This is a genomic window from Pararobbsia silviterrae, from assembly GCF_003628125.1.
Lineage (GTDB): Bacteria > Pseudomonadota > Gammaproteobacteria > Burkholderiales > Burkholderiaceae > Pararobbsia > Pararobbsia silviterrae.
In genome coordinates, this window is sequence record NZ_RBZU01000004.1 from 1 (window position 1) to 114,740 (window position 114,740).

General features: G+C 63.4%; 99 protein-coding genes, 3 pseudogenes and 1 riboswitch (1 of these 103 running past the window's edge). Of the genes and pseudogenes, 54 read left to right on the forward strand and 48 right to left on the reverse strand.

Translation table 11 applies throughout. The annotated features are described in order from the left end of the window. On the reverse strand, window positions 1–468 hold a 468-nt coding region (locus D7S86_RS29070), incomplete at its 3' end, for a hypothetical protein (protein ID WP_147432288.1). Between the two features lie 53 nt (window positions 469–521). On the opposite strand from D7S86_RS29070, the pseudogene D7S86_RS30150 reads away from it, so the two are divergent. Then, window positions 522–3,566, forward strand: a pseudogene (locus tag D7S86_RS30150) (beta strand repeat-containing protein); the annotation flags it as partial. A gap of 79 nt (window positions 3,567–3,645) precedes the next feature. On the opposite strand, the gene D7S86_RS29955 reads toward D7S86_RS30150, so the two are convergent. The 3 genes and pseudogenes from D7S86_RS29955 to D7S86_RS10485 form a co-directional block, all read right to left on the reverse strand. Then, window positions 3,646–5,094: a filamentous hemagglutinin N-terminal domain-containing protein gene (locus D7S86_RS29955; RefSeq protein WP_240648089.1), complete on the reverse strand. Its 1,449-nt coding sequence runs from the start codon at window positions 5,092–5,094 to the stop codon at window positions 3,646–3,648. A gap of 231 nt (window positions 5,095–5,325) precedes the next feature. Continuing rightward, window positions 5,326–5,388, reverse strand: a pseudogene (locus D7S86_RS30650) (hypothetical protein); the annotation flags it as partial. Window positions 5,389–5,634: 246 nt separating this feature from the next. Next, the gene (locus D7S86_RS10485; RefSeq protein ID WP_166444116.1) at window positions 5,635–7,332 is read right to left on the reverse strand and encodes a ShlB/FhaC/HecB family hemolysin secretion/activation protein; all 1,698 of its coding nucleotides are present in this window, start codon (window positions 7,330–7,332) and stop codon (window positions 5,635–5,637) included. A gap of 349 nt (window positions 7,333–7,681) precedes the next feature. Between D7S86_RS10485 and D7S86_RS10490 the strand changes: the two genes are divergently transcribed. Together D7S86_RS10490 and D7S86_RS10495 are read left to right on the forward strand one after the other, a co-directional pair. Beyond that, complete coding sequence (locus D7S86_RS10490) at window positions 7,682–7,930, forward strand: hypothetical protein (RefSeq protein WP_147432290.1); 249 nt, start codon at window positions 7,682–7,684, stop codon at window positions 7,928–7,930. 82 nt (window positions 7,931–8,012) lie between these two features. Then, entirely contained in the window at window positions 8,013–10,118 is a 2,106-nt protein-coding gene (locus D7S86_RS10495; protein ID WP_121086164.1) for a phosphocholine-specific phospholipase C, read from the forward strand. 154 nt (window positions 10,119–10,272) lie between these two features. Here D7S86_RS10495 and D7S86_RS29505 read toward each other — a convergent pair whose 3' ends face one another. Beyond that, window positions 10,273–10,428, reverse strand: a complete 156-nt coding sequence (locus tag D7S86_RS29505; RefSeq protein WP_158601921.1) for a hypothetical protein — start codon at window positions 10,426–10,428, stop codon at window positions 10,273–10,275. A gap of 251 nt (window positions 10,429–10,679) precedes the next feature. Here D7S86_RS29505 and D7S86_RS10505 point away from each other — a divergent pair, with 251 nt between their 5' ends. The 4 genes from D7S86_RS10505 (at window position 10,680) to D7S86_RS10525 (ending at window position 15,186) form a co-directional block, all read left to right on the forward strand. Beyond that, window positions 10,680–11,438, forward strand: coding sequence for an SDR family oxidoreductase (locus tag D7S86_RS10505; RefSeq protein ID WP_121086168.1), 759 nt, complete (start codon window positions 10,680–10,682; stop codon window positions 11,436–11,438). 12 nt (window positions 11,439–11,450) lie between these two features. Then, window positions 11,451–13,340, forward strand: a complete 1,890-nt coding sequence (locus D7S86_RS10510) for a DUF3857 domain-containing transglutaminase family protein (RefSeq protein WP_121086170.1) — start codon at window positions 11,451–11,453, stop codon at window positions 13,338–13,340. Between the two features lie 111 nt (window positions 13,341–13,451). Further along, window positions 13,452–14,708 (forward strand): CaiB/BaiF CoA transferase family protein, encoded by a 1,257-nt coding sequence (locus D7S86_RS10515; protein WP_121086171.1) that lies wholly within the window; start codon window positions 13,452–13,454, stop codon window positions 14,706–14,708. A 202-nt stretch (window positions 14,709–14,910) separates the two neighbouring features. Beyond that, the gene (locus D7S86_RS10525; RefSeq protein ID WP_147432291.1) at window positions 14,911–15,186 is read left to right on the forward strand and encodes a hypothetical protein; all 276 of its coding nucleotides are present in this window, start codon (window positions 14,911–14,913) and stop codon (window positions 15,184–15,186) included. A gap of 205 nt (window positions 15,187–15,391) precedes the next feature. Here D7S86_RS10525 and D7S86_RS10530 read toward each other — a convergent pair whose 3' ends face one another. Next, window positions 15,392–16,363 (reverse strand): AraC family transcriptional regulator, encoded by a 972-nt coding sequence (locus D7S86_RS10530; RefSeq protein ID WP_121086178.1) that lies wholly within the window; start codon window positions 16,361–16,363, stop codon window positions 15,392–15,394. A gap of 213 nt (window positions 16,364–16,576) precedes the next feature. Here D7S86_RS10530 and D7S86_RS10535 point away from each other — a divergent pair, with 213 nt between their 5' ends. Continuing rightward, window positions 16,577–17,623 (forward strand): aldo/keto reductase, encoded by a 1,047-nt coding sequence (locus D7S86_RS10535; RefSeq protein WP_121086180.1) that lies wholly within the window; start codon window positions 16,577–16,579, stop codon window positions 17,621–17,623. A gap of 121 nt (window positions 17,624–17,744) precedes the next feature. Here D7S86_RS10535 and D7S86_RS10540 read toward each other — a convergent pair whose 3' ends face one another. Further along, entirely contained in the window at window positions 17,745–19,238 is a 1,494-nt protein-coding gene (locus D7S86_RS10540) for a DHA2 family efflux MFS transporter permease subunit (protein ID WP_121086182.1), read from the reverse strand. Window positions 19,239–20,142: 904 nt separating this feature from the next. Between D7S86_RS10540 and D7S86_RS10545 the strand changes: the two genes are divergently transcribed. Both D7S86_RS10545 and D7S86_RS29510 read left to right on the forward strand, forming a co-directional pair. Further along, window positions 20,143–21,456, forward strand: a complete 1,314-nt coding sequence (locus D7S86_RS10545) for a polysaccharide pyruvyl transferase family protein (protein ID WP_158601922.1) — start codon at window positions 20,143–20,145, stop codon at window positions 21,454–21,456. Between the two features lie 172 nt (window positions 21,457–21,628). Next, window positions 21,629–22,129 carry a MarR family winged helix-turn-helix transcriptional regulator gene (locus D7S86_RS29510; protein WP_158601923.1) on the forward strand — a complete coding sequence of 167 codons (501 nt, stop codon included), beginning with the start codon at window positions 21,629–21,631 and terminating at the stop codon, window positions 22,127–22,129. Window positions 22,130–22,234: 105 nt separating this feature from the next. On the opposite strand, the gene D7S86_RS10555 is transcribed toward D7S86_RS29510, so the two are convergent. Next, entirely contained in the window at window positions 22,235–23,041 is an 807-nt protein-coding gene (locus tag D7S86_RS10555) for a siderophore-interacting protein (protein WP_121086188.1), read from the reverse strand. A 23-nt stretch (window positions 23,042–23,064) separates the two neighbouring features. After that, entirely contained in the window at window positions 23,065–23,706 is a 642-nt protein-coding gene (locus D7S86_RS10560) for a PadR family transcriptional regulator (RefSeq protein WP_240648090.1), read from the reverse strand. 274 nt (window positions 23,707–23,980) lie between these two features. Here D7S86_RS10560 and D7S86_RS10565 point away from each other — a divergent pair. Next, window positions 23,981–24,352 (forward strand): annotated as a pseudogene (locus D7S86_RS10565) (acyl-CoA thioesterase); the annotation flags it as partial. Window positions 24,353–24,403: 51 nt separating this feature from the next. Further along, window positions 24,404–25,426 carry an LLM class flavin-dependent oxidoreductase gene (locus D7S86_RS10570; RefSeq protein ID WP_121086192.1) on the forward strand — a complete coding sequence of 341 codons (1,023 nt, stop codon included), beginning with the start codon at window positions 24,404–24,406 and terminating at the stop codon, window positions 25,424–25,426. Between the two features lie 11 nt (window positions 25,427–25,437). Here D7S86_RS10570 and D7S86_RS10575 read toward each other — a convergent pair whose 3' ends face one another. Together D7S86_RS10575 and D7S86_RS10580 are read right to left on the reverse strand one after the other, a co-directional pair. Beyond that, complete coding sequence (locus D7S86_RS10575) at window positions 25,438–25,857, reverse strand: Hsp20/alpha crystallin family protein (protein ID WP_121086194.1); 420 nt, start codon at window positions 25,855–25,857, stop codon at window positions 25,438–25,440. 15 nt (window positions 25,858–25,872) lie between these two features. Then, a complete protein-coding gene (locus D7S86_RS10580) occupies window positions 25,873–26,307 on the reverse strand; it encodes an Hsp20/alpha crystallin family protein (RefSeq protein ID WP_121086196.1) in 435 nt (144 codons plus the stop codon). Between the two features lie 1,097 nt (window positions 26,308–27,404). On the opposite strand from D7S86_RS10580, the gene D7S86_RS10585 reads away from it, so the two are divergent. Then, window positions 27,405–28,928, forward strand: coding sequence for a hypothetical protein (locus D7S86_RS10585; RefSeq protein ID WP_121086198.1), 1,524 nt, complete (start codon window positions 27,405–27,407; stop codon window positions 28,926–28,928). A 186-nt stretch (window positions 28,929–29,114) separates the two neighbouring features. Here D7S86_RS10585 and mctP read toward each other — a convergent pair whose 3' ends face one another. The 5 genes from mctP to D7S86_RS10610 form a co-directional block, all read right to left on the reverse strand. After that, on the reverse strand, window positions 29,115–30,563 hold the full coding sequence (gene mctP / locus D7S86_RS10590; protein WP_121086877.1) for a monocarboxylate uptake permease MctP: 1,449 nt from the start codon (window positions 30,561–30,563) through the stop codon (window positions 29,115–29,117). Between the two features lie 29 nt (window positions 30,564–30,592). Beyond that, window positions 30,593–30,793: a DUF3311 domain-containing protein gene (locus tag D7S86_RS10595; RefSeq protein WP_121086200.1), complete on the reverse strand. Its 201-nt coding sequence runs from the start codon at window positions 30,791–30,793 to the stop codon at window positions 30,593–30,595. Between the two features lie 272 nt (window positions 30,794–31,065). Continuing rightward, window positions 31,066–33,426 (reverse strand): ATP-dependent DNA helicase, encoded by a 2,361-nt coding sequence (locus D7S86_RS10600; protein WP_121086202.1) that lies wholly within the window; start codon window positions 33,424–33,426, stop codon window positions 31,066–31,068. Next, window positions 33,423–35,204 (reverse strand): VRR-NUC domain-containing protein, encoded by a 1,782-nt coding sequence (locus tag D7S86_RS10605; protein WP_121086204.1) that lies wholly within the window; start codon window positions 35,202–35,204, stop codon window positions 33,423–33,425. Before D7S86_RS10605 ends, D7S86_RS10600 begins: the two co-directional genes overlap by 4 nt. Before the next feature lie 185 nt (window positions 35,205–35,389). Beyond that, a complete protein-coding gene (locus tag D7S86_RS10610) occupies window positions 35,390–35,698 on the reverse strand; it encodes a high-potential iron-sulfur protein (RefSeq protein ID WP_121086206.1) in 309 nt (102 codons plus the stop codon). Between the two features lie 145 nt (window positions 35,699–35,843). Here D7S86_RS10610 and D7S86_RS10615 point away from each other — a divergent pair, with 145 nt between their 5' ends. The 4 genes from D7S86_RS10615 (at window position 35,844) to D7S86_RS10630 (ending at window position 38,628) form a co-directional block, all read left to right on the forward strand. After that, the gene (locus D7S86_RS10615; RefSeq protein WP_121086208.1) at window positions 35,844–36,317 is read left to right on the forward strand and encodes a DUF2946 domain-containing protein; all 474 of its coding nucleotides are present in this window, start codon (window positions 35,844–35,846) and stop codon (window positions 36,315–36,317) included. Window positions 36,318–36,437: 120 nt separating this feature from the next. Continuing rightward, window positions 36,438–37,340: a hypothetical protein gene (locus tag D7S86_RS10620; protein ID WP_420813227.1), complete on the forward strand. Its 903-nt coding sequence runs from the start codon at window positions 36,438–36,440 to the stop codon at window positions 37,338–37,340. Window positions 37,341–37,389: 49 nt separating this feature from the next. Continuing rightward, window positions 37,390–37,740: a copper resistance CopC family protein gene (locus D7S86_RS10625; RefSeq protein WP_240648107.1), complete on the forward strand. Its 351-nt coding sequence runs from the start codon at window positions 37,390–37,392 to the stop codon at window positions 37,738–37,740. Then, complete coding sequence (locus D7S86_RS10630; RefSeq protein WP_121086210.1) at window positions 37,741–38,628, forward strand: CopD family protein; 888 nt, start codon at window positions 37,741–37,743, stop codon at window positions 38,626–38,628. A 76-nt stretch (window positions 38,629–38,704) separates the two neighbouring features. On the opposite strand, the gene D7S86_RS10635 is transcribed toward D7S86_RS10630, so the two are convergent. Beyond that, complete coding sequence (locus tag D7S86_RS10635) at window positions 38,705–39,187, reverse strand: GNAT family N-acetyltransferase (RefSeq protein ID WP_121086212.1); 483 nt, start codon at window positions 39,185–39,187, stop codon at window positions 38,705–38,707. Between the two features lie 183 nt (window positions 39,188–39,370). Between D7S86_RS10635 and D7S86_RS10640 the strand changes: the two genes are divergently transcribed. Further along, window positions 39,371–39,949, forward strand: a complete 579-nt coding sequence (locus D7S86_RS10640) for an H-NS histone family protein (protein WP_121086214.1) — start codon at window positions 39,371–39,373, stop codon at window positions 39,947–39,949. Between the two features lie 89 nt (window positions 39,950–40,038). Here D7S86_RS10640 and D7S86_RS10645 read toward each other — a convergent pair whose 3' ends face one another. Continuing rightward, on the reverse strand, window positions 40,039–40,413 hold the full coding sequence (locus tag D7S86_RS10645; RefSeq protein ID WP_147432292.1) for a hypothetical protein: 375 nt from the start codon (window positions 40,411–40,413) through the stop codon (window positions 40,039–40,041). Between the two features lie 356 nt (window positions 40,414–40,769). On the opposite strand from D7S86_RS10645, the gene D7S86_RS10650 reads away from it, so the two are divergent. Next, entirely contained in the window at window positions 40,770–41,525 is a 756-nt protein-coding gene (locus tag D7S86_RS10650; RefSeq protein WP_121086218.1) for a class II aldolase/adducin family protein, read from the forward strand. 545 nt (window positions 41,526–42,070) lie between these two features. Next, window positions 42,071–43,180, forward strand: coding sequence for a helix-turn-helix domain-containing protein (locus tag D7S86_RS10655; RefSeq protein ID WP_121086220.1), 1,110 nt, complete (start codon window positions 42,071–42,073; stop codon window positions 43,178–43,180). Window positions 43,181–43,240: 60 nt separating this feature from the next. Here D7S86_RS10655 and D7S86_RS10660 read toward each other — a convergent pair whose 3' ends face one another. Beyond that, window positions 43,241–44,104 carry a class I SAM-dependent methyltransferase gene (locus D7S86_RS10660; RefSeq protein ID WP_121086222.1) on the reverse strand — a complete coding sequence of 288 codons (864 nt, stop codon included), beginning with the start codon at window positions 44,102–44,104 and terminating at the stop codon, window positions 43,241–43,243. Window positions 44,105–44,424: 320 nt separating this feature from the next. On the opposite strand from D7S86_RS10660, the gene D7S86_RS10665 reads away from it, so the two are divergent. Continuing rightward, a complete protein-coding gene (locus tag D7S86_RS10665; RefSeq protein ID WP_420813228.1) occupies window positions 44,425–46,728 on the forward strand; it encodes a putative bifunctional diguanylate cyclase/phosphodiesterase in 2,304 nt (767 codons plus the stop codon). Window positions 46,729–46,785: 57 nt separating this feature from the next. Here D7S86_RS10665 and D7S86_RS10670 read toward each other — a convergent pair whose 3' ends face one another. After that, on the reverse strand, window positions 46,786–47,388 hold the full coding sequence (locus D7S86_RS10670; RefSeq protein ID WP_158601924.1) for a TetR-like C-terminal domain-containing protein: 603 nt from the start codon (window positions 47,386–47,388) through the stop codon (window positions 46,786–46,788). A gap of 749 nt (window positions 47,389–48,137) precedes the next feature. Between D7S86_RS10670 and D7S86_RS10680 the strand changes: the two genes are divergently transcribed. Continuing rightward, the gene (locus tag D7S86_RS10680; RefSeq protein WP_121086227.1) at window positions 48,138–48,434 is read left to right on the forward strand and encodes a putative quinol monooxygenase; all 297 of its coding nucleotides are present in this window, start codon (window positions 48,138–48,140) and stop codon (window positions 48,432–48,434) included. 241 nt (window positions 48,435–48,675) lie between these two features. Beyond that, window positions 48,676–49,986, forward strand: coding sequence for an EAL and HDOD domain-containing protein (locus D7S86_RS10685; protein ID WP_240648091.1), 1,311 nt, complete (start codon window positions 48,676–48,678; stop codon window positions 49,984–49,986). 1 nt (window position 49,987) lies between these two features. Here D7S86_RS10685 and D7S86_RS10690 read toward each other — a convergent pair whose 3' ends face one another. Then, a complete protein-coding gene (locus tag D7S86_RS10690; protein WP_121086231.1) occupies window positions 49,988–50,455 on the reverse strand; it encodes a GNAT family N-acetyltransferase in 468 nt (155 codons plus the stop codon). Between the two features lie 136 nt (window positions 50,456–50,591). On the opposite strand from D7S86_RS10690, the gene D7S86_RS10695 reads away from it, so the two are divergent. Further along, entirely contained in the window at window positions 50,592–51,305 is a 714-nt protein-coding gene (locus D7S86_RS10695) for a helix-turn-helix transcriptional regulator (RefSeq protein WP_121086233.1), read from the forward strand. Window positions 51,306–51,397: 92 nt separating this feature from the next. Continuing rightward, entirely contained in the window at window positions 51,398–51,811 is a 414-nt protein-coding gene (locus D7S86_RS10700; RefSeq protein ID WP_121086235.1) for a VOC family protein, read from the forward strand. A 12-nt stretch (window positions 51,812–51,823) separates the two neighbouring features. Here the strand turns inward: D7S86_RS10700 and D7S86_RS10705 are convergent, their stop codons facing one another. Together D7S86_RS10705 and D7S86_RS10710 are read right to left on the reverse strand one after the other, a co-directional pair. Further along, complete coding sequence (locus D7S86_RS10705; protein ID WP_121086237.1) at window positions 51,824–53,410, reverse strand: MFS transporter; 1,587 nt, start codon at window positions 53,408–53,410, stop codon at window positions 51,824–51,826. A gap of 90 nt (window positions 53,411–53,500) precedes the next feature. Continuing rightward, window positions 53,501–53,962 (reverse strand): GNAT family N-acetyltransferase, encoded by a 462-nt coding sequence (locus D7S86_RS10710; RefSeq protein WP_121086239.1) that lies wholly within the window; start codon window positions 53,960–53,962, stop codon window positions 53,501–53,503. A gap of 111 nt (window positions 53,963–54,073) precedes the next feature. On the opposite strand from D7S86_RS10710, the gene D7S86_RS10715 reads away from it, so the two are divergent. Next, on the forward strand, window positions 54,074–55,807 hold the full coding sequence (locus D7S86_RS10715; RefSeq protein ID WP_121086241.1) for a tetratricopeptide repeat protein: 1,734 nt from the start codon (window positions 54,074–54,076) through the stop codon (window positions 55,805–55,807). Between the two features lie 23 nt (window positions 55,808–55,830). On the opposite strand, the gene D7S86_RS10720 is transcribed toward D7S86_RS10715, so the two are convergent. After that, window positions 55,831–56,337: a cupredoxin domain-containing protein gene (locus D7S86_RS10720; RefSeq protein ID WP_121086243.1), complete on the reverse strand. Its 507-nt coding sequence runs from the start codon at window positions 56,335–56,337 to the stop codon at window positions 55,831–55,833. Between the two features lie 68 nt (window positions 56,338–56,405). Further along, window positions 56,406–57,506 carry a metallophosphoesterase family protein gene (locus D7S86_RS10725; RefSeq protein WP_420813229.1) on the reverse strand — a complete coding sequence of 367 codons (1,101 nt, stop codon included), beginning with the start codon at window positions 57,504–57,506 and terminating at the stop codon, window positions 56,406–56,408. A 302-nt stretch (window positions 57,507–57,808) separates the two neighbouring features. On the opposite strand from D7S86_RS10725, the gene D7S86_RS10730 reads away from it, so the two are divergent. Both D7S86_RS10730 and D7S86_RS10735 read left to right on the forward strand, forming a co-directional pair. After that, window positions 57,809–58,456 (forward strand): RNA polymerase sigma factor, encoded by a 648-nt coding sequence (locus D7S86_RS10730; protein ID WP_121086245.1) that lies wholly within the window; start codon window positions 57,809–57,811, stop codon window positions 58,454–58,456. Beyond that, window positions 58,449–59,141, forward strand: a complete 693-nt coding sequence (locus D7S86_RS10735) for an anti-sigma factor family protein (protein ID WP_121086247.1) — start codon at window positions 58,449–58,451, stop codon at window positions 59,139–59,141. Before D7S86_RS10730 ends, D7S86_RS10735 begins: the two co-directional genes overlap by 8 nt. A gap of 430 nt (window positions 59,142–59,571) precedes the next feature. Here D7S86_RS10735 and D7S86_RS10740 read toward each other — a convergent pair whose 3' ends face one another. Then, the gene (locus tag D7S86_RS10740; RefSeq protein WP_121086249.1) at window positions 59,572–60,264 is read right to left on the reverse strand and encodes a PepSY-associated TM helix domain-containing protein; all 693 of its coding nucleotides are present in this window, start codon (window positions 60,262–60,264) and stop codon (window positions 59,572–59,574) included. A 437-nt stretch (window positions 60,265–60,701) separates the two neighbouring features. On the opposite strand from D7S86_RS10740, the gene D7S86_RS10745 reads away from it, so the two are divergent. From D7S86_RS10745 to D7S86_RS10765, 4 genes are all read left to right on the forward strand, one after another. Continuing rightward, on the forward strand, window positions 60,702–60,977 hold the full coding sequence (locus D7S86_RS10745; RefSeq protein WP_121086251.1) for an HU family DNA-binding protein: 276 nt from the start codon (window positions 60,702–60,704) through the stop codon (window positions 60,975–60,977). A 70-nt stretch (window positions 60,978–61,047) separates the two neighbouring features. After that, window positions 61,048–61,614: a chromate transporter gene (locus D7S86_RS10750; protein ID WP_121086253.1), complete on the forward strand. Its 567-nt coding sequence runs from the start codon at window positions 61,048–61,050 to the stop codon at window positions 61,612–61,614. Beyond that, window positions 61,611–62,141, forward strand: a complete 531-nt coding sequence (locus D7S86_RS10755) for a chromate transporter (RefSeq protein WP_121086255.1) — start codon at window positions 61,611–61,613, stop codon at window positions 62,139–62,141. Before D7S86_RS10750 ends, D7S86_RS10755 begins: the two co-directional genes overlap by 4 nt. 291 nt (window positions 62,142–62,432) lie before the next feature. Beyond that, window positions 62,433–63,911: a hypothetical protein gene (locus D7S86_RS10765; RefSeq protein ID WP_147432293.1), complete on the forward strand. Its 1,479-nt coding sequence runs from the start codon at window positions 62,433–62,435 to the stop codon at window positions 63,909–63,911. A 158-nt stretch (window positions 63,912–64,069) separates the two neighbouring features. Here the strand turns inward: D7S86_RS10765 and D7S86_RS10770 are convergent, their stop codons facing one another. Then, window positions 64,070–65,122 (reverse strand): Tim44 domain-containing protein, encoded by a 1,053-nt coding sequence (locus D7S86_RS10770; RefSeq protein WP_121086261.1) that lies wholly within the window; start codon window positions 65,120–65,122, stop codon window positions 64,070–64,072. Between the two features lie 184 nt (window positions 65,123–65,306). After that, the gene (locus D7S86_RS10775) at window positions 65,307–66,695 is read right to left on the reverse strand and encodes a DHA2 family efflux MFS transporter permease subunit (protein WP_121086885.1); all 1,389 of its coding nucleotides are present in this window, start codon (window positions 66,693–66,695) and stop codon (window positions 65,307–65,309) included. 135 nt (window positions 66,696–66,830) lie between these two features. Between D7S86_RS10775 and D7S86_RS10780 the strand changes: the two genes are divergently transcribed. Further along, window positions 66,831–67,682: a LysR family transcriptional regulator gene (locus tag D7S86_RS10780; RefSeq protein ID WP_121086887.1), complete on the forward strand. Its 852-nt coding sequence runs from the start codon at window positions 66,831–66,833 to the stop codon at window positions 67,680–67,682. 170 nt (window positions 67,683–67,852) lie between these two features. On the opposite strand, the gene ahpF is transcribed toward D7S86_RS10780, so the two are convergent. Both ahpF and ahpC read right to left on the reverse strand, forming a co-directional pair. After that, complete coding sequence (ahpF, locus tag D7S86_RS10785; RefSeq protein WP_121086263.1) at window positions 67,853–69,442, reverse strand: alkyl hydroperoxide reductase subunit F; 1,590 nt, start codon at window positions 69,440–69,442, stop codon at window positions 67,853–67,855. A 132-nt stretch (window positions 69,443–69,574) separates the two neighbouring features. Further along, complete coding sequence (ahpC, locus tag D7S86_RS10790) at window positions 69,575–70,138, reverse strand: alkyl hydroperoxide reductase subunit C (RefSeq protein WP_121086265.1); 564 nt, start codon at window positions 70,136–70,138, stop codon at window positions 69,575–69,577. Window positions 70,139–70,570: 432 nt separating this feature from the next. Between ahpC and D7S86_RS10795 the strand changes: the two genes are divergently transcribed. Further along, window positions 70,571–71,059, forward strand: coding sequence for a MaoC family dehydratase (locus tag D7S86_RS10795; RefSeq protein ID WP_121086267.1), 489 nt, complete (start codon window positions 70,571–70,573; stop codon window positions 71,057–71,059). A 56-nt stretch (window positions 71,060–71,115) separates the two neighbouring features. Here the strand turns inward: D7S86_RS10795 and D7S86_RS10800 are convergent, their stop codons facing one another. Next, a complete protein-coding gene (locus D7S86_RS10800; RefSeq protein WP_121086269.1) occupies window positions 71,116–71,652 on the reverse strand; it encodes a DUF1993 domain-containing protein in 537 nt (178 codons plus the stop codon). 403 nt (window positions 71,653–72,055) lie between these two features. Further along, window positions 72,056–73,261 carry a molybdopterin molybdotransferase MoeA gene (locus D7S86_RS10805; protein ID WP_121086271.1) on the reverse strand — a complete coding sequence of 402 codons (1,206 nt, stop codon included), beginning with the start codon at window positions 73,259–73,261 and terminating at the stop codon, window positions 72,056–72,058. Between the two features lie 264 nt (window positions 73,262–73,525). Here D7S86_RS10805 and D7S86_RS10810 point away from each other — a divergent pair, with 264 nt between their 5' ends. The 5 genes from D7S86_RS10810 (at window position 73,526) to D7S86_RS10830 (ending at window position 80,052) form a co-directional block, all read left to right on the forward strand. Then, entirely contained in the window at window positions 73,526–74,956 is a 1,431-nt protein-coding gene (locus tag D7S86_RS10810) for an aminotransferase-like domain-containing protein (RefSeq protein WP_121086273.1), read from the forward strand. Between the two features lie 86 nt (window positions 74,957–75,042). Beyond that, entirely contained in the window at window positions 75,043–75,534 is a 492-nt protein-coding gene (locus tag D7S86_RS10815; RefSeq protein ID WP_121086275.1) for a PH domain-containing protein, read from the forward strand. A 361-nt stretch (window positions 75,535–75,895) separates the two neighbouring features. Next, window positions 75,896–77,416 (forward strand): aldehyde dehydrogenase, encoded by a 1,521-nt coding sequence (adh, locus tag D7S86_RS10820; protein WP_121086889.1) that lies wholly within the window; start codon window positions 75,896–75,898, stop codon window positions 77,414–77,416. A gap of 92 nt (window positions 77,417–77,508) precedes the next feature. Then, entirely contained in the window at window positions 77,509–77,910 is a 402-nt protein-coding gene (locus D7S86_RS10825) for a DUF779 domain-containing protein (protein ID WP_121086277.1), read from the forward strand. 156 nt (window positions 77,911–78,066) lie between these two features. Then, window positions 78,067–80,052, forward strand: a complete 1,986-nt coding sequence (locus D7S86_RS10830; protein ID WP_121086279.1) for a sigma-54-dependent Fis family transcriptional regulator — start codon at window positions 78,067–78,069, stop codon at window positions 80,050–80,052. 46 nt (window positions 80,053–80,098) lie between these two features. Here D7S86_RS10830 and D7S86_RS10835 read toward each other — a convergent pair whose 3' ends face one another. Continuing rightward, complete coding sequence (locus D7S86_RS10835) at window positions 80,099–81,229, reverse strand: 3-deoxy-7-phosphoheptulonate synthase (protein ID WP_121086281.1); 1,131 nt, start codon at window positions 81,227–81,229, stop codon at window positions 80,099–80,101. Window positions 81,230–81,411: 182 nt separating this feature from the next. On the opposite strand from D7S86_RS10835, the gene D7S86_RS10840 reads away from it, so the two are divergent. Beyond that, window positions 81,412–82,119 carry an MgtC/SapB family protein gene (locus tag D7S86_RS10840; protein WP_121086283.1) on the forward strand — a complete coding sequence of 236 codons (708 nt, stop codon included), beginning with the start codon at window positions 81,412–81,414 and terminating at the stop codon, window positions 82,117–82,119. A 78-nt stretch (window positions 82,120–82,197) separates the two neighbouring features. On the opposite strand, the gene D7S86_RS10845 is transcribed toward D7S86_RS10840, so the two are convergent. The 3 genes from D7S86_RS10845 to D7S86_RS10855 form a co-directional block, all read right to left on the reverse strand. Further along, the gene (locus D7S86_RS10845) at window positions 82,198–83,394 is read right to left on the reverse strand and encodes an ammonium transporter (protein WP_121086285.1); all 1,197 of its coding nucleotides are present in this window, start codon (window positions 83,392–83,394) and stop codon (window positions 82,198–82,200) included. 274 nt (window positions 83,395–83,668) lie between these two features. Then, window positions 83,669–85,132, reverse strand: coding sequence for a mechanosensitive ion channel family protein (locus tag D7S86_RS10850; RefSeq protein ID WP_121086287.1), 1,464 nt, complete (start codon window positions 85,130–85,132; stop codon window positions 83,669–83,671). Window positions 85,133–85,249: 117 nt separating this feature from the next. Then, complete coding sequence (locus D7S86_RS10855; protein ID WP_121086289.1) at window positions 85,250–86,155, reverse strand: LysR family transcriptional regulator; 906 nt, start codon at window positions 86,153–86,155, stop codon at window positions 85,250–85,252. A gap of 156 nt (window positions 86,156–86,311) precedes the next feature. Here D7S86_RS10855 and hmgA point away from each other — a divergent pair, with 156 nt between their 5' ends. The 3 genes from hmgA to D7S86_RS10870 all read left to right on the forward strand — a co-directional run bounded on the left by hmgA (window position 86,312) and on the right by D7S86_RS10870 (window position 90,672). Beyond that, entirely contained in the window at window positions 86,312–87,625 is a 1,314-nt protein-coding gene (gene hmgA, locus D7S86_RS10860) for a homogentisate 1,2-dioxygenase (RefSeq protein ID WP_121086891.1), read from the forward strand. Then, complete coding sequence (gene fahA / locus D7S86_RS10865; RefSeq protein ID WP_121086291.1) at window positions 87,622–88,998, forward strand: fumarylacetoacetase; 1,377 nt, start codon at window positions 87,622–87,624, stop codon at window positions 88,996–88,998. The genes hmgA and fahA overlap by 4 nt, the downstream gene beginning before the upstream one ends. Window positions 88,999–89,088: 90 nt before the next feature. Next, complete coding sequence (locus tag D7S86_RS10870) at window positions 89,089–90,672, forward strand: GGDEF domain-containing protein (protein WP_121086293.1); 1,584 nt, start codon at window positions 89,089–89,091, stop codon at window positions 90,670–90,672. A gap of 112 nt (window positions 90,673–90,784) precedes the next feature. Here D7S86_RS10870 and D7S86_RS10875 read toward each other — a convergent pair whose 3' ends face one another. The 5 genes from D7S86_RS10875 to D7S86_RS10895 all read right to left on the reverse strand — a co-directional run bounded on the left by D7S86_RS10875 (window position 90,785) and on the right by D7S86_RS10895 (window position 95,211). Beyond that, on the reverse strand, window positions 90,785–91,576 hold the full coding sequence (locus tag D7S86_RS10875) for an SDR family NAD(P)-dependent oxidoreductase (RefSeq protein ID WP_121086295.1): 792 nt from the start codon (window positions 91,574–91,576) through the stop codon (window positions 90,785–90,787). Between the two features lie 123 nt (window positions 91,577–91,699). Further along, the gene (locus D7S86_RS10880; RefSeq protein ID WP_121086297.1) at window positions 91,700–92,203 is read right to left on the reverse strand and encodes a hypothetical protein; all 504 of its coding nucleotides are present in this window, start codon (window positions 92,201–92,203) and stop codon (window positions 91,700–91,702) included. Between the two features lie 9 nt (window positions 92,204–92,212). Beyond that, on the reverse strand, window positions 92,213–93,778 hold the full coding sequence (locus D7S86_RS10885) for an FAD-binding oxidoreductase (RefSeq protein WP_121086299.1): 1,566 nt from the start codon (window positions 93,776–93,778) through the stop codon (window positions 92,213–92,215). Window positions 93,779–93,803: 25 nt separating this feature from the next. Continuing rightward, window positions 93,804–93,941, reverse strand: a complete 138-nt coding sequence (locus D7S86_RS29795; RefSeq protein ID WP_166444117.1) for a hypothetical protein — start codon at window positions 93,939–93,941, stop codon at window positions 93,804–93,806. A 400-nt stretch (window positions 93,942–94,341) separates the two neighbouring features. After that, a complete protein-coding gene (locus tag D7S86_RS10895) occupies window positions 94,342–95,211 on the reverse strand; it encodes an AraC family transcriptional regulator (RefSeq protein WP_121086303.1) in 870 nt (289 codons plus the stop codon). A gap of 241 nt (window positions 95,212–95,452) precedes the next feature. Here D7S86_RS10895 and D7S86_RS10900 point away from each other — a divergent pair, with 241 nt between their 5' ends. Genes D7S86_RS10900 through D7S86_RS10915 form a run of 4 tightly spaced genes read left to right on the forward strand, consistent with a single transcriptional unit; the run spans window position 95,453 to window position 100,570 of the window. After that, complete coding sequence (locus D7S86_RS10900; RefSeq protein ID WP_121086305.1) at window positions 95,453–96,694, forward strand: ABC transporter substrate-binding protein; 1,242 nt, start codon at window positions 95,453–95,455, stop codon at window positions 96,692–96,694. 22 nt (window positions 96,695–96,716) lie between these two features. Next, window positions 96,717–97,661: a carbohydrate ABC transporter permease gene (locus D7S86_RS10905; protein WP_121086307.1), complete on the forward strand. Its 945-nt coding sequence runs from the start codon at window positions 96,717–96,719 to the stop codon at window positions 97,659–97,661. Further along, window positions 97,654–98,595 carry a carbohydrate ABC transporter permease gene (locus D7S86_RS10910; RefSeq protein WP_121086309.1) on the forward strand — a complete coding sequence of 314 codons (942 nt, stop codon included), beginning with the start codon at window positions 97,654–97,656 and terminating at the stop codon, window positions 98,593–98,595. The genes D7S86_RS10905 and D7S86_RS10910 overlap by 8 nt, the downstream gene beginning before the upstream one ends. Window positions 98,596–98,608: 13 nt before the next feature. Next, complete coding sequence (locus D7S86_RS10915; protein WP_205962788.1) at window positions 98,609–100,570, forward strand: glycoside hydrolase family 127 protein; 1,962 nt, start codon at window positions 98,609–98,611, stop codon at window positions 100,568–100,570. Between the two features lie 150 nt (window positions 100,571–100,720). On the opposite strand, the gene D7S86_RS10920 is transcribed toward D7S86_RS10915, so the two are convergent. From D7S86_RS10920 to D7S86_RS10930, 3 genes are all read right to left on the reverse strand, one after another. Then, complete coding sequence (locus D7S86_RS10920; RefSeq protein ID WP_121086895.1) at window positions 100,721–101,767, reverse strand: phage tail sheath family protein; 1,047 nt, start codon at window positions 101,765–101,767, stop codon at window positions 100,721–100,723. A 434-nt stretch (window positions 101,768–102,201) separates the two neighbouring features. Further along, window positions 102,202–103,041, reverse strand: coding sequence for a DUF72 domain-containing protein (locus D7S86_RS10925; protein ID WP_121086311.1), 840 nt, complete (start codon window positions 103,039–103,041; stop codon window positions 102,202–102,204). Between the two features lie 116 nt (window positions 103,042–103,157). Further along, window positions 103,158–103,430, reverse strand: a complete 273-nt coding sequence (locus D7S86_RS10930) for a hypothetical protein (protein WP_121086313.1) — start codon at window positions 103,428–103,430, stop codon at window positions 103,158–103,160. A gap of 276 nt (window positions 103,431–103,706) precedes the next feature. Continuing rightward, window positions 103,707–103,842: riboswitch (TPP riboswitch) on the forward strand. 46 nt (window positions 103,843–103,888) lie between these two features. Here D7S86_RS10930 and D7S86_RS10935 point away from each other — a divergent pair. Beyond that, entirely contained in the window at window positions 103,889–105,193 is a 1,305-nt protein-coding gene (locus tag D7S86_RS10935) for a purine-cytosine permease family protein (RefSeq protein ID WP_121086315.1), read from the forward strand. 142 nt (window positions 105,194–105,335) lie between these two features. Here the strand turns inward: D7S86_RS10935 and D7S86_RS10940 are convergent, their stop codons facing one another. Beyond that, window positions 105,336–106,490 (reverse strand): endo-1,4-beta-xylanase, encoded by a 1,155-nt coding sequence (locus tag D7S86_RS10940; protein ID WP_121086897.1) that lies wholly within the window; start codon window positions 106,488–106,490, stop codon window positions 105,336–105,338. Between the two features lie 185 nt (window positions 106,491–106,675). Beyond that, window positions 106,676–107,557, reverse strand: coding sequence for a PIG-L deacetylase family protein (locus D7S86_RS10945; protein ID WP_121086317.1), 882 nt, complete (start codon window positions 107,555–107,557; stop codon window positions 106,676–106,678). Between the two features lie 227 nt (window positions 107,558–107,784). On the opposite strand from D7S86_RS10945, the gene D7S86_RS10950 reads away from it, so the two are divergent. Continuing rightward, the gene (locus tag D7S86_RS10950) at window positions 107,785–108,540 is read left to right on the forward strand and encodes an SDR family oxidoreductase (RefSeq protein ID WP_121086319.1); all 756 of its coding nucleotides are present in this window, start codon (window positions 107,785–107,787) and stop codon (window positions 108,538–108,540) included. Between the two features lie 50 nt (window positions 108,541–108,590). Then, complete coding sequence (locus D7S86_RS10955; protein ID WP_121086321.1) at window positions 108,591–109,505, forward strand: LysR family transcriptional regulator; 915 nt, start codon at window positions 108,591–108,593, stop codon at window positions 109,503–109,505. Between the two features lie 103 nt (window positions 109,506–109,608). Here D7S86_RS10955 and mdcH read toward each other — a convergent pair whose 3' ends face one another. Both mdcH and D7S86_RS10965 read right to left on the reverse strand, forming a co-directional pair. Then, window positions 109,609–110,547 (reverse strand): malonate decarboxylase subunit epsilon, encoded by a 939-nt coding sequence (gene mdcH / locus D7S86_RS10960; protein WP_121086323.1) that lies wholly within the window; start codon window positions 110,545–110,547, stop codon window positions 109,609–109,611. Next, window positions 110,544–111,239, reverse strand: a complete 696-nt coding sequence (locus D7S86_RS10965) for a malonate decarboxylase holo-ACP synthase (RefSeq protein WP_158601925.1) — start codon at window positions 111,237–111,239, stop codon at window positions 110,544–110,546. The genes mdcH and D7S86_RS10965 overlap by 4 nt, the downstream gene beginning before the upstream one ends. Window positions 111,240–112,129: 890 nt before the next feature. Here D7S86_RS10965 and D7S86_RS10970 point away from each other — a divergent pair. From D7S86_RS10970 to D7S86_RS10985, 4 genes are all read left to right on the forward strand, one after another. Then, window positions 112,130–112,780, forward strand: a complete 651-nt coding sequence (locus D7S86_RS10970) for a c-type cytochrome (RefSeq protein WP_121086899.1) — start codon at window positions 112,130–112,132, stop codon at window positions 112,778–112,780. Between the two features lie 12 nt (window positions 112,781–112,792). Next, window positions 112,793–114,082 (forward strand): c-type cytochrome, encoded by a 1,290-nt coding sequence (locus tag D7S86_RS10975; RefSeq protein ID WP_121086327.1) that lies wholly within the window; start codon window positions 112,793–112,795, stop codon window positions 114,080–114,082. A 61-nt stretch (window positions 114,083–114,143) separates the two neighbouring features. Further along, a complete protein-coding gene (locus D7S86_RS10980) occupies window positions 114,144–114,329 on the forward strand; it encodes a hypothetical protein (RefSeq protein ID WP_121086329.1) in 186 nt (61 codons plus the stop codon). A 16-nt stretch (window positions 114,330–114,345) separates the two neighbouring features. After that, a protein-coding gene (locus D7S86_RS10985; protein ID WP_121086330.1) for a cupredoxin domain-containing protein crosses the window boundary here: on the forward strand, window positions 114,346–114,740 show its 5' portion. Its footprint extends 169 nt past the window's final position; 395 of the gene's 564 nt are visible here — the first part of the coding sequence; its start codon is at window positions 114,346–114,348; the stop codon falls past the right edge of the window.

Consider the following 114,740-nt stretch of genomic DNA (forward strand, 5'->3'; position numbering starts at 1 on the left):
CGACTGCGCATCGACATCGAGTTGCGCGAGCATGTCGCTCGCTGAGCGCCAGGTCGCGTCGTTCGCAAAGCGAGGATCGGTCTGGACCACATAGGGGCTGCCCGGAGACGTGACGATCTGGTAGAGCGCGTTGTTCGGTAGCGTGAGGTTTGGGGTTACCGTGCGGATGACGGGAGCGCCGAAGCCGCTGAGATCCGAGCCACGAACGGCGTCTTCGGCGGAGAGGGGGGCTATGCCCCCGTCGCCTTGCGCAGCGATAGACGACGCGCCGTCGTTGCCCCGCAGCGCGGAGAGGGAATGTGAAGGATGATCTTGAGCGTGCGAGTCAGTGGCGATAGACGGCGAGCGACCGTTGCCTTGCGGCGCGACGGCCATCGCATCACCGTTGTCGCCGCTTGATACGACGATCGGAGCCTCTGCGCCTCGGATGCCTCGCGCATCACTCGCATTTGCAGCCACCTGTTTCAAACCACTCGCAGCGATCTGCTTAACAGGACTGACCCCCGTCGGGTTCGGCGCGGATAACGGTCGTCGCACGGACGCTCGATAACACAGGCGGCACGATTTCATCAAACACGACGGCAACGCTAGATGCTGTCGACGCCGTCACGAACAATGGTGGCTCGATCGTTGCCAATTCGCAGTTGACGATAAATGCGAGACGCATCGACAGTCGGGACGGCGCAACGATCGGTGCACGCAACGGTTCGGTTTCGTTGACGGCCACTGGCGAGATCGACAACGCGGGCTCAAAGCTCGTTTCAGGCGACGACCTCAAAGTGCAGGCCTCCGACCTCAATAACGCGAGCAGTCAGATCTCTGCACAAGGTTCGGCCTCACTACGCGCGTCAAACGCCATCACGAACAACGGCGGTTCGATCGTCACCGGCTCGCAATTGACGATAAATGCGAGTCGTATCGACAGTCGAGACGGTGCAACGATCGGCGCACGGAATGGCGCGGTGTCGCTGACAGCCACAGGCGAGATCGACAACACAGGCTCGAAGCTCGTTTCGGGCGACGATCTCAAGTTGAAGGCGTCCGACTTCCATAACGATTCAGGTCAGACTTCTGCGACGAAGTCGGCCACGGTGCATGCATCGAATGCGATCACCAACGATGCAGGTACGCTCGTCGCAAACGGCATCATCCGACTCGACAGTGCGAGTCTCACGAACACACGCGGCACGATCGGATCGGTAAGTGACGCACTCTCCGTAACGACAACGCGCACCATCGACAACAGCGCAGGCGGCCGCATGCTTGCGGCAGGCGACACCACACTCACGGCATCCGATCTCAACAATGCGGGCGGTACGCTCTCCGCCACCAACCTATCGATCGATACACGCGACGGGTCGGTGAACAATGCGGCCGGGACGATGGCCTCAAACGGCGCATTGGCGCTGCACGCGGGCGCGGTCAACAACGAAGGCGGCGCGCTCGAAGCGAAGGGTGCCCTCACCGCCTTCACGAACGACGCCGCGTTCGATAACAGCGCTTCGGGACGCGTGATCGGCGACCGCATCGCGCTCTCGGCTGGTGAGCTGAAGAACAACACCGGCCTGATCTCGGCCAAGACCGCATCCAGCCTGCACACCACTGCAATCGACAACCACGGCGGCGCGATCCTCGCCGGCCAGTCCCTTGAGCTTGTAAATCAAGGTGCCTTGAACAACGCCGCCGGTCAAATCGGCAGCGACGCAGACGTGAAGATCGCGAGCACCACGATCGACAACACGGCCGGCGCGATCTACGCAGGCGGCACACTGAGTGCGACCGCCACGACAATCGCCAATGCGGCCACGCGCGACGTCACGGTCGATACGAACACAGGCGCGTCATCAATGCCCGCAGGCTTGCAAGGCACAGACGTCACGCTCCTCGCGAATCAGTCGATCGATAACCATCAAGGCCAGATTCTGGCGCGTCGTGCAATCTCAGGCACCACACCGTCACTCTCCAACGACGCCGGCAAGATCGAAACACCGGGACACATCAAGCTCGCGGGCCTCGATACCTTTGTCAATCGAGGCGACATCAACGGTGGCACCGCTGTCGCCGTCCACGCGAACACGATCGACAACCGCGATACCGTGCAGTCCAAGGGTGACATCACGGTCGATGCGAACACTTCGCTCGAGAACAGTGGCCGCATGATCGCTGGAGGCGATCTCACAACGAAAGCCGGTCACACACAAAGAACGTTAGGACGCACACAAGATTCTGACGGTACCTTAGCCGCGGACCACCTCATTCCCGAAGGCATCGCAACGGCAAGCGAAACCGTGATGACAGATGGAGCCGTCACGACCGACGGCGCAGTGACCAACGAAGGCACTCTATCGGCTGGTGGGACGACTCGCGTCTCGGGTGTCTCTGTCACGAACACCGATACCGGCACGATCGTCGGCGACGTGGCAACCCAACTCAATGCCACGCACGACATCGACAACGCCGGCCTCATCGATAGTGCTGCGACGACACTCCAAGCAGGCGGCACACTCAAGAACACCGGACGCCTCTACGGCAACACCATCGCCCTTGGTGCCTCCACCCTCGTCAACGACGCGAACCCACAAGGCATGGGCGGCGTGATCGCATCACGCGACACACTCGAGATCGGAGCCCGTACCCTCACGAACCAGCATCACGCCTTGATCTACGCACAAAGCGACATGCGCATCGGCGGCGTCCTTGACGCCAACGCACATGCAACAGGTACCGCCGACGCAGTCACGAACAACGGCACACAGATTCAAGCCGGTAACGCGCTCGCGATCGACACGCATCGCCTAGACAACCTCAACGCGAACTTCCAGACCTCGACCGTCACAACGGATGGCGGCAAGCGCGTGTGGTTCACCGTATCAGGCTCGCCCACCACGCAGTACGGCCCCGACGATGTCCTGTTCTACAACGTCAACAACCACGAGGCAGGGTTTTACGGCGCGAACTGGCAAAAGAAAATAGAGGACGATGACTATTTCACACTGGTCACCCCCTCCTCTCGGTATCCATTCGCGATCTATGGTCACTCGACGCTCAAGTGGCCCATCGATACCGACTACAGCAGACGTACCGGACTGTTCACCTTCGAGCAGATTTACACCGTTTTTCCGGGCGACCCGAAGTGGGCGCTGTTTGGTGTCGCTTCGCCTCCTGCGATGCCGGACTACGTTGATCCGTACTCGACGGTGTCGAATTCGCATCAATCGGGAAGGCCCGCCAAGGCGACTTTGAGCGGCAACGAAGTCATTCGTCGCTGCCGAGACGACATGACGGCGGCTTGTGCGCCGATTCATCGCTGGATCGTCGACAGTGAACCGGCCTATAGCGCATTGACCGCCGCCATCGCGCCTTACAACAAAGACTTCCGCGCGCGCGAAAACACGCATTGGACCGCCTACGAAGTCACGACCCAAACCATCACACCGGTCGTGACCGCAAGCGAGCCCGCTCAGATCCTCTCGGGCGGCGCGATGTCGATCCGCGCCGACACGGGTATCAACGACAAAAGTCAGATTGTCGCGAGCGGCGATATGCAGCTCGTCGCCAACGTACTCGACAACAGCCAGCCGACGGCGCAACAGGTCGTCACGACACGCGGCACGGCCATGTATTCACACGTCGTCTCTCGCCGCTTCAAGGGCGATCAGCGGCACAACGAAGTGATGCCGTACGTGCCCGCGCCCGTAGTGACCACGATCGATCTGCCGATAGCGGACCGCCCGCAGCGAGTGTGGCGTCGCGGTTCGAGAGGGCTTGTGATGCGTGGATGGTCAACGCGTTTGCTGCATCGACACGACCGTTGTCGAGCGCCGCGCTCGCGACGTCGAGCCTGACGTCGGTGCCTGCGTGCAACTGGCCGCTGCTCGTCAAGCGCGTCGCGTTGATCGTCAAACTGCCCGGCTGGGTGATGTTGGCAGTGGCTCCGTCATTGGTATCGGAGTGTCCGTTTGCGTTCGGGTTAGCGACAACATTGCCATTGCCATTGCCATTGCCATTGCCATTCGCAGGAGCAGGAGCAGGCCCCGCTGTATTCAATCTGACGCCCGCGCCAATCCGCCCCGCGTTGTCAATCTCCTGCGCGGCAAGACTCACATCCGAACCCGCCGCCAACGTGCCGCTATTCGTGACACCTTGCACGGCTGTCACCTCAAGCGCGCCCGCCGCTACGACTTGACCCGCACTGTTCAGGTTCGTGCCTGAAACATGCACGTCACCCGCCGCCTGCATGCGTCCCGGCGCTTCAATCGTCACATCCCCATTCGCCGACAACTGAATATCGCCCGTCAGCGAATTGATCGAGCCTGTATCACGTACACCGACGCCCGCCTCGGTGCCGATCAAACGTACCGCGCCGTTGCCGTACATCCCGCCAAGCGCATGCACGTCGATCGCGAATTGCGGTGCGGCACCTGCGCCCGCCTGCGGGGTCACACGACCACTCGCGAGATCAACCTCATTGGCACCCGCCACGGCATGGATCGACTGTGCCCAGATCTGACCGTTGATCGTCATCGCACGCGTGATCAGATCGATCGGCGAGCTTTGGGCAGACAAGCCCCCCGTGCCGACATCGATATGTCCCTGCGTGACGTTGAAGCCCGCGACCGAACCATCCGCATCGAAGTTCGGCAGACCTGTCGAGAGCGTCACACGCGGCACGTTCACAAAGCCGCAGCCCGAACAGGCGATACCCGCTGGATTAGCCACGACAAGCGGCGCCGCTTGTCCCGCGATCTCGCTCGGTCCTAACAACTGCGACACATTGCCGCCCGTGACCTGGAGCAAGATGCGCTGCGCAGGGGTATTACCGATGAACGGATTGCCTTGTACCCAGCCGGCGATCTGCGTCTGCGCGGGCACACCGTTGTTGGCGATGACGACGCCCGAAGTCCCGACGTTGTAGTCAGTCAGTTGATTGTTGGAAATGCCCTTAGGACCCACCGGAGTCGTGATGTTGACCACGGGAATACCCGAGGCGCTCGTCGTCACGACGGGGTGCGGATTAGCGGATTTATCCGGTGTGATGGGCAGCGTCGCCTGTGCGTTAGCAACGCGCGCATGCATACACGACGCAAAGACCATGGTGATCCCGACCGCGCGGATCGCTTGTGCTCGCGTATGAGCACATGCTTGCGCCCGTGACCGTGACCGTGACCGTGACCGTGACCGTGACCGTGCGTGCGCGTTGGCACAGGCACAGGCACAGGCACAGGCACAGGCACAGGCACAGGCACAGGCACAGGCACAGGCACAGGCACAGGCACAGGCACAGGCACAGGCACGCTTCCCCTTGCCGCGCGCATGCGCAGATTCGCCGACCGCCACGAAAAGCTCGCGTACCGCGTTGAAGACAAGACGGAAGATGCCTGCATTCATGGTTCTTTACCTTCGTGTTCCGATCGCAAACAAGCCATCTGGGCTTGATGTCCACGTCTTCGCGTCTTCGTTAGACGTGCTCGTATCTGTCGACAATGAAGATCACGCCGTCACAGCCCGCATCCATGCATCGCCGCAAGACGCAAGACGCAAGACGCAAGACGCAAGACGCAAGACGCAAGACGCAAGACGCAAGACGCAAGACGCAAGACGCGAATTGCACCCCAATATGTATCTGCGGAAATTTCAAAAAAGCGAGGTAACCTGAAAGAGCCAGGTCGGCGATTGCGTCGAAAATCCCTGCGGCTTGTAGATCGGCCAACCGAGCGACATGTCATAGCTCAGTGATGCGCCGAACTTGTTCTTCGGCGCAAGACTGCCGCGTGCGCCGATGACGACACCTGCGAGCGTGTCGCCCATCAGCCATCGCGCAGACGGTCCGCGCACGCGACCCATGTCGACGCCCGTATAAATTGCCTGCGTGCCGACGGCACTCGGCACATACCAATCGATCTCATTGGAGACGACCCACCCGCTTTCCGCGGCAAGTTGCCGTTGAGAGTCGAAGCCGCGCACTGCGTAGCGCGTCCCGATCGCGAAGCGATCCGGGGGCGTGAGTGACGTGAGCGCGTTCTGCATGCTCCACGCGAAGCGATACGAAAGCGGCTCGACATCCAGATGAAATGGAACCGTCGCAGTCACGCTTGCCATTTCGATCTGCGTTCTTCCGCCGAATCCGCTGTCGCCGACGACCGTTCCCGAGTTCTTCGAGATACCCGGCAGCGACGCACGCCAGGCGAACGTGCCGTCGATTTGTGCACGCGCGAGATACTGACGGTGCGCGATGCCAACTTCATAGCCGTACATGTCGCGCGCCTGCACACCGATATCCACGCCATCCATTTCGTTTCGGTTCAACGCGCGATACAGCGTCGCGTGCAGCGTCGTGCGCGCTTGCGCGTCACGAAACACCACCCCCGATAGACCGCCCTCGATCCTGGATTGCGCGCCGCTGTATTCCACAACCCCGCCAAAACCCGCAACGGTTTGCAGATGCCGTGAGCGGCTTGCGGCGAACGAGAGCATCGCGTAGCCGACCGGCACGCTATAGCCCACCGACATCGATCGCGTGCCTTTGTCCGATGCGCCATAGTTGGCGTTGGTCGCGCCCGAGATCTGCAGTTGATCGTAGAGGCGCAACGGCGAATCGATCGTCAGCGCCCCGTTCAACTGATATCGGCCCGTCGCGTCCTGCCCGCCGTTATCGATGCCGATCGTGCCGCGCCAACGCTTGCCGGTGCCCGACGAAACGACGAGAACCGAATCGCCGGGTGCGAGGCCCGGCGCGATCTCGATCTGCGTATCGGCTTGCGACGGCAATCGCTGTATGTTCTCGAGCCCTTGGTCGATATCGCGCTGATTCAGCAGCGCGCCTTCGTGCGTCGGTAAGGCGCCGCCCAACCGTCCGGGACTCCCATCCTTTGCACGGATGTCCACCACGCGTCCGGCGACGATGCCGAGCATCAGCGTGCCGGATACGAGCGATTGCTCGGGCACGAGTACGCGCGCCGTGACGTATCCACGGCGCACCAGCGCGTTGACGAGCGCGCTTTGAACGACCTTGAGACCGGCTTTCCCGACACATTGCCCGACGATCGGCCGCACGATCGTGGCGAGCCAAGGGAAGGGATTGTTCGTGAGCGCGACGCGCGCGATCGGAAAGCACGGCGTTTCGACAGGTAACCGCGCAAGGTCTGACACGGCCGTCGGCGACAACGCACCCGATCTCACATCGGCAAGGGTTCCCGGCGGCGTTGTCGCATCGAGTCGTTGTTGCTGCAAGCGCTGAGTTTGTTCACCTGGACTCACGGGCGGCGTCTGCGCAATGACGGGTGTGCCAACGGTCGTGAGCCATGCGGTGATGATGTTGGCTTTCGTTTTCAAAGCAAGTTTCCCCGTTCATGTCGTGAAGCACGATCGATCAAGGGGAAAGACGCTATCGGGTATGTCGCGCGCGAACTTTCAATAAAGCTCCATGTGTTGCGCGCACATCGCGCGCCGACTCGCGTGCCGTGGTTGGCGTCGCGAGGCGCATTTCGAGAACACGACGAGCGTGCCTTGAACGCGATCGACGATCCATTGCGCGCCAATCATTCGTCGTCTTCCGCCATGACGGTGCGTGCCACGTGCGCTTCATGAATTCGACACGGTTTGCTCCGTATGCTGTCGTCGGCTCATATTCGACGCGTCGCGAAACGTTGCGTCGGCGCCGCCGACCTCAGGAGGACGCACGATGTTTCCGCCCGAAGTTCGTTCGATCGATCCCCCGATCCCGCGGGCCTTGGCGCGGCGCCTGAAGTCGGTCGCGCTGGCGGCGTGTATCGTGCTTGCCGCCTGCGGCGGGCACGACGACGCCGACACGTCGTCGCGCGATGCGGCGTCGAATACCGCAGCCTTGCAGTCCGCTTCACCGGCCGTCGCAAACGCGGCCGATCCGGCAGCGAGCGGACTTGCGCCGCCGGTCATGCACTACGCGCAGTAATGCCGTCGCAGCCGGGGTCTCCCGCTCGCAGCACACGAGTGCCCGGCCGCGCTTGATCCCCCTTAGCGGAAACGTCCTCACCATGACAACGAATCAACGACGTGAGTTTTTGCGCTCGCTTGCCGGCACGGCCGGCGCGGCAGCAACGCTCAGCGTTTTGCCCGCAGGCATTCGCAACGCACTTGCGCTGCCCGCAAACAATGCGACGAAGAGCATTGAAGACATCGAACATATCGTGATCCTCATGCAGGAGAATCGTTCGTTCGATCACTACTTCGGCACGCTGCGCGGCGTGCGCGGATACGGCGACACGCGCGTGACGCCGCTCTCCAACGGCAAGCCTGTCTGGTATCAGCCGAATCCCGCGACGCAAACCGACGTGCTGCCGTTTCATCCCGACGCGCCCGATCTCGGTCTGCAATTCATCCAGGATTTGCCGCATGACTGGACGACCACGCACACCGCATGGAACAACGGCCACTACGATCAGTGGGTGCCGGCCAAGGGCACGACGACGATGGCGTACCTGACCCGCGGCGATATTCCGTTCCACTACGCGCTGGCCGATGCCTTCACGATCTGCGACGCCTATCACTGCTCGACGATGGCCCCCACGGACCCGAACCGCTACTACATGTGGACGGGCTGGGTCGGCAACGACGGCTCGGGCGGCGGACCGGTCATCGACAACGCGGAAGCCGGTTACGCATGGTCGACTTATCCGGAACTGCTCGATCGCGCAGGCGTTTCGTGGAAGATCTATCAGGATGTCGGAAACGGACTGACGGCGGCCGGATATTGGGGCTGGACGAGCGACGCCTATATCGGTAACTACGGCGATAACTCATTGCTGTACTTCAAGCAGTATCAGACGTCGACGCCGGGCAGCTCACTCTACGAGAAGGCGCTCACGGGTACGAACGTGCTGGCCGGCGGCACGTATTTCGATGTGCTCAAAGCCGATGTCGCAAACAACACTGTGCCGCAGGTCTCGTGGATCGTCGCGCCCGAAGCGTATTCGGAACATCCGAACTGGCCCGCGAACTATGGCGCGTGGTACGTGAATCAAGTCCTCGAGATCCTGACCTCGAAGCCCGAAATCTGGAGCAAGACGGTCCTGATCATCACGTTCGATGAAAACGACGGGTTCTTTGACCATGTCCCGCCGCCGTTCGCGCCGCCCACGTCGGCGAGCGGTCTCTCGACCGTGGCACTGACGAACGAGTATTTCGCGGGCAATTCGACGTATCCGGCGGGCCCCTACGGGCTCGGACCGCGTGTTCCGATGATCATCGTCTCGCCGTGGACGAAGGGCGGTTACGTGTGCTCTCAGGTGTTCGATCACACCTCGTTGATCCGCTTCATCAACAAGCGCTTCGGTCGTCAATACGGGATTCAGCCGGAGACGAACATCACGCCGTGGCGCAACGTGGTGTCGGGCGATCTGACCTCCGCGTTCAATTTCGACAATCCGAACGACGCGGTGCCCGCGCTGCCGAGTACCACTGCCTATGTGCCGCCCGACCAGGCGCGCCACGCCGACTACGTGCCGACCGTGCCCACGACGCAGGTCTTGCCGAAACAGGAAGCGGGGGTACGTCTCGCGCGCGCATTGCCCTACGAGTTCTTCGCGCATGGGCATATCGATACGTCGGACGGCAAATTCCACGTCGCGTTCAGCAATACGGGCGAGGCGGGCGCGGCGTTCCTGGTCTACCAGAACGACGGCGCGATCGCGCCGCTGTCATACACGGTCGAGGCCGGCAAGAAGCTCGAAGACAGCCTGATCGTCACACCGATCAGCGGCGCCTATGCGTTTTCGGTTTATGGGGCGAATGGATTTCTGCGTGAATTTCGCGGCACGCTCGCATCCAGTCTCAACGGCGCCGTGCATCCGGAAGTCGTCAACGGCTATGACGTCGCAAACGGCAATATCGAATTGCGGCTCACGAACGCGAGCAAACAGACGGTCGCCTTCACCGTCGCCAATGCCTATGGCCACAGCACGCCGCGCAAGTACACGGTCAAACCCGGCGATACGGTCAGCGACTATTGGGACCTGCGGTCGAGCTACGGATGGTATGACCTCAACGTGACCGTCAATGCCGATGCGGCCTTTTTGCGTCGTTTAGCAGGCCACGTCGAAAACGGTCGCCCGAGCACGAGCGATCCCGCGCTCGGCGCTTAACGCCGCTTCGGTCCTTTAACGCATGCGGGGCGCGTCGCAAGACGCGTCGCGCTTCGATAACGGGACCGCCAATGACAAAGAGGCATCCGGCGCGAGCCGGATGCCTCTTTGTCTATTCCATGGGCCCGCTGTCGCGGACCCAGGGCGCCGGTGCTTAGTGGCAAACCTTGTGGTGATGCTCGTAATGGCAGACCGGGTGATGATGATGGTGAACCGGATGATGGACTTCATCGGCCATCGCGCTCAGCGGGGCAAGTGCAGTCAAACCGGACATCAGGGCGAGCGAGAGCAGCACACGGCGGAACGTCATGGAAAAACTCCTTCTAAACACGTGGGGATATTGCGAGGCGCAACGGAAGTCGCTCACTTTAACGAGCACGCGAGCGAATGTGAATCGATAACTGGTCAGTGATACTGATCGTTGCTAAACATCCACGCGAAACACGATCCAAATCTTTCAATTTACTTTCAATTCCGCGGGGAGAGCGGCAACGTGCCCCGTATCGTAGAGGGACGGCTCCGACTGGTAAAGTGGAATCCGGATAAAAAAAGGAGAAACGGATGAGCAGTCAGGCGAAAGTCGCCCTTGTCACAGGCGCGTCGCGTGGGATCGGCAAGGCGGTCGCGCAGGCCTTTCTCGACCATGGATATCGGGTCGTGCTCGCCGCGCGCGCGCTCGAGCCGCTCGAAGACATCGCCCGACAGGCACGCGAAGCCGGCCGCGAGGCGCTCGCGGTTCAAACGGACGTGACCGATGCCGCGAGCGTCGATGCGCTGTTCGAGCACACGCGCGAGCGTTTCGGCCGGCTTGACGTCCTGTTCAACAATGCGGGGATCGGCGCGCCGGCCGTATCGATCGACGCGTTGTCGGTCGAGCAATGGCGCGCCGTCGTCGATACGAATCTGACGGGCGTCTTCCTGTGCAGCCGCGCAGCATTCGCGCTGATGAAGGCCCAGACCCCGCGCGGGGGCCGGATCATCAACAACGGCTCGATTTCGGCGCACGCGCCGCGTCCGTTCAGCGCGCCGTATACATCGACCAAGCATGCCGTCGCCGGACTCACCAAAGCGCTGTCGCTCGACGGGCGCGCATTCGATATCGCGTGCGGGCAGATCGATATCGGCAACGCGGCGACCGACATGACCGAGCGCATGGCGCAAGGTGTGCTGCAAGCCAACGGCGAGCTCGCGTCCGAACCGCGGATCGACGTCGCGCATGTCGCGAACGCGGTCCTTTATATGGCTGGATTGCCGCTCGAGGCGAATGTGCAATTCATGACCGTGATGGCCACGAAAATGCCGTTTATCGGACGGGGCTGACGGAGCGTACCCATGCGCGACGTTCGCCGGCGGGGTCTCGCATTGATGATGGCGCTGATGGTGCCGCTCGTGGCGCCGTCTGTCGTGCGTGCGGCGCAGACGCCTGAGGATGTGCCGCCCGCGACGATCGAGCGCGATACCCATGTCTTCACGGTGCGTGATGACGGATCGATCGACGAGGTCGATGAGACGGTGCTCCGAGCGAATACCGCGGCGGGTGTCGACGAGATTGCGCAACGCGATATCTGGTTCGATCGCAACGTCGATCGGCTCGACGTCGTCGAGGCCGAAACGATCACGGCCGACGGGCGGCACGTGCGTGTGCAGCCCGATCAGATTCGCGATGTACAGGAACCGCGCTCGGTCGACGCACCGACGTTTACCGACGCGGCGATTCGCGTCGTGATTTTTCCGGCGGTCGGTGTGGGTTCGCGCGTGCGTCTCGTGTTCCACAAGGTGCGCACGCACGCGTCGATGCCGAATCAGTTCAGCCATCTCGCCGAACCGCCGCGCATGCCGATCGAACGGCAAAGACTGATTTTCGATTTGCCCGCGGATAAACCCTTGCACGCCGATGCGCGCGGCTATACCGCACTCGAACCGCAAAGCGACGGCCGGCGCACGCGCTACGAATTCGACTACAGCCGCACGCAATTCCCGCGACAGGAGAGCGGCGCGATCGCGTTTGCGAGCTATGGCGATCGTTTGCTCGTGACGACGGTGCCCGACTACGCGACGTTTGCCGCGACCTATCGCGAAGGCGCGCGCGATCCGAGCGCGACCGATCCGCGTGTGCTCGCGCTCGCCGCAACGTTGACGCGGCATCTCGACGATCCGCGCGACAAGGCGCGCGCCATCTATGACTGGGTCCGCGCGAACATACGGTATGTCGCGTTGTTGCTCGGCGAAACGGCGGCCCAGCCGCATCGTGTCGTCGATATCCTCGCGAACCGCTATGGCGACTGCAAGGACCACGTGGCGTTGTTCGGCGCCTTGCTGAGCGCGGCGGGGATCCGCAACGAACCCGCGCTGCTCAACCTCGGCGCGGTCTATACCTTGCCGTCGGTGCCCGGCTACGGCGGCAACGCAATCAATCATGTGATCGTCTGGATGCCCGATCTTCAGCTGTTCGCCGATTCGACGGCGGGCGGCACCGCATTCGGTTTTCTGCCGTTGTCGGTGATGGATCGTCCGGCGCTGCTCGTCGATGACGGGCTGCTCGTGCGCACGCCCGCGACGCAGCCGCTCGGGCGTACCGCGCGGCTGCAGATTCGCGTGCATGCGGACGGCGACGCCGACTATGCCTATTTCGTCGAGGACAGCGGCGCGAGCGCCGAACCCGAACGCAACCGCTTGCGCCGCGCAAGCGTGCAGACGCGCGCGGCCATCGTCGCCGATCGTTTGCGGCTGACGGGCTTGCAAGGCAGCGGCGCGATGTCGACGAGCGCGCTCGATGCAACCGATGGCCCGTTCGATACGACACTCGACGGCACGCTCGACAATTTCGTCTGGACGACCGGCACGACGGCGGCGCCTGCATTGACGAGTTTTTCGGGCGGCATCGCATCGCAATTGCGCACGGCGCTCGTCGAGCGCACGCGTACACAACCCTATGTGTGCACGAGCGGCGACTTCAAGGAAACCGCCGTTCTGTCGTTCGCGCCCGATTTCACCGTCGGCGAGATTCCGTCCGATCTCGAACTGCATGACGTCACGCTCGACTATTCCGCGCACTATACGTTCGACTCCGCGAGCCGGACGCTTCAGATCACGCGCGCATTGAATCTGCATTTTCCCGCTTTGGTATGCGACCCCGAGGCGTTCGATGCGAATCGGGCCATGCTGCTCAAAGCCGAACGCGATGCGTTGTCGCAGATCGTCGTGCGCGCGCGCGAGCCTTAGCGCGCGAGCGCATGCATCGGCCTCGCGTGGAGCGCGGCGCCGCGACCTGCGACAATCGCGGCACGTCGGATATCAATCAATCAGCAGTCGAAGCCGAATGGAGGAGACTCGATGAACGAGGCGAAGACTTCGTCGCACGATGCACACGCGCCGCAGACCCTCTCGCATGTGCGCGTGCTCGATTTGTCGCGCGTGCTTGCCGGACCCTGGGCGAGCCAGTTGCTCGCCGATCTCGGCGCGGACGTCATCAAGATCGAGCGGCCCGGAACCGGCGACGATACGCGTGCCTGGGGCCCGCCGTTTCTGCGCGACGCCGAAGGCCATGAAACCGCGGAATCGGCCTATTTTCTGAGCACGAATCGAAACAAGCGCTCGCTGACGGTCGATCTCACGCGCGTTGAAGGGCAGCGGCTGATTCGCGAACTTGCCGCGAAATCCGATGTGGTCATCGAAAATTTCAAGCATGACGGGCTGGTTCCGTACGGCCTCGACTACGCGTCGATTCGCGCCGTGAAGCCCGATATCGTCTATTGCTCGATCACGGGTTTCGGGCAGACCGGGCCCTATGCCGATCGCGCGGGCTATGATTTTCTGATCCAGGCGATGGGCGGGCTCATGAGCGTGACGGGGCGCGCCGATACCGAGCCCGGCGCGGGACCGATGAAGGTCGGCGTCGCGTTGACCGACGTGCTCACGGGGCTCTATGCAAGCAATGCGATTCTCGCGGCGCTCGCTTATCGCGATCGCACCGGGACTGGCCAGCATATCGATCTCGCGCTGTTCGACGTGCAGGTCGCGACGCTCGTGAATCAAGCGGGCAATTTCCTCGTCGGCGGCAAGCCGCCGGTCAGACTCGGCAATCGTCATCCGAACATCGTGCCGTACCAGGATTTTCCGACCGCCGACGGCGATATGATCGTCGCGGTCGGCAATGATGGGCAATTCCGGCGTTTATGCGCGGTCGCGGGCGATGAAACGATCGCCGACGATCCGCGCTTCGCGACGAACCGCGAACGTGTCCGGCATCGCGACCTCCTCATCGATCGTCTCGTCGCGATCACGCGCACGCGGAAGACGCGCGATTGGATTGAGGCGCTTGAAGCCGCCGGCGTGCCATGCGGTCCGATCAACGATCTCGCGGGCGTATTTTCCGATCCTCAAGCCATCGCGCGTGAATTGCGTATCGATCTTCCTCACCCGGCCGGCGTGGCGCCGGGTGTCGCCAGTCCGATCCGGTTATCGGAGACGCCCGTGCAGTACCGGCGCGCGCCGCCGACGCTCGGACAACACACGCTCGAGGTGTTGCACGACGTGCTCGGCTATGACGACGCGCGCATTGCCGCGCTTGTCGCGCATCAGGTGCTTTAGGACGTCGGCGCTTGAAAGCGCAATCCCAAGGGACGCCCCCGATTGTTTGGCAACGATTCGCGCGTCACGCTGTCGAAGCTTCACACAGTGCATCGTACAGTGCGCCGTATCGTGCGTAGCGTGCCGCGTGTAATCGCGCGGCGTGCGATCGATGTCGCGCTGCGATGCCTGTGCGGAGGACCGATTCTTGCGACGGTGACCCATGCCGCATTCGTCGTCGATGAATGCGTACGGTCTTAAACGGAGGAATGACATGCAGCAACAGACTCAGCGTACGACGGTGAAGGCCGCCGCGGCAACGACGCCTGCGGCATCAGTCGCCCACATGGTCGAGACGGCGCGCGAGCGCGACGTCGACGACGCGATGGACCGCTCGCGCTATTGTGATCCCCGGCTTGCGCGCCTGCTGCATCAGGCGCCTGAAGGCTCGGCGATTCACATGGGCGCCGAGACGCAAAGGGCCGACGTCAAGCGCTAAGGAGACCTGCCGCAAGCGCCAACAATTCTTTACAAAGTGGCAGAAGAAGTGACATGGAAGTCAAACGCCGCAGTGCGATGAACGCAGTGCGGCGTTTTTGTTTGCCGGGCCGACGTGTTGCCCGTGTTGTGCCTTAGCGCGTCGCGTCGCATCACGCGGCACGCGCGCGAGCGCGTCAATCTTGCTTGCCGCACACGCGGGGAGGTCAGTTTGTCGTGGCCTCGACCGGTTCGATCGCATCGCGCGGCACGTCCGCTTCGCGCAGTCTCGTGATGTCGCGCAGCGGCGGCTCGCCGAACAGTCGCCGATATTCGCGGCTGAATTGCGAGGCGCTTTCGTAGCCGACGCGGTGGCTCGCCGTCGCCGCATCGAGGACTTCGCTGAGCATGAGCCGCCGCGCTTCGTGCAGACGGAGCTGCTTCTGATATTGAAGCGGACTCATCGCTGTCACCGCCTTGAAATGATGATGCAACGATGACGGACTCATATTGACGTTGCGCGCAATCGTTTCAATGCGCAGCGGTTCGTCGTAGTGATCGCGCAGCAGACTGATGGCTTTAGCGATGCGCTGTGTGTGACTGCCGGTCAATGCGATCTGACTCAAACGCGCGCCTTGGCCGTCGATGATCAGGCGATAGAGGATTTCGCGTTCGATCAAAGGCGCAAGAAATTTAATGTCGTCCGGCGCGTCGAGCAAGCGTACGAGTCGCACGACGGCGTCGAGCAAGGCGGGCGAAAGCCGTCCCATGAACACGCCGCGCGTCGCTTCCTGAGACGCGGAGGCCGGCAAATCCGCTTCGCGCAGCAGTGTGCCGATGTGTTCGACGTTCAGATCGAAGCGCAGACTCAGGTAAGGATGTTCGGGCGACATCCCGACGATCTCGGCGACACCGGGCAAATTGACCGACGTGACGAGATAATTGAGCGGATCGTAGACGTACGACTCATTGCCGACGATGAGCTTCTTCGAGCATTGCGCGATGACGGCGAGCGCGGGCTGCTGAAAGCTGTGCCTGGGCTTGTTGGCATTCGACATGCGCGTGAGCATCAGGCCTGGAACCGCGGTTTCATGTACGCCGTCGATGCCGGTGAATCGTTCAATCAAGCCTGCAAGTTCATCGAGCTGACGGTCGAGTGCGGTTTGCTGAAGAAAATCGGAGGACGCTTGGATATCCATGGATAACAGGGATTGCCACGGTGCTAAGACGAGATCGTCAGCTTACTCCGGCGATCGGGCAGCGCAATGGGGCGCGGGGGCCTTTTGCAGCTTTAGGCAAATTATGTACAGGATCGGGCTACCGACCGCGGAGGGCGAAAGCGCAGACTGCGTCAGTCGCGGCCCGGCCGGTTCGCTCGGGCTCGCTTTGTCGATTATTCGAGGAGATCAGCGATGCGTTACAGGAAACTCGGCCGGACCGGTTTGTTTGTTTCAGAGCTGTGCCTGGGCACGATGACGTTCGGCGGCACGGGAGAAGTCTGGAGCCAGATCGGACAGCTTCAGCAATCGGAAGCCGATGCGTTGGTCGGCCGCTCGCTCGAAGCCGGCATCAACTTCATCGATACGGCGGATGTCTATTCGCAAGGGATTTCCGAGCAGATCACGGGACAGGCCTTGCGCAATCTCAAGATCGCGCGCGAAGACGTCGTGATCGCGACCAAGGTACTCGGCGAAGTGGGCAAGGGACCGAATGCGCGCGGTGCGTCGCGTGCGCACATCATGGACGGCATCAAGGCGAGCCTCAAGCGCATGCAGCTCGATTACGTCGATCTTTACCAGATCCACGGATTCGATCCCGCGACGCCGATCGAGGAGACGGTCCGCGCGCTCGACAATCTCGTCCAGCACGGCTACGTGCGCTATGTCGGCGTATCGAACTGGGCTGCGTGGCAGATCATGAAAGCGCTCGGGATCGCGGACAAACATGGCCTTGCGCGTTTTGAATCGTTGCAGGCGTATTACACGATCGCGGGCCGCGATCTCGAACGCGAGATCGTGCCGCTGTTGCGTAGCGAGGAAGTCGGGCTCATGGTTTGGAGCCCGTTGGCGGGCGGTCTGCTGAGCGGGAAATTCACGCGCGATCAGAAGGGCGCCGAAGGCAATCGCCGCACGACATTCGATTTTCCGCCGGTCGACAAGGCGCGCGCATTCGATTGCGTCGACGTCATGCGCAAGATCGCCGATGCGAAAGGCGTGTCGGTCGCGCAGATCGCGCTTGCGTGGCTGTTGCATCAGCAGCATGTGACGAGCGTGATCATCGGCGCGAAACGGCTCGACCAGCTTGACGACAATATCGCCGCGACGCAGGTGCGTCTCGATCCGGATGAGCTCGCCGCGCTCAGCGAAATCAGCGCGCTGCCGCCCGAATATCCGGGCTGGATGTTCGAGCGACAAGGCGCGTATCGCCGTAATCAACTTGCCGACGCGTTCGGCGTTTAACGCTTAACGCCGCTCATCGAATCGACAGTCGATTGGGGACGCGTGCCGATCCGGCGCGCGTCCTTTTTTCATGATTCATCCGATTCGATGCATGCACATAACGCGTATCGACTCATCCGTTTCAATCCATCGCGACGTGCAGGTCCTCGGGATCCGGCTTTGCGTGATGACGCGGCTTACGGATCAGAACGAGCATCGGGACGATCACGAGCGTCGCGATGAACATGAGTTTGAACGCATCGTTGTACGCGATCATCGAGGCTTGCTGACCGATCAAGCGGTCGAGCAAGGCCATCGACATCGGCGAATTCGGATCGAATTGTTCGCGGATCGCCGCGTTGAACGGCGTCACACTGCCGACGAGCGACGAATGCGAGATCTGCGTGTTGCGCGTGACCATCGTCTGGATGATCGAAATGCCGAGACTACTGCCGAGATTGCGCATCAAGCTGTAAATCGCGGTCCCGTCCGCGCGTAAGTCCGCGCCGAGGCTCGAGAACGACACCGAGCTCAAGGGCACGAACACGAGTCCTAGACCGAAGCCCTGGATCACGCCGGGCCAGATGATATTCGCGCGCGACAGCACGATCGTATATCGCATCATCAGGAATAGCGCGAGCGCCGAGATCAGGAACCCGGTCAACAACAGGAGGCGTGCTTCGATTTTGCCGAGCAGACGCCCGGCCAACATCATCGCGATCATCGTGCCGATCCCGCTGGGCGCCGTCACGAGGCCCGTCGTCGCGACGGGATAGCCCATCAGCGTCTGCAGCATCGGCGGCAGCAGTGCACGCGTTGCGTAGAGCACCGCACCGATGACGAAGATGAAGCACGTACCGGTCACGAAGTTGCGGTCGAGCAGCAGCGTCGCGCGAAAGAATGAGCGCTTGCCCGCCGTCGCCGTGTGCACGATGAAGAACGCGAAGCTGATCGCCGCGATCAGCGCTTCGATCTGGATTTCGAGCGAACCGAACCAGTCGAGTTGTTCACCGCGATCGAGCAGGGCCTGAAACGCGCCGATGGCGAGCGACAAGGTCGCAAATCCGAAGAAGTCGAGCGCATGGCCGGTGCCTTTGCGGCGGTCGGGCAAATAGGTCAACACCCCGAAGAGCGCGAATGCGCCGACCGGCAGATTGATGAAGAAGACCCAGCGCCAGTTATAGCTGTCCGTGAGCCAGCCGCCGAGCGTCGGCCCCAAAATCGGCCCGACCATGACGCCCATGCCCCAGACGGCCATCGCCTGCCCTTGCTTCTCGCGCGGATTGATGTCGAGCAGGATCGATTGCGACAGCGGCACGAGCGACGCGCCGAAAATGCCTTGCAGCAAGCGTGAACCGATGATTTGCGGCAACGTCTCGGACAGGCCGCAGAACGCCGATGCGATCGTGAAACCGCCGACCGCGATCGCGAGCAGACGTTTGACGCCGAGATGATCGCTGAGCCAGCCCGTGAGCGGCGTCGCGATGGCAGCCGCGACGATATACGAGGTGAGCACCCAGGTGATTTCGTCGGCGGATGCGGACAGGGTGCCTTGCATATGGGGCAGCGCAACGTTCGCGATCGTGCTGTCGAGCGTCTGCATGAGCGTCGCGAGCATCAGCGACACCGTGATCATGCCCCGGTTCAGGCCCTGTGCGGCGGGGGGTGTCGTGGAGATCGGCGTGGGCTTGGCCGGCGGCCCGGGTGGGCGCGCGGCGGCTGATGGACGTGTCGGGGCGGGAACAGCCGAAGCATTTGCCGGTGCATGCATCGATGCACTGGCGGCGGCGCTCGGGACAGCGGTGTGGGAACTCACGATGGGGCGACTCGAGGCGACACGCGCGAAACGAAGCGACGCGCATGCGCGAGCCCCGTTGGACGCGGATCCAAAATTAATAAGCCAGCATATTATAGGGCGGCTTACCCCGACATTGGCGTTTGCCCGAACGGCGATATCGATGTGGGTGGACGTCTATCTATGCCGAGGGTTTGGGGAACGGACATACGGAGCTTAGGAATCGGTCATCGTTGCCTTTCGACGCGCTTGGGATTTGAGTTCTCCAAATGCCGCATGAAGGTCGCCCGCGTGCATCGAGACGGTTTCCTGAGTGCTCGCGAAGTGTTACAAATTTACGACATGTAAGAAATATATTTAGAATATTTAATCTAAGAATGCACGAAAAATCATCGATCGACGTGAGCGAGAACGACCTCATTTATCTCAAAAAACAAAGACTTACTGAATGAGGGACGGCGTACCGCTGTCGATACGTTGCTGGATCAATTGTAAATAGTTGTAATAAGTGGGCGCTTCATTCGTGCGCACGACATGCAATACCCTGTTACTTTCGGGATGCTTGCGAGGATCGAACGCGTGCCGAAGGACCGGCAATTTTTCCTCGCTATTCATGGCGTTTCCCATCCCAAAGCCCGGCGGTCTCATGGGCGCGGACAAGCGTGCACTCTGGCGGAAGGCTCCAGGCGCGCCGAGAGATGTCCAGAACAATCACGCCGTTTTTCAGAGCCGCACGTACCGCAGAATGAAGTTCAACCCATTTTTTGTGAACCACAATCTCTCGCTCGAAGCGGGGGATCGTGTTGGTGTCCGGGAAATCTACGACGATATCAACACGAATTCCGGGAACTGCTACATCTCGTATGCCGTCAGCAAGCTGCTGTCGCTGAAGGACTGTCCCGATGGCATCGTCAATGTGTTCAAGGCGAATCCGGACGAGATCGATTTCGACGCGATCAACCGCAACCACAGTCACGCATTCTTTATGTTCCAGGACCACCTCGGCGGTCAGTGGAATGCAGTCGACTGGACGCGCTTGCGCGCGATCGTTGAACGCATCGAGATTCCTTGCGTCGTGTTCAGCCTCGGCGTTTCGGGGATCAGCCGTGATCCGGCCGTTATCGTTGCGGGCATGAGCCCCGATGCGATCGCGTTCTTTCAGACGCTCGCGGCGAAATCGATTTCGATCGGCGTGCGCGGTCATATCACTGCGGGCGTGCTCGATCGGCTCGGCATCCGGAATTATGCGGTCGTGGGGTGTCCCACGTTTTTCGAGTCGGGTCCGCAGCGTGTCGTCGAGCATCGGCCGCTGACGCGCGATTCGAAAGTCGCGGGTCTGGGTTTGTTCTCGAGCGATTTCCTGACGAATATCCACTACGTCTTGCAGAGCGAGCTCGGGATCATCCGCGCGTTGATGGATGACAGCAAATTATCCGCGGCCGATTTGAGCGGGTTCAATCATGAAACCTGGCCGAATTTCCAGGCTTCGTTCCTCAATGCGCTTGACCACGATCGCGTGCATTTTTTCCTCGATGTCGAGCGTTGGCGCGATTTCTTCGACGACGTGGCGTTGGCGATCGGCGTGCGCATGCATGGCGCGATCGTGGCGTTGAACAAGGGTTGTCCGGCCATCGTCGCGGCCGGCGACGTGCGCGCTTACGAGATGTGCACGCTGTTCGGTATTCCGCACTACACGAATACGTCGCTGCACGACAAGACACCCGAGCAACTGGTCGCGATGGCCAATCCGGATGCGATGAATCAGGCCTATCCGGCGCTCTACGCGAAGTTCGATGCCTGGCTGTTCGACACGTGCGGATTGCCGCGGCGGACGACGGCGATCCAGGCGCCGCCGTTCAAATACACGAACATGCGATTTTTCCCGGGCCATATCGCGGCCGATCGCGTGCGCGTCGTGGGTCAACAGTCGCGTAGAGGGACGTTCGCGCGACTCGGGCAACGGCTCGAACAAGTCGATGTCAAGGTGTGGGCCGTGCGCCGGTTTGCCGCGCGATGCAAGGCCAGCCTCAAGTACCGACTCGGTATCGGCGCGGCCTGATTCGACTCGCATTCCGCCGCGGTCGGCGGAATGTCATCTGCTCCATGCTGTGCGGCGTCGCGAAGCGACGACTGCATGTCGCAGGGTGTCCAAGGACGGGGCGTCGGTTCCAATCTGCCGCGACGGCGACGCATCGTCGTACCATACGGCCCGACACCTCCTCAGACACAGCATGAAACGCGCACTCGAAAACCGGCTGGGATTTTTGATCGGCGATATTGCTCGCCGATATGGGGTCATTTACGACCGGCGTGCCAAACAGGAAATTGAACTGACGCGCGCGCAGTGCAGATTGATCGTCTATCTGTCCGCGTATGGCGAGTTGCGGCAGACGGATCTCGCGATGTTTGCCGATGTTTCGCCGATGACCGTCGCGCGCATGGTCGATCGGATGGAGACGGCGGGTTGGGTTCGGCGGCAGACCGATCCCGCCGATCGCCGCGCCTTTCGGGTGAGCATCACCGACAAGGCGGACGATCGGCTCGATGCCGCGCTTCTGCTTGGCGACGATCTGACGTCGAAGATGACCGAAGGGTTTTCGCAGGACGAGGTCGACACGCTGCTCTCGATGCTCAAACGCATGCGCGTGAATCTCGCGTCGTTCAACGAGGCCCGCGGCGGCGCATCCGGCGAGGACGACGCCACGCAGCGCGCGGACGCCGACGATCGTTGATGCGCGGCGCGCAATATGTCCGATGTGCACGATAGGCGCGATACGCATCGGGCCCGTCGAGGACGCGCATGACCGCGCGTATTGCACGGCCGAGCAGGGCCGTCATTACGCGTCTTCGTCGTCGGGCCAACGTTTCCAATAGCCCGAAGCCTTGATCCAATCGGGATTGTGGTTGCGCTCGTCCTGCAGATACAGCCGGATCCCGCGCACCGTGCGCGATTCCGCGCCGACCCAGACAAACGTATCGCCCTCGGGGAATTCGACGGCGCGCAACGCGTCTTCGAGACGCGTCGTCATCCCGGGTTCCTCGCCATTCCGATAGAGCCAGATGCGCTGGACGTCGGCCTTCGAATGCAGCGGCTGGCGTTCGTCCTCGTTTGCGACTTCGACGATCGTGATCGCCCGCGTGCCGGCCGGCATCTCGTCGAGCCAGCGGCCGATCGCGGGCAGCGCGGTCTCGTCGCCGATCAGCACATACGTATCGAAGTCGTCCGCGACGATGCGCGATCCGCGCGGGCCGCCGACGCCGAGCCATTGACCGGGCTTGGCCTGGCTCGCCCACGTCGAGGCGGGCCCGTCACCGTGCAGCACGAAATCGATATCCAGCTCGTTGGCTGCCGCGTCGTAGCGTCGCGGCGTGTAGTCGCGCGCGGCCGACGGCGTGACGCCCTGCGCGAAGCGAGGGCCGTCGGCCGTCATCACGGGCAGCGTCGGATGCGTGTGACCGGGCGGCGGGACAAAGACCTTGACGTGATCGTCGGGTGCGCCGCTTTCGAATCCCGCCAAGGCGTCGCCGGTCAACGTGATGCGCACCATGTGCGGCGTCAGCGTTTCGACGCGTTTGACTTCGAGCAGGCGCATGACGACGTCGCGTCGTACGCGCCGCATTTCGTGAGTCTGAAGTGTCGACATGAATGGGGTTCCTCGTGTTCGGATTACTTGGAATCGGCGTTGCGCGACTGCGCAATGTCGGCTGCCGCGCGTTCGAGAATTTCGATCACACGCGCCGTCTCGGCCGGGTCCCAGCTACGCGGATGGGTCAGCACCGCGCCCTTGAGTTGGCGGAACGCGGCCCGCAGCGACGCGGGAAGGCTCATCTTGCTCGCCATGCGGCCCGCGAGGTCCATGCGTTCGATCAACGAATCGGCGGCTTCGCGATGGGTCGCGAGGTATTCGCGGCCCTGATCCGTGATCCGGTACTGCTTGCGGTTCCCGCCTTCGGTGGTCGCCTCCGCGTAGCCCGCCTCTTCAAGCAGCGTGAGCGTCGGGTAGATGGCGCCCGGGCTCGGCGTGTAGGCGCCGCCGCTCATTTCTTCAATCACGCGGATCAGCTCGTAGCCGTGCCGCGCTTCCTTCTCGATCAGCGCGAGCAGCAGCAAACGCAGATCACCGTGTCCGAACATCCGGCCCATGCGCGCGCCGCCATCGCGGCCGCCCTGGAAGTCGGACATATCGTCGCCGCCGCCGAACGGACCGCCGCCGAAGCGGCCGCCGCCACGATGCCGGCCAATCATGTGGAACAAACGTCCATGGCGCTCGGCCATGTCGGAAAAGCAACCGTCTCGACGTCCACGCATCTTGAACTCCTTTCGAAAGTATCTAAAGTAATGCACTTACGATATATCGAAATATAGTCGAATTCAAGAAAAAAAATGCAATCGATCGGTTGTTCCGGGGCAGAGCCAAGCTGGGCGGGCGGTTCAGCGCATTATTGCGATTTGTGCAACGCACAATATTTTTGGTGCGCATCGACTATTCAGTGTTAACCCTTATACTCAGGGAAAACCCTAGTTCGGCATCACGTCATCGCACCGCGACTGTCGCGGGCGGGGCGAACCGAGGATCGACACGATGAATTTCCATACGCGCAAATGGGTCAAGCCCGAAGACCTGAACCCGAACGGCACTTTATTCGGCGGCAGCCTGCTCAAGTGGATCGACGAGGAAGCCGCGATCTATGTCATCACGCAGCTCGGCAACAAGCGCGTCGTCACGAAGCTGATCTCCGAAATCAATTTCGTGAGTTCGGCGCGCGAAGGCGATGTCATCGAACTCGGCATCACGGCGACCGAATTCGGGCGCACGTCGATCACGCTGCGTTGTGAGGTTCGGAACAAAATCACGCGCGAGAGTATTCTCACGATCAACCGGATGGTGTTCGTCAATCTGTCGGCCGAAGGCAAGCCGACGCCGCATGGCAAGACTCAGATTACCTACATGGACGCACCGACCCGGTTCGCCGCCTGAACGTTTCAGGCTTCAGCGGTTACCGTGATGATTCCATTTTCAGTTCTTGATCTTTCGTCGATCGTCGAGGGCGCGAGCGCGTCCGATGCGTTTCGACATTCCGTCGATCTCGCGCGGCATGCCGAGCGTTGGGGCTACACGCGCTACTGGCTCGCCGAGCATCACAGCATGCCCGGCATTGCGAGCGCGGCGACATCCGTCGTGATCGGTCACGTCGCGGGTGCGACGTCGACGATTCGTGTGGGTTCGGGCGGCATCATGTTGCCGAACCATGCGCCGCTCGTGATTGCCGAACAGTTCGGCACGCTTGCGTCGCTGTATCCGGGACGCATCGATCTGGGCCTCGGCCGCGCGCCCGGCACCGATGGTCATACGGCGCGCGCGCTGCGCCGCGGCGCGTTCGATACGGCCGATACGTTCCCGCAGGACGTTGTCGATCTCAAGGCGTATTTCTCGGGCCGCGGCGTGTCGGGCGTGCAGGCCGTGCCGGGCGCGGGACTCGATGTGCCGCTTTGGCTGCTGGGATCGAGCCTGTTCAGCGCGTCGCTTGCAGCCGAGCTCGGATTGCCGTTCGCGTTCGCCTCGCACTTCGCGCCGGATCTCATGGAGCGCGCGATCGATCTGTATCGAAGCCGGTTCGCGCCGTCGGCGCAATTGAAGAAGCCGTATGTGATGCTCGGCGTCAATGTATTCGCCGCGGACACAGATCGTGAAGGCGAGCGCATCATGACGTCGATTCAACAGCAGTTTTATCAATTGCGCAGGGGTTCGCCGGGCAAGCTTCGTCCGCCCGTCGATTCGATGGAACACATCTGGGACGAACTCGAAGCCGTATCGATTCGCCGCGCGCTGCGCTGCGCGTTCGTGGGCTCGAAACAGACCGTGCGCGATGCGGCGATCGCCTTCATCGCGCAGCATCAGCCCGATGAGCTGATGCTGACGTCGATGACGTATGACCACGCGGCGCGGCTGCGTTCATTCGAAATCGCCGCCGAGGTTCGCGATGAACTGGCGGCGGAGTCCGGGACCGAGCGCACCTTGAGTCACTGAAGCGGACGCGCCTAGCCGACGTGAACGTCGACGCGGCGCGGCTTCGATTCCTCGCGGCGCGGAATGCGCAGTTTGAGCACACCGTCCTTGAGATTGGCCTCGATACGCGAGGTATCGAAGTCGTCGCTGACGACAAAACGTCGTGCAAAGAGCGGCGTGCGCAGCAGCGCCTGTGCTTCGGCATGCGAGAACCGCAGATGCGCGGGCGTCGCGACGACCGCTTCGGCTTCGATCGATAGACTGCCGTCGTGCACGCGGATATCGAGCTTGTCGCGCGGCACGCCCGGAAGATCGGCGAGCAGGGTAATGGCCTGCGCGTCTTCGAAAATATCGAACGACGGCGTCACGGTCGTGCGGCGCGTCGCTTCGTCGACGTTGCGCCCCGCAACGTTTGCATGTTCGTCTGCTGCCACGTGGGTGTTTTCGCTCATGATCGAACCTCGGATTTATTGAATCGTGATGGCGCGCGGCTTCGACGCTTCGCGCTTGCCGATCGAAATCAACAGGCAGCCGTCGGTGTAACGGGCCTGAACCTTGTCGGGGTCGGCGTATTGGGGCAGCTCGATCACGCGCCGAAACGCGCCGCTGAAGCGTTCACGTGCATAGTGTTTGGCATCGGTCGCGGCGTCGGGACGCGCACGTTCGCCGGCGATGGTCAGCACGCCTTTGTCGATCGAGACGTCGAGCTTCGACGGATCGATGCCCGGCACGAACGCGACGACTTCGATCGAATCGTCGGTCGAGCCGACGTTGACAGCCGGGTAGGCACCGGCCTGTGTCGAGCGCAAGCTTGTCGGCGCACCGCCGAATACGGTCGAAAGATGCCGCTGCAGGCGGTCGAATTCGTTCAATAGATCGGTGCCGTAGTAGAGGCTACTCATTGTCGATCGCTCCTCGTTTTGGCATGCCGATACGTGCGAATCAAACGCGCGCTTGCGGGCATGCCGATGTCATGATGGTTGCGCAGCCCATCGCTCGATGCCTTGCATCGTCGAGTCGTCTGCGGCCTGAAGCGAATATAGGTAGGGCTTCGAAGGTTTCAAGAGCGGCCGAGGGATATTGCTAGGACCTCTTGAAACGCGCTCGAACGCCCATACAATGGCGCGCGGCGGACGTCGGATGCGCGCTTGGCGCGTAAGGAGACGGTCCTCGAAAAAGCGATGCGGGCTGAAGCGATGGGTATCCCGTGCTCAAATGCAGACTGCGTTTCGCGCGACGGCGCACGTTCATGCGTAGGGCGGCGGCGTAGACTGCGAGCGACCAGGTGCGGCCGTGCCTGAGTATGTCCATGGCATCGCGTGCATGGCGTGATGTGAATTTCCGATCGGGCAAGCGCATGCATTCATTCGTCGCGGCGATCGTCGTTCTTGCTCTCGTGGCGCCATGCGTTGCGCATGCGGCGTCCGATGCCGCATCCGCGGATGATCAAGCCGCGTCGGAACCTGTTGCGCCGCAACCGGAGTCGCCGGGCAGGGGCGCGCTCAAGTTCGGCACGCCGCCCGCGAAGGGGGAACCGGAGGGCGTGACGCCGCTGCAAACGCCGGCGACGCCTATCCCCTCGATGGAAGCGCCGCCGACGGAGGCACCTTCGAACCCGACGCCACCGACGCAAGCGCAACCTTCAGAGCCGGCACCCGCGCAAACAGAGCCGACGCAGGCACAGCCAACGCAAATACCGCCGACTGAAACGGTGCCGGTGGAAGCGCCGCAGCCGCAGACGTCACCAACGCAGACGCCACCGGCGCAGACAACACCGACGCAAGCGCAACCCTCGGAGCCGGCACCCGCGCAAATACAGCCAACGCAGGCACAGCCAACGCAAATACCGGCGACTGAAACGGTGCCGGCGGAAGCGCCGCAGCCGCAGACGTCACCAACGCAGACGGCACCGACGCAGACACTACCCGCACAAACCGCCCCGACTGAAGCCGTACCCGCGCAAACGCCGCCGCCGATCGCTGCTCCGGCTCCCGCACCTGTGTCGCCCGCATCAGCGCCTGCGGCGGGTGCGTCGCCGACGCCCGCGCCGTTGCCGCTCAATGCATCGCAGCAAGCCTGGCTCGGTGCGTTGCGGGCGGCGATCGCGAAGACCCAGCGCGGCGATACGAAGGGCGCCGAAACCGACTTGGTCGCGATTCGCGCGGACCCGAACTTCGCGACGGCCTCCGTCGGCCTCCAGGCGAGCATCGATATCATGCTCGCCGGCTGCGAGCAGGCGAATGGCGAGGTCGATGCGGCCTACGCCGACATGCTGCGCGCGGGGCAAAGCGATCCGGCGATCCGTAGCGCCGCGTATTGGCTCTCGCTGTCGGTGCTCGCGAGCACAACGCGTCGCTACGACATCGCCGCCGTGGCGATGGCGGGCAGCGTCTCGGCCGATACCGCGCGCGCCGCGCAACTCGATAGCCGTTTGCTACGCGATATCGTCAACGACACGCATAGCCTCAAGGACGGCGAACCCGATCGCGAATTGTTGCTTCGGGCGCTCGACGAGGCCCACTATGCGCCGCGCAATGGTGTCGATATCTGGACCGTCGAGTCATTCTGGCTCGAACTCTTCGAACTCGATGTCGCGCATGGTCGAGACGCCGACGCGCGCGCCTTGCTTGACCGCATCGACATCCCGTCGATGATCGCGAGCATTCGCGCCGACAGTCGTTATCGCCGCTTCGTCGAAGGCAATCCGGCTTTCAGCGACGGTGCGCAGATCAACGAACGATACGTCGCGAATCGCAAGACCTTCGCCGATGCACATCCGCGCCAGATCGGCAGCGTGGCGGCGCATGCGGTCGCGTTGATGGAAGTCGGCCGCTTCGTCGACGCGCTCGCCTTGCTCGACGACGCGATCGCGCGCGCGGCACCGCCCGCCGCGAGTGCGCCTCATGCCTTCGATGATGAACGCGAGAATCTGCGCTGGGCGCTCGATGACCGCAGTCATGTGCTGTGGCGCATGGGACGTTGGGACGAGGCGATCGCAACCGAAACCCAGGCGCGCGAGAACGCGATGTCGGCGGGCGGCGATATGGTGAGTCAACGGATCAATCTTGCCGACTTGCTCTATTTACGCGGCAAGCCGCGCGATGCGCTGGCCGAACTCGCGGGCGTGACGAGCGAGACGGCGAGCGACTATGGCTTGCTCGAAGCCGACGAGGTCCGCGTGTGCGCCGCGGTGCAGCTCGGCGATCAGGACATGCTCAAGACCTCGCTCGACCGACTCCGCTCGCATCGCGACGATGCGCCCGGACCGCTTCGCGCGGCATTGATGTGTGCGGACGACGAGGCCGGGCTTGCCGCGATGATCGCGGCTCGGCTCGACGATCCGCTCACGCGTAACGACGAACTCGGCGCATTGCAGATTCATTTGCCCGAGCCGCATCCGACGGAATTCGAGGCCTTGCTTGCGAAGCGTTTCGACGCGGTGCGCAATCGCGCCGAGGTCCGCGCCGCGATCGACAAGGTCGGCTTTGTCGAACCCTATGCATTCTATGCGCCGAACCGTTGAACGCACGAGTCGCGTTCGCCGCACGAGCCGGGAACGCCGCGCATGGATCGACGTGGCATCGACGCCGCTATGTCCGCCCAAGAAAAAAGCGACGCTCACCGTGAAGTGAGCGCCGCTTTGTCAGTGTTACCTGCAGGGCTCGACCCGCGCGATCGAGATCACGCGGGTCGACGCGTCGCGCTCCGCTTACGCGTGAGCGACGGCCTTGCGCGGCGTCACAGCCGAAACGACGACCGTGACGACGATATTGACGACGAGCGCGATGATGCCGATATAAAGCGGATACGCAGCCGATCCGAGATGCACGGTATAGACGGGCTTGAGACCTTGAATGATCGCAAGCGACGTGCCGATCACGATGCCGACGAGCCAGCCGAGGAACAGGCCCGGCGTCGACAGGCGGCGCGTATAGAGCGTAAACACGATCGCCGGCAGAATCTGGAGAATCCAGACGCCGCCGAGCAATTGCAGATCGATCGCGTACTGCGTCGGCAGGAAGATGATGAACAGCAGTGCGCCGAACTTGACGACAAGCGAGACGAGCTTCGCATTCGCCGCTTCCGCCGCGGGCGAAATGTTCGGATTCACGAGCGGACGCCAGAGATTGCGCGTGAACAGATTCGCTGCGCCGATCGACATGATCGCGGCCGGTACGAGCGCTGCGATCGCGATCGACGCAGCCGCGAAACCGACGAACCACGACGGGAAAATCGTGTTGAACAGCGCGGGCACGACGTCGCTGGCGGCCGTGACCTTGACGCCCGCGGCAATCGCCATATACCCGAGCAGCGCGATCAGACCGAGCAGGATCGTGTAGGCCGGCAGGAAGATCGCGTTCTTGCGGACCGTCGTTGCCGAGTTCGACGACAGGACGGCCGTCATCGTATGCGGATACATGAACGCAGCCAGCGCCGAACCGAGCGCGAGCGATGCATACGCCGTGAATTGCGTCGGCTTGAGCACGATGCCCGTCGCGCCGCCCTTGGCCTGAAAGAACGTATCGGCCGCATGGAACACGCTGCCGTATCCGCCGAGCTTTTCGGGAATCACGATGACCGCCGCGATGACGACGATGTAGATCATGATGTCCTTGACGAACGCGATCATCGCGGGCGCGCGCAAGCCGCTCGCATACGTGTATAGCGCGAGGATCACGAACGCCACGATCAGCGGCATTTCGCCCGAGACACCGAGGCTCTTGATGACGACCTGCATGCCGACGAGCTGCAGCGCGATATACGGCATCGTCGCGACGATGCCCGTGATGGCGACGGCGGCGGGGAACCACTTGCCGCCGTACTCGCCCTGCACGTAATCCGCGCCCGTGATGTGGTTCTTCGCATGCGCGATTTTCCAAAGCTTCGGCATCACGGCGAACACGAACGGATAGACGATGATCGTGTACGGCAACGCGAAGAACCCATAGGCGCCGACCGAGTAGACGAGCGCGGGCACCGCGATGACCGTGTAGGCCGTGTAGAAATCGCCGCCGACGAGGAACCACGAAATGACCACGCCGAACTGACGGCCGCCGAGACCCCACTCGTGCAGTTGCGTCATATCGCCGGCCTTCCAGCGCGCGGCGACGAAACCGAGCACGGTGACGAGTACGAAGAATGCGATGAAGACGGTCATCGCCACGCCGTTGATGGACGTCGTATCGATCACTTGATGCTCCTGTAGACGATATAGAGCAGCAGCGAGGTCAACGGCACCCAGAGGAATTGATACCAGTAGAAGAACGGGAAGCCGAGAAACGCGGGTTCGGCGCCGTTGTAGAACGGGAGCCAAAGCAGCGCGATGAAGGGAAGCAGCAGAAGCCAGCGCACTAGGCCCGGCTGCCGCTCCTGATCGTTCGTTGTCATATCTGTGGTTACCTCTATCGGAATGGAACTTCCGGTGCGATCGATTTGAAATCGTTCTGTAAGCGGAGCGCGCAGACTGACGCGGCCCGAATGCCCCGGTGCGACAGGCGGGTTTCGTGGTCTAGGCGGCCCGTCGCGCACGAATTATGTGTGAATTCCGCTCGGTTTGCAGTAACGCACATGCGCGCCTACACCCATATGTCGCGCGTGTGAAAGTCAGTCGAAAATCTTCCTTGCTTTCCAAATAATTTCAACATGCTTTCGATGACGCGCTAAGAATGGGCGCGGATCGATCCGATTCGCCACCACGACGGCAGCAATGCTTGAACGTCGTCGCGGCGATATCGGTCGTCGATCAGGTGAACCGAACCGACATCGCATTCCGTCCGGATCACGCGGCCCGCGGCCTGCACGACTTTCTGAAGGCCCGGGTAGAGGTAGGTGTAGTCGTAGCCGTTACCGAAACGCTCGTGCATGCGGCGTCGCACGGCTTCGTTGACGGCGTTGAGCTGCGGCAGGCCGAGGGTTGCGATGAATGCGCCGATCAGACGCTCGCCCGGCAGATCGATGCCTTCCGAGAACGCGCCGCCGAGCACGGCGAAACCGATGCCTTGCCCGCCCGCCTGGAATCGTTCGAGAAACGCCGTGCGCCGTGCCTCGTCCATGCCTTGCGTCTGTTCCCACACGGGCAACGCGGGGTGGCGCGCGCGCAGCAGGGCCGTCACGCGCTTGAGATAGTCGAAGCTGCTCAGAAAGCCGAGATAATTGCCGGGACGTCTCGCGTATTGCGCGGCGATCACGTCGACGATCGGTTCGAGCGAACGCTCGCGGTCGCGCCACCGCGTCGACACATCGCTCACGACATTCACGCTCAATTGCTCGGCACGAAAGGGGCCGGGCACATCGATCGTGCGCGTGTCGTCGGGCAGACCCAGGGTGTCGCGATAAAAATGAAACGGACTCAGCGTGCCCGAGAACATGACCGTCATATGCGCGGACACATAGCGTGGCGCCAGAAAATGCGCGGGAATGACGTTGCGCACGCATATCGACGCATGCGGATTCGGCGTGCGCGCGTCCCGCTGCGGATCTGCCGTGTCGGGTGATGCTTCGGCATCGGGGATCGCGTCGAGCGTGACGTCGAACAGCGAATGCGATCCGAAGGCTTGCGCGAGACTGCCGAAGTGCAGCGCGTCGAAATAGAACGCCAGCAAGGCGTCGTTCTTGGAAAAGGCCGACTCTGCAAGATGGTCGGTAATGCGTGTCGTCAGATTCTGGAGTGCGTTCAGAAGTTTGACGGGAACCGCATCATGGACGAGATAGGTCGTCGTCTGGTCGCGCACGACGGCATTCCACTGGCGCTTGAGCGAATCGAACGATTTCCGCAAACGTACCGGCGCGGCCTGACGCGCGGCCTTGAGCGCGCGTTCGTCGAGCGACGCCGTGTACATCGCGCGTGCGCGATCGACGAGATTGTGGGCTTCGTCGACGAGCACGCCGACACGCCAGACATGCTCGAGCGTCAATGCGTAAAGCAGGGCGCTCGTATCGAAGTAGTAGTTGTAGTCGCCGACGACGATATCGGCCCAGCGCGCCATTTCCTGCGATAGATAGTATGGGCAGACGTCGTGCGCGAGCGCGACCTCGCGCATCGTCGCACGGTCGAGACGCGCATGCGCGACGGCTGCTTCGCGCGCGGCGGGCAGGCGATCGTAAAACCCTCGCGCAAGCGGACAGGATTCGCCATGACACGCATTGTCAGGGTATTCGCAGGCTTTGTCGCGCGCCACGAGTTCGAGCGTGCGCAGCATGAGCACGGGTCGTGTGTCATGTGAGTCATCGGTTGGCAAAGCGTCGGCGAAGCCGTCGCGCAACTGGTCGATCGCGTCGAGCGCGAGCGCGCGTCCCGAGCTTTTGGCCGCGAGATAGAACAGTTTGTCGAGATGTTCACCGGGGCATGCCTTGAGCGCGGGAAACAGCGTGCCGAGCGTTTTTCCGATGCCCGTCGGCGCCTGGGCCAGCAGATGTCCCGCGTGTTGGGCCGTGCGATAGACCGCGACGGCCAACTCGCGTTGACCCGGGCGGAACGTCGCGCGCGGAAACGGCATCGTTTCAAGCGCGGCATTGCGTGCGGCACGATGGGCCTGCTCGCGTTGAGCCCATTCGAGAAAGCGCGCGCAATGCAGATCGAAATGCGCGGCAAGCTCGGCCGCGGTTCGCTTTTCGACGAGCGAGGTTTCCTTCTGCGAACTGATTTCGAAGTAGACGAGCGACACTTCGATCGCATCGAGTTCGCGGTCTTCGCAGAGCAGATGCGCGTAAATGCGGGCTTGCGCCCAATGTAATGCGCGATGGTTGTCGGGGATCGACGTGAACTCGCCGCGGTACGTCTTGACCTCTTCGACGCGGCGCGCGACGGGGTCGAAGCCGTCGGCGCGGCCGCGCACGCGCAATGCGCCGTAGCGGCCGTTCAACGCGACTTCGGTTTCATAGGGGCCCGTCCGATTGCCCGCCACGAGTGCGTGGCCCGCGATGCCTTCTTGCGCCGTCGGCGCGGGCGTGAAGCGTAGATCGAGATCGCCTTCGCGCGCGGTGAATTCGCATAGGGCACGAACCGCGATCGTATACGTCATCGCGTGTGCGCCGGATCGGAGCGCGTATCGAGCGATGCTCCGCGCGTCGCGTCGTCTGCATCGTCATCCGCTTCGTTGTCTGCTTCGTCGCGCCACGTGACGTGCAGCACGTCGACCGGAACGCCATGCGAGCCGCAGAAACCGATCCAACGAAGCTGATTGTCCTGCAGCCGGTCGCCGGGCCCTTTGACTTCGATAAGCCGATAGCGCCGCTCGGCAGGCCAGAACTGGATCAGATCGGGCAGGCCGGATCGATTGGCCTGGATATCGGAAAGCAGGCGTTCGAAACAGCGCGCGAGATCCGCGGCGGGGATGCAGTCGAGCGCAAGCGTCAACAGATCCGCGCTCAACGCGGGCCATGCGACGAACGGCGACTGGATCCCGTATTTGCTTGTAAAGCGCTCGAGAATCGTCGCGCGATAGGCGTCCGATTCGAGTTCGGCGAAACATGCGGCGAAAATCGTTGCGCGCCGCGCCTCGAAATCGGGCGCATGCAGATCGGCTGGGCCGCTTTGAAACGGATGAAAAAATGCGCCGGGCACGGGGGCGAAGATCGCAGGCCAGCAGAGCAAGCCGAACAACGCGTTCAGCAAGGTATTTTCGACGTAGTGGACCGGTGCATCGTCGCGCGTGAGCGCATTCAACGCGACCCATTCGACACGTTCGCCATCGCGTGGCCGCGGCAGGACGCGATCGATACGCGCGATCGGAGCGGGCGCCTCCGATGCGATCACGTCGAAGCGCGCATGCGAGGCCATCTCTCCGCGCGCGGCGCGCAGTCGCTTGAGTCGCGGCATCATCCGCGCGACGCGTTGACGTTCTTCATCGTTACGCGGCGTGTGCATCGCGTCGAGTGCGAGGGTCCAGGCGTCGTCGATACAGGCGCTGAGTTCAAGCACGCGAATCAGCCGATGGCGCGCGCCCGGATACGATGAAGCGCGATACGCGATCCGCGCGCGATCCCAGTCGCGCAAACGCTCGCAGTGCTGACCGATTTGATAGAAGAGCTTCGCGCGGCGTGTTTCAAGCCATGCATTGTCGGACTGCGCGTCGTGCACTGCTTGAAGCACGGCATCGAGATCGAGCGCATCGCCGAGTTCGAGCGCGGCGCGGCACGCGTGCATGCCGAGGTATGTGTCGATATCGTCGCGCGACTGGAACGCGCGCGACGATACGTCGAATTCGACGGGTTCGTAGCGATAAATGCCGAGATCGGCGAGTACGAACTCCGACCATTGCTGATAGGCGTTGCCGAAAAACATGACGCGCAGGCGCTCGCATAGCGGCGTCGACGTGACGCGAATGACTGCGTCGGGCGCGTCCGGACGCCAGGCGGAATAGGGGCGAGGTTCGGTGTGCGTCGCGCCGAGATGCGCGAGCCACTCGGCTTTGCGCGCCGCGGGATCCAGCGCGTTGCCGAAGATCGCGCGCAATTCGGGCTTCGTGAGCAGCGTGAACAGCAGATCGAGATCGAGCACGGGTGTCGTGTCGATCCAGCCGAGTGCGGCAAGCGGCGCGATCGCGGCCTGCGTATCGCCGATTTCGTCGTAATCGAGTCGGCTCGTTCTGAAGACGTCTCCGCGCCGCATCAGCATGCGCACGAGCAGCGCGCGCGACGCGAGCGGCACACCCGCGAACGCGCGCAGAAAATCCGTCTCTTCTTGCACGAGCAGGTCGTCGTAGCGTTGCGCGATCCACGCGAGCGCACGCTCGAAATTGGCCAGGTAGTAATAACGGGGATCGGACGGCGTCACGGTCGGCGAATCGCGCGGAAACATGCTGTATGGATATACAGCATCATAGCAGGCCGAATCCGCGGTCGGGCAAGACACGCGGGCGACCGTGTCCCGTCGCCCGAGCAGGCCACGCGGGCATGCTTAGAAATTGCCTCAAGAACGCCCGAAGAACGCGATGGCTAGAGAGCGGAACGCCGAAAGGGCGGAGCGTCCGAAGAACGGCGCGCCTAAAGATTGCTGTATGAACTGCACCATCCATGCGCCGCGACACGTTTCGCGCCGAATAAGGTGCAGCCTCCGGCATCGTCGCCGGGCTGGCCCTGATACAGCGAACAATTGCTGCACTCCTGGCCGGCGGCGTAGTTCGAGTAGCGGCCTTTGTCGACCTTCGACGCGTCTTCGACATAGCCGAGCTGCTTGGCGTTCGGATCCGATTCGCTGAGCCGCTGTGCGTCGGCACGGGCGAGCCGCGCGTACGCGAGCGATGCCGCGGCGCTTGCGCCGAGAATCATGAAACTGCGTCGTGATGCCTTCATGGCGAGGCTCCTTGGGGGACGGTCTAGCATAGCCGTCGAGCAGCATGGCTTCAATGGAAGCGACGCGAGGTCTTGCACGAACCGCGCACCAAGCGTGGCATAATCGCGGCCAATTCATGAGTCTGTTTCGCGTGTTTGCTCGCTTATGCGTAGCCGTTTGTTTCGCAAAATTGGTGTGATGCTCGGGATGTTCGCCATCCTGATGGCGACGCTCGCGCCGACGGTTTCGCAAGCACTCGTGGCCTATCGCCAGCACGACGCGCAGACGCGCATGCATTGCTCGATGGCGTCGATGCATGGGATGGCGTCCATGTCGGGCATGCATGACACGATGCCGGGCATGGCGATGCCGATGGATATGGCCATGCCGATGGATGCGGCCATGTCGCATGCGATGCATGGCGGCATGGATCACGGCAATCCGCTCTCGATGTCGCATGGCGATGCATGCGGCTATTGCAGCCTGCTTGCGCATATGCCGTTTATTCCGGTCGTCGAATCGCCGTTCGCGATCACGGTCTGGGCCATTCAGCATCGCGCGCTGACGCGTTTCGAAACGGTTCGGCGTGTCGAACCCCTGACCTTCGCGCAACCGCGCGCCCCGCCTTTTCTCTCTTGATCTGAGTGTGATTCGTTGTCGCCGACCTCATGCGCGTCTTTGCGCGCGTCGTCGGCGGCGAGGACGCGCGTCCGGAACCGGCGCGTGTCCTCTGCGTTCGACCCATTTCAAGGATTCACTATGTATTTCTTTTTCGCGCGCGGGCCGCTGCCGCGCGCTGTGCTGCCGCTCGTCGCGGCAATGAGTGTGGGGGCGGCGGTTTGGTCGGGCGGCGCGCAAGCGCATGCGATTGCGGGCGATCGCGTGTTTCCGGCGACGATGGCCGTCGACGACCCCGGCGTGGGCGACGAATTCGATCTTCAATACGGGCATGTGCGTGTGCCGGGCGACGACGGCGATCAAAGCATCAACACATGGGATTTCGAGTGGGACAAGCTCATCACGCCGAATCTCGCTTTGAGTATCGGCGGGACCTATGTGATGCAGAACAATCCGACGGCGAACGGATTCGATAACTTCGAAATCGGCGCGAAGTATCTGCTTTACGTCAACGAAGCCCACGAATTCATGACGTCGGTCGGCGTCGATGCCGAACTCGGCGGCACGGGCAGCCGTGCGGTCGCCGACAATTTTTCGACGATTTCACCGACGATTTTTGTCGGCAAGGGCTTCGGGGATCTGTCGGATTCGCTTGCCTACTTGCGGCCGATCGCCGTGACCGCCGAAGTGGGGCCGTCGCTCACGACCGGCAGCGGTCAACCGAATGCGTTCGACTATGGCTTTACGATCCAGTACAGCCTGCCGTATCTCGAACAGCATGTGCATGACATCGGATTGCCCGAGCCGTTCGCGAATCTGATCCCGCTCGTCGAAGTCCCGTTGTCGCGCAGTCAGGGACAGACGACGGGCACGATCAATCCGGGCTTCATCTGGATGAATCGCTATGGGCAGCTCGGCATCGAAGCGCAGATTCCGATCAATCATGCGAGCGGAAACCATCTGGGCGTGCTCTTACAGGCCCATATTTTCTTTGACGACGTCGCGCCGAACTCGATCGGCAAGCCGTTGTTCGCTTCAAAGTAAGGAGAATCGAATGCATTCGAATCGATTGATGTGGCGCGTGTCGGCCCGGATGGGCCGCGTCATCGCGAGTTGTGGCGTGTGCATGATGTTTGCGGCCACGGCGTCGGCTCATGTGTTCCCCAAGCATCAGGACCCGGGTGCGGGCGCATCGGTGTCGGCGCCGAAGGAAGTGCGGATCCAGTTCGACGGTCCGCTCGAACCCGCGTTTTCGACGCTGACCGTCACCGATGGGAACGGCAAGGACGTCGAGGCCGCGAAGTCGGCGGTCGATGCCGCGCATCCCGATGTCATGAGCGTGGCATTGCCGTCGTTGACGCCCGGCCATTACGCGGTGCATTGGGCGGCCGTCGCGGCGGACGGTCATCGTACGCATGGCGATTACACATTCGAGGTCAAATAAGTGCTGACGAGCCTGGATCCCGTTGTGGTTGCGCAGATGGCGCTCGGCGCGATCGCGGACATCGCGTTCGCGGTCGTGCTGGGCACGGCGTTGCTCGGCTTCGGCGCGCAACGACGCGCCATGGCGCTGCGAATCGCGACGACGATCTGGCTCGTGATCGAATGTGTTTACATCGTGTCGGAAGCGAGCCAGATGGCGGGTCAGCCGCTGTGGGCAGCCTGGCCTCTGGTTCCCGTCGTTCTGCGCACGACGCACTTCGGGCGCATGTGGTTGCTCGGCATCGGTGCGGGACTCGTCGTGTTTGGCATCGCGTGCTCGTTCGAACGCGGGCAGTCATCCGGCGGTGTACGTCGATGGTGGATCGTCCTGGCGTGCGCGGTCATCGCGTTTGCGCATGCGGGGACGACGCATGCGGCCGACGCGGGCGACTTCTCGCTTGCCGAATGTGTACACGCCGTGCATCTTTGGACCACGGCGGCCTGGGGCGGTGTCGTGATTGCCGCCGCATGGCCGCTTCGCCGCACGTTCCGGCCCTGGTCGAGCGAGACGCTCGACCATTTGCACCGCGTATCGCTGATTGCGACGTTGACTTTTGCGATCGCGATCGCAACGGGGGCCGCAAACGCATGGCGAGGTCTGGGCGGATCGCTTGCGCCGCTGTCGACGAGTCTGTGGGGCGAATTGCTCACGGCCAAATTGATCGTTGTCTGCGCGGCCGTTTTGATCGGCGCGATCAACCGGCTTGCGCATCTTTCACGCCGGCATTCGATCGATCGTCCGACGCTTGACGTCTTTATGCGCTTGCTCTCGTTCGAGGCCGTTCTGATGGTCGCGGTATTCGCGGCCGCGTCGATACTCGGGCACAGCATGCCCGCGGCGGTCGGCTGAGGCGCGTTCCGATACCGCGCGCGGCGTATCGAGCGAGTGTTGTCGCGATCTGTAACGGCGGCACGCGCGGATCTTTCTATTCTGCTTCAAAGCGGATTTCAAGTCGCTTGCACATGAACGCGTTCGGCAGTGCGACGCCGCGAATGCGCGGCATGCGCTGTTCGACGACGCTAAACCCGAAACGCTCGAAAAAAGGTTGTGCGGTCCGGCTGACATCGGCAGTCAGCGCGACAATGCGATGCGCCACGGCCGTCTCGTGAATGCGCGTCATGAGCAGGCGACCCGCGCCTCTGCCTTGATGGTGTCCGGACACGAAGAAGTGATCGATGTATCCGTTGTCCTGGATATCGGCATAGGCGATCGGCACGCCCTGATCGTCCACGACGAACGGCGACAGACGGCGGATCTGCTCGGCCCACGCGTCGAGCGCGATATCGCGCGGTGCCCACGCCTCGATTTGTTTAGGCGAATAATCGTGTCTGGCGATTTCGCGGACCGACGATCGAAAGACATCGAGCAATGCGGCCTCTTCACCTTGACGATATTTTCTGACAAACATAGGCATGCTTATGAGGTGTCCGAGTCCAAATTATTGATGTGCTTTGCGTGGATTTCGTAAGACTTATTCGAGAAAATAGCGTCTCTTTCGACGCGTATTTTGAGCGAATGTACGCACGTTGAGGGTTCCTCTTTAACGTGGCTCGTGGCATAGTGCGACCAGCCCACGGATGAGGAGCCTCTAATGCCCACCTTAGAACAAATTCAGCTCAAAATCGCAAAGTTGCAAGCGCAGGCAGAGGCGATCGCGACAAAGAAAGCCACCGTCGTTCTGAATCAAATTGCGGCGTTGATGCGCAAGCATGGTTTGACGACCGAACACATTGAAACGCATCTGGCGACACGCAAGCCGCGTGGGCGTCCGGCCAAAGCGGCGACGCAAGCGTCGGCCGCGGCACCGAAGAAGCGTGGCCGTCCTGCGAAGGCCGATTCGATGGCGAGAAAGAGCAAGCTGCCGCCCAAGTATCGGCATCCCGAAACGGGTGAAACATGGAGCGGTCACGCGCGGCCTCCGGCATGGATCAAGGACGTCGCGGATCGCTCGATCTATCTGATCGCGGGCGCCGCAACGCGTGCATCGTCGACGACGAAGAAGACGCGTGCGTCCAAGACGGCCGCACCCAAGGGCGTTGCAAAGAAGACCGGCACGCGTGGCGCGGGACGTGCGGCCGCGAACGGCGCGGCGAAGAAGGTGACGGCGCGTAAGACGCGACGGAGTCCCGCTGAAAAACAGACGCAAGCGGCCGAAGCGCGTGCCGAGTAAGCATGGTCCGGCGCCGATGCGATGCGTGAATGCAGGCGGCGCAGATCCGCGAGTCTAAAAAAGGAGCATCGTATCGATGCTCTTTTTTTTTACGCGCGGCGCTTGGCCTTCGTGCGATGAAACAAGTTGCCCGGGTGCAAGAGAAATCCCGCGATTCGACGCGGCCGATCGAGCCGCGACAGAATGCGCGACTTGGGTGCCGCGCGTGACGGGCTGTCGAGCGATACCGCGTCGACGCTCCACTGTCCGCGCGCTTCACGTCGCATGACCCACTTCATGCCGTGACAGCGAATGACGAGCACGTCATCGCCCTCGTACTCGAGGACTGCGGCATAGGAGCCGTCGCGCACGAGCAAACCCGGCCGATATTTAAAGTCGCTGACAAGGGCCTTGCAGACATGGCAGTACGGATGCCCGCCGTCATGTGGGATTACGCCTGGAAATTCTGTACGCTTTTGCTTCATACCGGATCCGATGAGTCGTCACATCCCGAGCGACTTCTGGCTTTTTGCGCCTCTCTGCGGACGCCGTCAAGTATCGCTTGCCCGGCAGCAAGAAGTACGCCCGTATGGATCCGCCGTACGCAACCGGTTCAGGCCGCGCAGCGATCGTGAGCGCGCACGGCTTTCGCAGCACATCTGCATCTCGCGATTCGAACTGCTTGACGTGACGCAGCAAATTTGCGCGCGAACCGTTGCACGACGGATGTTTAGGGGAAACCCGAAAATGCGCACGATCATGCGATTTCTATGCGACTCTTTGGCACGCGGACGCATTCGAGTCTTGTTCTGTATCGCTTAGAGGAGGCAAAGGACCGTTCATGGATATTCCGTCGCTCAAGCACGTCGTCAGCCAAGAAGAATGGCAATTGCGCTGCGACCTCGCGGCCTGTTATCGGCTTGTCGCGCTATACGGTTGGACCGATCTCGTGTTCACGCATATCAGCGCGCGCGTACCGGGTCCCGGTCATCGTTTCCTGATCAATCCTTATGGCTTGCTGTTCGATGAGATCACCGCGTCGTCTTTGATTCTTGTCGATCAGGCGGGCCATTCGGTTTCGGAAACGTCGTTTCCCGTCAATCGCGCGGGGTTCGTCATTCATAGCGCGGTGCATGCCGTGCGCGAGGATGCGGGCTGCGTGCTGCATACCCATACGCGCGCGGGCGTCGCCGTCAGCGCGCAAAAGCACGGCGTGCTGCCGATCTCGCAACAGTCGACTTTTGTGCTCGCTTCGCTCGGGTATCACGACTATGAAGGCGTCGCGCTTCACGACGAAGAAAAGCCGCGCCTGCAAGCGGATCTCGGCCGCGCGCATTTCCTGATGTTGCGCAATCACGGTCTGCTGACGGTCGGGCGCACGATCGCGGATGCGTTTCTGAATATGTATCTATTCGAGACTACGTGTCAGATTCAACTCGCCGCGCAGGCGTCGAGCGAATTGACCTATGTGAATCCGGCGGTCCTCGACGGCGTCGCTGAATCGAGCCGCACGCAAACGGGTGGGCAGGGTGGTTTGTTCGTCTGGCCGGCGATGCTGCGCAAGCTCGATCGGATCGATCCGAGCTACAAGACCTGATTGAGCCGCCTCGACGTGCACCGGACGTTCCGCGTGCACGTTGAAATGTATCCCCGCTCGATACGAACCGCGTACACGCACCGGAACCGGAACCGGCATCGCGCGGAGTCGCTCATCGACGTCGGTCACGCCGGACGTCATTCCCAACGCGACACGTGACATGCGTCACGCGACATCCGCCACACGCGCTCGCGTGCGCTCGATGCTTCGTTCGCTGCCTATCGATTCCGTTTGAACAAACGAAATTTGCGTCTGAGGATTTCAATCGGACGCGCAATATCTTGCAAAGATGCTACGCTGCACTGAAATGCATTCGGCATGCATTCAGCTGTCAAATTCGGGTTTTGGCGCCCGAGTGATGAGAATAGATGCATGCCGGATGCAAATTATGAAGGCCGCGAGCGCGCACCGGACTGGAAAGGACGCGCGGCGTAGTACATACGGGGCCGGTGGCGTCAGCGACCGGGGCAGCACGGAACGACACGCGCACCGCTCGAGCGGTGCGCACGACAGTGGACGGCTAGCGTTGCTCAAGGGAGCCCCCGATGCGCACCCCCCTGCCTTTCGAGCCCGAGTTGAGTGAGGGTCGTGGTACGACGCACGCCGCATGGTCGGCGCCTTATGACTTTGCGCGCGCCTTGCGGCATCACACCGATGTGACGCCGCGTGCTTTCGAGTCGAGCGGCACGACGGATACGCCGTGCATTGCCGATGAGACCGCTTGGCGCATCCTGCCGCGCTCAGGCCCGACACCCGTGCGATCGGCGCACGCGGGCGTGCGATTTTCGCGCTGGCGCGATGCCCATGAATATGGCGGCGAATATCAATGCCAAGCCGAAGCGGGCATCTATACGCTCGGCATCGCACTGCAACCGACCGATGCCGTGCTCGTCGTCGACGGGCGTCGTGTTCACGAATCGGCGCTGAGGGTCGGTTCGATTCTCGCGAGCGGTCCCGGTCAACACTGGCATGCCGAATTCCGCCGTCGGTCGGATTTTCTGCACGTCCATTACGATCCGGAATTTCTTTCGGACTGCATCGAGCGCTCGACGGGCCGCCGCCTCGACATCGGCGAACTCTTTGTCTCGCCCGTCGTGCTGGTCGACAACATCACGCTTGACCTCGCGCGATCGCTGATCGCCAGCGCCGAATCGAGCACGGGATTCGCGGAGGTGACGGCTCATGCGCTGGGTACCGCGATCGCGGCGCGCGTGCTCGAGCTGCTTCATGAAACGCCGCGTCTGTCGCGCATGCTCGCGCAGGGCGCGCGTCAGCCCGCGGGCCCCGCGACACTTGCGCCGTGGCGCATGCGCAAGGTGCTCGCGTTCATCGATGCGAACCTCGGTCGACCCTTGTCGCTACAGACGATCGCCGACGCAAGCGGGCTCAGTAAAATGCATTTCGCCGCGTTGTTCCGCGCGTCTACGGGACTGAGTCCTTCAGAATTCGTTGCGCAACGGCGCATCGAACGCGCGCAGGACTTGCTGCGCACGACGCCGATGCAAGTCGTGGATGTGGCATTCAGTCTCGGCTTCCAGACGCAGGCGCATTTCTCGACCGTGTTCAAGCGTTTGATCGGAGAGGCGCCTTCCGAATGGCGTCGCCGTCATGCCGCGGGTGACGCGCTTCATGAAGCGTCGCTGACGCAGGCATGACGTGAAAATGGCCTGAAAATGTCCTGAGCATGGCGCGAATCTGACATCGGGCCATGCGATTTATTGCGGCTTGATAAAACGAAGCGTCATGCGATCGGATTCTCCGATCGCGAGCATTTTCGCCCGGTCCTTGTCGCCGCCCTTGAGCGTCGGCGGCAGCGACCAGACGCCATCGGCATAGTCTTTCGTGTCGCGCGGATTCGCATTGATATCGCTTTGCGCGTCGAATTTGAAGCCGGCTGCCAGCGCGTGCGCGATCACATAACTCTCGGGCACGTATCCGGTCTTGATGATCTGGTCGAGCGTGGTATTCGGACGCGCGCGATGTTCCTCGACGCCGAATACGCCGCCAGGCTTGAGCGCGGTATAGAACGCGCGCAGATTCGCGTCGAACTGGCCGTCCTTGATCCAGTTATGGATATTGCGGAACGTCAGTACTTCGTCGGCGCTGCCCGGCGCAAGCCCTGCGATGCGACCCGCATGCAAGGTGTCGACGATCACGTGATCGAACGTCGCGGGGTGATTGGCGAGCTTGGCCTTGAAGTGTTGCTCGTCCTGAGCGAATTCGCTCGCGAGCGCGGGATCCTTGCTCTGGTAAAGCACCTCGTAAAGCGTGCCGCGGTCGCGCAGAAACGGCGCGAGAATTTCGGTGTACCAACCCGCGCCCGGCGCGATTTCAACGACGGTGTCGGTCGGTTTGACGCCGAAGAATTCAAGCGTTTCGCGAGGATGCCGGTATGTGTCGCGCGCACGAAACGCTTCGGTGCGCTGCGGTCCGTTGACGGCAGCGTCAAGTGCCTCGTCGGGGGTGGCGTCCGATGCGATGGTTTGGGCGATCGCAAGCGAACTCGCGACGGCGAAGGCGAGTGCCGCCACCATGCGAACAAGGGTATGCGCGGCCGGGCGTTGTCTGGCGATGGGCATGAGTCGTCGTTGGGGCTTGAGCGATGCGCTAACCCCTTTTTATTAAAGCGTCCATTGTGCCTAAATTCGGACACGCGCGTCGGGCACTTAAATAAAGCATCATGCGCCCGGAAAGCTGCTTGAAATGCGAAGCTGTCCTTGCGGATCGCATGAATTTTTTTTTGATGCACATTGCAGTCTGCGATAGATGAATTCGTCAGGAAAGGCTAAAAAGGCGGAATGAGCCTCAAGAACTGTCATGGCGCGACGGCGTTGGGTGTAAACCCTGATTCAGGAGCGCGCCGGTCTGTCGAATAAGAAGAGGTACGGAGTGCGCTGAGATGAAGGGGCCGCTGACCAATGAGTGGGTCATGAACGAAGCGATGGGCGCATCCGCGCCGGAGCCGGTGCGTTATCAGACGATGCGCGCCGAGACCGTGCTCGCCTCGGAGCAAAGTGTCCTGCGTCTGATCGCGCGCAATACGCCGCTACCCGAGCTGCTTGCCGAAGTCTGCCGTCGCGCCGAGTCGCTGCTCGGCGAGGGCGCGGCGTGCACGATCATGGTTGTTGACGACGACGGCGTGCATTTGCGCATCGGTGCCGCGCCGTCCTTGCCCGAAAGCTATAGCAGCGCGATCGACGGTACGGTCGTCGGTCCTCAGGCCGGTTCATGCGGGACCGCGGTATACACACGTCGCATGATCGTCGTCGACGATATCGAAGCCGATCCGCTTTGGGACGATTTCCGCGATTTGGCCATGGCGATCGGCATGCGCGCGTGCTGGTCGATTCCATTCGATGCCGATGGACATGAAGTCATCGGCGCGTTCGCGGTCTATCACCGCGACGTGCGACGACCGACGATCGAGGAAGAGGCGCTGCTGCGCGATATCAGCCACAGCGTCGGCCTCGCCGTACACCAGGATCGTATCGCGCGGTTGCTCGCGCAAAGCGAGGAACGGCATCGCGTCGTGCTCGAACATCTGCACGAGGGCATCGTTGTGCAATCGCGCGACGGCATCGTGCTCGCGTGCAATTCGAGCGCGCGACGCCTGCTGCACGTCGAGGGCGATATGGTCGGCCGGCAGATCGGCACCGTCATGACGCGCTCGTATCACGACAACGGCGAACTCGTCGCCGATCATGAACGTCCGACGCATCGGGCGCTTCGCACGGGCGAGCCCTTACTCGGTCTGACGCTCGGTGTCGAACTCGTCGATGGCGACGTCATCTGGATTACCGAAAATGTCGTACCGATCCTGATGCCCGGCGAGACCGAGGCGAGCTCGGTGCTCGTCTCGTTCAACGATATCGGGCCCATGCGCGAGGCGCATCAGCAGCTGCGCTTTCTCGCGACGCGCGATTCGCTCACGGGTCTCTACAACCGCGTGTTTCTCGCCGACCGCATGGACGCGATGCTCTCCGAGCGCGACCCGCGCGGCGCGCAGGCGAACGTCGCGGTGCTGTTCGTCGATCTCGACGGATTCAAGAAGGTCAATGACACGGCGGGACACGAGGCGGGCGATGCGTTGCTGCGCAGTGTCGCGCGCCGCCTGCTCCAGTGTGTGCGCGAGACCGATACGCTTGCGCGCGTCGGCGGCGACGAGTTCGTGATCGCGGTCAACGGATTCGGCGATGCCGGAAGCCTGGCCGCGCTCGCGCGGCACGTGCTCGACGCGATCGCGGTGCCGTTCGCGGTCGCGGGCAATGAATACTATCTCGGCGTGTCGATCGGCATCAGCATGAGTCCCAACGACGGCACCGAGGCGAGTGAATTGATCCGCAACGCCGATGCCGCGATGTATCACGCGAAGCAGAGCGGGCGGAACAATTTTCAGTTTTTCACGGTCGAGCTCAATGAGCAGCTCCAGCGCCGCTTCATGATCGAGCAGGGCCTGCGCAAGGCGTTGTCGGCGGGCGAGCTCAGTCTTGTCTATCAACCCGTCGTCGACAGCCGCCATAGCCAGATCGTCGGCGCCGAGGCGCTGCTGCGCTGGCATAGCGAAGAGCTCGGACACATGTCGCCGTCCGAGTTCATTCCGGTCGCCGAGGATACCGGCATCATCGTCGCGATCGGCGACTGGGTGCTCGAACAGGCGTGCATGCGCGCCGCGCGCTGGCGCCGGACGATTGCGCCGAATCTCGTCATCGCCGTCAATCTGTCGCCGCGGCAATTCAACGATGGGCTCGTCGAGCGCGTCGCGCAGTGTCTGCAGCGCTCGGGTCTCGATCCGCGCGCGCTCGAACTCGAGATCACCGAGCGATTGCTCATGGGCGACAGCGAGACGCTTTTGCCGATGCTCAACGCCCTCGCCGCGATGGGCGTGCGAATCTCGGTCGACGATTTCGGCACGGGCTACTCGTCGCTGTCGTACCTCAAGCGTTTTCCGTTGCATAACCTCAAGGTGGACCGGTCGTTTGTCGCGGGGCTGCCCGATCATCATGACTCGGTCGCGATTACGCAGGCGGTCGTCGCCATGGCGCATTCGCTCGGCATGCATGTGACGGCGGAGGGCGTCGAGACGGCCGCGCAGGCCGAGTTTCTGCGCTCGATCGGGTGCGATACGCTGCAGGGCTACTTCTTCAGCGTGCCGGTCGGCGCGCTTGCGTACGAGGAGACGCTTGCGCGCGTGGCCGATTTTTAGCGCGCCGCCAAGGTCGGCTTGCAAGACAGGCGGACCCGTGCGGTCCGGATGCGGATCTCAGAACGTTCGACGCAGACGAAACAGATAGCTGTCGAACAGGCGCTGCATCGTCGCGAGCACGTCGTGCGCGTCGACGCCCCACCCCGCGTAGTGGCCGTCGATCTGCATGCGCGCCAGTCCGTAGACGAACGCGCGCGTCGAGACGAGCGTGTCCTCGACCGAAATGCAGTAGATGTCGCCGTCGGCCGCGGCCGCCGCGATCAGGCGTCGCAGTTCGGTGCGGATATGACGGTAGCCTTCGGCCAGTCCCGAGCGTTCGACATCGACGAGCGCGGGCTTCGACATGACTTCGAAATGCGTGGGATTGTCGTAGGCCCAGCGTAGAAACGCATGGCCCATCGCGCGCCATTGCGACATCGCCGAAGCGTGTTGCGCATCGAGGATGGCGGCCTGAAGCACGCTCAAGAGCGCCGCGATCGCTTCTTGTGCGATCGAGAATCTGTGCTGCTCCGCGCGACTGTATTCGGCGACCTCGATGGATCGGGGACGCACCGCGTCGCGTTGCGACACGGATGCGACGCGCAGCGCGGTGCGTGCATGCGGGTCGAGCCCGGTGTGTTCCGGTGCGGCTTCGGTCCCGGCGGGCGGGCGTGCCGGCATGTCAACCCCATGTTCAGCGACGGACAAGGCCTGGACTCCTGTCGGTTCGGCCATGCGCGCCGTGCGCGCGAATGCGCGACGATCGCCGCAAGGCGTACAGCATGCGAGACGGGACACTCGGGATTCGCGGACCTGCGTGCGGATCTGGAAATTAGGCAGTGAAGCGCGGCGTTGAAACGCGCAAAGCAGATCAGTCAGGTGCGCAGCTTACAAAATCGCGGTCGGTAATTCAATATGCGATCAATATTATTTCGGCGAGTGTGCGTCGCGTGCCGAGTGAGTCTTACGGATCATTTCCCTGGAGGGGGATTTTGCTGCGCGCATTTGCGCGCGAAGCACGCGCATGGAGCGGATCCGTGCGCGTGCCGAGCCGCTCCAAGCCCGCGAGACAAGGCGGCAGACAAGGCGGAAGACAAAGCTGCGGACAACGTCGCGAGACAAGGTCGCGTCAAGGATTTTTGCTCATCGACCCCGAATTCGATCGTGCACTCAATATTCGGCTTATCGAAATCGATAAATCGTTCGCATAGGTATACCTATCTAATTTATTTATTCAGTCTTGACGAATTTTCGAATTCGATAATCCGTCGCTTGACGAAATCCGCGAGACATTTCCGTAAAACGTTTGCTTCTTTGATATGAAATTGAAAGCGACGCATCGATTCGTTCGCGTGTCATGGCGAACGAACGCGCGAGCACGCGCGCGGTGACTCGGGTATCGTTGCCGCTTTATCCCAAAGGAGACATTCATGTCTGAAGTCGCAGTGGTGGCGATCAGTACGGCCAGGCCGGGCAAGGAAGCGGAACTCGAGACGGCGCTGCGCGCCCTGATCGAGCCGACGCGCTCGGACCGCGGGTTCATCACCTACGATCTGCACCGCAACATTCAGGACCCCCGCACGTTCGTCTTCATCGAACGTTGGGCGAGTCTCGACGATCTGCAGGCGCACGCGAAGGCCTCGCATATCCGCGCATTCGGCGCACGCAGCGGCGAGCTCTGCGAATCGTCGTCGTTGCACATCCTCGATGCGAATCCCGTCATCTGAGTGAGCTGCGAACATGCCGGGGTCGCGTGATGCGCGATACCGGCTTGCGCGACGAACTCAAGTCGCGCGTTTGCCGAGTGAATTTCTCCGATTTCCTCCGCGCGACACGAAGGTCGTCGCTCAAGCGCGCGACACTATAAAGAACCCCGAAGACCCTGCCGATACTACGATTCAAGAGGGTGCGCCGCGCGTCGTGCGCATTGTCAAGCACCCCGGAATTCTCGCGTCGGAGTCGACAAAGATGTCTTCGGTCCCAATGTTGGCGGAGCCCGATTTCGCACAGGCGGTGGGCACGCCATTGTCTTCATCGGCGAGCGCGGGGCAGGCGTCGCTCGTCTATCTCGGGCGTCAGCCGATTCTCGAACGCAGTCGCGCGTTGCATGGCTATGAGCTGCTGTTCCGCGCCGATTCGCGCAACGAAGCGCATATTCGCGATCATTTCGAAGCGACGGCCTATGTCGTGGCGCGCACCTTCGGCGAATTCGGTCTGCGTGAAGCAATCGGCCCGCATACGGGCTATCTGAACTTCTCGCGCGATCTGCTGTTCAGCGATGTCATTCACCTGATCCCGCCCGATCGCTTCGTCATCGAGATTCTTGAAGACACCGTCTTCGACGCGCCCTTGATCGCGCGTTGCGCCGAACTGCGCAAAGCGGGATTCAGACTGGCGATGGACGACGTCGCCACGTGGTCGCCCGAACTCGTCGAAGCCGTACCGCATATCGACATGCTCAAGGTCGATTTCCTCCAATGCAATCGGGACCGGCTCTCGAAAATCGCGGCGCTCGCCAAGCGTGAGCGCAAGACGCTGCTTGCCGAAAAAATCGAGACGCACGCCGACTTCGAACTCGCTAAAACACACGGGTTCGATCTGTTTCAAGGCTATTTCTTCGCGCGCCCGCAGGTCTTGCGTTCGCGCAGCACGGGACCCGCGCAACGGTGTCTGCTTCAGTTACTGATCGCGCTGTCGGGTGAGGCGGACGTGCCCGCGCTCGAAAGCGCGCTCAAGCAGAGCCCGCAATTGATGGTGCGCATTCTGCGCTTTGCGAACTCGACGGCGAGCGGCGTGGGACGCCGGATCGGTTCGTTGCGCGAGGCCATCCTCGCGGTCGGCACGCGCAAGATCGCGCGCTGGGTCCAATTGATGATCTATGCGGACGGCACGACGCTGTCGCCCGAATCCGATCCGCTGATTCAACTCGTCGGCGCGCGTGCGCGGCTCATGGAACTCATGATCGAGCATTGCGCAAAGTCCGTGCGGGACGAAGTCTCGGGCGACGCGGCCTATATGACGGGTGTGCTGTCGCTGACGCCCGTGATCCTCGGCATCCCGACGCGCACGCTGTCCGAAGAACTCAAGCTTCCTGCGCCGATTCGCGATGCCTTGATCGATCGTCAGGGCGCGCTCGGGCATATCTTGAGCATTGCATGCGCATTCGAGCGCGGCGAGGCGGAGGTCATCGCGGCGGCTTGCGAGGCGCTCGGTACGCTGACCCCCGATCATGTCGCCGCGCTCGGCATGCGCGCGGCGGCCTGGAACGACGATATCTGATTCAGCTCGACGCGTCGCGCGCCACGATCGGATAGCGGTAGTGACGATAGCCGCGCTCGTCGTGCGTATAGAGAAACCCGGCTTTTTCGTAAAGCGCGCGTGCCGGATTGTCGGGCTTGACGCCGAGCGTCAGGTTGCCGAAGCCTTTCTCGTGCGCGTCTTCGATATAGCGTTCGAGCAACTGACGACCGAGCCCCGATCTGCGCACTTCAGGCAGCACGTAGATCGACGCGAGCACGGCGGCTTCGCCATGCGCTTCCCAGAAGCAATAGCCGATTTTTTCCGTGCCGCGTTCGGCGACGAACATGCGATCGAGGCTTTGCGTCCATTGCTGGAGATGCCAGCGCAACGCGTCCTTCCAGCGCGCCTCGTTCTGAGGCTCGATGGCGCGGATCGCGTCGAGCTCTCCGATATACACCATCGGCAGATCCGCCGCCGTCGCGCGTCGAATCCTATAGTTTTTGCTCATGCGGGACACCAGTCCTGACCGTGTTTTAGCGCAAAGCCTAGCAGAACCGCGTCTTGCGTAGTGTGCGAAATAACGCGCGTATGCTTGAGGCCATCCCGACGGCGCCGCGCCGGCCCGATGCCGAATCGCCACCGATATGTCACGCGCTCAACGATTACTCGACCTGATCCAGATCCTGCGCGGCCACCGCATGCCCGTGACGGGCGCCGTCCTGGCCGATCAACTCGGGATCAGCGTGCGCACGCTCTACCGCGACATCGCGACGCTCCAGGCGCAGGGCGCGCGCATCGACGGCGAGCCGGGCCTCGGGTATCGGCTCAGACCGGGTTTCATGCTGCCGCCGCTGATGTTCTCGGAGGAGGAGCTCGAGGCGCTGATGCTCGGTGTGCGATGGGTCGCCGAGCGCGGCGACCCTCGGCTCGGCGAGGCGGGACGCAACGCGCTCGCGAAAATCGCGGCCGTGTTGCCGACCGATGTCCGCGATGCGCTCGACGCGTCGTCGCTGCTCGTCGGGCCGGGCGAGCCGCCGATCCCGGCTTGCGTCGATCCGGCCGCGATTCGCGAGGCGATTCGCGCCGAAGCCAAGCTGCGCGTCGTGTATCGCGATCTCCAGGGCACCGATTCGACGCGCACGATCTGGCCGTTCGCGCTCGGGTATTTCGATAATGTGCGCGTCGTCGCCGCATGGTGCGAGCTGCGCGAAGACTTCCGCCATTTCAGGCTCGACCGGTTCAGCGCGCTCGAACGTCTCGGCGAACGCTATCCGAAGCGGCGTCACGCCTTGCTCAAGGCCTGGCGCGAACGTCAGGGCGTCCGAGCGCAATCGGTGTTCGCTCCTGCCAGAATCTGACAGCAGGCGGGCCTACGATGGGTTCGAACGGCGCCGCGACGCGCGATCGCGTGCGATGCGTTCAATGAATCCATCCATTTCCGGAGCGTGCCATGTCAGACCCGACCTTGATCATCCTGTACGTCGACAGCCCTGCCGCGAGCGCGCGGTTTTACGGCGATCTGCTTGCGAAGACCCCCGTCGAATCGTCGCCGACGTTTGTCGCTTTTCGTCTCGATTCGGGCGTCATGCTCGGTCTTTGGTCGAAGCATACGGTCGAGCCCGCCGCGCAGGCCGCGGGGGGCGGCGCCGAGATTGCGTTCGAAGTACCCGGTTATGGCGCGGTCGATACCGTGTTCGACGATTGGTCGCGTCGCGGACTCGCGATCCTGCAACGGCCGACCGATATGGACTTCGGCCGCACCTTCGTCGCGCTCGATCCCGACGGTCATCGGCTCCGCGCGTTTGCGATGGCGCCTGAAGCGCAAGCCGCCCTCGCGCAGGCGGAAGTCCCGCAAGCGCGCTGATATTTAAAGCACTCAACGTGCCGCTTGCGCGAGGCGTTCGACGCGTACGGGCGGCACGAACCATGCAAGGCATAGTCCCGCGAGTGCCGCGGCCGCCGCGAGACCCAGGCCGATATGGATCGACGTCACGAGCGTTTCGCGCGCCGAATCCATCATCGCCCCGCCCGCGTGTCCGGCGTTGACGAGGCGGCTGATCAGCGCCGCTTGTTCGTTGCGATCGATCAGCAGTTCGGGACTCGCGAACGACTTGAACCATTGCGTCGCCTGATACGCATCGAGCGAGCGGTGCACGCCCATCGAATAGAGGTGGCTCAGCAACGCGCCCGTCATGACCGTGCCGAGCATGCCGCCGAACGTGCGCAGCGACTGGAGCAGGGCGGTCGCCGCGCCGAGGTTGTCGCGCGAGACGATCTGCTGCGAGAAGATCGTCAGATTCGCGATCACGAGTCCGATGCCGAGGCCGCTGACGCCCATGCAGCTCATCCAGACGAGATGCGCCTCCGTGCCCGAGAGCCGCACGATCGACACGCAGGCGAGCGCGAACATGCCGAAGCCGACATAGATGATCGGATTTGCGCGCCGGATCCGCGTGACGATCCGGTTATTGAGCATGCTGCCGACGCTCGTGCCGAGCAGCAGCGGCGTGATCAGCATGCCCGAGTCGTGCGGCGACATCGCGTAGCCGCCCTGGAACAGCAAGGGCACGTAGAACACGAGCGAGAACAGCGCGAAGCCGCCGAGTACCGACATCGCGAACAAGGCGGCGAGCTTGCGATCGAGCAGCATGTCGACGGGCACGATCGGATACCCCATGCGCTTTTCCCAGAGGAACAGCACGAGCGCGAGCGTCAGGGTGATGCAGCTCAGCGCGATCGTCGTCGCGCTGATGCCCTGCTTCGGGAAGAGTTCGATCAGCAACTGGAGCGCGCCGAAGGTCGCGGCCGTCACGCATGCGCCGAGCCAGTCGAGGCGGATCGGGCCGCGTTCGCGCGCCGGCCGCAGATGCGGGACGTAGCGCTGCACGAACAGCAGCGACAGCATGCCCACGGGCAGGTTCACGAAGAAGACGAGCCGCCATCCGCCGAGCTGCGTGAGCGCGCCGCCGAGCGTCGGCCCGATGATGTTCGAGACGCCGAATGCGGTGCTGACGAAAACGAGCCAGCGCAAGCGGAGTTGCGGATCGGGAAACAGGTCGGCGACCGTCGCGAACAGCGTGCCGATCAGAATGCCGCCGCCGATGCCCTGCAGGCCGCGCGCGAGCACGAGCGTCAGCATCGTCGTCGCGCTGCCGCAGAGCACGGAGGCGAACGTGAACAGCAGGATCGCGGCGATCAGAAACGGTTTGCGTCCATAGAGATCGCCGAGCCGGCCGAAGATCGGAATCGTGATGACCGACGCGAGCATATAGGCCGTCGCGACCCAGGCATAGAGATCGAAACGCTTGAGGTCGGCGACGATGCGCGGCAACGCGGTACCGACGATCGTCTGGTCGAGCGCGACGAGCATCGCGATGAACGCGACGCCGAGCATGGCGAGCAACGACTGGCGAAACGGCAGCAATTGGCGGGAGGGGTCGTACGAGCGCGGCGCGGCGGCCATGGCGGACTCCTCGTCATCGGGTGACGCCTTGGAAGCGGCGATCTGCCGATCGTCGCTGCACGACCTTACACCCACCTGACTCGCATGACACTACGGAAATGCACGCCTGTAGAGCATGTCCGGCACGCCTGCTTCGTTCGACGAGGCGTCGCGCGGCTCGAGTGCGACAAAGCCGTGTCGTTCGTAAAACGTTCGCGCGCGCAGGTTTTCCGAGAACGTGTACAACTGGATCGCGGTTTGCGCGCGCGCGACGACCTCGTTCAGCAGCGCGGCGCCGATGCCTCGGCCGATATCGCGCGGGTCCACGTAGAGCTGGTCGAGCCATACGACGCCGTATGCGGCCGATGTCGCGCTGAGGCCGACGATACGCTCGCCGTCGAGCGCGACGACGACGTCGCCCGACGGCACGAGCCAATCCGCGATCCATTCGAGGATCGCATCGGCCGAATGCGTGAGGGGCGCGCATGCGACGAGCGCGGTGCGCGAGCGGAAGTAGACATCGGCGATCGAGGCGGCGTCCTCGGGACGCGCCGCGCGAAGCGCAATCGGCATCGGGGCTGGGCGGCGAGCGTGGAAATGCGCGTCATTTAAGGGGGACTTCGCGGCCGCGTCAACACTCGTTTTATCATTTGGGCCTGCCGCCGTCCTTTCGCATCCGAATCCATGAGTTCAGCCGGTCCAACGACACGCCGTATCGACGCGCTTTTCCAGCAAGCGGTCGCGCTTCATCAGAATGGCGCGCTCGACGAAGCCGAGGCGTCCTATCGCGACGTGCTTGCCTTGCGTCCCAAGCATTTCGACGCGACACAGCTGCTCGGCACGCTCGCGCTGCAATCGGGTCGGATCGAGGAAGGCATGACGTGGCTCACGCGCGCCGTATCGATCGACGGCCGGCATCCGGCGATCCAATCGAATCTGGCCTTCGCGCTCAATGCGCTCGGCCGGCACGCCGAGGCGCTCGCGCATGCGGACAAGGCGCTCGCGCTGGCCGCCGACTTCGCCGACGCGCACAACAATCGCGGCAATGCGCTCGCGGGCTTGAATCGGCCCGCCGACGCGCTGGCGAGCTTCGAGCGTGCGATCGCGCTGCAACCTGGACTCGCGCAGGCATGGAACAACCGCGCGTGCGCGTTGCGCGATCTCGGGCATCCGGCGCAAGCAGTCGAGAGCTGCGATCGGGCGTTGGCGATCGAGCCTCGCTATCCCGATGCCTGGAGCAATCGCGCGAACGCGCTCAGCGATCTGAATCGATCGCTCGATGCGAAAGCGAGCTATGAGAAGGCGCTTGAATCGAATTCGGGTTTCGTCGACGGATGGAGCAATCTCGGTCTCACGCTCGTCGATCTCGGCGACCATGCGGGCGCGTTGCGCTGCTATGAACGCGCGCTCGCGCTCGCGCCCGACCACGCGAGCGCGCATTGGAATCAGGCGCTGTGCCTGCTTGAGACCGGCCAGTTCGACCGCGGCTGGCGCGCGTATGAATGGCGATGGCAGCGCGCGTCGTTGCGCGGCGCGCGGCGCACGTTCGCCGCGCCGCTCTGGCTCGGCGAGACGCCGGTCGCCGGTAAAACCGTGCTGCTGCATGCCGAGCAGGGCCTCGGCGATACCTTGCAGTTCTGCCGATATGCGGCGCGCGTCGCGGCGCTCGGCGCGAAGGTCGTGCTCGAAGTCCCCGCGTCGCTGATGCGGCTGCTCGCGGATCTCGACGGCGTCGACACGCTCGTCGAGCAGGGGCGTCCCTTGCCCGATTTCGATTGCCACTGCCCGTTGCTGAGCCTGCCGCTCGCGCTTGGCACGACGCTCGATACCATTCCGGCCGATGTGCCTTATTTGTTCGCCGATCCGCGGCGTGCCGCCGTGTGGCGCGAGCGCGCGGATGCGATCGCGCGGGGCCGGCTGCGCGTGGGACTGGTCTGGGCCGGCGGGCATCGGCCTCATGTCCCCGAACTGCGCAAGAACGACGCGCGCCGCTCGATGTCGCTCGATCGGCTGGCTGCGTTGTTCGATGTCGAGGGCGTGCAGTTTTTCAGTCTGCAGATCGGCGCCGCGGCGACGCAGCGCGATGCGCTGCGCGACGTCGACCGCTTGGCCGATCTGACCGGATCGATTGCGGACTTTGCCGACACGGCAGACCTGATCGATGCGCTTGATCTGGTGATCAGCGTCGACACGTCGACCGCGCATCTGGCCGGCGCGATGGGCAAACCCGTCTGGATCCTGAACCGGTTCGACACCTGCTGGCGCTGGCTGCTCGAACGCGACGACAGCCCGTGGTATCCGAGCGCACGCTTGTTCAGGCAGCCCGCGCTTGGCGCATGGGAGCCGGTCGTCGAGCGTGTGCGTGATGCGCTGGCGCATGAAGTCGCCGCGGCACGCGGGCGTGCGTCGCACGTCTGAGGGCGCATCACGCTTGCACGCGCTCAGCGGACGACGACTGTCCCCGTCATATGCGAGTGAATCGAGCAGAAGTACTTGAATGTGCCCGCTTCGGAGAACGTGTACGCAAATGTATCGTCGGTATCGAGCGGCGGCGATTTGAATGCGCGCGGGGTCGCGTCGTTGACGATGGTATGCGGAATGTCGTCGTGATTGACCCAGACGACCTTCGTGCCGACCGCGACAGTCAGCATGGCCGGCGCAAAGCTGAAATTGTCGATCACGATCGTATTGGGGGCCTGCGCATCGGCGGCGCGCGCGGTCTGGATCGCCCCGGGGATGACGCCGAGCCAGCCGGCGATCGTGGCGGCGCAGGGTGCGCCGAGCGCCAGGCGCGCGAATCGGCGTCGGGCCGAAGACTGGACCGGCGGCACGGATGTCGACGCAGGCGTGCGCGGATGGGACGCATCGCTATCGTTTGATCCTTCCGCGGCGCCGGAAGATCCGGCGTGTATCGACGTCGTCGATCTGTCGTGCGAATGCGTATTCATATCGGTTACATATCCAAAGCGTATTCGAGTTTCGATAGGAGACGTTGAGCCGTCGTCGAGTATCGCGTTCAGAGCGTGCTGAGCCGCGTATCGACGACGGCGAGCGTCGCATTCCCGGGCACGTACTCGATCGAGCGGATGCCGAGCAGCGAGCGCAATTGATCGGCGGGCACCTTCATCGGTCCGGGGCTTGGCGCCGTGCCGGGCGCGGGCTGAGGAAACGCCGTCGACATCGCCGTATAGAAACGCATCGAGCCCTCGACCTTTTGCGCGACTTGATGGATATGGCCGTTGAGCACGGTAACCGAGCCGAAGCGCTTCAGATAGCCGAGCGCCTGCGCGCCGTCGTCGGTGCCCCATCCCCAATCGGGGTAGACGGTCCAGAGCGGGATGTGCGCGAACACGACGATCGGCGTGCTGCTCGTGCGGGTTTCAAGGTCGCGGCGCAGCCAGTCGAGTTGCGCATCGCCGAGCAGCCCGAGTCCGCCCGATTTGAGATTCATCACATTGACGAGGCCGATGAAATGCACGCCGTTCTGGTCGAAGCTGTACCAGCCGTGCGGCGCTTTCGGCGCAAAGCGATCGAGATAGGTCTGGCCGTCGTCGACGAGCACGTCGTGTTCGCCGGGCACGTAATGGACGTCGAGGCCCGCGCTGCGGATGATTTGCTCGGCGGTATCGAGTTCGCCAGGTTTCGACAGATGGCTGATGTCGCCCGTATGAATCATGAAGGCCGGTTTGCGCGGCGCGGCCTTGATTGCGTCAATCGCTTGTTCGAGCGTGCTCGTCGGGTCGAGATTGGGTTCCTTGCTGAAACCGATATGGCTGTCGCTGATTTGCACGAAGCTGAATGCGTTCGGATCGGCCTCGGCCGCATGGGCCGACTCGATAAGCATCGATGTCGGAATGCCGGCGCGGATCGTCCAGAGCATGCCGGTGCCCGCCCAGGCCATGCACGACAGCAGATGCCGGCGTTCGCGGCCATGGGGCGCGAGCGGGGAGGCGGCGTCCGCGCGCTCCGCGGGGCGGGTCGGACGCGATGGGGCGGAGTCGACCGAGGGCGGCGTGACGCGCGGGGCGTCCGTGTGATCGGATCGGTCGGCCGCGCGCACCGGTTCGTTGGCGTGTGTCGAATCCGGCGCGGGCGTGGGGAGGTGTCGAGAACGCATCGTCGATGTCCTTGCGGCGTGGGCCGCGGTGGCGTGAATGACCGCATCTGCCCCGTATAACCGCCGATGTCCCGCGGCTATTCCCGCGATATTTTTTGTCGTGTCGCCGAGAATCGGGAATAAAACGCGGGGCTCGCGAGTTAGAGGCAGTGAGTCCTCGAGGCTGCGCGTGTTGCGGTCGGAGGGGGAGCGCGTGCGTCGGTCCCTTGCAGGGACGCGGTGCTGCGCACGTGATCGGACCCGCATCAGGCCGGCTCTCGGACCGGTGATGACGCGGGATTTCAGGCCGGTTTTCAGATCGGATGACCGGCCGGCTTAGGCGCGAGGAGCGGGAAGTGACGAACGACGACCGCCGGAATCGCTTCGAACGCGTGGTGTTGCCGCATCTCGATGCGGCGTACAACCTCGCGCGCTGGCTCACGGGCAGCGCAAGCGATGCCGACGACGTCGTGCAGGATGCGTTCATGCGGGCGTTTCGTTTCTTCGAGACGTTCGACGGCGACAACGCGCGTGCGTGGTTGCTCGCGATCGTGCGCAATACATGGTTCACCGAGTGGCGCCGTCGTCGCGCGCATCCCGGCGATGTCGAGTTCGACGAGGCCTCGTTCGGCGACGAAGCGATGCCGGGTTGGGACGCCCACGCGCACGAGGATCCCGAAGCGATCTCGATACGGCGCGATGCCTTACGTCTCGTGCAACGCGCGCTCGACGCGCTCGCGGTCGAGTATCGCGAGGTCATCGTCTTGCGCGAGCTCGAGGACATGAGCTATCGCGATATCGCGGCGGTGACCGGCATGCCGGTCGGCACCGTGATGTCGCGTCTTTCGCGCGGGCGGCGCATGTTGTGCGAGGCCGTGCGCGCGTTGCAGCAGGGTTCGGGGGATGGGGGGCACGTACGGCTTGTCAGGCCGGCGGGCGATCGGGATCAGGAGACGACGCATCATGGATGAAGACGACACGTCGACCCTCGGCGCGTGCTTGCGCGACGGCTCGCTCTACGAGCGTGCCCCGGTCGCATTGCATGCGCAGATCCGCGCGAATCTGCGCGCGGCCGCGCAACCGCGACCGCGCGCGTCGATGCGCGCGTGGCGAGACCGGCTCCGCGCACGCGGCATGCGCGGGGTGCTCGCATTCGGCAGCGGAGGCTTCGCGGGCGCGTTGCTCTGCGCATTCGCGTTCGCGTTCGTCGTGATGCCGATGACGGCCGAGCACCCCGACCTGCTGATGCGCGACATCATTTCGAGCCATGTGCGCGCGATGTTGTCGGATCGTGCGATCGACGTCGTTTCGACGGATCGGCATACGGTCAAGCCGTGGTTCAGCGGGCGGCTCGACTATGCGCCGCCCGTCGTCGATACGGCGGCACAGGGGTTTCCGCTTGTCGGCGGGCGGCTCGACTACGTCGCCCAGCGTCCGGTCGCGGTGATGATCTACGGATACCTGAAGCACTCGATCGATCTCTATGTGTTTCCGGATGCGCACGACGTTCGCGCACCGCCTCAAGCGCGCACGGAAGCCGGCTTTTCGATCGCGCGATGGCATCAGAACGGCATGACGTTTTGCGCGATCACGGATGCGTCGCCCGCGTTTCTCAAGGAATTCGAGCAGGCGATTCAGGCGGAGGTGGGGCGCTAGGAAGCGGGCGCGCGAGACGCGGGGCTGTGCGAGTAACTGGGGGCGGGGAGCGGAGTAGTGCGGCAGTGCGAGTAGTGCGGTAGTGCAGTAGTGCAGTAGTGCGGCTGGGCGTGTGCGAGGGGACCTCGAAATCGTGCCGCGAACCGGCCGGAAGGCGTCGAGCGTACGCGTCGCGGGGCGGTGACCCGCATGCGACTCGCGCGTCCGATCGAGGCAGGCATCAGGGAGACGAGGCGGACGGAATCCGCCCGATCAACACGGCGTCAAAACGAAAGGAGCCGCATCCGTGCGGCTCCTCTTCGTTGGCGTCGATGCAATGTCAATCGTGGGCAGAGGCCGGGTGGGCCGCATCGGGTCGATCGCATCGGACCGATCGCGTACGGCCGACCGAACCTAGCCAACTCCATCGAGCCGACGCATCCGTTTCGCCTCAGACCGACTGCGCGGCGAAGCCGATCATCACGAGAACCGACACGATGAAGATCGAAGCGCCGACCGTGCGGCGCTTGTTGAGTCCCGTCCAAAGAATCACACCCGTCAACGACAGCAGGATCATCGAACCCGCGAACGAATCGGCAAACAGGACCCAGCCGATGCTCGTGCCGTTGGACTTGTGCAGCGACTGGATCGTCCCGATCAGACCCTGGTCGCGCCGTTCGACGCTGACCGTTTGACTGCCCTTCCAGTAGTCGGCCGAAACCTGCGATTTCGCGTTGCCGAACCGGATCGTCCAGTGTTCGGGCTGGATCACCGATTGATCGCCCCAGCTCACGGGATGCGCGGGCTCTTTCTGGACGCGGCCGGGCGGCACGTCGCCAAGCTTGAGCGTCGTCTGCAGATACTGGACGAGTTCCTTCGGCGACTTCGGCGCGGGGTCGGGCAACGCGACCTCGATCGTCGACACCTCGGGTGCCGGCGTGCGGATCTTCATGACCGCGCGATGGTTCTGCAGAAAGCCCGTGATGCCGAACAAGAGCCCAAGCACCGCGCCCCATAGACCGACCCAGCCATGGACTTTACGCAGCCATTTGAGGAATACGCCGCGTCGCGAGGGCGTGCGTTCCGTGTTGCGCGCGGACACGGCGGGTTGACTCGCTTGAGTTTCGAAGCGGGTGGCTTGCATGTAATCGGAATCCCGTCAGAGTGGCGTCGGTGCACGCGAGCGCGTATCGCTGGGCCGAGCCGGAATGGAATGAGAGTGATTCTCATTTATAACAATATCCTTACGCGATGACAAGTGCGTAGGCGATTACATTGAATTACGACCCGGGACAATTCGATGAATCGTCGTCGGCCGACGATCAAGAAATCGTTTGCGTCGTGATTTGGCCGTTATTTTCCCGATTAGTGGGAAATGACGGCTTGATGAACGTCGATCGCGCGTTGTCCTGCCCATACAGTGCAGGTTTTTCATTCTGCCAAGCGCTTGTTTCCGCACTGAGAAATCGTGCAAACCCCCGTGGGGACTGGCTTGCGGGTTGCGCGACACCCTCGCGTCCGGTAACGTGTCCCCCTTCCGGCCCCGCCTTGGGCGCTGGACGAACCTACTGAAGGACGAGAATGAACAAACAGGAACTAGTCGACGCAGTAGCCGCCGTGACGGGCGAAAGCAAGGCCGCAACCGCGGAAGCCATTGATGCGTTCATCGATGTCGTGACCGCGACGGTCTCCAAGGGCGACACCGTCCAGTTGATCGGCTTCGGCTCGTTCGGCACGGGCGCGCGTGCCGCACGCACGGGCCGCAATCCGGCCACGGGCGCGGAAATCCAGATCCCGGCGGCGAAGACGGTCAAGTTCACCGCGGGCAAGGCATTCAAGGATCTCGTCAACGGCTGAGCGATCGCCTGACACGCCGCATTCGATCGTCCGCGCGCCGTGCCGGGCCATCGAATGCGGAAGGTTTTTCATGGATAACGCCTCGGATACGTCTTCCTCGAGCCGCGCACCGATTCGTTTGCGCGATCTGTTCACCGGATTTCTCGGTTTGGGGTTGATGGCGTTTGGCGGCGCCATGCCGCTCGCGCGCCGCACGATCGTCGAACAGCGTCGTTGGCTCACGTCCGACGAATTCACCGAACTGCTGGGCCTGTGCCAATTCCTGCCCGGCGGGAACGTGATCAATCTATCGGTCGCGATCGGCATGCGATTCCGCGGTGTCGCGGGCGCGCTCGCCGCGCTGCTCGGTCTGATCGGCGGACCGACGGCGATCGTCGTCGCGCTCGGCGTGCTCTATGAACGCACGCAGAACGATCCGCGCGTCCAGCATCTGTTTGCGGGCCTGGCTGCCGCCGCCGCGGGTTTGCTCGTCGCGATGGCGATCAAGGTCGCGCTGCCTTTGAAGGGCAAGCCCGCCGCCATCGCGATTGCCGTGCTCGGCTTCGTCGCCATCGCGGTGCTGCGCGCGCCCCTGGTCGTCACGATGCTCGTGCTCACGCCGTTGAGCATCGCCGTCGCGGTGAGGACGGCGCGATGATCCCAACCCTCATTGCGCTCGCGCTGATCTTCGGCGAACTGTCGCTGCTCGCGTTCGGCGGCGGCAACACGACGTTGCCCGAGATGCATCGTCAGGTCGTCGACGTCCATCACTGGATGTCGGGTCAGGAATTCAGCGCGCTTTACGCGCTCGCGCAGGCCGCGCCAGGCCCCAATCTCATGGTGGTGCCGTTGATCGGCTGGCACGTCGCGGGATGGCAAGGCCTTCTGGTGACGACCGTTGCCAAGATGGGTCCGTCGTCGATCATCACGATGCTCGTGCTCCACGCGTGGGAGCGATTCAAGGATCGGCCATGGCGGCGCGCGGTTCAGGCCGGTCTCGTGCCCGTGACGGTCGGTCTTGTCGCCGCGAGCGCGGCGCTTATCGCGAAGTCGGCGGATCTGCATGCGGTGTCGTGGGTCATCACGGGCGTCTGCGCGGTGCTGACGGTGCGCACGCGGATTCATCCGCTCTGGCTTCTGCTCGCGGGCAGTCTGATCGGGCTCACGGGCTTCGGGCAAGGGTGATCACGCATCGCGCGCCCGCGCGAGCGCTAGTGCCGTGTGCGCGATTCGGCGCCACACGCCGTTCGATGGGGCCAGGCCCGTCAACGGGATCTGTGCGCGTTCTGCTCACTATTCGGGTTCAAAGGGTCGGATCTTTCTGAATTCCCGCCGATTTGCGTAAATTACTCAAGTCGTAATACAAGGCGCCGTTAACGGAACTAGTTATGCGGGAACTAGCTACGCGGCTAGCCGCGGCACGCCGACCCGGCGTGCCGGTAGACCCGATCCGATCCGCGACCTGACGGGAGTTCCATGAGCAGCACGCTCGGCGCCATCGCGCCTTCAACGACGGCCACGCAATACTCGAACAACACGACGACGGCATCGGGATTCGACGACGTCAGCGAGCTCGACCTGAGCCTCGTATCGTCTTCGAGCGGCTCGGCTTCGGTTTCGTTGAGCAGCAATCTGTCCGGCGTGTCGGCCTCGACGTCGGCGGGGCAGTTCGCGGTCGGCTTCGCGCAGGCCCTCGATCAGGCGACGTCGGTCGATCCGACGACGGGCAAGCTCGAAGTCAACTCGGGCGCGAGCGATCAACTCGCCGCCGCGCTCAACGCGCTATTCATGCAGTACGGGTTCACCCAGGACCAGGCGACGCAAGCCACGCAATCGTTGACGCAGGAACTCACGAACGGCGATCCGTTGAGCCTGTCGGCAGGCTTCGATTCGATCACGTCGTCATCTGTGTCCGCGTCGGGTGCATATGGCGCGAACGGCACATGGACCGCGAATACGGTGACGCAGACGGAGCTTTCGGGTTCGTTGAACATCAGTGTCGACGCGACCGGCCAGCTCAATGTGTCGCTGACGTCGCAGACCGTATCGACCGCTCAGTACACGGGCGAAGTACAAGGGACGGGGACCGCGCCGTCGAGTCCGATCGTCATCGTCGATATTCCGAGCGGCGCCGGCACGTCGGGCGGCCTCGCATTGTCCGCGGGCGCGCTCGGCGCGTCGGCGGGCACGCCGGCTTTCGCGAGTTTCAGTCAAGCGACGCAGGCGGCGTTGCAGGCGATGGAGAATGCACTGCCCAACGCGGCCCAGAACGGCGGCGCTTCGGGTTCGAGCGCATCGAGCGCGAGTTCGCCGCTCCAGGAGTCGGAGTCGAGCTCGATCTCCGAGTCGGCGTTGACCGAAGCCGTGTTGGTGCGCGCAAGTGCGTCGAGCCAGACGGACAGCAGTCAATCTCAGCAGGGCGGTCAGGGCGGCGCCGACGGTCAGAGCAGCGGTGCGGACAATGCGGCGACGCTCGCGGCGATCGAATCGGCTGCGAAGCAGGAAGCGGACGCGGTGCTGGGGATGCTCAACACTGTGGCGAAGAAAACGCTGTTGACCACGCAGGACATGCAAAAGCAGCTCGAAGCGATTCTCGATGCGGCGCGTCAGTCGTCCGGCTCGAACGCGACCGACGCGAGCGGCTCGGCGAATTCGAGCGGCGCGTCGGGCGCGGCGGCCTTGGCCGACGGCACGAGCGAGGCGGATGCGGCAAGCGGGGCAGCGTCGGCGACGACCGATACCGGCGCGGCAAGCGGCGCCGATGCATCCGATACATCGGATGCGGCCGGCTCGACGACGTCGTCGAGCGGCACGTCGCTGTCCGTTGAAATCGGCTTCTCGTTGACGATCTCGCTTCAGATCCTCGACGACGGCGGTTATGGTTCGACGCTGTACGCACGACCCGACGGCAGCCTCGGCACGTTCGTCACGCAACCGACGTACGCGACGGCCTGAGCGGCGCGACGCGCCGGGCCGCGATCGATCGGGAGCGATCGATCAAGATGAGATCGGCCCGGATCAGATTGCCCTGGCGCTATCGATCACGATGAGTCCGGCTGCGTGTCCGGCGAACCGTTCCCGCGCGCGATCGCGCGCGGGGCCGCGGATCCGCGTCAACGGATCTGCTGGATACCTCCGAGACGCCACGTGTCGTCGCGACGCGCGTCCCTCACGAAGTTCCAGACCTCCTCGAACGGTTTCGCGGCCTCATCCTCGGCTTCGCGCATCAATCCTTCGAAGCGCACGCTTGCAAGCTCCTCGCTGCCGTGCGTTTCGACACCGAGCAGATGGCCATTGAGCTCGACGACATCGGTCCGATTCGGCTGCTTGCCGCGCGCTTCGAGATCCATCTTGATCTCGGCGAACATCTCGGGTGTCGTGAATGCGTAGATATCGCCCTGATCGGCATGGTCCCAGGCGGCCTGGAGTCGCACGAACGCGACCTTGGCCGTGCGCACGAAGCTTTCGCCGTCGAAGCCCGGAGGAACCGACCCGATGGGCTCGGCGCGGCGAAGCGAAGGGGATGCGAGGGCCGGAGACGCGTCGTATGCGGCGCTTGCGCCGTTCGTGCCTGATTGCGACGTCGCGGATGCGAAGCGCGGCGACGCGTCCAAGACGCCTTGCGTCGAATCCATCTGCCGCATCGTGCCGCTGCCTTGCGGGTACGCGAGATCGGGGCGGCGCTTGCGCGCGATCCATCGGAACAGCGCGACCGCGGCAAACACGATGACGCCGGCAAGCATCAGATTCGACAGCATCTGAGCGAGTCCTTCGCCGAGGCCGAAGTGCGAGAGCAGTGCGCCGAGACCCAGGCCGGCCGCGAGACCCGCGAGCGGTCCGAGCCAGCGATTGCCGGGACGCGCCGCGGCCGGCTGCGCCGCCGCGGGCGAACCTGCGGCGGGTGTCGCATTTTGCTGCGTGGGCGGCGTTTGCTGCGCGCGTTGCGCCTGGCCGGGTGACGCCGGCGCGGCGGACGGCGATTGCGCCGGCGTCGGCGCCATTTGCGTCTGGCGGCCGATGCTGCGGCTGCCGCCCATCCGTTTGGCTTCCACTTCGAACGGCACGAGTGCGCTGATCGCGAGCACGGCGGCGGCGCTCAGGGCCGCGAGCTTTTTGCCGTCACCGGCACGAGCGCGACGAAAGAGACGAACAACGAAGGCAGGCATCACGATTCCTTTTGGGGGCAAGAGAATGCGCGTCGCCAGAATGGATGGCCGACACGAATCTTACGATATGTAAGGCGTGATCGTTTGACGGATGTCCGCGCCGCGCGTTCCGTCGATTCGAGACAAACGAATTATTGCTTCGTCAATGAATGCTAGGGTGCGCGGGGAATCGTCGCGCGCGTGCTTAACTGCGGACCGGCTCGGGGGCACGCATCGGACGGACGCGCGGCGCGTCGAGATACCGGAAGATGCCGGCCGACAACAGCGTGATCGTGCCGACGCAGGCGAATGCGAGCCGATAGCCGACGGCGGTCGTGCCGAACAGATGCGCGAACACTCCGACGAGGCTTCCGCCGATCGTGACGCCGAGGCTCATCGCAAGCATCTGGATCATCGAGAACAGGCTGTTGCCGCTGCCGGCCTGAGCCGGTGTCAGGCCTTTGAGCGTCACGCTGTTCATCGCGGCGAACTGCATCGAATTCGATGCGCCGAAAATCGCGAGCTGAATAACCGCGAGTGCGAGCGGCCAGTGCGTCGAGATCAACGCGCATGAGGCAATCGAAGCGCCGACGATCAGCGTGTTGACGAGCAGAAACGTCTCGTAGCCATAGCGCTGGATCAGCGGGGTGACCCAGCGCTTCGCCACCGTGCCGACGAGCGCGATCGGCAGCATGAACAGGCCCGATTGCAAGGGGGTATAGCCGAGCTGGACCTGCAGCAACAACGGGAGCAGGAACGGCAACGCGCTGCTGCCCACGCGGGCGACGAGATTGCCGACGAGTCCGACGCTGAAATTGCGCTCGCGGAACAGCGCGAGTTCGAACAAGGGGCCGCGGCGGCGCTGCGCATGGACGATATAGAGCCCCACGGTCAGCAAGAACACCGCGAAAAGCGCGCTGCTGATGATCGTGCGATGCGTGTCGACGGGACAGTCGAGCGCGAGCGAGACGCTCGCCATGCTGACCGACAGCAGCGTAAAGCCGACGAAATCGAATGGGTGTATCTCGGCCGGCGATCCCGCGGGCAGGAACCGGTGGACCGCGTACAGGCCGAGCGCGCCGATCGGAAGGTTGATCAGGAAGATCCAGTGCCAACTGATCGCTTCGACAAACCAGCCGCCGAGTACGGGACCGAGCATCGGACCGAGTTGTCCCGCGATCGAGACGAACGCGAGCGCGCCGATGTATTCCTCGCTCGACACGCTGCGCAGCAGCGCGAGGCGTCCGATCGGCATCAGCATCGACCCGCCGATGCCTTGTATCACGCGCGCGATGACGAGTTCGTCGAGCCGGTGCGCGAGCGCGCAGAACAGCGATCCCAGCACGAAAATCAGAATCGCCGTGAAGTAGACGCGGCGTGTGCCGAACTTGTCGGCGAGCCAGCCCGATGCGGGGGTCAGCATCGCCATCACGAGCGCATAGGCGACGACGACGGGCCGCATGTCGAGGGCGCTGACATGGAACGCGACCGCCATGTTCGGCAGCGCGGTATTGACGATCGTCGTGTCGAGGGCCTGCATGAAAAACCCCGCCGCGACGATCCACAGCAGGGCGGTGTGCGAATGCTTGTTCATCTGCGCAATGATAGGAAACACGCCTATTATTGGGAAGTCCGCTGAACCCTTTGACTGTGATCGGCAATGCCGATCACCATCCGGAGTCCCGTACGCGGCGTGGATCGGACGCCAGCGCCGCGCGCGAATCTGACGATGCTCAACCCTGTCTGGATCCAGACGTTCTCGACCGTCGCCGCGTCGCGAAGCTTTACCGATGCGGCACGGCGGCTCGGACTCACGCAATCGAGCGTCAGCGAACATATCCGTCGACTCGAGGAGAATATCGGTCGCCGTCTGTTTGTTCGCGATACGCACTCTGTCGCGCTAACGGCCGACGGCGAAAGTCTGCTCGTGCATGCGCGGCTGATTCTCGAAGCGCATGCGCGTGCCGAATCGCAATTCAAGGGCCCGCGGCTGCGCGGCCGCGTGCGTTTCGGCACTTCGGACGATCTCGTGCTCGGGCCTTTGCCGCGCGCGCTCGCGGCGTTCCGCGACATGCACCCCGACGTCGACCTCGAAATCACGATCGGCAAGACCGCCGACCTCTACGCGAAGCTCGACCAGGATGCGCTCGATCTGCTGATCGGCAAGCGGCGGCCATCGGGGCCGGCGGGCGTCACGTTGTTTCGCGAGCCGCTCAAGTGGCTCGGCAAAACGGGCACCGTCATCGACATCAAGCAACCGTTGCCGCTGCTCTTGCTTCCCGAGCCGAGCATGACACGTTCATTGACGCTCAACGCGGTGGCGGCGGGCGGTCTGCCGTGGCGCGTGATCTGTACGAGCAGCAGTCACACAGGCTGTATCGCGGCCGCGCGCGGCGGTCTCGGCATCACGGCGCAGCCGGCGTTTCTGACCGCGCCGGGTATCGATTCGCCCGTCAATGTATCGAGCCTGCCTGCGCTGCCCGAAGTTGAATTCGTCTTTCTACGCGCGCGGCGATTAAGCAAACCCGCTCAGACCTTGCTCGACATTCTTCAGCAGAGCGACTTACGTAGCGCGGGTTAGGGGCTAGGGGCTAAGTGCGAAGGCGAGGACTAGGTGCGAGGGTGAAGGCCGAGCCCGATGTTAGGGCTGAGGCTATGCCGATGGCTAAAAGCGGAAAGCGCAAAAAACAACGCGCGGGTTTGACCGCGCGTTGTCGTGTTTGAAGCCTGAGGCCTAGACGATCGGCGACCTTACGCCGTGACAGCCGCTTCGGTCGTCGCCGGCTCGTCGATCGACGTCCGGATCAGGTGGTCGAACGCGCTGAGCGCCGCCTTCGCCCCTTCGCCGACCGCGATGACGATCTGCTTGTACGGCACGGTCGTCACGTCGCCGGCCGCGAATACGCCGGGCACCGACGTTTGGCCCTTCGCATCGACTTCGATCTCGCCGTGCTTCGACAGCGCGACCGTGCCCTTGAGCCACTCGGTGTTCGGCACGAGACCGATCTGCACGAACACGCCTTCGAGCGCGACATGCTTGATCTCGTCGGTCTTGCGGTCCTTGTAGCTGAGACCCGTGACCTTCTTGCCGTCGCCCTGGACTTCGGTCGTCTGTGCTTGCGTGATTACGTCGACGTTCTTGAGGCTATAGAGCTTGCGCTGCAGCACGGCGTCGGCACGCAAATCGGGCGCGAATTCGAGCAGCGTCACGTGACTCACGATACCCGCGAGATCGATCGCAGCCTCGACGCCCGAATTGCCGCCGCCGATGACCGCGACGCGCTTGCCCTTGAACAGCGGACCGTCGCAATGCGGGCAGTACGCGACACCGTGGTTCCGGTATTCGCGCTCGCCGGGCACGTTGATCTCGCGCCAGCGCGCGCCTGTCGCGAGCACGATGGTCTTGCTCTTGAGCGTCGCGCCGTTCGCGAGCTTGATCTCGATGTGCTTGGCGCCCGGTACGAGTTCGGTCGCGCGTTCGACATCCATGATGTCGACGTCGTATTGCTTGACGTGCTGTTCGAGCGCCGTCGCGAACTGCGGGCCTTCGGTTTCCTTGACCGACACGAAGTTCTCGATCGCGAGCGTATCGAGCACCTGGCCGCCGAAACGCTCGGCGACGACGCCCGTGCGGATGCCCTTGCGTGCCGCATAGATCGCCGCGGCCGCGCCTGCCGGGCCGCCGCCGACGATCAGCACGTCGAATGCGTCCTTCGCGTCGAGTTCCTTCGCCTTGCGCGCGCCGGCATTGCTGTCGAGCTTCGCGAGAATTTCCTTGACGCCCGTGCGGCCCTGACCGAACACCTGGCCGTTCATATAGACCGTCGGCACCGCCATGATTTCGCGTTGCTTGACTTCATCCTGATACAGCGAGCCGTCGATCATGACGTGACGGATGCGCGGATTGATCAGCGACATCACGTTGAGCGCCTGCACGACTTCAGGGCAGTTCTGGCACGACAGCGAGATATACGTCTCGAACGCGTAGTCCGCATCGAGGTTCTTGATCGCCTCGACGACGTCGTCTTCGAGCTTGATCGGATGGCCGCCGACCTGCAGCAATGCGAGGACGAGCGACGTGAATTCATGGCCCATCGGGATGCCGGCAAAACGGATGCCGATATCCTGGCCCGGGCGGTTCAGCGAAAACGAGGGCTTGCGATGTTCGTCGTCGCGTCGCTCGATGAGCGTGATGCGATCCGACAGCGCCGTGATCTCGTTGAGCAGTTCGGCCATCTCACGCGACTTCGGCGTGTCGTCGATGGACGCGACAATCTCGATCGGCTGCGTGACCTTTTCGAGGTAGGTCTTCAATTGGGTCTTGAGATTGGCATCCAGCATGATGTTTGCGTCCGTAACGTGTCGAGCGTGAAAGAGAGACTTCGGGGCACACAGATGCCGCGCCCCGATGGGTGCAACAGGGGATGTCAGCGGGGCGCGGCCGATGCCGGTGCCCCGCCAGCGGCATGCCGCTTAGATCTTGCCGACGAGGTCCAGCGACGGTGCGAGCGTTTCTGCGCCCGGCGTCCACTTCGCGGGGCACACTTCGCCCGGGTGCGATGCGACGTATTGCGCAGCCTGCACCTTGCGCAGCAGTTCGCTGGCGTCACGGCCGATGCCGTTGTCGTGGATTTCGCACAGCTTGATCTCACCTTCCGGATTGATCACGAACGTGCCGCGCAGCGCCAGGCCTTCTTCTTCGATCAGCACGTCGAAGTTGCGAGCCAGCGTCGCCGTCGGGTCGCCGACGAGCGGGTAGTTGACCTTCTTGATCGTGTCCGACGTGTCGTGCCACGCCTTGTGCGTGAAGTGCGTGTCGGTCGAGACGCCGTAGATTTCAACGCCGAGCTTCTTGAACTCGTCGTAGTAATCCGCCAGGTCGCCGAGTTCGGTCGGGCACACGAAGGTGAAGTCCGCCGGGTAGAACACCACCACCGACCACTTGCCCTTCAGATCCGCTTCGCTCACTTGCACGAAGTTGCCGTTGTGATAAGCGGTTGCCTTGAACGGTTTGACTTGGGAATTGATGATCGACATCTAGAGTCCTTGCTTGGTTGGAAATGTTGAGCAGCGCTGCCAGTATCTCTGTATTGAACTCGGCTGAGAAATCGCTTAATTCAATGCCGACGATTGGCATACGCTATGAGGTCCCCGAGGCTTGTCCGGCGGGGCTTTCGGGGGATTTCGCGGGCGCCGTCGGCGACGTCTCGTTGCGATGCAACGGAGGTCGTTCGAACGCGACGTTCCCACATTCCGGACACGCGGCGCGAGGCGCGGCGGCCGCGCCTCGCGCGCATTCCGCAGGGAAGCGATATTCTCGGCGATATCGGAGTGAAACGGAACCCGCCGCACGGGCGACTCGCGCTGCGCGAGCCGATCATGCACGCGTCACGGCGCTGTCGCCGCTTCGACACGCGGACCCGGTAGGCGCCGCCCATAAGTTGTCAAATATTCACCAGGAGGAGAGGCATGAGAAAGAAGCTGTATCTCGACGAGATGTCGGTCGGCATGCAATACACGTCGGAAGAGCACGAGATGACGGTCGCCGACATCAAGCGTTTCGCGGGCGAATTCGATCCGCAGCCGTTTCATCTCGACGAAGAAGCCGCGCGTTCGTCGCTGTTCGGTGGACTTGCCGCCAGCGGATGGCATACGGCAGCCGTCACGATGCGACTGCTCACGCAAGGCGGCGTGCCCGTGGCGGGCGGCTCGATCGGGCTCGGCGGCGAGATCACGTGGCCGCGTCCGACCCGGCCCGGCGATCGTCTCCATGTCGTGACGACGATCACCGACATCCGTCATTCGCAGTCCAAGCCCGGCCAGGGCGTCGTGACGACGACGTCGGAAACGTTCAATCAGGCGGGAGAGATCGTGCAGCGCTTCGTCGCGAAACTCATCGCGTTCACGCGCGAGGCTTCCGAAGCGCAGGCGTCGGCCCAGACGAGCCAGAAGTCCTGATCGCGAATGCGGATCGGTCGCCGCGGGGCGTAGCCGCGGGCCGATCCGTTCGCGCTTTACGACGCGATCGCGAGCGCGAAATGCTCGTCGAAGCGGCCCAGATAGTCAGCCTTGCCGACCGGCACGCCGTTGTGACGCAGGATGTCGTAGGCGGTCGTCACGTGGAAAAAGAAGTTCGGCAACGCGAACGAAAGCAGATAGCTGAGCCCCGTAAATGCCGTCTCCTGCCCACCGACCTTGACCGCGAACTCGCGCGATTCGCTGCCGTCGACGCGCCAGGCGCCGATTTCATCGAGAAATTCGCGCGTGCGCGCAATACGTTCGTGTAAATCGGCGAACGTGACCTCAATATCCTCGAAAACCGGCGCTTTGATACCCGCCAGACGCGCGACCGCACGGCGCGCCGCATCGCTCGCAAGCTGGACTTGCCGCGCGAGCGGAAACATATCGGGGAAAAGCCGCGCTTCGATCAATACGGAAGGGTGAATCTGCCGGACGGCCGCGAATTCCTCGGCCTGATCGAGCAACACGGCAAGATTATCGAGTCCACGCACAAAAACAGGGACAGACGCCTGATACATCGATAGGGACATTTTGCAGATCCGATTCGGTCATATACGCACCCACGCTTTTGAATGCTATTTGTCAGGTGCGCAATTAATCAGTACCTACTATAGAAGCAGAATTCACCTGGATAAACTCGAAATCGCCGGTTTCACTGTTTCGGAAAAGCAAACAATCCCGGCATGGTTTCGTGCGAGCCGTCAGCAGGTGATCAGCATTATGCGACTGGAATCGACGTTGAGAAGTGTCGTTGAACGTCGCGAAGATGAAACTTTGTTTAATGTTTGGTCAGTTTCGCGCCAGCCGATTTTCCCTTTTAATTCCGGGGCCTGGCGAAAATGCGCCGAATATTAATTTCTTTAACAAACGGCGAATGGAACGGTATTAGCACAAATCGGCGATTTGCGCGCGACACGTGTGCGCGCTTGCAAGCTAGGCGAGCCAGCGTTCGAGGTCGTAATAGGCCACGAGATCGCGATCGGCGATCGGCACGCCCGCGGCGAGACGCGCAAGTCCGCTCGCGCCGATCATCGTGCCGATGTTGCCGGCGCCCTGACTTCCGTACGGAATCAGCTCTCCCGCACCGTGTGTGTCGAGCTGGTACGCCACGCGCAGGAATACCTCGCGGCTTTCGTCGAGCGTGCGCGCCGTTCGGAGCGGGAGGTTCGAGACGATGGGGAACACGGTGTCGCGCGCCTGCATGCGCCGGATCAACGGCGTGACCATGACGACGAATACGGCGAACACCGAGCCGGGATTGCCCGGCAGACAAACGACCGGTTTGCCGCCGACGCGCGCGAGCGCCATCGGTTTGCCGGGTTTCATGCGGACTTTCCAGAGCGCGAGATTGCCGCCGAGCGATTCGAGCACGGGCTTGACGAGGTCGCGATCGCCGACGGATACGCCGCCCACGCTGAGCACGAGGTCGCACCCGGCGATCAGCGACGCGAACGCGTCACGCAGCGCGGTTTCCGTATCGCGCGCGTGCATGAGGTGCGCGACCTGCGCGCCCATGCCCTCGACGAGCGCGGCAAGCATGGCCGCGTTCGAGTTATAGATCTGCTGTGCGGTGCGCGGCTCGCCCGGTGCGACGAGTTCGTCGCCGGTGGTCAGGATGCCCACGCGCAGCCGTTCGAAGACCTCGACGCTCGCCAGCCCCTGCGATGCGATCAGCGCGATATGAGCGGGACCGATCAGCGTGCCTGCGCGAAGCAGCACCTGTCCGGTCCGGATGTCTTCGCCGCGCAGGCGCACGTGTTGGCCGTTGCGCGGCGCTTCGGTGAACGTCACCTGGCCGTCGCGCTCGACGGCGTGCTCCTGCATGACGACCGTGTCCGCGCCGGCGGGCACAAGGCTGCCAGTGAACACGCGCGTCGCCTGCCCGGCGATCAGCGGCGCCGGCGCATCGCCCGCATAGCAGCGCTGCTGGATCGGCATCGCGCGCGCGTCCGCGTAGTCGATGTAGCGCAGCGCGTAGCCGTCCATGGCGCTGTTGTCGCCGGGCGGCAGATCGACGCCCGCGACGACGGTCTGTGCGAGCACGCGGCCCCGTGCCTGCGCGAGCGACACGCGCTCGGTGCGCGTGATGAGCGGTGCGTCCTCGACGAGGCGCTGCTGGGCGAGATCGAAATCGAGCATGAGAACAGAGTCGGAAGCACGCCCGCGAGGGTATCGGAGCGGCGCGCGCAGGGCAATGGCCGTCGATGGCGACTCGGCGCGTCTCGCCGGGGACGCCGGCGCGTCGGCGGGGCTCTGTTCGAGGCGCCGGGCGAGGGTTTCGTTCGAGACCCTGGCAAAGGTCTGGGCGAAGGTCCCCTATACTGCCCCCGTTTATCGACCTGGAGCGCGCGGTACACAAGGGTTCGCGCGGCAGCGGCATCTGACCGCACGGAGAAGCCGGTTTTGAAACTCTACGAAAAGCTTGCGCGCGAGATCGAAGGCCGCATCGACGCGGGCGTCCTGCTCGCGGGCGAGCGGATTCCGTCCGTGCGTCAGACGAGCCAGCATCAGAAGGTCAGCATCTCGACGGTCCTGCGCGCCTATATGTGGCTCGAAAGCCAGGGCATTATCGAAAGCCGTCCGCAGTCCGGCTACTTCGTGCGGCGGCGCGCCGGGCAGCCGGTCGCGGCCGAACTCCAGTCGTCGCGGCCGATTCCGGTGTCGGCGGAAGTCGACGTGAGCCGGCTCGTGCTGTCGACGCTGCGCTCGATCCGGCTCAACGATGCGGTGCCGCTCGGCTCGCCGTATCCCGACCCGTCGCTGTTTTCGATCCCGCGTTTGAACCATCATGTGCATGCTGTCGCGCGGCGCCGTCCGTATTCGAGCGTCATCGACGATTTGCCGCCCGGCAATCCCGAACTGATCCGTCAGATCGCGCGACGCTATCTCGAGCACGGCCAAAGCGTGGATCCCGATGAAATCATCGTGACGGTCGGCGCGACCGAGGCGATCAATCTGTGTCTGCAGGCCGTCGCCAAGCCGGGCGACACGATCGCGGTCGAATCGCCGACGTTCTACGCGATGCTCCACGCGATCGAGCGTATGGGCATGCGCGCGATCGAGGTCGCGACGCATCCGCGCGACGGCATCGATCTCGCGGCGCTGGAGAAGATCGTCGGCGAACAGCGGATCGCGGCATGCATGGTCATGCCGAACTTCCAGAATCCGCTGGGGTTCCGGATGTCGGACGAACGCAAGCGCGCGCTCGTCGACTTGCTCGCGAAGCACGAGATCCCGTGCATCGAAAACGGCGTCTATAACGAGCTCTATTACGGCGACGCGCATCCGTCGACGCTCAAGTCGTTCGACCGGAAAGGCCTCGTGCTCCACTGCGCGTCGTTCTCGAAGACGCTGACGACGGCGCAGCGAATCGGCTGGGCCATCGCGGGCCGCTATCGGGAGCGCGTCGAGAAATTCAAGTTCCTCAACACGCTCGCGACGCCGTCGATCCCGCAGATCGCGATCGCCGAATATCTCCAGCACGACGGTTTCGATCGCCACCTGCGCAAGCTTCGCAAGGCGTTCGCGCAGCAGGCGAGCATCATGCGTTCGGCCGTCGAGCGCTTCTTTCCCGAGGGCACGCGGACCACGGAGCCGCTCGGCGGGTATGTACTCTGGGTCGAACTCGCGCGCGAGATCGATTCGATGACGCTCTACCAGCGCGCGCTCGACCATCGGATCACGATCGGGCCCGGCTATATGTTCTCGGCACGCAAGCATGCGTACCGGAACCATATCCGGCTCAACTACAGCTATGCGTGGTCGAAACCGATCGAGCAGGCTGTCATGACGATCGCGCGTTTGTTGCCTGACGCGGCGCGGCCCCCGGATTGAGTGCCGCAAACGCTATACTGACCGGCATATCGGCGCCGTCCGGCTTTTCCTGCCCGGGGTGCGCCGTGTCAACGTAGGTGAGCCCGATGGCCAACGAGGTCATTTTCAATGGGGCGCCGTCGCAGATCATCAATCTGCCCGCGCTCATCAAGGGCGGCGTGGTCATCGCCGCCGTCGCGGCCGTGCATCTGTGCGCCGCGGCCTACTTCCCGCTTCAATGGCGGCTCGTACTCGTTCAATCGCTTGCCGTGCTCGTCGGGGTCGGCTTGCCGTTTTGGCGGACCGCGTCGACCGAGATCGTCATCGATTCGCGGCGCATTACGTGGAGCCAGGGCTGGTGGCGCAAGCGCGCGTCTTACCTCGATATCGCGCGGATTCGCCATGTGTCCGTCGTGGATCCCTGGTGGCAGCGCGTGTTCGGGACCGCGACGATCATGCTCGAAACCGACGACGCGCGGCATCGCGTGCGGCGTTTGCCCGGCATCCGCGGCGCGGATCGCATCGGCGAGCAACTGATGGGGCTCGTGAGCGCCTGCCGCGCGGCCGACGCCGCGGCGGCGCTCGTCGAGGCGGCGTGACCCGCATGCGGGTGTCCCCGATCGTTTGAGACGTGAGGCTTGCCGAGCGGCGTAGCGGCGCGTCATGACGCTTCGTCGCGCTTCGTGGTACCTCGCAACCCTTCGCGGCGCCAAAATCCGCGCCGTATCCCTGTTCCTCCGTGCTGTCCCACTGCGCGACACTTGTCCGGACGCTGTTCCGAAATGGAACACCTGTGCGCGGCCGATCGATCCCCCGAGTCGGATGTCGAGCGGCGTCGAACGTGGACTGGCGGGCCTGAGCGTCGCGCGGCGTGCGTGGAACGCAACTCGCTATAGCTTCGAATGCCGCGGCGCGCCCCGTGCCGCGGCCCATTCGAAAAGAGATGCGAGGAGCACGCAGATGAACCATGCAGAGATGCAGTTCCTGACGACCGAATTCCCGTTCAAGAAGCAATACGGCAATTTCATTGGCGGCAAGTGGGTTCAACCTGTCGGCAATGAATATTTCGACAACGTGTCGCCGATCACCGGCGAGCCGTTTACGTCGATTCCGCGCTCGCGCGAAGCAGATATCGAACTCGCGCTCGACGCGGCGCACAAGGCGAAGGCCGCATGGGGCCGCACGTCGGTGGCCGATCGCGCGAACCTGCTCTACAAGATCGCGGACCGCATGGAGGCCAATCTGCAACGGCTCGCCGTCGCGGAGTCGATCGACAACGGCAAGCCGCTGCGCGAAACGATGGCCGCCGATATCCCGCTCGCGATCGATCACTTCCGCTATTTCGCGAGCGCGGCGCGCGCGCAGGAAGGGGGCATCTCGGAGATCGATCATGACACCGTGGCGTATCACTTTCATGAGCCGCTGGGCGTCGTCGGGCAGATCATCCCGTGGAATTTCCCGATCCTTATGGCGACGTGGAAACTCGCGCCCGCGCTCGCGGCAGGCAATTGCGTGGTACTCAAACCGGCCGAACAGACGCCCGCGTCGATCCTCGTGCTGCTCGAACTCGTCGAAGACCTGATTCCGGCCGGCGTCGTCAATGTCGTCAACGGATTCGGGCTCGAAGCCGGCAAGCCGCTCGCGTCGAACAAGCGCATCGCGAAGATCGCGTTTACCGGCGAAACGACCACGGGTCGGCTGATCATGCAGTACGCAAGCCAGAACATCATCCCGGTGACGCTCGAACTCGGCGGCAAGAGCCCGAACATCTTCTTCGCCGATGTGATGGATCGCGACGACAGCTTCTTCGACAAGGCGCTCGAAGGATTCACGATGTTCGCGCTGAACCAGGGCGAAGTCTGTACGTGTCCGTCGCGCGCGTTGATCGAGGAAAAGATTTACGACCGCTTCATGGAGCGCGCGCTCAAGCGCGTCGCCGCGATTCGCCAAGGTCACCCGCTCGATCAGCAGACGATGATCGGCGCGCAAGCGTCGCAGGAGCAGCTCGAAAAGATCGTGTCGTATCTCGACCTCGGCAAGAAGGAGGGCGCGCAGTGCCTGATAGGCGGCGAACGCAATGCGCTCGACGGCGAGCTCAGCAAGGGCTATTACGTGAAGCCGACCGTCTTCCGCGGGAACAACAAGATGCGGATCTTCCAGGAAGAAATCTTCGGGCCGGTCGTCTCGGTCACGACGTTTAAAACCGAGGAAGAGGCGCTTGAAATCGCGAACGACACGCTCTATGGCCTGGGCGCCGGCGTCTGGACGCGCGACGGTACGCGCGCCTATCGTTTCGGCCGCGAAATCCAGGCGGGCCGCGTCTGGACGAACTGCTATCACGCGTATCCCGCGCATGCGGCGTTCGGCGGTTACAAGCAGTCGGGCATCGGTCGCGAGAACCACAAGATGATGCTCGATCATTATCAACAGACGAAGAACCTGCTCGTCAGCTACAGCGACAAGGCACTGGGCTTCTTCTGATCGGCAGGACGTGCGGCGGCGCGGCACGGTGTGTGCCGCGCCGCACGACGTTTCACCTTTTCCGTACAGCTTCACTTCGGACAATTGAACTCATGACCGATTCAGACGACCCGCATCGTGTGCAGCGCGTCATCGCGACGCCGGAGGCCATTTCCTTGATCGAGCGTCTCGTCGCCGAGCACGGACCCGTGATGTTTCATCAGTCGGGCGGATGCTGCGACGGCAGCGCGCCGATGTGTTTTCCGGCCGGCGAATTCATGGTCGGCAACGCAGACGTGCATCTCGGCGAGATTGGCGGGGCGCCGTTCTATATGAGCGAGTCCCAATTCGAATACTGGGAGCACACGCAACTGATCATCGATGCGGTACCTGGCAACGGCGGCATGTTCTCGCTCGAACGTCCGACCGGACTGCGCTTTCTGACGCGCTCGCGGCTCTACGACGATGCCGAGTCGAGCTGGCTTGAAAAACATCCGGTCGAACATGCCGGCTAGCGTTGCTGCGATGCGCCCGGCGGTCAAAGCGACCGACGGGCTCGGCGGACCGACAAAACAGCCGACAGGGGGCGCGCCGAGTGGTACATTGCGACTCACACTCACCCGACGGTCGAACACGCGACGTGTTCATCATGAGCGGGATGGGAGGAGACAATGGCCAGTCATCCGCCGATCGTGCGCGATGCGCGCACGCATGCTCACCCTGACGCCCGGCTTGCGGACATGATCCAGAAGTCGCGCGATCGCTCGGTCGAGTTCGGCCTGTCGGAGTCGATGACTCCCGACTACAGTCTCGTCGGCGCACCCGAACTCGCGTTGCGCATCGACCAGAACCGCGTGCTCTGCACGCACGCGTTGCCCGTCATGGAAACGCTCTACGGGCAGATCGCCAACACGCACAGCATGGTCGTGCTGACCGACGTCGACGGCCTGATCCTGCATTCGCTCGGCGACGACGATTTCTTGCGCCGCGCCGAAAAGGTCGCATTGCGCGCGGGCGCGAACTGGTCCGAACGCCAGCAAGGCACGAACGCAATCGGCACGACGCTGGCCGAGGCACAGCCGACGACGGTCTACGGTAAGCAGCATTTCCTGCGTGCGAATCACTTTCTCGCGTGTTCGAGCGTGCCGATCCTCGATCCCTACGGCGCGTTGCTCGGCGTGCTCGATGTGACGGGCGATTGCCGCAGTCACCATCGGCATACGATGGCGCTCGCGAAGATGTCGGCGCAGATGATCGAAAACCATCTGTTTGCGAGCACCTTTACGCAGGCGCTGCGTATTCATTTTCATAGCCGGCCCGAATTCATCGGCACGTTGATGGAAGGCATCGCGGCGTTCCGCGCCGACGGTTCGTTTCTGTCCGCGAACCGGAGCGCCCAATTCCAATTGGGTCTGCCGCTCGCGTCGTTGCGCGCGCATACGCTGTCGTCGTTGTTCACGACGTCGAGCGGCGAGCTCATCGATCGCATCTGTTCGGCCGGCGCCGCGAACAGCGGCATCGAACTCATGCTGCATAGCGGCGTGCGCGTGCGAGCCCACGTCGAATTTCGGCGTGCGGGCAGCGTGGCGCTTGGTGTGGCGATGCCGGAACGCGTGCGCGATGCCGTCGTGCCGGAACGTGTGCCGACCATGCCCGCGCCGCGCGCTTCACAGGTGTCGTTGCTCGATACCGGCGACGCCGCGGTCTCGGCCGTGCTCGGCCGCGTGCGCAAGGTCATCGGCAAGCCGATTCCGATCCTGATCGGCGGCGAAACGGGGACCGGAAAAGACCGGCTCGCGCATGCGATTCATCTCGATTCGCCGCGCGCCGACGGTCCATGGATTGGCGTCAACTGCGGCGCGATTCCCGACACGCTGATCGAAGCCGAGTTGTTCGGCTATGCCGAGGGCGCGTTTACGGGCGCGGCGCGCGGCGGGCGTCTCGGCAAGATCGCCGAAGCCCATCGCGGGACGCTGTTTCTCGACGAGATCGGCGATATGCCGTATGCGCTTCAAACACGGTTGCTCGGCGTGCTCGAAACGCATGTCGTCGTTCCGCTCGGCAGCAATAAGGCGCGGCCCGTCGATTTCACTTTGATCTGCGCGACGCACCGCAATCTGCGCGAGATGGTGGCGCGCGGGACGTTTCGTGAAGATCTCTACTACCGGATCAACGGACTCTTCGTGTCGCTGCCGGCGCTGCGAGAGCGCACCGACATCGAGGCCATCATCGAGGCGCTGCTTCGCACCGAGCGTGTCGTCGATCGGCCGTTGTCGATCGATGCCAAGGCGCTGGCATTGTTCCGCGCGCATCCGTGGCCCGGCAATTTGCGGCAACTCGTGAATGTCTTGCGTGCGGCGTGCGCGATGCTCGATACGCACGAGTCGACGATCGGCATCGAGCATCTGCCGGCCGATTTTCTCGATGCGCCGTTGGTCAAGCAGGATGCGGTACGTTGGCGCGATGTCGTGCCGCGCGCGTCAAGCGCGCCCGCGCTTGCAAACGGTGTAGCGCCCGTGCGCCTGAGCGACGTCACGTCGTCGACGGTCGCGGCGGCGCTTGCCGCGTGCGCGGGCAATGTGTCAGCCGCCGCGCGGATGCTCGGCGTCTCGCGCGGCACGCTGTATCGGAGCATGAAGCGCGAACGCGAGATTTAAGCGGATCGCGCGAGACGCGTCCGCCTATCGAGCCCGATCGAAAACGTTATGTTCGGCTGCGTCGCGCGCGCGTCGCCGCGGCGAGTTCCTGTAGGGCGGGCTCGGTCTGTACCCAGCTCAGACACGCATCGGTAATCGATACGCCGCGCTTGAGCGGGATACCGGGCTTCAGATCCTGGCGGCCTTCGTCGAGATGGCTTTCGATCATGACGCCGATGATGCGTGTCTCGCCCTGTTTCAATTGATCGGCCAGGTCGCGCGCGACGTCGAGCTGGCGCAGATGCGATTTGCCCGAGTTCGCATGCGAGCAATCGACCATCAAGTGTTCGCGCAGCCCGGCTTTGCGCAACACGTCGGCACTGTCCTCGATGGCGGCATGATCGTAGTTCGGTCCCTTCTTGCCGCCGCGCAGGATCACGTGGGCATCCTGATTGCCGCGCGTCTCGAAGATCGCGGCCATGCCCATCTTCGTCATGCCCATGAACGCATGGCTCGCGCGCGCCGCGACGATCGCGTCGGCCGCGATCTGCACGCCGCCGTCGGTGCCGTTCTTGAAGCCGATCGGGCAGCTCAGCCCTGAAGCGAGTTGACGGTGGCTCTGGCTCTCGGTCGTTCGCGCGCCGATCGCGCCCCATGCGATCAGGTCGGCGATGTATTGCGGGCTCAGCAGATCGAGGAACTCGGTCGCCGTCGGCAGCCCCAGTTCGTTGATGTCGAGCAGCAACTCGCGCGCGCGGCGCAGCCCCTCGTTGATGCGGAAGCTGCCGTCCAGACGCGGATCGTTGATATAGCCCTTCCACCCGACCGTCGTGCGCGGTTTTTCGAAATAGACGCGCATGACGATCAACAGATCGTCGCGCAGCGCGTCGGCCGTGCGTTTGAGGTGATGCGCGTATTCGATCGCCTGGTCGTGATCGTGGATCGAGCATGGTCCGACGATCGCGAGGAGCCGGTCGTCGCGCCCATGCAGGATGTCGGCGATGTCGGCGCGCGTGCGTTCGACGAGCGCCTGAACGCCTGACGGCACGGGCAGTTCGTCCTGCAGCAGCGCGGGCGAGATCAGCGGGCGAACCGCGCCGATCCGGACGTCGTCGATGCGCGTCGTGTCCTGCGTGATGTCGGTGATGTCGGTATTGCCGACTTCCTGATCGTGTTGCGGGTTATCGATACGCCCCATCTCGCGCTCCTGTTCGCGTGTTCGAGATCCGAATGTGACTCGGCCTCATTGTAAGCGGGCAAACGCGATGCACGGCATGGCTTACGAGTTGACGCTGCGCCGCCTCGACGTCCACAATCCGCGGACTTTCTTCGGCTTCGACGATCGAGCCGCGCGGGTCTCTCAACGATTGAGTCGGTTTTATGACGCTTGATTTCTTTTTTCGACTGTTCGCCGCGTTTGCATGCGGCGTCGCAATCGGTCTCGAACGACAGATGCGTCAGCGCACGGCCGGCTTGCGCACGATCACGCTGGTCGCGAGCGGCGCCTGTCTGTTCGTCACGCTAGGCGTGTTGACGGGCAACGGAACGGCCGGCGTCACGCAGATCGCGGCCTATGTCGTGTCGGGCGTCGGCTTTCTCGGCGGCGGCGTGATCATGCGCGACAAGGGCTCGATTCAGGGCATCAATACCGCGGCGACACTCTGGTGCGCGGCGGCCGTCGGCGTGCTCTGCGGTGCGGGGCATTTCGTCCCCGCGGTCTCGGGGACCGTGATTGTCCTCGTGACCAACACCGTGCTGCGCGAACTGAGTCGCTTCATCAACACGACGCCTGTCGATAGCGCCGATCTGATTCGTGAGTATGTGTTTACCGTGGTCTGTCGGGAACAGGACGAAGTCCACGTGCGCGCGATGCTCGCCAATGCCATGGCATCGGGCCCGTTGTCGTTTCAGAGTCTGTCGAGCCGCGATCTGGGCGAGGATGGCGCCCGCATTGAAGTGACGGCCACCTTGCAGTTGCATCCGAAATACCAGCACATGCTCGAGCAGATCGCGAGCCGGCTCAGTATGGAGAAGGGGGTGTCGAGCGTCGGTTGGACGGGTTTGACCGCCGAGCCCGCGCCCGAGTGAAGGGATGCCGGGTACGCCGGCATCGCGCGTCGATCGGCAGGCGATGCGCACGCCGATCGATTGCCCGTCGCCTGTTCGTCAGGCCGTTTCGCGTTCGGGCGTCGACGAAATCCGGTGCAGCGACAGATCCGCACCATTGAATTCTTCCTCGCGATCGAGCCGCAGGCCGACCGCGGCACGGATCACACCGTAGACGGCAAACCCGCCGACGAGCGCGAGCGCGATCGAGCCGAGCGTGCCGATCACTTGCGCGACGAACGATACACCGCCGATTCCGCCGAACATCGGCTGGCCGAAGATGCCCGCGGCGATGCCGCCCCACGCGCCGCACAGCCCATGCAGCGGCCACACGCCGAGCACGTCGTCGATCTTCCACTTGTTCTGCACGCACGTGAACATCTGCACGAACAGCACGCCCGCGATCGCGCCGACGATGAGCGCGCCGATCGGATGCATGATGTCCGACCCCGCGCAGACCGCGACGAGCCCGGCGAGCGGGCCGTTATACGTGAAGCCCGGATCGTTGCGACCCGCGACCCATGCGGCAAGCGTGCCGCCGACGAGGGCCATCAACGAATTGACGGCGACGAGGCCGCTGATCTTGTCGATCGATTGCGCGCTCATGACGTTGAAGCCGAACCAGCCGACCGTCAGCACCCACGCACCGAGCGCGAGGAACGGAATGTTCGACGGCGGATGCGCGGCGATGCGGCCGTGGTGATAGCGGCCATGACGCGCGCCGAGCAGCAGTACGGCCGGCAACGCGATCCAGCCGCCGAACGCGTGCACGACGACCGACCCCGCGAAATCATGGAACGGCGCGCCGCTGACATGCGCGATCCAATCCTGAATGCCGAACCGGTTGTTCCAGACGACGCCTTCGAGCAGCGGATAGATAAAGCCGACGATGACGAAGGTCGCGAACAACTGCGGTGCGAATTTTGTGCGTTCGGCGATGCCGCCCGACACGATCGCCGGGATCGCGGCCGCGAACGTCAGCAGGAAGAAGAATTTAACGAGCGCATAGCCGTTGTGTTCGGCGAGCAGATCGGCCGGCGAGAAAAACGCGACGCCGTAAGCGAGCGTATAGCCGATGAAGAAATACGCGATCGTCGAGACCGAGAAATCGACGAGGATCTTGACGAGCGCATTGACCTGGTTCTTGTGACGGACCGTGCCGAGTTCCAGGAACGCGAAGCCCGCATGCATCGCGAGCACCATCATGGCGCCTAAAAGCAGAAAAAGAGTATCCGAGCCTGATTGGAGTGCCTGCATGATCGAAGTTGGCGCATGGAAAGGCCGCAAATGAAGCAATAAGCGGGCCAGCTTCGCGCGCCAATTCGGCGCGTATGCTCGATTCTCATGCGGGACGTGCTTTCACGCGGTGCGGAAACGTCAAATCGCGGCGCATGGGGATTGCGAAATGGTGCATCTGCTCTGCACATGTTGAGCGCACGAATGCACATCAAGAGTGCAATGAAATGAAACGGTAAGGTGGTGCACCGATTGAGACCGCGCGCGGGACGCGAGAGGGCGGGTCAATTCATCATTAGATGGTCAATTCATGAAGCTTGCGCATGCCTTCGCGGAGCCAGTGGAACACGCCGGTCTCCGTGTCTTCGGCCGGGGCCGGCGTCGGCACGAACAATTCGCGATAGTGCTGGCGCTTCGACAGCACGCGGCACATCGCATGGCCGAGTTCAGGGCGCTTCTTGAGCAGCGGCGTCAGATCGGCCTTGTCGAGTTCGAAAATCACGACGCGCGTGATCGCCACGACATCGACGGTCATCGGCACGCCCGACAGCACGCCCGATTCGCCGATCGCTTCCTCGGGTCCGAGGCGCGCGATTTCCATCGGCGGCGCACCGGCCAACGCGGGCACGCGCACGCTGAGCACGCCCGCGGCGACGATCAGCAGTTTTTGGCTGACATCGGACGCGAGCGTGACGATCTGGTCCGTTTCATATTCATGACGCGACAGACGGCGCGCGAGTTGTTCGAGGTCTTCGCGCCCGAGCGTGTCGAACATCTCGATCTTCGAGAGCACGTGCATGCGCGCATCGGGCGGGTCGGGCACGACGGGCGCGGGGACCGCGAGCGGCCTCAGATCGACGCCGGCCGCCCCGAGATGTCGGTGGGCGAGGTCGTAGAGCATATTCGTCGCTTCGAGCTTCTTGCTCATCGCGTCGACGAAGCATGTGATTTCGTAGGCGATCGAGTGCGTGCCCGCCCGCTTGACGCAGACGGCGGGCGCGGGCGTGTCGAGCACGAGCCGGCAGCCGCGTACCGCGAGTTCGAGCGCGGCGATGACCGTCGCGGGGCGCGCTTCGGGCGTCACTTCGACGACGACCGAGATGCCGTTGAGTTCGGTCGGGCGGCTCACGTTCGAGATCTTGGCCTTCGCGGCGACGTTGTTCGGGATCACGACGATATTGCCGCGCGCCGTCAGCAGATGCGTGGCGCGCCAGTTCATTTCGACGACCGTGCCCTCGACGTCATCGATCGAGATCCAGTCGCCGGGCTGATAGGGTTGCGTCGTGTTGATCACGAGTCCCGAGAACAGGTCGCTCAGCGTGCTTTGCAGCGCGAGACCGATGACGATCGCGAGCGCGCCCGATGTCGCGATGAGGCCGCGCACGGGCCAGTGCAGCACATACGCGACGGCGGCGACCGTCGCCGCGAGAAACACGATCGCGCCGAGCACGTCCTGAAAGAGCCGTTCCTGATGCCAGCTCCGGTTCATGAACACGACGTCGAGCGTCAGGATCGTCGCGCGCGCGCCGAGGAACCACCAGACGACTTCGAGGATCTGCGAGGCGAGTTGCCTGACCGGATGGCCCGCGATCGGCAGACCTTCGATGGGCGACATATCGTTCGCAAACAGCACATACGTATAGAACGCGAAGAGCACGAGCCGCACGCCGAGCTGGAGCAGCCGGTGGCGCGTCGAAAGCAGCCGCCAGCCCGCGACATCGGCGGCGACGATCGCACATCCAAGAAGAAGCGGGTCCACGCGCGCGTTTGACGAAGTCGAGAGTCGATGACGACGCCACTCTATCCGGTATCGCGGTTCTCTGCGAACCAGCGCGAGGTCCGACGGGGCGGCTTTCGGTCGATGTTTGGCCGGCCTTCAGTCGGCGAAGATCTCGGCGATCGTGGTGCGCAGCCAGCGGTGTCCCGCGTCGTGATGGAAGCGCCGGTGCCAGAACGTATGGGTCTGCAACAGCGGCAGCTTGACGGGCGGGCGCGCGAGCGCGAGGCCGAACGCCGTCGCGACGCTGTCGGCGAGTTTGCGCGGCACGGTCGCGACGAGTTCGCTGCGCGCGACGATCAGCGGCACGGCCAGGAAACTCGGCACTTCATAGCTCGCGCGCGCGCGAATGCCGGCTTTGTCGAGCGCGTGCGCGATCCGGTCGTATGGACTCGTCGATTCGCTGACCCACAGATGCGATGCGGCGCGAAACCGTTCGAGCGTGAGTTCGCCATGGCTCAGCGCGTGCCCCGCGCGGAAGATCGTCACGCATTCTTGGCGAAACAGACGCTGCTGATAGTAGCTGTCCGAGAAGTCGCTGTTCGCGCCGATCGCGAGATCGATCTGTCCGTCGGCCATCGCGTTCTGGAGCGTGCGTTCGTGCGAGCGCACGATATGGATGCGCACATTCGGTGCGAGCGCCGCGCAGCGCGGTGCGAGATCCGGCAGGAAGTAGACTTCGGCGACATCGGTCATCGCAATCGTGAAGCGGCGCGTGCTCGTCGCGGGATCGAACGCCTCGCCGCGCTGGTTCAGCGTGTGCTGGAGCTGCGCGAGCGCGCTCGAGACCGGGCCCGCCAACTGTTCGGCGAGCGGCGTGGGCTGCATGCCGGACGGCGTGCGCACGAACAGCGCATCGTCGAACGTCGTGCGCAGGCGCGCGAGCGCATTGCTGACCGCGGGCTGCGAGAGGCCGAGATTCTGCGCGGCCGCGGAGATGCCGCGCGTGTCGAGGACTTCGAGAAACACGACGAGCAGGTTCAGGTCGATTTCGCGCAGATTCATCGTCGTAGGCCGGATTCGATTGCGCCGCTATTCATGCTGTGAATGGTCGTTATTCTAGCATTGACGTTTTCAATGCCTAAGGCGGCCGCGATAATGCCGCACATTCATGACGAACGGCGTGCCTGCGGCTCGGTGCGCTTCGAAGAGGAGACGACGATGGACGCACATACGAACCCGCGCTATCAGCCGGGATTCGGCAATCATTTCGCCACGGAGGCGCTGCCCGGTGCGCTGCCGCACGGGCAGAACTCGCCGCAGCGCTGCGCATACGGGCTCTATGCCGAGCAGTTGTCGGGCACGGCCTTCACGGCGCCGCGCCACCAGAATCGACGAAGCTGGCTCTACCGGATTCGCCCGTCGGCCGCGCACCAGCCGTTCGAGGCGCTCGCGCACGACGGCGTCACCGACCGTTTCGACGGCGTGCCGACCTCGCCGAACCAATTGCGCTGGGATCCGCTGCCGCTGCCCGACGCGGACACCGCGCGCGATTTCGTCGACGGTCTCGTGACGATGGCCGGCAACGGCGGCGCGGACGCGCATACGGGTGTCGCAATTCATATGTATGCGGCCAACCGTTCGATGCAAGGCCGCTATTTCTACAACGCCGATGGCGAACTGCTGATCGTGCCCGAGCATGGCCGTCTGCGTTTCGCGACCGAGTTCGGCATCATCGAAGCCGAGCCCCAGCAGATCGTCGTGATTCCGCGCGGCGTGCGTTTCCGTGTCGAGCTGCTCGATGCGACCGCGCGCGGCTATATCTGCGAGAACTTCGGCGCGCCGTTCCGCTTGCCCGACCTCGGCCCGCTCGGTTCGAACGGACTGGCGAACCCGCGGGACTTCAATACGCCCGTCGCGGCCTATGAAGACATCGAGGGCGATTTCGAGCTCGTCGCCAAGTTTCTCGGCCGCTTCTGGCGCGCGAAGATCGGCCATTCGCCGCTCGACGTCGTCGCGTGGCACGGCAATTACGCGCCGTATCAATACGATCTGCGCCTGTTCAACACGATCGGCTCGATCAGCTTCGACCATCCGGACCCGTCGATCTTTCTCGTGCTGACGTCGCCGTCGGATACGCCGGGCGTCGGCAACGCGGACTTCGTGATCTTTCCGCCGCGCTGGCTCGCGGCCGAGAATACGTTCCGTCCGCCGTGGTTCCATCGCAATGTCGCGAGCGAATTCATGGGCCTGATCACGGGCGTCTACGATGCGAAAGCCGACGGTTTCCAGCCCGGCGGCGCGAGCCTGCACAATTGCATGAGCGGCCACGGGCCCGATGCGGCGACGTTCGAGCGCGCGAGCACGGCCGATGTCAGCACGCCGCACAAGGTCGATTCGACGATGGCGTTCATGTTCGAGACGCGTTTTGCGATCCGTCCGACCGCATCGGCCCTTGAATCCGCGCGCCTGCAGGCCGACTATTACCGCTGCTGGTCCGATCTCAAGAAGCATTTCAACCCGAAACAGCCATGATCTACAGACTCAACGAAACGCATGATGTCCGGCTGCGCAGCTGGGTCGAATCCGCGAACGCGCACGGTACCGACTTCCCGATCCAAAACCTGCCGTATGGCGTGTTCCGGCGTCGCGGCAGCATCGAGGACTTCCGGATCGGCGTCGCGATCGGCGCGCAGATTCTCGATCTGCGCAAGGCCTATGCGGCCGGCGTATTCGACGATGCCGACAATCTGACGCTCGCCGCGATCGAAGCCTGCCGAAGCGCGACGCTCAACGCCTTGATGGCGCTCGGCAGCGAAGCGTGGCAGGCATTGCGGCTCGCGTTGTCGCGGCTGCTGCGCGATACGTCGCCAGCGCAGGTCCATCTGCGCCAGGCGCTGTTGCCGCAGGATGAAGCCGAATACACGCTGCCGATGACGATCGGCGATTACACCGATTTCTATACGTCGATTCATCATGCGACGGCCGTCGGCAAGCTGTTCCGCCCCGATGCGCCGCTGCTGCCGAACTACAAGTGGGTGCCTATCGGGTATCACGGCCGCGTCTCGTCGATCGGCGTGTCGGGCCAGCAGTTCCGGCGTCCGCTCGGGCAGACGAAGTCGCCCGAGCGCGAGACGCCGGTCTGGGGGCCGAGCAAGCGGCTCGACTTCGAGCTCGAGGTCGGCATCGTGATCGGCACGGGCAACGCGCTTGGTGAACCGGTGTCGATCGACGACGCCGAATCGCGGATCTTCGGTCTTTGTCTGTTGAATGACTGGTCGGCGCGCGATGTCCAGGCTTGGGAATATCAGCCGCTCGGGCCGTTTCTCGCGAAGAACTTCGCGACGACGGTGTCGCCGTGGATCGTCACGCTCGACGCGCTGACGCCGTATCGCGTGCCGTTCGAACGTCCCGAAAGCGACCCGGCGCCGTTGCCGTATCTCGATTCGCCGTCGGTGCGTTCGGCCGGCAGCATCGATGTCGATCTCGAAGTGCTGATCGAAACGGCGCGCATGCAGGCGGAGAATCACGGCCCCGAGCGTCTCGCGCGATCGAACTTCCGGCATTCGTACTGGACCGCCGGTCAGCTCGTCACGCATCACACGGCCGGCGGCTGCAATCTGCGCGAAGGCGATTTGCTGGGCTCGGGCACGCAGTCGGGCCCGCAACCCAACGAGGCCGGGTCGCTGCTCGAACTGACGAGCGGAGGCCGCAAGCCCATCGTGCTCGCGAACGGCGAGCAACGCGTGTTCATCGAGGACGGCGACACGATCGTGCTGCGCGCATGGGCCGAGAAGGCCGGCTTTGCGCGCATCGGTTTTGGCGAGGCGCGCGGGACCGTGCTCGCCGCGACACACGACGCGTCGACATCGAGCACCGCATCGGCGGCCGCAGAAAGCAAAACGTAATCTCGTATCGGGGTGCATGCGCCGGCTCGACCGGCGCGCGGCACACGCCTAAAATGAGCGGCTCCTGGGCACACACGGAGTCGTTCGAGCATGGATGGCCACGCCCCGCTTCCGGATCGCTTGGAGGGCGCGCACGAGCGGGCCGCACGTCCGTTTGTGCGGCTCGCTCGCTTGCATCGCTATGTGACGGCGGCGGGTGCGTTCATCGCGGTGGTCATGCTCGGGCTCTGCGTGACGGCCCTTTATGAAGGGCGCCAGGAAGCGCTGCTGCGCGCGCGCGACACGTCGCGCAATCTGCTGCAGATCCTCGAAAAGGACATCTCGCGCAACGTCGAGATCTACGATCTGTCGCTCAAGTGGATGCTCGACAGCTCGCAGCGTCCCGACGTGTTGGCGCTGCCCACGCCGCTGCAGCGCGAAATTCTGTTCGACCGATCCACTCAGGCCAAATACCTGGGCGCGATGCTCGTCGTCGACGCGAAGGGGCATATCGTCATCGATTCGGCCAGCGTGAAGCCGCGCAAGGCCGATTTGTCCGATCGCGATTACTTCACCGTGCATCGTGACGATCCGCACGTCGGCCTCTATCTGAGCCGCCCGTTCCAGTCGCGCCTGCGCAATGGAGAATGGTCGGTCGCGCTTTCGCGCCGGATCAACAATCCCGACGGCTCGTTCAAGGGCGTCGCGCTCGTCGCGATCAGCCTCGCATATTTCAAGGACCTGCTCGCGGGTCTCGACATCGGGCCGCACGGCGTCGTGCTGCTGTTGCGCGACGACGGTTCGATCATCATCAGGCAGCCGTTTCGCGAGGCCGATGTCGGCGTGCAGGTCGTCGCGCCTTCGGTCGCCACGATCGATCTCTCGGTCGAGTCGGGCACCTACGTCGCGAAGGGCGCGCTCGACGGCGTGACGCGGCTGTTCAGCTATGAGCGTGTCCCGGGGCTGCCCGTCGTGGCGATCGTCGCGCCGGCCGAGGACGACATTCTCGGTACGTGGCGCAAACGCTCGCTCGTCATCGGCGGTCTGATGGCGATCTTCAGCGTCGCGTTCGTCGGTGTATCGATGCTGCTCGCGCGCGAGCTCCGGCAACGCGCTTCGGCGCAATCGCGGCTCATCGAACAGGCGACGCACGACAAGCTCACGGGCGTCAGCAACCGGCATGCGCTCGATGCGATGCTCGCCGCGGCCTGGCGCAAGGCGCGGCGCGACAAGTCGTCGATCAGCGCGCTGTTCATCGATATCGATAAATTCAAGGCCTATAACGATTTCTACGGTCACGCGGCCGGCGATGTCGCGCTCGCTGAAGTCGCCAAGGCGATCGCCGCGTCGGTGCGGCGTCCGTTCGATATCGTCGGCCGCTATGGCGGCGAGGAGTTCGTCGTCGGCCTGCCCGATACGCCGCTGGACGGCGCGGTCCGCATCGCGGAGGCGATTCGCGAGGGCGTCCAGCAACTGGCCATTCCGCACACGCAGCATGCGTACGGCGTCGTGACGGTCAGCGTCGGCGTGGCGTCAGCGGTGCCCGAAAGCATCGCGCATCGCGGACTGCATCAGGTCGACGCGTTGCTGCGCCTCGCCGACGCCGCGCTCTATACCGCGAAGAACGAGGGGCGCAACGCGGTGCGGATCGCCGCGACGACGCAACCCGCCGAGGCGGCCGGCGAGGTCGCGTGAATATGTATCGCATGCGGTGACAATTCGACGCGCTCGACTTCGGTCATGAGGTTCGAGATGCGCGGCGATATCTGTGGTGATATCGCCGCCGATATCGGCGGCGAAATTCGCGCTAGACGGTCTTCAACATCCCGCCATCGACGAAATACGTGGCGCCGACGCTATAGCTCGCGCGCTCGGAGCAGAGGAACACGATGAAGTCCGCCAGCTCCTCGGGACTCGCGAAGCGGCCGATCGGCGCGTGTTCATGGGCGACGGCGTTCAAATGGCCTTCCCAGTCGCCGCCCGTGTGTTCGGTCAGTTGCTTGGCCGTCTTGATCCAGTCGGGCGTCAGGATCAGACCGGGGTTGATCGTGTTGACGCGGATGTTCGCGCCGATCAACTCATTGGCGAGGTTCTTCGAGAACATCATGAGCGCGGCCTTCGTCACGTTGTAGATCGGTTCGTACCCGAGCGGCTGCACGGCGCAGATCGACGCGTTGTGCAGAATCGCGCCGCCGCCGCGCCGTTTCATGCCCGGTACGAGTCCGCGCGCCAGGCGCACGGCGGCCATCACGTGAAGGTCCCAATAGGCTTGCCACTTGTCGTCGGGGGCATCGAGGATCGTCTCGTTGCTACCGGTTCCGGCATTGTTGAAGAGGATGTCGGCGCCGCCGAATGCGTGCTCGGCCGCGCCGACGAGTGCGTCGACACCGGCTGCGGTCGCGACGTCGCATGCGGCCGGGACGACCTCGACGCCATGCTGCGTCGCAATCTGCCGGGCCGCTTCGTCGAGACGGTCCGCCTGGCGTGCGGCAAGTACGAGATTCACGCCTTCCGCGGCGAACGCATGCGCGACCGCGAGGCCGATGCCGACGCTGGCCCCCGTGAGCACTGCGACTTTTCCTTTGAGCTTGAGGTCCATATGGCGTGTCTCCGTTATCGTGTGCCGAGTGCGCCGCGCGCGTGTCGAGGGTCGACGATCGTGGTTCGCGACGGCGCGTTCGATGGTAACGAACCGCGTCGGCGCGTGCAGTCAGGCATTGCCTCAAATGCGTTTCGGCACGCGCAGTTCGATGCGCCACTCGATCATGTCGTCGTGCGCGACACGGTTTGCGATGCCGTGTGTGATGCCATATGCGATGCCATGTGCCGAGCCGAGTGTCGTGAGGACGAACGCGTCGGCATGCGAGGTCCAGCCTTCGATCGCGACGAGCCGGCGCGCGTCGTCCCGCGTCGCATGGCGTTCGATCGAAGGACGCAGCACGCGATGCCAGAGTTCGCCCGCATCGCCGTCGAGGCGCACGAGCGGGCGTGGTGCGCGAACCCTGCCGTTGCGGATCCAGCGTGCATCGACGATATGCAGCGTATCGTCGACGTGCTGCGCATCCACGACGTGCCGCGCATCGACGACATCGACGACCTGCAGCCGATCGACGCGCGTGCCTGCGGTGCGTTCGTGCGACAGGAACACGCGTCCATCGAATGATGCCGCCGCACCCGATCCCGCAAGCGACGACATCGCGATCAGGAAGCTTCGTCGGGAAAGCATCGCGCCGCCTCAGCTTCGAAAGCGCGCGGGCAGGATGCCTTGCTTGCCCGGCGAAAGAACGCCCTGCGGGTCGAGCGCACGCTTGATCGTGTCGTTGAGCCGCATGAGCGCGTGATCGTTGAAGTCGTACTGCGATGCCGCGAGATCCATGAACGCGAGATGCGCGCGATATTGACCATAGCCCGCGTCCCCCGTCTGCCGAATCAGCGCCTCGACGAGATCGTGCGCCGCGCGGGCTTGCGCGGCATCGTCCTTGTCGAAGATCGCCGCGAAAATATGATGCATATGACGGCCGGCGACCGTGAAGCCGCCGTAGTAGTCGAATCCCGCCGCATGCGCGGCCGAACGGACCATCGTGTATTGCGCGCGCGCATCGTGTCCGGTCGTCGGACAGACCGGTGAGAAGTCGAGATGCGCGCCTTGGCCGCCGCGCCAATTGAGCATCTGGAATGCCGACATGTTCGGGATGCCGACCTGGCTACGGTCGCCGCCGCCTTCGGGTTCCGATGTGGCGTGCGCGTAGTCGGTCGCGTCGAGCTCGGCGTCGGCGAGGGTGGCGAATGCGCGTCGAATCGTGCGCAAGCGCGCTTCGACGAGATCCTCCGGACCATAAAGCCCGAAGCGCAGATTCCAACGTCCGATGCCGAGCGCGCGGACCATTGCGTCGATGGCTGTGTCGGGCATCGGCCCCGGACCGTCATACCATCGACGCCGCGGCGCGATGCCCGCGCCCCAGCGCACCGCGTGATCGATCGCGACGTGACTCTGGATCGTGTCGTCGAGCTTGAGCGGGCGCAGCGTGTCGACGATCGCGGCGAGGTCGTCGTCGTGACGAAACCTGAAATGACCGAGACGGTATCCGTCGGGCCGCGGCATGAGCCAGAGTCCCATCTTCGTGACGATGCCGAAGTTCGATTGCATGAACAGCGTGTCGTACGACGGGCCGAAGCCGGACTTGAAGACTTGCCACGAGGTCGTGCGCGACATCGCGCCCATGCCCGTGCGAACGATGTCGCCGTTCGCGAGGATGATCTCCATACCGCATTGCGCGGCGGCGTGATCGCCGTAGGGCGTCGTGCCGAATCCGCGTTCGAGCGTGTTGCCGACGACGCTGCCCCAGCCCGCCGCGGGCGGGTCGACCCAGAGCGCCGACCCACGCGCGCGCAGCGCCTCGTGAAGATCGAAGTATGTGACGCCGGGTTCGACGAGCGCATAGCCGAGCGTGTCGTCGACGTCGAGCACGCGATTCATGCGCCGGAGATCGAGGACGACGGATCCCGAGACGCGCGGCGCCGCGCCGCCGTATGCGAAATTGCGTCCGGTCGAGACGCTCCAGAGCGGAACCTGCGTGCGATGCGCCCAGGCGAGCACGGTCCGAATCTCGCCGACGTTCGCGGGTAGTACGGCGGCCGATGCGCAGAAGCGTCGCGCGTCGCCGGGCGCGAAGGGATCGAGGTAGGCGGCGAGCGCGTCATCGGCATCGAGTACCGCGTCGGCGCCGAGCTCGCCGCGCAACGCGTCGAGCGCGCTCGACCATGCCGCGCGCGCAACGCCCGGAGGCAGGACCTGACCCATGCGGCGCCGATCCGTGCCGTGTTGCTCAGTAGGCGCCTGAACCGCCGCTTCCGCTGCCGGACGTGTTCGAGTTGCCCATCGATCCGCCGCTCTGACACGCGGTCAGTGCAGCCGAAGCGGCGAACAGGGCGACGAGCATCGAGAGGATACGAAAGGCTTTCATGGCGGACTCCCTGGTCACGGGGTGAGGGGAAACGCAGGTGCGGCACGTGCGAGTTGCGGGCGCTGATGGTCCTGGTAGCACCCGCCCGTTGCGCGCGGCTGTTGCAAGCGCCTGCCACACGCGTCTATTACATGCGTCTATTACATGCGTCTGTTACACGCGTCTGTTACACGCGTCTCGAATGTGCACCCGATAAACGAAAGGCCCCGTGGGTTTATTCCGCGTGTCGGTCACCGCCTAGTCGATGTGCGCGCAAGCCCATGCATGCGCACGCGGATGTCCGCACCGGCGCGTACGCCCACGCACACGCACACGCCAACGCCCACGCCCACGCCCACGCCCACGCACACGCACACGCACACGCCAACGCCCACGCACACGCTCACGCACACGCACACGCTCACGCCGTATTCACATGCACGCGCAGATGCAAGCGTCGAAACGCATTCGGTGTCATGCCCTTGCTGCGTTTGAAAATGCGACGGAAATGGCCGGCGTCTTCGAAGCCCGATTCGCGCGCGACCTGATCGATCGTCAGACGGCCTTCGGCGAGCAGGATCGCCGCGTGAAGCATGCGCCTGTCATGCACGGCGTCGGTCAGCGTTCGACCGTAGACCGAGCGGAAGATTCGGCCCAGATAGTCGGGATTGCACCCGAGCTGGTCCGCGATCGTCGATGCGCTGATGGCTTCGTGAAAGTGCGTGCGGATCAGGCGATCCGCACTCGCCGCGAGACGCTGCGGCGCGCCCTCGAGATTCGCGGACGCGCCGCGCGAACGCGTGAGCTCCCAGAGCATGAGCAGGATCGTGAGGCTGTCGGGCAGCGGCTGCACGCCATAGATCTCCTGGTCGTTGAGCAGCCGCTGGAACAGACCCGTCAGATGGTCGCGCCGCTCGATGCGCGCATGTTGAGGCACGCGCAGCGACGATGATGCGGCCGTCGCGCCGGATGCCGTGATCGTCGTTGGCGCCGCGTCGATGCGCGTGTCGTCGGACAACGAGAAGTGCACCCAGTAGAACTCGAGATCGGGCGCGAACGGCTTCGTGCCGCCGTGCAGCCGACCGGGCCAAAGAAGTAGGGTTTCCCCTGCTCCCACTTCGAATTCGCGGCCTTCCTCATGCAGTTCAAGCGTGCCTTGCTTGACGTAGATGAGCTCGTACGAGTAGATGACGCGCGACGGATGCACGCCCGTCCCGCGTGAGACAAAGAGTCCGCCGTTGCTCGCTTCGAGGCCGAGCGGACACGCCCATTCAAGCGTCGGTTCGTCCATTTTTTAAAAAGTCGGAATTAGCCTGTTTTGCTGCGGTTTCTTCATCTTGTGAGACGGGCGAGGGCATGTCAACCTTTACATACTGTGCATCGCGTTCGTTCACGGTCCTGAGGGCTGGCCCGCGGCATGGTAGAAAAAAGCACGTTCATCAGAAGCGTAAATCGCGCGCCTCGAGCCGCTCGCTCCTTTACGGGATGTGCGCGATGCTTCGACGGTGCGCATTCAATTTGGAGGAGACACTATGGTTCGCTACAAGCGATGGCTGTCGCTGTGTGCGAGCGCCGCGGCGCTCTTGGCTGGTCATGCGCAAGCTGACGAGATTTCGTTCTGGGTTCGGTCGTCGGATTCGGGCTTCATCACGCCGGTTGTCAAGGCGTGGAATGACAGCCACCCGAACAAGGTCAACCTGACCGTGATTCCGAACGACGATTTCGTCACGAAGTTCGGTACGGCCTCGGCCGGCGGTGCGGCGCCCGATGTCGTTGCGATCGACCTGATCTTCGTGCCCGCGTTCGCCGCGGCCGGACAACTGGCCGACATCACCGACGACGCCAAAAAACTCCCGTTCTATCAAAACCTTAGCCCTTCGCACACGCGTCTCGCGATGTACGAGGGCAAGCAGTACGCATTGCCTTTCAGCGCTGAAAGTTCAATGCTGCTTTACAACAAAACATTATTTAAGAAGGCTGGCCTCAATCCTGATCAACCGCCCAAGAACTGGGCAGAACTCGAGGCTGATGCGAAGAAGATCACGGCGCTCGGCGGCGGGGTCAAGGGCTTCTATTTCTCGGGCGCGTGCGGCGGCTGCAACATCTTCACGATGACGCCGTATGTCTGGGCATCGGGCGGCGACGTGCTGTCGGCGGACGGCAAGACCGCGACGCTCGACAACCCGGCGCTCAAGGGCACGCTCGAAATGTACCGTCGCATGTGGCAAGCCGGCGAAATGCCGTCGAGCGCGAAGACGGACAGCGGCGCGAACTTCATCAATGCGTTCCTGACGGGCAAGGTCGGCATGGTCGGATCCGGCGCCTTCGCGATCGGTCTGCTCAAGAAGGAGCATCCGGAACTCGATTTCGGTCTCGCGTATCTGCCGGGCAAGGATGGCGGCTGGTCGAGCTTCGCGGGCGGCGATTCGATCGCGATTCCCGTGAGCTCGCAACACAAGAAGGACGCGCTTGAGTTCATCCAGTGGTGCCTGAGCGAGCAAGTGCAGGTCGATCAGTTCGCGAAGAACGGCAGCATTCCGGTGCGCACGGACCTCGCGTCGAACCAGTACAGCAAGCTCGACAGCCGCTACGAAATCGCGTCGACGGCCATGGCCAAGGGCAAGACGCCGTATAGCGCGAAGTTCAACCAGCTGATCAACGACCCGAACGGTCCGTGGGCCGCGATGATCCAGGAAGCGGTGTTCGGCAAGGGCGTGGATGCGGCGGTGGCGACCGCGCAGCAGAAGTTCACGCAGATTCTCAACGCGCAGTAAGCGCAATACGGAGCGCAGCGTTATGGGCGTCCTGAGTCAGACACCGGCAAGCGAGACGGGCCTTACGGCACGTCGCGCGCGCGGCCCGAAAGCGCCGAACGAGGCGAATCGGCAGCGCGCGGGTTACTGGTTTGTCCTGCCATGCGTGATCTTCACGGCGGTGTTCTTCATTGCACCGCTCGTGATGACGCTTTGCATGTCCCTCTACCGGTGGCCGTTGATGGGGAAAGCGACCTTTGCGGGTCTGCAGAACTATCTCGACCTCATGCATGACGATTCATTCTGGGGGGCATTGTGGTTCACGACCGAGTACACGCTGTTCGTGACGCCGGCGATTTTCATCGTCGCGTTCGTGCTCGCGATGCTCGTGAACAAGGCGAGCCGCTTTGTCGGGATTTTCCGGACCGCGTTCTTCCTGCCTGTCGTTATCGGCATGACGACCGCGAGCCTGCTCTGGGTCTGGATGTTCAACGATCAGGTCGGGATCTTCAGCGCCGTGCTCATGCAGCTCGGCATCGTCGACGAGCCCGTGCAATGGCTCGGCGACACGGGCTCCGCGCTCGCGTCGCTGATCGTTATGGTGCTCTGGAAGGCCTCGGGTTTCACGATGGTCATCCTGCTCGTCGGCATGCAGGCGATCCCGCAGGATCTCTACGACGCCGCGCGGATCGACGGCGCGCGGTGGTGGGCGCAGCAGCGCTACATCACCGTGCCGCTGATGCGCCGCACGTTCGCGCTCGCATTGATCATGGCCGTCATCGGTTCGTATCTCGCGTTCGAGCAGTTCTACGTGATGACGAAGGGCGGGCCGATGAACAGCACGATCACCGTCGTGCACTGGATCTATCGCGCATCGTTCACGTATTTCAAGCTCGGCTACGGCGCGGCGATGTCGGTCGTGTTGCTGATCGTGCTGCTGATCCTGAGTGTGATTCAAATGTTCCTGCTGAGGGACGACCATGAGTAATACGTTGCATTCCGCCGAGCCGGAGTTCGGCCCGGAGTCCGAGGTGTCTCCTTCGGCCAGCCCGCACGACGCGCCAGGTCGTCGGCGTTTTGTCGGGATCAAGGGGCGAAGCTCTGTCACGCTTTACTACCTGGTCTGCGGTGTCCTGACCCTGGCCTTTTTATTCCCGATCGTCTGGTCGGCGTTTACGTCGCTGTATCCGCCGGCGGACGCGAGCGCATCGCCGCCGAAGTATCTGCCGTCGCATCTGTCGTTCGAAAACTACCGGAACCTCGCCGCTTACGGCGCGGGTATCTGGCGGTATCTGGGCAATAGCGCGTCGGTGGCCGCCATGACCGTCGTCATGACGCTCATCTTATGTACGCTCGGCGGTTACGGTTTCTCGCGCTTTCGCTTCAAGGGACGCAATCTGATTTTCGTCGTGATTCTCGCGACGCTGATGATTCCGTTCCAGTCGATCCTGAACCCGCTGTTCGTGCTGCTGCGCTGGATGCATCTGCAAGGCACGCTGTTCGGTCTGTCGCTCGTCTATACGACGTTCCAGTTGCCGTTCGCGGTGTTCATGATGCGCAACTCGTTCGATGCGGTGCCGCGCGAGATCGAGGAAGCGTCGCTGATCGACGGGTGCACATTGCTTCAATCGCTGCGCATCGTGATGCTGCCGCTCGTGATGCCGGGGCTCGTGACCGCGGGGCTGTTCGCGTTCTTCGGATCGTGGAACGAACTGCTGGCCGCGCTGATCCTGATCAACGACTCGGGCAACTACACGCTGCCGGTCATGCTGCTCAATGCGCAAAGCGGCCAGCTCGGTTCGATCGATTGGGGCCTCATGCAGGCCGGCATCACGATTTCGATTCTCCCGTGCGCGGCGCTGTTTCTGCTGCTGCAGCGTTACTACATTCATGGCCTGATCGCGGGCGCGGTCAAGGCCTAATTCCTTGCTGACCATGAACGACACGAGAACCCTGCGTCAACCCGTGGTCGTCGACTTCGCGTCGACGACGTATGCGCGGATCAAGCCCGTCCCGGTGACGGCCGTCGAGTTGCAAGGCGACTTCTGGGGCAAGCGATTCGAGACGGTTCGGAAAGCCACGCTGCCGAGCCAATGGGATCTGCTTGAAAGCACGAACCGGCTCAATAATTTCCGGCGCGTGTTCGGCGAATACGACGGTCCGTTCGAAGGCTTGTTCTTCAACGATTCCGATCTCTATAAATGGCTCGAAGCCGCGTCGTGGCTCGTCGCGCGCGGACCGGACGCCGAGCTCGAAAAGCGCATCGAAGAGGGCATCGAGCTCATCGAGCGCGCGCAGGAAGAGGACGGCTATATCGACACGTATTTCAGCGTCGATCGTCGCGACGAGAAGTGGGAAAACCTGCGCGATCTGCACGAGATGTATGTCGGCGGTCACCTGATTCAAGCCGCGGTCGCGCATCATCGCGCGACGGGCAAGACGCGATTGCTCAATATCGCGGTGCGTTTCGCCGATATGCTTTGCAAGCGTTTCGGCCCGGCTTCGGACGGCAAGGTCGAGGCGATCGACGGTCACGAAGAGATCGAGATGGCGCTGATCGAACTCGCACGCGAGACCGGTCATACGCGGTATATCGAACTCGCGCGATTCTTTATCAAGGCGCGCGGTCACGGCCTGCTCAAGGGCGGACGTTTTGGTGATGCTTACTTTCAGGACGACGTACCGTTCGATCAGATGGAAGCGCTCGCCGGTCACGCCGTGCGCGCGCTTTATATGGCGTGCGGGATCACGGATCTGTATCTCGAGACGGGTGAGGAAGGGCTGTTGCCGCGGCTTGAAACGCTGTGGGATCGGTTGACCGCGAACCGCATGTACATCACGGGCGGCGTCGGCGCGCGGCACGACGGCGAGGCGATCGGCGCTGACTACGAGTTGCCGAACTCGCAGGCGTACACGGAAACGTGCGCGGCGATCGGCAGCATGATGTGGTGCCATCGCATGCTGGCCGCGACGGGCGATGCGCGTTACGTCGATCTGTTCGAATGGACGCTTTATAACGGCATGCTGCCGGGCTGGTCGCTCGACGGCCGCGGATACTACTACGTGAATCCGCTCGAAAACGACGGCAGCCATCGGCGTCAGGACTGGTACTACTGCGCATGCTGCCCGCCGAACGTCGCGCGCACGATCGCGTCGTTGCCCGGTTATGTCTACGGCACGGATGCGGCCTCGCTGTATGTGCATCTGTATCTCGACAGCGATGCGAAGGTCGATGTCGCGGGCAAGACGGTCGCGATTTCGCAGCGCACGCAGTATCCGTGGGATGGGGCGATCGACATCTCGATCGATGCCGACGCGACGTTCGGCCTCAAGCTTCGGATTCCGGGCTGGAGCCGTGAACATGCGGCGTTGACGTCGCGTGAGGGGCAAGCCGAGGCCGGGTCGCGCGTCACGTTGAGCGTCAACGGCGCGGCCGTCGATGCGACGCCCGATGCGAACGGGTATGTGACGATCGAGCGCGCCTGGAAGAGCGGCGATCGCGTGCGCCTTGATCTGCCGATGAGCGTGCGGGTTTGGCAGACGCATCCGAAGGTCGCCGACAACCGGGGCCGTGTGGCGCTGAGCCGCGGCCCGGTGCTCTATTGCATCGAGCAAGCGGATATGAAGGGCATCGATCTCGACGAGGTCTATGTCGATCCGGCGCGTGTCGCGGCGAATTGGGAGCCGGCGTTGCTGAACGGCGTCGTCGCGCTCAAGGGCGCGGCCGAGCGGCGTGCGATCGATTCGGCGTGGGAGGGCGAGCTCTATCGTCCGTTCGGCAATCCGCGCGGCGATGTCTCGGCGACGCCGATCGATCTGCTCGCGATTCCGTACTTCGCATGGCATAACCGCGAAAGCGGGCCGATGAAGGTGTGGATGAATTATCGCGAGGCTTGATCGCGAAGATGTCTGGATAGCGTGCTGACGCCCGCGGCCGAGAGGTCGCGGGCGTTTTGTGTTTGAGGCGCGCAAGCGTGTCGGATTCTCGAGTGGGTCGAGTCGTTGCAAGCGTTTAATGCGCTCAATTCACGCTTCACGCTTGGCCGGTCATGCAGTCACGCTTTGCATGTCCTGCGTGAATTCGATAATAATGAATTCCGCGGGCCGCACGGCGGCCATGCCGACCTTGGCGATCATCTTGCCTTGCGCGATGTCGTCGGCCGTCATCGTGACGCCTTCGCCGATTTGAACGAAATACGCGTCTTCGGGCTTGACGCCGACCAGTGCGCCTTGTTGCCAGAGGCTGTAGAGGTAGCTATCGATTGCCGTGTAGATCTTCCGCCAGGTGGGTTGATTGTTCGGTTCGAAGACCATCTTGCGCATGGCGCTGCTGATATCGCGTTCTGTGCTGTTGAAGAGACGGCGTACGTTGATATAGCGCCAGTTGTCGCTGTTGTCCAATGTGCGTGCGCCCCAGACGACCGTTCCGCGATTGGGGAAGGAGCGGATCATATTGATCGCTTTTCTCGAGTTGTATTGCGCTTGCAGGCTGTCGGTCATCGGGTAGGAGGGCTGATAACCCGTGGGCAGCAGCATATTGGCCGGCGCATTCCAGACGCCGCGTGTGCTGTCGTTTTTGCAGTACAGCCCTGCCATGATGGCGCTGGCTGGGACATAGCCTTGACTCCATGGGACGACGATCGTCGGGTAATAGACCGCGGCGTACGGGTTTGCGGTGTAGGCCGAGTTTGCCGTGCCATCCGTGATTTCCGTAGTGGGGCCATCGAGAAGGAAAAAGTGTCGTGTGTCCGATGGATTTGGGGCAACGTCATCGAACGTGTTTTGCACAATCAATGTGATTGCGTCGCCGAGTTCATCGGCCGCCTTGGCAAGGACGTCCCAGTCGACCGCCCAACAGGGACCGCCGCCACATTCGAAATAGGCGCGCAAGCCTCGCACCGCGATGGTATCGAGGTCACTGGCCTTGTAGTACTGAAGCACATCAAGGTAGCTATTGAACTTGACCGGCGTCGTGGACGTATTCGTATAGCTCATCGCGAACAACGGCACTGCCGTCGGCAGCGCGTTGACGGAGATCGCTGGAGAAGCGTCTTCATCGATATAGACGCCAGGGTAGCGTGTCGCGATCGGCATCGTATGGCTCCTTTTCAGGTATGCGTGCGACAGGTGGCCGAGCACGCGCGAAATCTCGATCGTTGTGGCGTCACCGCGCGTCGCATCGGGGCGCGGTCAGTCTGGCCGTTTCGATTCGCGCGCTGAACGTGCTTAGGCTGAAACAATGCCAGGTCATGCGTCTAAGACTAGCGCTCGCGTCTGCCGATCGATATCCGGAATGCGAAAGAGTTTGCGAAGGAGGGGTGCGCTTTTGATGGAACGACAGATGGGTCGGATGTCGATGAGGGAGAAAGCGGTGCGTGCGCGCCAATGCGTGTCGCACAGGGATCTGCCGTGGTGTTCCGCGGCTCAGGGCGCGATGTTCGATGTCTGGGCGCATGGCGCGATATACCAGGCCCCCGAGCGTCGATGTGCAGGTTCTTGAGCAAAGCCCCGATTCAAGCGTGCGTCGTCTATTTGGGTGACTTAGCCAGTCGAGCGATTAAACTTCTGGCCGCTTCAGGCGCGCGCACCTTCGCGCCGTTGATGAAGAACACGAACACCTCGCGCGTGCGTGCGGTTTTGTCCTTGCTTGAAACGCGCGGCAAGTCGTCGGGCGTGCTCCCCGCCGCCCACGTGCGCGCACGTTCGGTCCATGCGTCGAGCGCTTTCGGCGCATAGCCCGTCTTGAGTTTCTCGCTGCTGCACATGAGCCGTGCATACGCGAAATCCGTACTTAAATCGGCAAACGAGGGATAGTCGGACGAATCCGTGAAGACGGTCGCCATCTTGTGCCGTCGCACGAGCTTGATGAATGCGTCGGTCATGAAGCTCGCGTGCCGAACCTCAAGCACGTGTCGTAGCGCGTGACTGTCGATATGCTTGGGCAGCAACTCGACGAAAGCTTCAAAGTCCTCCGGATCGAATATCTTCGTCGGCGCAAACTGCCAGACGATCGGACCGAGCTTGGGGCCGAGTTCCGTGATGCCGCTCTGCACGAAGCGCTCGATCGAATCGCCTGCTTCTGCAAGGACGCGACGGTTCGTTGCATAGCGCGTCGCCTTGAGCGAAAACACGAAGCCGTCCGGCGTTTCGTCGCGCCATTTCGCAAACGTCGTGGGCTTTTGCAGTCCGTAGTACGTGCCGTTGATTTCGATCGCCGTCAGTTCGCGGCTCGCATAGGCGAGTTCTTTCGATTGCGGCAGATGCTCGGGGTAAAACGTGCCGCGCCACGGTTCGAAGGCCCATCCGCCGATGCCGACCTTGATCGCCGGATGCGCGGCGCTCGGCGGATTGGGATTGACGAGCGGCATGACGTCACCCGTCGCTCGGGCCGTTTTAGCCGCTTTAGCTGCTGTTTGAGTCGCATGAGACGCTGCGGCCGTTTGAGCCGTGGTCTCAGCGCGCGTCGCATGACGCCGTGCCGCGTTCATTCGCCGATCTTTGCGCGCAGCTCGCGTGCCGATTCGAGCAAGCCCTGGTATCCCGAGCGGACATGCTCGGGCAGGTCGGGATCGCCGACGAAGGCGCCGAGCGTTTCGACGATGCTATAGACAAGGCCGCGCGCGGCGCTTGCCGCGAGATGGCCCGATCCGTACTGGTCCTCGACATGACCCAGCGCGGCTTGGAAGTGCTCGGGATCGGGACGCGTAATGCGATCCGGAGATTCAGTGGCGGACAGACGATGGGGGTCGAGCGTCATGACAGGCATCCTTGCGATGGAAGTTTCGTTTTGACTGCGCATCTGCAGTGTAGCGCTGTCGAGATCCGTGCGTCGTGACCTATATCAGGCGGCGAAGGGTTGCGTATTCGTGTGTGATTTGAGGCATTTTCGCCGCCCGCGTACGCCATGTAATGAAATAGAAAGAAACCGTCTCGCTTTAGAGAAATATTCGGCGCCGCCGCCGCGAAGCACCCCCGCCACTGTCATGCCTTTGCCGCATTTCGTTTGACGAAATTCCGTGTGCGTGCGAAGGTGTCGGCTTGCTCGGGGAGCCGGTGGATGCCGGCTGAGAGGGCGCCCGCGGATGCTTGCGTCAAGCGCATCCGCCAGCACTCGACCCGCTGAACCTGATCTGGCTCGTACCAGCGTAGGGAAGCGTGCAGGTCATCCTCACATGGCGCTCCGGATCAGTCCTCGACACAACCGGTAGCCGCATCATGTCCGCCTCTCCGCTTTCATCGCGCACGACGACCCTTGTCAACGAGTCGTTGCGTCCCGTTCCCGCCGATCAACGCAAGCTTGGCTTTACCGATTACCTCGCGCTATGGGGCAGTCTCGGCGTCGGTCTGCTTGTCATGCAGGCCGGAGCGCTGCTGATCCCGGCGCTCAGCGGGGTCGGCGCGGCAGGGGCCGTCGCGATCGGCACGATCGGCGGGACGCTGTTGCTCGCATGGGTCGGGTATCTCGGTTCGAGGTCGGGCGTTTCGAGCGCGGGACTCATCTGGAGTGCGCTTGGCAAGCGGTTCGCGATGCTGCCAATCGCGTTGAACGTGCTCCAGCTCATCGGTTGGGCCGTGTTCGAAATCGTCGTGCTGCGCGACGGTCTCGGCGCGATCGCCAAGCATGCCGCAAGTCCGCTCAACGCATCGTTGCTGACCGTCATCGCAGGCGCCGTGCTCGTCGGGCTGCTGACGTTGAGCATGGTCGGCGTCGTGCGCCAGTTCATTCGGCGCGTCGGACTCTGGCTCATGCTCATTGCGCTGGTCTGGCTCACGATCCGATTTATCCATGACGCAACGCCGGCCATGTTGACCGCACCCGGCAAGGGCGGTCTCGCGTTCGCGGCGGCCGTCGATCTCGTGATCGCGATGCCGATCTCGTGGATTCCGCTCGTCGCCGATTACACGCGCTACGGCCGCTCGCCGAGCGCTGCGTTCGGCGGCACCTTCATTGGCTATGGCTTCGCGAATGCCTGGTGCTTTTTGCTCGGGATCCTGATCGCCGCGTCGCATCCGGGCGCGGATCTGATGCCGACGATCCTGCAAGCGAGCTTCGGTGCGCTCGCGCTTGCCCTGATCCTCATCGACGAAACCGATAACGGCTATAGCGATCTCTATTCGGCGGCGGTGTCGTCGCACAGCCTCGTGCCGAAGTGGTCGGTGCGCGTCTGGGGACCGGTCCTCGGCGTTGTCGCGACGATTCTTGCGCTCGTATTGCCGATCCAGAACTATCAGGACTTCCTCTACCTGCTCGGTTCGGTGTTCGTGCCGCTGTTCGGCGTCGTGATCGCGCATCACGGTTTCCATCCGCGCACGCCCGATCAGACGTCGGTGTCGCTGAGCTGGGTCGGCGCCGTCGCGTGGATCGTCGGCATCGCGCTCTACCAATACATCACGCGCTATCAGCCGCAATGGGGTGCATCGCTGCCGTCGCTCGTCGTGAGTTTCGTGCTGTATCGGTTGTTTGCGCGCTGGTCGCCCGAGGCATCGAATCCGGCCGTGCAGGGCGGCGTGGCGCGTTAAGGCGTGTGGGGCATCAAAGGCCCCGATGATCCAAGCGGCCGCACTTCGCACCCCAGCCCGCATATGAGGCTGCGGCGCGTGCGGGCGTGGGGTCCGGGGCGGAGGCCGGCCGAGGCTTGTTCGGCCGATCCTGCACGGATGATTACGGACGATACGTCGGATCGACGATCGTCCAGAACGCGGCCTTCGGTTGCAACGACGCGTTGAACAGCAAAGGCTGGTTCGTGCGGCTGACCGGCGTCGACGACAGCCAGGTGTGCTTGTCGGAATAGCCCCAGAACGTCACGGCCTTGATCGACGGTTCCTGCTTGAACAGGTCGAACAATGCGCGATAACGCAGCGCCTGCGCGCGCAGCACGTCGTTCGGCACATGACGTCCGTAGTCGGGACGGCAGGTGCCGTGATTGCTCCAGCACGAACCGGGATCGTTATAGAAACTCACATCGAGTTCGGTGACCTGATTTTCGAGCCCGAGCGCCGCGACGTCGTCGAAGGCCTGCTTGATATGCGAGATCGGCGGCCAGTCGATGCTGATGTGCATCTGGTGTCCGACGCCGTCGATCGGCACGCCCTGCGCGCGCAATTCGCGCACGACCGACAACAGTCGCGCGCGCTTGCCGTCATCGTCCGTGCTGTATTCGTTGATATAGAGCTTCGCCGCCGGATCGGCCGCATGCGCGGCGCGGAAGGCGATCGCGATGTAGTCCTTGCCTAGCGCGCGATACCACGGACTGTCCTCGCGATAGACGGTATGCGGATCGTCGCTGATGACTTCGTTGACGACGTCCCATGCGTAGATCTTGCCCCGGAAGTGCGTGACGACATCGGTCACATATCGCGTGAGCCGCGCCGCGACCTGCGTCCGGTAGCCGGGATCGTGCGGATCCCCCGCGAAGAACCAGTCGGGCGCCTCGGTCCAGTTTCCGTTCTTGTAATGCCAGACCAGCGTATGACCGCGCACCGCGATGCCATGCGCCTGCGCGAACGCGACGATCTCGTCGGCCGCGCGGAAGTCATATTGAAGCTCGCCCGCCTTGCCGATCGTGCCGGGCTTCATTTTGTTTTCGGCGGTCAGGCTCGAAAACTGATACGCGATCAACGACGAATCCGCGGGCGCTTCGATTGAATCGGGCTCGATCGCCGCGCCGACCTTGAAATACGGCGCCATCTCGGTCTTGAGCGACGGCAAGTCGGTGCGCGCGGGCATCGCGATCGGCGGGCCGCCGGATGCGGGCGAGCCGGAGTCGTCGGCGCATCCGGCAAGCCCCGCGAGGCTCGCGACGCATGCGATTGTCATGGCGGTCGCCGCGCGTGTCGCGCGCGCGGCATGCGCGCCGCGACGTACGGCATCGAGCCGGACGCGAGGGCGCTTTTCATGCTGCGCGGCAGGGTCGACGGGATCCGCGGAATGCGGGGTGCGAAGCCAGACACGAAGCGTCATGCGGATGTCTCCGGGAGGCCGACGGTGGTCCGTCGTGCGGTTCAGATCTCAAAGAAAGCGTTCAACGGCTCATCGATGCCGACCGCGCCGCGCCGTTCGAGCGGTTCGAGCCGCTGTCCGTTCCACCGGTCGACGCGATAGACCGCGCCGAAATCGTAGGACGGCGGTTCGAGGCCCGCGCCGAACACGGTCTCGCCGCCGCGGCGCACGCTGTCCGCGAGCCATGATGTCAGGCGCAGGTGGTACGGATTGCGCTCGACCTCCTTGCGGTGGCAGACGAGCGCGCGCAGCAGATGCGCGATATCGCGATTCGAGAGCTCGACAAGCAGATTCGGCGTCGGCATCGTGCCCCAGAACTCGCTTTGGACGAGCCAGGCGGGCTTGCCATATAGCGCGAGCGCGTCGAGCGTCAGGGCATGCGTGCCGATATGCGAGGCGGAGCCGTCCTGCGCATGCGGACACATGACGATCGCGGGCGTGTGTTCGGCAAAGACCTCGGCCAGCCGCGCGACGTCGCGTCGCCATGTTTCGGGCTCGTTTTCGCGGCGTTTCAGATGAAGCGGGAGCCGGTCGACGAAGTGCGGATCGACGGTCGCGAAGTCGAGCACCTCGCAGGCATGAGTCAGTTCGGTCCAGCGTTCGTCGCGGCGGCCGACATTGCTGCCGAGCGTGGCCGCGATATTGAGCACTTCATAGCCGGCTTCGAGCCTCAGGCGAAGCGGAAGGCCGCCGACGATGCATTCGTCGTCGGGATGCGGCGACACGATCGCGACAAGCGGCCGCGACGCATCGACGCGGCGCGGCGCGCACGGGCCCGGGTATTCGGCGGGAATCGGAAGATTGCGATGCAACAGCGCATGGAAGGCGGCGACATAGGCGTCGAAGTCGTCGGACGACGGATCGCTGGGGGCGTCGGAAGGCATGGGGCACGATTCTCAAACCAATATGTCCGAGATTGTAACGGGCCGCGCGCGATCGCCGTTAGCATCCCGCGCCGATCGCTTGCTTCCCGCGTGTTGCATGCGCGCATCGGCGCACGACGGGACGGTTATGCTCATGCGCAAGCCTTTGATAGCCTTTGCCTGGCATCGGCGGGCCCGGGCGGACGGCGCCGATGCGATATCCCATTGATCTGATCAGAGGCGCACGCATGCCGGACTTTTCGACAACCAAAGCGATCGTGACGGGCCACACGCGCGGTATCGGCGCGGCCGTGGCAAGCCAGCTGCTCGAGCGCGGCGTTCAGGTGCTCGGCGTGTCGCGCGGTGCGAATCCATCGCTCGCGCAGCGTTTCCCGGGTTTGTTCTCACAGATCGAAGTCGATCTGGCCGATGCGGTAAGGGTCGAGGTGTGGATCGCGACATCGCAGATCCGGACCTTCGTCGCGCACGCCGAGTGCGTGGCGCTCGTCAACAACGCTGGCACGCTCGGTCCGGTCGGCGGACTCGACGTGCAGGCGCCCGCCGATATCGCGCGCGCGATCCAGCTCAACGTCGCGACGCCGATGATGCTGGCCGCCGCATTCGCTCAGGCGAGCGCACAGATCGCCGATCGCCGCATCGTCCATGTGTCGAGCGGCGCGGCGCGCAATGCCTATGCGGGGTGGAGTCTCTATTGCGGCTCGAAGGCGGCGCTCGATCATCATGCGCGCGCCGTCGCGCTCGACGCGCATCGTTCGATCCGGATCTGCAGCCTTGCACCGGGCGTCGTCGATACGCAGATGCAGTCGGAGATCCGCGACACGACGCTCGAACGCTTTCCCGATCGCCAGCGCTTCGAAGCGCTCAAGCGCGATGCGCAGCTCGCATCGCCCGACGATGCCGCGCGCAAGATCGTCGACTATCTGTTCAGCGATACGTTCGGCGAGGTCGCGACCGAGGACGTGCGGACGCTGCGCGCGTATTGACGCGCCGAACAGCGGATAATCGCCCGACCGGGTCTCGGACTGCCACACGCATGCGCAATCGAATCGACGAAGAAATCACGTTTCGCAAGCTCGAAGTGCTGCTCGCCTATATGGAAACGGGCAATCTCGGCCGAGCAGCCGAGGCGCTCGAACTGAGCACCGTCAGCGTGCATCGCGCCTTGCATTCGCTCGAACAGGGGCTGCGTTGCACGCTGTTCCGGCACGAAGGCCGCAATCTGAACCCGACCGATGCGGCGCGCGTGCTCGCCGATACCGCGCGCGACGTGATCGCGGCCATGACCGACGGGATTCGCGCGACGCGCGAGGCGGCCGGCTATTCGTCGAATCGGCTTCGGATCGGCTCGATGTATTCGCTGACGACGCGCGCCGTGCCGAGCGTGCTGGTGGACCTCAAGGTCCGGCGCCCCGCGCTCGAAGTCGAGCTCGTGCTCGGCTCGAACGCGACCTTGCTCGAACGCCTCAAGCGCGGCGAACTCGATGCCGTGCTCATGGCGATTCCCGACCCCGATCCCGAAATCGAATCGGTCGCGCTGTTCGACGACGATATTTTCTTCGCCGCGCCCGCGGGATCGAAGTACGCGCGGATGCAGGAAGTCGATCTGCGCGATTGCCGTGACGAGCGCTTCGTGTCGCTCGCCGACGGATTCGCGACGTCCGACAATTTCGACCACGCGTTCCGGATCGCCGGATTCACGCCCGATATCTCGATGCGCACGGGCGATATTTTCTCGCTGATGAATCTTGTCAGCGGCGGTGTCGGCTGCACGCTGCTGCCGGGCCGCGTACGCGGTGCATTCGGCGACAAAGTCGAATTCATCCGCCTCAAGTCCGAATACGTGATGCGCCAGACGATCGGACTCAGCTTCAGGCGCGCACGCGAACGCGATCCGAATCTGCTCGCCTTGCTCGCGGTCTGCCGCTTGTCGTCGCTGCTCGGGAGCTGACGGCGTCGCGAGGTACGGCAGGCGAGGCGCGTGATGCCTCGTGCAGTGTGCTTTCCGATACGTGAGCCGCGTTCATATATCGGCCCATGCCGCTTTCGACGCTTTAGTCGGTCATCGCGCGTGTGCGCTCGATCAAGGCAACGATGCTGTCGGTTCGCGTTTCATCGAAACTGATCGCGATCGCATCGGCAAAGCTGTCCGATGCAAGCCGCGTGAGCACGTGGCCCGCGGGCATCTCGACGGCGAGTCGCGCACCGCGTTCCCATGCGAGCCGCATCGTTTCGTGCCAGCGAACGGGGTGGGCCATATTGGTCGCGAGATCGGCGCCGATCTTCTGCGCGTCGGTCATCGGACGCGCGGCGCTGCTGCTCAGATACGTCATGCGCGGGCGCGCGAGCGCGACGCCTTCGAACGCCCGCGCGAGCTCGGCCGCGGCGGGCGCGAGCAATTCGCAGTGCGAGGGCACCGGCACGCGAAGCCGTTCGGCCGCCCGCGCGCCGCGATCGATCGCAAGTGCACCCGCGCGCGCGAGCGCTGAATCGCTGCCCGCGATGACCATCTGCTGCTCGGCATTCAGATTCGCGAGATAAACGGGCGAGGCGGCGCTGTGGACGGCGTCGATCACGTGTTCGACCGCGCGCTGATTCAGGCCCGAGATCGCAAGCATGCCGTAACCGCTTGGAAATGCCTGCTCCATCAGGGCCGCGCGTCGTGCGACGAGTCGTATCGCATCGTCGAAGTCGAGTACGCCGGCGACGACCGCGGCGGGATACGCGCCGATCGAGAGGCCAGCGACCATATCGGGCGTACCGCTGATCGTTTCGACGAGGCGCGCGCCGGCCACACCCGCGACGAGCAGGCAGAGTTGTACGGCGATCGTCGATTCGAGTGCGTGATCGGTATCGAGATCGAGCACATTTCGTCCAAGCGCGCGGCTTGCCGCGTCGATCGTCTGTCGGACGACCGGCGCATCGGGTAACGCGTGAAGCATGCCCGCGCGCTGCGAGCCCTGGCCGGGGAACGTGAACAGAACGCCGCTCATCGATGGGCGGCGTCCGTTTGAGCGGGTTCGACCCGAGCCGGGCGCCACGGGTCTTCGACGAGCACCGGTCCGCGCGCGGTCTTGAGCAGCACGCGGCCGCGTCGCGCGCGCCATTCGAGCAGCGCAAAGCCGCCGAATCCCGTGTCGATCTGCGCGTCGATGCGCGCGGGCGCATCGGCGCATGCGTGCGCGCAGGCATCGAGCACATCGTCGGCGGGCCGCGACGGGATTCGGATCAACACATCGAGGTCGCTGGTGTCGCGCAGCACGCGGATGCCGGTCGCCAGCGCGAACCCCGCGCTGCCCGTCACGCCCCACGCGAAGCCGAGGCCGTCGAGCCGCGCGCGCACCTGTTCAAACGCTTGCAGGCACGGCAGATTCGCGTCGAGCGTCGACAGTATCGATGCCGATCCTTCAACGACGTTTTCAGGGGTCACGCGCCGCACGACGCGACTTAAGGGCAGATACCCGGCGAGACGCTCGGCGCGCGTCATACCGCGCACGCCGACCGGCAGACGTTCGCTGTCGCCCGTGTCTTCACGCCGCACGACGACCGGTGCTTGCACGAGCCATGCGGAGGTGACCCATGCGGGCGCGGGCGCGTCGACGATCAGGTCGCGCGCATCGGCCATCCAGAGCAGGTCGTGCGGACGGATAGGATGAATCGGTCGAATGAGGGGGAGGGTGGACATCGTGGCGCCGTGCCGGAAATCGACAGATGCGTAATCTACCGCGCTCCGGCGATTGACGCGAGGCGGCGCCCTGGATGCGCATCGACGGTCACAAGAGGGCCGAAGCCCGAATGCATGGCGCGCAAAGCGATTCAGGCCGCGTTGCCGAGGCAAGCGAACCCGATCGCGGTAAGCATTTGCGTCGTCTGTCGCCAACGGGCTTGAATCTGTCATGGATCCACGCCTAGACTGGGTTCAGAGGGTTCCCGCATGCGCGCTCGGTATACCGGCGCTCGGCCTCCGATGGCGGCAAGCGCGCGACCCGTCGGGCCGCGACGATTCGCGGCGCTGCCTTAACGACAAGCGTATGTGCGGCGGTTGCAGATGGGCGTCCAGGCATCGCGGCGGCGAGCGGCGTGCTGTCGAGCCAAGCGGCGTCGAGCGAGACGGCGTCCCATGACGCATCGTTTTGCCGATGTCATGCCCGAGCATCGACGTCGTCGGCGGACATCGACCGTCACGCCGCCGGGCCGGCGGATCCGCCCGAGATCGCGGTCTGAAGATTTGAAATGTCGGTCTTAGAATCGTTTGGCGAACCTATCGCAGCCTTTTAGCAGCATGACGTGCGCAAGGCAGCCGTGTGTCACACGAACCGGGAATGATTGCTTGCAAGATACGTGCGCGCCATTTCATGCGTTCTTGCGCTAGATCAATAGCCCGGTGGCAGGGCCATAGAAAATGGCATGGCCTGTCATGTCGCTTAGACGCGCGGGTTTGCACGACATCAGAAAACGTTCGAAGCATCGTGCAGCTTGAAAAGGAGAATCGGGGTGGTCAAACGCTACAGCGTGGGCGGCAAAGTCACGTGCGCCGTATTGCTCGCGTGGGCGGCGTGCGCCGGCCGTATCGCCATGGCCGACGAGGCCGCGCCCGAGCGCGCGCCCGACACCATCGCGGCGCGTGTGATGGGATGCGCGGCCTGCCATGGCACACAGGGGCAGGGCACGGACAACGACTATTTCCCGCGGCTCGCGGGCAAGCCTGCGGGCTATCTCTACAACCAGCTCGTCGAGTTTCGCGACGGCCGGCGCAAATACCCGCCGATGAATTACCTGCTTGCGTACATGCCCGATGCGTACCTGCAGGAGATCGCCGATTACTTTTCGACGCAGCGGCCGCCCGCGCGTGAACCCGAAGCGCCGCGCGTCGATGCGCCGACGCTCGACTACGGCAAGCAGCTCGCGATGCACGGCGACGCGTCGCACAACATCCCCGCGTGCGTGAGCTGCCACGGTAACGCGCTGACCGGCATGAATCCCGCGATTCCGGGGCTCGTCGGCCTTCATCAGGATTACATCAGCGCCCAGCTCGGCGCATGGCGCTACGGCACGCGCCGCACGGCCGAACCGGATTGCATGCATACGATCGCATCGCGCCTCAACGAGAAGGACATTACCGCCGTGGCCGCCTACCTCGCATCGTTGCCGGTGCCTTCGGACCCGTCACCTGTTGCAAAGGGCGCGCTCAAGCTGCCGCTTGCGTGCAGCAGTCAACCGAACTAGACGGAGAAAAGAATGACACGTCTCCGCATCTTGAAGACGGCGATCGTCGCGATGGCGCTTGTGCCCGCGGCGTGGCTGTTCATCGCGTCCACGCCCGCGCACGCACAGGACAAGAGCGCGGCGCCCGCGAGCCACGCCGACGTGCTCAAGCGCGGCGAATATCTGGCGCGCGCGGGCGATTGCATCGCATGCCACACGGCGCCGGGCGGTAAGGAATTCGCCGGCGGTCTCGCGATGGATACGCCGTTCGGCGCGCTCTATACGCCGAATATTTCGTCGGATCGCGAATACGGGATCGGCGCGTGGACGGCCGATCAGTTTTACGCGATGTTGCACACGGGCAAGTCGCGCGACGGTCAATTGATCTATCCGGCCATGCCGTTCGCGAGCTATACGAAGGTCACGCGCGAAGACTCCGACGCGATCTACGCGTTCCTCAAGTCGACGGCCCCGATTCACGAGCCGAACCGGCCCCACGAGCTGCGTTTTCCGTATAACCAGCGCTCCTTGCTGATCGGCTGGCGCACCTTGTATTTCCGCGAAGGCGAATACAAGCCCGATCCGAAGATGTCGGTCGAGTGGAATCGCGGCGCGTATCTCGTGCAAGGGCTCGGCCACTGCACGATGTGTCATACGGCGATCAACGCGCTGGGCGGCAGTTCGGAACGCAAGGCCTTCGAAGGCGGGCTGATTCCGATGCAGAACTGGTACGCGCCATCGCTGACGTCGAACAAGGAAGCGGGCCTCGGCGAGTGGAGCATCGAGGACATCGACGCACTGCTGCAATCGGGCGTGTCGAATCGCGGCGCGGTCTACGGTCCGATGGCGCAGGTCGTGCACGACAGCCTTCAGTATCTGAACGACGACGATATTCGCGCGATGTCGGTCTATCTGAAGTCGTTGCCCGAACGCAGCGGCACGGCGATCGCCGAGCCGACGCAGGCGACGACCGAGCAGACGTCGACGCTCGCGCCGCTCGGCAAGAAGATCTATGACGCGCAGTGCGCGGTCTGCCACGGCGCGCAAGGCCTGGGCAAGCTGCCGGATTTCCCGCCGCTCGCGAATAACCAGTCGATCCAGATGACGTCGGCCGTGAACCCGATCCGCATGGTGCTCAACGGCGGCTATGCGCCGGGCACGATGAAGAATCCGCGGCCGTACGGCATGCCGCCTTTCGCGCAGACGCTGTCGGATGTCGAAGTCGCGGCGGTCGTCACGTATATCCGCACGGCCTGGGGCAATCACGGCACGCCCGTGACGCCGAAAGAGGCCAACGATCTGCGCGCGGCGCCGTTGAATTGATGCCGGCGCGTCGCGTGAAGCGTCGAGCCGGACCGAATGAATCGAAAGACCGAGGCTATCCATGAGCGACCCCTCTTCAACCCGATCGAGCGGGCCCGCGGACGACGAAGACCGTGAGGTCGACGCGATCGTGCGCAGCGGGCCGCGCGGCGCGATCGCCGTCGCGGGCGTCTCGACCGCGATCGTGATCGCGCTCTGGTTCGCGTTTTACTTCTTTATTTTCGTGCCGCGTGGCGTGATCCAATGAGCGGGACTCTTTACTCATGACTCAGGTACCTCATTCGAGCGAAAGCGCGCAGGTCGCCGAACGTGTCGAGCGGCGCTGGGCGATGATCGTCGTCGCGATCGTCTTGCTGCTGGTCGCGATGGTCGTCTTCACGGGACTGCATTGGGCGATGATGCCGCCTTCGCGCGTCGAAACGATCGATCCGCTCAAGCTCAACGTGTCGGGCGAATTCATCGAAAGCAATCTCGGCAGCGCGGCCGAGTCCGACGGGTCGGTGACCGTGCGGCTCATCGCGCAACAGTATTCGTTCACGCCGCAATGTCTGCTGGTCCCCGCGAATACGCCGATTACGTTTCGCGCGACGAGCGCCGACGTCGTGCACGGATTTCTCGTCACGAACACCAATATCAATTCCATGATCGAGCCCGGCTA

Coding starts and splice junctions, on each gene's coding strand:
- D7S86_RS29955 (WP_240648089.1), bottom strand. CDS start 5,094: ATGGTCTTTGCGTCGTGTATGCATGCGCGCGTTGCTAACGCACAGGCG.
- D7S86_RS10490 (WP_147432290.1), top strand. CDS start 7,682: ATGTTTCCGCCCGAAGTTCGTTCGATCGATCCCCCGATCCCGCGGGCC.
- D7S86_RS10495 (WP_121086164.1), top strand. CDS start 8,013: ATGACAACGAATCAACGACGTGAGTTTTTGCGCTCGCTTGCCGGCACG.
- D7S86_RS29505 (WP_158601921.1), bottom strand. CDS start 10,428: ATGACGTTCCGCCGTGTGCTGCTCTCGCTCGCCCTGATGTCCGGTTTG.
- D7S86_RS10505 (WP_121086168.1), top strand. CDS start 10,680: ATGAGCAGTCAGGCGAAAGTCGCCCTTGTCACAGGCGCGTCGCGTGGG.
- D7S86_RS10510 (WP_121086170.1), top strand. CDS start 11,451: ATGCGCGACGTTCGCCGGCGGGGTCTCGCATTGATGATGGCGCTGATG.
- D7S86_RS10515 (WP_121086171.1), top strand. CDS start 13,452: ATGAACGAGGCGAAGACTTCGTCGCACGATGCACACGCGCCGCAGACC.
- D7S86_RS10525 (WP_147432291.1), top strand. CDS start 14,911: ATGCCGCATTCGTCGTCGATGAATGCGTACGGTCTTAAACGGAGGAAT.
- D7S86_RS10530 (WP_121086178.1), bottom strand. CDS start 16,363: ATGGATATCCAAGCGTCCTCCGATTTTCTTCAGCAAACCGCACTCGAC.
- D7S86_RS10535 (WP_121086180.1), top strand. CDS start 16,577: ATGCGTTACAGGAAACTCGGCCGGACCGGTTTGTTTGTTTCAGAGCTG.
- D7S86_RS10540 (WP_121086182.1), bottom strand. CDS start 19,238: ATGATCACGGTGTCGCTGATGCTCGCGACGCTCATGCAGACGCTCGAC.
- D7S86_RS10545 (WP_158601922.1), top strand. CDS start 20,143: ATGAAGTTCAACCCATTTTTTGTGAACCACAATCTCTCGCTCGAAGCG.
- D7S86_RS29510 (WP_158601923.1), top strand. CDS start 21,629: ATGAAACGCGCACTCGAAAACCGGCTGGGATTTTTGATCGGCGATATT.
- D7S86_RS10555 (WP_121086188.1), bottom strand. CDS start 23,041: ATGTCGACACTTCAGACTCACGAAATGCGGCGCGTACGACGCGACGTC.
- D7S86_RS10560 (WP_240648090.1), bottom strand. CDS start 23,706: ATGCGTGGACGTCGAGACGGTTGCTTTTCCGACATGGCCGAGCGCCAT.
- D7S86_RS10570 (WP_121086192.1), top strand. CDS start 24,404: ATGATTCCATTTTCAGTTCTTGATCTTTCGTCGATCGTCGAGGGCGCG.
- D7S86_RS10575 (WP_121086194.1), bottom strand. CDS start 25,857: ATGAGCGAAAACACCCACGTGGCAGCAGACGAACATGCAAACGTTGCG.
- D7S86_RS10580 (WP_121086196.1), bottom strand. CDS start 26,307: ATGAGTAGCCTCTACTACGGCACCGATCTATTGAACGAATTCGACCGC.
- mctP (WP_121086877.1), bottom strand. CDS start 30,563: ATGACCGTCTTCATCGCATTCTTCGTACTCGTCACCGTGCTCGGTTTC.
- D7S86_RS10595 (WP_121086200.1), bottom strand. CDS start 30,793: ATGACAACGAACGATCAGGAGCGGCAGCCGGGCCTAGTGCGCTGGCTT.
- D7S86_RS10600 (WP_121086202.1), bottom strand. CDS start 33,426: ATGACGTATACGATCGCGGTTCGTGCCCTATGCGAATTCACCGCGCGC.
- D7S86_RS10605 (WP_121086204.1), bottom strand. CDS start 35,204: ATGTTTCCGCGCGATTCGCCGACCGTGACGCCGTCCGATCCCCGTTAT.
- D7S86_RS10610 (WP_121086206.1), bottom strand. CDS start 35,698: ATGAAGGCATCACGACGCAGTTTCATGATTCTCGGCGCAAGCGCCGCG.
- D7S86_RS10615 (WP_121086208.1), top strand. CDS start 35,844: ATGCGTAGCCGTTTGTTTCGCAAAATTGGTGTGATGCTCGGGATGTTC.
- D7S86_RS10620 (WP_420813227.1), top strand. CDS start 36,438: ATGTATTTCTTTTTCGCGCGCGGGCCGCTGCCGCGCGCTGTGCTGCCG.
- D7S86_RS10625 (WP_240648107.1), top strand. CDS start 37,390: ATGGGCCGCGTCATCGCGAGTTGTGGCGTGTGCATGATGTTTGCGGCC.
- D7S86_RS10635 (WP_121086212.1), bottom strand. CDS start 39,187: ATGTTTGTCAGAAAATATCGTCAAGGTGAAGAGGCCGCATTGCTCGAT.
- D7S86_RS10640 (WP_121086214.1), top strand. CDS start 39,371: ATGCCCACCTTAGAACAAATTCAGCTCAAAATCGCAAAGTTGCAAGCG.
- D7S86_RS10645 (WP_147432292.1), bottom strand. CDS start 40,413: ATGAAGCAAAAGCGTACAGAATTTCCAGGCGTAATCCCACATGACGGC.
- D7S86_RS10650 (WP_121086218.1), top strand. CDS start 40,770: ATGGATATTCCGTCGCTCAAGCACGTCGTCAGCCAAGAAGAATGGCAA.
- D7S86_RS10655 (WP_121086220.1), top strand. CDS start 42,071: ATGCGCACCCCCCTGCCTTTCGAGCCCGAGTTGAGTGAGGGTCGTGGT.
- D7S86_RS10660 (WP_121086222.1), bottom strand. CDS start 44,104: ATGCCCATCGCCAGACAACGCCCGGCCGCGCATACCCTTGTTCGCATG.
- D7S86_RS10665 (WP_420813228.1), top strand. CDS start 44,425: ATGAAGGGGCCGCTGACCAATGAGTGGGTCATGAACGAAGCGATGGGC.
- D7S86_RS10670 (WP_158601924.1), bottom strand. CDS start 47,388: ATGCCGGCACGCCCGCCCGCCGGGACCGAAGCCGCACCGGAACACACC.
- D7S86_RS10680 (WP_121086227.1), top strand. CDS start 48,138: ATGTCTGAAGTCGCAGTGGTGGCGATCAGTACGGCCAGGCCGGGCAAG.
- D7S86_RS10685 (WP_240648091.1), top strand. CDS start 48,676: ATGTCTTCGGTCCCAATGTTGGCGGAGCCCGATTTCGCACAGGCGGTG.
- D7S86_RS10690 (WP_121086231.1), bottom strand. CDS start 50,455: ATGAGCAAAAACTATAGGATTCGACGCGCGACGGCGGCGGATCTGCCG.
- D7S86_RS10695 (WP_121086233.1), top strand. CDS start 50,592: ATGTCACGCGCTCAACGATTACTCGACCTGATCCAGATCCTGCGCGGC.
- D7S86_RS10700 (WP_121086235.1), top strand. CDS start 51,398: ATGTCAGACCCGACCTTGATCATCCTGTACGTCGACAGCCCTGCCGCG.
- D7S86_RS10705 (WP_121086237.1), bottom strand. CDS start 53,410: ATGGCCGCCGCGCCGCGCTCGTACGACCCCTCCCGCCAATTGCTGCCG.
- D7S86_RS10710 (WP_121086239.1), bottom strand. CDS start 53,962: ATGCCGATTGCGCTTCGCGCGGCGCGTCCCGAGGACGCCGCCTCGATC.
- D7S86_RS10715 (WP_121086241.1), top strand. CDS start 54,074: ATGAGTTCAGCCGGTCCAACGACACGCCGTATCGACGCGCTTTTCCAG.
- D7S86_RS10720 (WP_121086243.1), bottom strand. CDS start 56,337: ATGAATACGCATTCGCACGACAGATCGACGACGTCGATACACGCCGGA.
- D7S86_RS10725 (WP_420813229.1), bottom strand. CDS start 57,506: ATGCGTTCTCGACACCTCCCCACGCCCGCGCCGGATTCGACACACGCC.
- D7S86_RS10730 (WP_121086245.1), top strand. CDS start 57,809: ATGACCGGCCGGCTTAGGCGCGAGGAGCGGGAAGTGACGAACGACGAC.
- D7S86_RS10735 (WP_121086247.1), top strand. CDS start 58,449: ATGGATGAAGACGACACGTCGACCCTCGGCGCGTGCTTGCGCGACGGC.
- D7S86_RS10740 (WP_121086249.1), bottom strand. CDS start 60,264: ATGCAAGCCACCCGCTTCGAAACTCAAGCGAGTCAACCCGCCGTGTCC.
- D7S86_RS10745 (WP_121086251.1), top strand. CDS start 60,702: ATGAACAAACAGGAACTAGTCGACGCAGTAGCCGCCGTGACGGGCGAA.
- D7S86_RS10750 (WP_121086253.1), top strand. CDS start 61,048: ATGGATAACGCCTCGGATACGTCTTCCTCGAGCCGCGCACCGATTCGT.
- D7S86_RS10755 (WP_121086255.1), top strand. CDS start 61,611: ATGATCCCAACCCTCATTGCGCTCGCGCTGATCTTCGGCGAACTGTCG.
- D7S86_RS10765 (WP_147432293.1), top strand. CDS start 62,433: ATGAGCAGCACGCTCGGCGCCATCGCGCCTTCAACGACGGCCACGCAA.
- D7S86_RS10770 (WP_121086261.1), bottom strand. CDS start 65,122: ATGCCTGCCTTCGTTGTTCGTCTCTTTCGTCGCGCTCGTGCCGGTGAC.
- D7S86_RS10775 (WP_121086885.1), bottom strand. CDS start 66,695: ATGAACAAGCATTCGCACACCGCCCTGCTGTGGATCGTCGCGGCGGGG.
- D7S86_RS10780 (WP_121086887.1), top strand. CDS start 66,831: ATGCTCAACCCTGTCTGGATCCAGACGTTCTCGACCGTCGCCGCGTCG.
- ahpF (WP_121086263.1), bottom strand. CDS start 69,442: ATGCTGGATGCCAATCTCAAGACCCAATTGAAGACCTACCTCGAAAAG.
- ahpC (WP_121086265.1), bottom strand. CDS start 70,138: ATGTCGATCATCAATTCCCAAGTCAAACCGTTCAAGGCAACCGCTTAT.
- D7S86_RS10795 (WP_121086267.1), top strand. CDS start 70,571: ATGAGAAAGAAGCTGTATCTCGACGAGATGTCGGTCGGCATGCAATAC.
- D7S86_RS10800 (WP_121086269.1), bottom strand. CDS start 71,652: ATGTCCCTATCGATGTATCAGGCGTCTGTCCCTGTTTTTGTGCGTGGA.
- D7S86_RS10805 (WP_121086271.1), bottom strand. CDS start 73,261: ATGCTCGATTTCGATCTCGCCCAGCAGCGCCTCGTCGAGGACGCACCG.
- D7S86_RS10815 (WP_121086275.1), top strand. CDS start 75,043: ATGGCCAACGAGGTCATTTTCAATGGGGCGCCGTCGCAGATCATCAAT.
- adh (WP_121086889.1), top strand. CDS start 75,896: ATGAACCATGCAGAGATGCAGTTCCTGACGACCGAATTCCCGTTCAAG.
- D7S86_RS10825 (WP_121086277.1), top strand. CDS start 77,509: ATGACCGATTCAGACGACCCGCATCGTGTGCAGCGCGTCATCGCGACG.
- D7S86_RS10830 (WP_121086279.1), top strand. CDS start 78,067: ATGGCCAGTCATCCGCCGATCGTGCGCGATGCGCGCACGCATGCTCAC.
- D7S86_RS10835 (WP_121086281.1), bottom strand. CDS start 81,229: ATGGGGCGTATCGATAACCCGCAACACGATCAGGAAGTCGGCAATACC.
- D7S86_RS10840 (WP_121086283.1), top strand. CDS start 81,412: ATGACGCTTGATTTCTTTTTTCGACTGTTCGCCGCGTTTGCATGCGGC.
- D7S86_RS10845 (WP_121086285.1), bottom strand. CDS start 83,394: ATGCAGGCACTCCAATCAGGCTCGGATACTCTTTTTCTGCTTTTAGGC.
- D7S86_RS10855 (WP_121086289.1), bottom strand. CDS start 86,155: ATGAATCTGCGCGAAATCGACCTGAACCTGCTCGTCGTGTTTCTCGAA.
- hmgA (WP_121086891.1), top strand. CDS start 86,312: ATGGACGCACATACGAACCCGCGCTATCAGCCGGGATTCGGCAATCAT.
- fahA (WP_121086291.1), top strand. CDS start 87,622: ATGATCTACAGACTCAACGAAACGCATGATGTCCGGCTGCGCAGCTGG.
- D7S86_RS10870 (WP_121086293.1), top strand. CDS start 89,089: ATGGATGGCCACGCCCCGCTTCCGGATCGCTTGGAGGGCGCGCACGAG.
- D7S86_RS10875 (WP_121086295.1), bottom strand. CDS start 91,576: ATGGACCTCAAGCTCAAAGGAAAAGTCGCAGTGCTCACGGGGGCCAGC.
- D7S86_RS10880 (WP_121086297.1), bottom strand. CDS start 92,203: ATGCTTTCCCGACGAAGCTTCCTGATCGCGATGTCGTCGCTTGCGGGA.
- D7S86_RS10885 (WP_121086299.1), bottom strand. CDS start 93,778: ATGGGTCAGGTCCTGCCTCCGGGCGTTGCGCGCGCGGCATGGTCGAGC.
- D7S86_RS29795 (WP_166444117.1), bottom strand. CDS start 93,941: ATGAAAGCCTTTCGTATCCTCTCGATGCTCGTCGCCCTGTTCGCCGCT.
- D7S86_RS10895 (WP_121086303.1), bottom strand. CDS start 95,211: ATGGACGAACCGACGCTTGAATGGGCGTGTCCGCTCGGCCTCGAAGCG.
- D7S86_RS10900 (WP_121086305.1), top strand. CDS start 95,453: ATGGTTCGCTACAAGCGATGGCTGTCGCTGTGTGCGAGCGCCGCGGCG.
- D7S86_RS10905 (WP_121086307.1), top strand. CDS start 96,717: ATGGGCGTCCTGAGTCAGACACCGGCAAGCGAGACGGGCCTTACGGCA.
- D7S86_RS10910 (WP_121086309.1), top strand. CDS start 97,654: ATGAGTAATACGTTGCATTCCGCCGAGCCGGAGTTCGGCCCGGAGTCC.
- D7S86_RS10915 (WP_205962788.1), top strand. CDS start 98,609: ATGAACGACACGAGAACCCTGCGTCAACCCGTGGTCGTCGACTTCGCG.
- D7S86_RS10920 (WP_121086895.1), bottom strand. CDS start 101,767: ATGCCGATCGCGACACGCTACCCTGGCGTCTATATCGATGAAGACGCT.
- D7S86_RS10925 (WP_121086311.1), bottom strand. CDS start 103,041: ATGCCGCTCGTCAATCCCAATCCGCCGAGCGCCGCGCATCCGGCGATC.
- D7S86_RS10930 (WP_121086313.1), bottom strand. CDS start 103,430: ATGACGCTCGACCCCCATCGTCTGTCCGCCACTGAATCTCCGGATCGC.
- D7S86_RS10935 (WP_121086315.1), top strand. CDS start 103,889: ATGTCCGCCTCTCCGCTTTCATCGCGCACGACGACCCTTGTCAACGAG.
- D7S86_RS10940 (WP_121086897.1), bottom strand. CDS start 106,490: ATGACAATCGCATGCGTCGCGAGCCTCGCGGGGCTTGCCGGATGCGCC.
- D7S86_RS10945 (WP_121086317.1), bottom strand. CDS start 107,557: ATGCCTTCCGACGCCCCCAGCGATCCGTCGTCCGACGACTTCGACGCC.
- D7S86_RS10950 (WP_121086319.1), top strand. CDS start 107,785: ATGCCGGACTTTTCGACAACCAAAGCGATCGTGACGGGCCACACGCGC.
- D7S86_RS10955 (WP_121086321.1), top strand. CDS start 108,591: ATGCGCAATCGAATCGACGAAGAAATCACGTTTCGCAAGCTCGAAGTG.
- mdcH (WP_121086323.1), bottom strand. CDS start 110,547: ATGAGCGGCGTTCTGTTCACGTTCCCCGGCCAGGGCTCGCAGCGCGCG.
- D7S86_RS10965 (WP_158601925.1), bottom strand. CDS start 111,239: ATGTCCACCCTCCCCCTCATTCGACCGATTCATCCTATCCGTCCGCAC.
- D7S86_RS10970 (WP_121086899.1), top strand. CDS start 112,130: ATGGCCGACGAGGCCGCGCCCGAGCGCGCGCCCGACACCATCGCGGCG.
- D7S86_RS10975 (WP_121086327.1), top strand. CDS start 112,793: ATGACACGTCTCCGCATCTTGAAGACGGCGATCGTCGCGATGGCGCTT.
- D7S86_RS10980 (WP_121086329.1), top strand. CDS start 114,144: ATGAGCGACCCCTCTTCAACCCGATCGAGCGGGCCCGCGGACGACGAA.